The organism is Gilliamella bombicola, from assembly GCF_900094945.1.
GTDB classification, from domain to species: Bacteria; Pseudomonadota; Gammaproteobacteria; order Enterobacterales; family Orbaceae; genus Gilliamella; species Gilliamella bombicola.
Genome location: NZ_FMAQ01000004.1, coordinates 39,213 through 152,362, shown reverse-complemented (window position 1 = coordinate 152,362; position 113,150 = coordinate 39,213). Strand labels below are relative to the sequence as shown.

Genomic DNA, 113,150 nt, shown 5'->3' with positions numbered 1-113,150 from the left:
ATACATTTTTTGAAAGAAGGCCTTTTTTTAAAGGCTTATAACCAGTCATTTTATGTCATGAGTCAATTATTAGGATTTAACCTAAAGCCGATAATCAAGCATATTAAAAAACTTGACCAAATTGTTGTATGTGGTGGATTTCCGGCTAATGTTATTAATAAACGTTTCCCTAACGCAGTGCCAACTATTCACGGCTACGAGTTATTAGATGATTACGATTTAAGTGGTTACCAAGCTTGGTACCAACAGCAGTGTCAGTTATACCAAAAAAGAAAAAACCAAGAAAAACAACCACTGCAAACCGCTAACAATCCTAGCTCACCCCCTTTATCGCAGTCTTTAATTCAAACACAATCATCGATTTTAACTGACTCAGAGCCAATAGCAGACACAGCACTCAGCAACATAAACAAACCGTTAACATTACAACATTTACTATTTTTATCGTCATGGCAACCTAATAAATATCCCCCCATGATTGATAGTGCGTTTATTCAAGAGTTAAAAAACTACTTCAGTCAATAACAGAGCACACTGTGCCCGATGGGGCTATTGCTTAGGTTTTAGTGTTTAAATCGGGTGATAGAAAAAGGGCTACAAATAAGGTCAGCACCTTTCACGGGAAAAGTCAGGAAAAGTTACAAACGGCTTTTTACGTTATTTAAGGGCGAATGCGGCAACGCAGTAAGCTGGTAGTATTAAGATTAAGGTGCAAAAACGAGCAACATGAACAACTACGCTGATGCGGGCTTCGTCAACAACAACTACTGGACGAGTGACGCAACAGGTAGCAATGGCTTCAATGTCAACTCGAACAACGGCAATGTCAACAGCAACAGTGCCAGCAACGGCCGCTATGGCCTTTGTGCCGAGGCCTTATTACAGTGTGCTCTGCTATGGGTGAGTTTGAATAAATTGATGTAAAAATTGTTTTTTTACATGCACCGCCGTATAAGCACAATTACTTGGCACAAAGTAGTGATTGAGCGTATAGAAATGGTGCTCAATTATTAGTTTACGCAGTCGGTAGTGGTTGGCATGTTTCATTAAACCTAAATAACTATTGATGACCGCTTCCATTTTTTTGAGTAGCGGGTAATCAATTGTTAAAGGTTGCTCGATAATGGATTGCCAATAGGCGTTATTAGGAATAAAACTAAATTGTTTGTTGCTTGTGAGTAACTGATTAAAGAAGCGCAAATAATTGTTGAGTTTTTTAATGTTGCGACTGCGTAAATGTAAGTAGTGAGGGTATACCTTATAACCTAAATAATCAGCACCTTGCCGACATAGCTGTAAGTGTTGTTTTTTAGGATGAAGTTGTAATTTTAACTGTGTGGTAAGAAATTGGTTAATTTGTTGTTTCCATGCTAATAATTGTTTAGCCGAATTGCCGAGTATAAAAAGGTCATCCATATAACGCACATAACCTTTTATTTTTAATTGATGTTTTATAAAGTGGTCAAGCGGATTTAAATATAAATTAGCAAAAAGTTGGCTGCTTGCTGAACCAATCGGAATCCCTGTATCTGGAGGAGACGATGCTAACCGTTTATGTTTGGGGATGGTTGCTAATAATGCTCTGCTACCGCTAACAATATAAGCGGATTGCGCTACATTTTGTAGTAATATTTTACTTGATACATAGGCAATTAATGATTGGTTGTGGGGTGCATGTTTTTTTAATAAGGTTAACCAGTTGTTGAGTAATGTCGGGCGATGAATTGAGTTGAAATAATTTTGAATATCGAGGTGTAAATAGTAATTATTATTGGGTCTACGCATTAATTGTTGTACTCGCTTTACGGCATATAAAGTACCTTTACCAATGCGATTAGAGTAAGAGTCTTCAATAAAGTGAGGACTAATAATTGGCTCAGCTTGGTTTACTAACCAACATTGCAATAATCTGTCACGATAAGCAGGTGCATAGATTTCGCGTAGCTTTGGGTCGCAAACGGCAAAACGTGTATAGGTGCTTGGTTGGTACTTTTGTTTCAGTACATCACTTGCTAACTCGTTACAGAGTTCAGCAATGTTCAACAGTGATAACGATTTTTGTAAACTTTGTGCGGTTTGTGTGGCTGCATTTAATAATTGTTTTGTGAGGTTATTATGCATAATCAATTGCCTAATCCTGTTAAACCAACTTTTGTTCAACCTAAAATATTTAATGATTTGGTGACATTATATCAATGTTATTGGCAAACACATTGTCACTTACCTAAATCATTTAAATTTACCACAGGCGAAGCGATTTTAACCGAACTTACAGGGGCAATTCGTTTTGCGGTATTGTCTAATATCGTCGACCGAGATAACACCCAAGAATGCCAATCAGCCGTCAAACAGTTACAACTTATTCGTGCTTCGTTAGATGTGATTAAAGGGTTGTTGTGTGTGGGTTGGAAAATGAAAATGATATCACACGGCGCTTTTGCTTTATTCAACCAATCCATCGACAACATCCAAAAACAGGCTACGGGTTGGCAGCATTGGTTTATGGCGCAGGTGCATGATGAGGATTTGAATTAAAATAGCTAGATACCTGAACTTACATTGAAGGGTAAGAATTAGAATGTTTGAGCTTAAAGTATACTTGTGTTTGTACCCTTGATTAATTCGTTTAATTTTAACTAGTTTTATAACATTTTTAGCTTTAGATGTTCAGCTAAAATTCTTTATTCGAAGTTAATTTGTCCATATTAATGTGATTATACAAGTTCCATAAAAGTAAGATGTAGATCACATTTTTCGTATTACAACTTGAAAAAAATATAAGTTATATATACCATCAACTCAATTAAGGCATGTTACTGATTTAATTCAGGCAGGACCAGAACAAAAACTTATTTCGATAAGTAGATTTTTGTTTTGGTCCTTTTTTTTTTGGTCTTTTAAAAGTGAGTGTATATATGGATTATCAACATTTAGGTAAACAAATTTTAGAGTTAGTTGGGGGAAAAGATAATGTTAATTCCTTGACTCATTGCGCGACTCGCTTGCGATTTGATCTATTTGATAAAAGCATCGTTGATAGTGATGCAATTACTAAATTAACTGGTGTTATTAGTGTTGTTGATAGTGGTGGTCAGTTCCAAGTTGTGATTGGTAATGAGGTACAACAAGTGTATCAAGCCATTAGTCAGCATTTATCTAATAAAGATCGTGGTACTTTGAAAGCAAAGAAAAAAGAGGGGATATTTTCATATATTATCAGCATCATTTCTACTTCATTTACACCAGTAATCCCGGCTTTAACTGGTGCAGGGATGATTAAAGCATTATTGGCTATTTGTAAGTTAATGGGTGTATTATCCCCAGATAGTCATACCTATTATTTGTTAGATATGTTGGCTGATGCGGCATTTTTCTTTATGCCTATTTTATTAGCTTATGGCGCTGCAAGTAAATTTGCATGTAATCCTATTTTAGCTATGACTATTGCTGGGGCACTATTACACCCAAACCTAGGAAAGCTAATGGCATTAAGCCAAGACGTTACTTTTATTGGGATCCCTGTTAAATTGGCAGATTATGCTGGTTCAGTATTACCGATCATTATTACTGTATGGGCGATGTCTTACATTGAGAAATTTGCCGAGAAATTTACTCCATCGATGGTAAAATTTTTTATCAAACCGATGCTTATTTTATTGATAGCTGGACCATTGGCATTAGTGGTTATCGGGCCATTTGGTATCTTACTAAATGATTTAGTTGCGCAAGGTGCAGGTTATATTAATCGTAAAGCTAGCTGGTTAATTCCGATGTTAATGGGCGGATTACAACCATTTTTAATTATCACAGGTACAGCGTGGGCAATGACACCAATTGCAACTGGACAGTTAAATCGTAATGGTTCTGAAATGATTAATGGCCCTGGTATGTTAGCATCTAATATAGCTCAAGGTGCGGCTACATTGTGTGTAGCAATCAAAACCAAAAATAAAAATTTAAAACAGCTTGGGTATTCTTCTGGTTTTACAGCATTACTTGGTATTACCGAACCGTCATTGTACGGAGTAACGTTAAAGCTAAAACGACCATTAATTGCTTCAATGATTGGTGGTGGTGTTGCAGGAATTTATGCCGGCATGTCAGGATTGTTACGTTATGCTTTTGTATCACCTGGATTGGCTGGTTTACCTGCATTTATTGGTGATAACCCGATGAATATTGTCCATGCTTTAGTGACTTGTTTTATTGCGTTGGTGGTAACATTTATATTGACATGGTTTATGGGATTTGATGATCCTCTTGATGAGAATGATTCTGCAACTACTATTGATGCGGGGGAAAATTTACCATCCTCTAATAGTCCTGTTGCTCTTGATTTTAGCGGTGTTACCTTAAGTAGTCCTTTAACTGGAAAAGTGATTCCATTATCAGAAGTAAAAGACGATGTTTTTTCACAGAATTTGATTGGCGATGGTATTGCCATTGAACCTAGTCAAGGTAAAGTTGTTGCACCAATTAGCGGTGAAGTTATAAGTTTGCTTGAATCAAAACATGCCATCGGTATAAAAAGCGATCAAGGTATTGAAATTTTGATCCATGTAGGGCTGGATACCGTTAAATTGGGTGGTCAATTTTTTACTAATAAAGTGGTACAAGGTCAGAGGATTAATGTAGGTGATGAGTTAATTGAATTTGATCTAGAAGCTATTGATAAAGCAGGTTATATGTCTACTACACCAGTAATTATCCTACATTCTGATAGTTATATTGTCGAAAATCTTAAAAAAACGATGGTAACAATAGGTGAAGATCTGTTGATAGTGAAAAAGTCAAACCAAGGGAATAATCATGATTTATAAAACTTTAAAACCGTTTCCGAAAGGTTTTTTATGGGGTGGTTCAACGTCTGCTTATCAGTTCGAAGGAGCATGGGATGAAGATGGCAAATCGCCATCAATTGTTGATATGTATTGTCATCCTCAAGACGTATCGGACTTTAAGGTCGCAAGTGATCATTATCATCATTATAAAGAAGATGTACGACTTTTTGCTGAGCTAGGCTTAAAGGCCTATCGTTTTTCGATTGCTTGGACACGTATTATTCCTGACGGCGTTGGTGAAGTTAATCCTGAAGGGTTAGCTTTTTATCATAATCTTATTGATGAACTTAATCGTTATGGTATTGAGCCTATAGTAACTCTATATCATTTTGACTTACCATATAAATTGGAGAAACAAGGTGGATGGAGTGAACGCTCAACCATTGATGCTTTTGTGCGATATGCTGAGGTTTTGTTCCAAAATTTTGGTGAGAAAGTTAACTATTGGTTAACGATCAATGAACAAAATACCATGATCCTTCATCCAGGAGCAATTGGTGTTCCAGAAAATGGCAAATTACCAAGTAAGAAGACTCTCTATCAACAGAGCCACCATATGTTTATTGCTCAAGCTAGGGCTATGCAGTTATGCCATCATCTTTGCCCAAATGCGAAAATTGGGCCAGCATTAAATATTACCTCAATGTATGCAGAAACTTGCCGACCTGAAGATGCAATTGCTGCTCATAATTGGGAAACCATCCGTTGTTGGAGCTTTCTCGATATTGCTGTTTTAGGTCGCTATAATGCTTTATTTTTAAGTTATTTAAATGATAGAGGGATCTGTCCAACCATTTTGGATGAGGATCTGGTTGTATTAAAAAATGCACAGCCTGATTTTATTGCTATAAATTATTATTCAACTGCGACGATTGCAGCTAGTAAAGGGAATGCTACCGATATATCTGCAAGAGCAGGAGATCAGCAAATTATGCTTGGTGAACAGGGAGTGTATCGAGCAGCGGATAATCCTTTTGTTGATAAAACTGCTTATGGGTGGGTAATTGATCCTATCGGTCTACGTTTAACTTTAAGGAAAGTTTATGAGCGCTATAATTTACCAATTTTAATTACCGAAAATGGTATTGGCGCCCCAGATCAACTTAATGCAGATAATACCGTTAACGATGATTATCGTATTGATTTCATTAGTAAACACGTTACTCAGATGCAATTAGCTATTACTGATGGAGTTGAACTAATCGGTTATTGCCCATGGTCAGTGATCGATGTGGTCAGTACTCACCAAGGTTATGGTAAGCGTTATGGATTTATTTATGTTAATCGTGGTGAATTTGATTTAAAAGATCTGAAACGTATCAAGAAAAAAAGTTATTACTGGTATCAACAATTAATTAATGCTAACGGTCAGTTAGATAAATTGATGTAATGCTTATGATCACATTTAGAGTGGATAAAATTTTAAATAATAGCCTCGTATTATCGAAAAATAGCGATAATAATGAAGTGATCTTGATGGGAAAGGGGATCGGATTTAATGCTAAGGTAGGAGATGATATCTCCTCTGATCTGATCGAAAAATGTTTTGTTTTGCAACAAATAACAGGAATTCAAGGTTATCTTAAATTAATTGAGTCACTGCCTGATGATTACATCGAGTTAACGAGATCTTTGTTAGACTACGCAAGTAAAACATTAAACACAAACTTTAGAGAAACGCTCTTTTTTACCTTGTTGGATCATCTTAGTTACGCTATTGAACGGTATTATTCAGGCGTGATTATTCAAAATCGGTTACTACATGAAGTAAAAAGTTTTTATCCAAATGAGTTTAAAGTTGCAGAGTATGGAATAACCTATATCAATGAGCAGCTTAATATCGCTTTACCAGAGGAGGAAGCGGGAAATATAGCTTTTCATTTAGTTAATGGGCAATCACATCAACAAACTATGCAAAATACTCTATTATCCGTTAAAATCTTGAAAGATATTTTCAATATTATTCAATTTAATTTTGCAATTGAAATAAACAAGCAGTCATTAAACTATTCACGTTTTTTAACTCATATGCAGTTTTTTATTCAGCGTATTTTTGAACAACAACAGCTACATTCTGATAATGATTTTATTTTTCGACAAGTAATTGAGCAATATCCAGATGAGTTTAAATGTGCTCATGCTATCAAAAAATATTTAATTAATCAGCTTAATATCACAATATCGAATGAAGAAATTCTTTATTTGATATTGCATATTATTCGTATTGTGCACTAAATACAATCAAGTCAAATTAACTTATCTTAAGTATAATCACATAATTCAAAATAGCGAAAATCTCTCGGCTTTATTGCTATTTATATTCGCTAATAGTGTAATTATGATCTTGACGCTTTAATGCCATATTAATTAAATCAATATAGTAGTTAAGCCGTTTATTTTCTATTGATAAACTAAATGCTCCCAAATAAAAACCTAATATAAGAGAAAATAGCGCCCATGATAAGAAATCCCCAAAACTATAATTTTGACCAAATATTTTTGAAAAAATAGTTAAAAGATCTAATGTTTTTTTATCATAAGAATAGAAAAAACCAAATAAAAATATAATAGTAACATTTTGTCCAACACAAAGACTATTTTTCGATTTATTGCTATTGATTTTTAGCTGAATATGATCTTTTGAATCTTCTAAAGTTTTTTTATCATAATTACTGAGTGTTTTTATTATTTCATCATTTTTTTTTACAGTTTTTATAAGCTGATTTTGAGACTCTTTTGTGAAGTTCTTAAGATGAAGTATTGCTGGAATTATTTGAAACAGCATTCCAAAAATTAAGCTGAATAGTGGAATAATCTCTAAATATAATACAAATAATTTCAGCTCTTCTAAAGGATAGATAAATTTGTAGAATAACGCTAATATAAATATAAATGCATATAGCCCTAAACCTATTCTTATTAAAATATCTGAATATTTTTCTAGTTGACTTTTTAAGGCAATACTATTTTTGCTTTTCTTATGTAAATCACATGTACCTAAATAGTTAAGTAGTTCGCTTATTTTTTCCATTTTATTTCCTTTTAATAATTATTTTTATCAAAGTAATAAAGTAAAATATGGTATGTATTATATCTCTTGGTTAGAATGTTGCTGTTAGATGAAACTATCCCAAGCCAACTCCAACTCGTTCCCCAAATAATTGTCCTTGAAACGCGTTAAAAATGTATCGGGATATTTCCATTATTATAGAAAATAGGCGCTTATTTCTGTCTAAGAATGCTTATTTACCGTATTTTAGCAACCTTATTCAGTTGCAACGGTAAAACGTTGCTTAATATGCTTAGCTTTTTCTGCCTCATCAATCATGGCAATGGCATAATCAGCATAACTGATTTGGCTTTTTCCTTTGCTGTTAAATAACACCTCTTCACCGCCCAAGATATAATGTCCTGTTCTTTCACCATCAGCGTTAAACTCAATGGCTGGGCTTAAATACGTCCATTGCACATCATCGCACGTTCTAAGCGCATCAAGTGCTTTGGCCATATTGGTGGCTAATGGTTTAAATGCATCAGGAAAATCAGGTGCATCAACCAAACGCAGTGAATGCTGTGGATTAACATATAAACTGCCTGCACCACCCACCACTAATAGGCGATTTGTTTTACCGCTTAATATATCCGTTAAATGCTTTAAACTGGTTTGATGCAATGGCAGTGATTCCAGTGCCCAAGTACCAAATGCATCAATAATCACATCAAAGGGTTTTAAATCAGTATAGGTTAATTCGAATAGATCTTTAATCATCACGGTTGCTTTGGGATCGAGCTGTTGACTTGCTTTACGCACTATTGCGGTAACATCATGCCCGCGTGAAATCGCCTCTTTTACTAAAAGTTGCCCTGTTTTACCACTCGCACCAATGACTGCAATTTTCATACTTTGCTCCTTTCAAGCGTTTAATGATTAACATGATATAAGAATGGTTTTAGATTAGTCTTTAACGTTTCTACTGTAAAGTAGGTACTAAATAGTGCTATAGTAGCTTTTTTGAAACCATTATTGGATTTTAAGCATTAATGATTAAATTAAATAATGATTTGCCTATTTGCCCCGTTGAAATAACATTAATGTTAATGGGTGATAAGTGGAAAGTCTTAATTGTGAGAGACCTGCTTACGGGAACCAAACGCTTTGGTGAACTAAAAAAATCGCTGACTGGCATATCACAAAAAGTCTTAACTCAGCACCTGCGAGCTATGGAAAAAAATGGGTTATTAACCCGCAAAGTGTATGCCGAGGTTCCACCAAGAGTTGAATATACATTAACCGAGGTTGGACAAAGTCTAAAACAGGTGCATGATGCCATGTTAGAGTGGGGAAAGGCTTACAAATTAAAAGCGGATGAGTCACCTTTTCCTCATCCGTCAATCAATCATAATTAACTATCAAATTCTTCGCAGCCAAAATAAAACTCATCTGAGTTGGCATTTTTGTCACGACCGATAAGAATGATACTAGGAATCAATATTACTGTTTAAATTATTTACTATTGTTATGAAAAATGGCTGAAAACAGCTTTATAACCATATAACGATAATCAGCAAATAATTATCAATATCCTATTTTTGGTTAACAATAAATTAGTTTAAAATATACATAAAAATAAATAACATGATTAGAAAGGAAAGCAATTGGACGGAATAAAAACATATTGGTTTTTAGGTGCAAAATTTAAAGGTAGTAAAGACCAAACAGAGCATTTTATTAGTTCAGGTATCTGGCAAAATGGTTATGATAATAAACTTTTGGATGTCGTAAAATCTATTTCTGTTGGCGATAAAGTTGCCATCAAATCAACCTATAATCAGAAAAATAATTTACCCTTTGATAATAAAGGTCTACCTGTTTCGGTAATGGATATAAAGGCTATTGGCACCGTAACTAAAAATTATGGTGATGGAAAATTGTTAGAAGTCGATTGGCAACAAACTAATTTGAATAAGAAATGGTACTTTTATACCAATATAGCTGCTATCTGGAGTGTTAAAGATGATTTTTGGCTATCAAAACAATTAATTAATTTTGCATTTTATGATCAGCCACAAGATATTGATGCCTTTCGCAATGCTCCATATTGGAAATCTCGTTATGGGGATAATAATTTAAGTAACAATAGTAGTACTAATGCCAACGAGATTAACGAACCGATTAATGATTCTTGGCTAGATATTGTATTAAAACGCATTAAACAATTATGTTATCAGAAAAATAGTAATATATTTACTCGGTCAGAATTTCTTGAGCATTATAAAGAGAATCTTCAACTATTATTTCCTAACAATAATACTATTGAATCAACTATTGATAATAGATTTCAAGAGTTAAGAAATAATAATATTTTATTATTTTTGGGTGGTGGAAAATATAAATTACTGGATATTGACACCCTAAATGAAGAAGAAAATTATGATAACCAAGATATGACTGAACCCGTAATCATAAAACAATCTTATACCCAAGATGACCTAATCAATGAAGGTTGTTTTATTGATAAACAACAGTTGCAAGCCATATTAAAGAGCTTAAGGTTGAAAAAAAATATTATTTTACAAGGTCCGCCAGGGACAGGTAAAACTTGGTTAGCTAAACGTTTAGCTAATATTATTGTTGGTTATAAAGATTCAAAAAATATCAAAGCCATTCAGTTTCATCCTAATATGTCTTACGAAGATTTTATCCGTGGCTATCGGCCAAGCAGTGATGGTAAATTAGCGCTGATTGATGGACCTTTTTTAGAGATAATTAATCAAGCACGGAATGATGCTCAATCACATTATGTAATTGTGATTGAAGAAATTAATCGTGGCAATCCAGCACAAATTTTTGGTGAAATGTTAACGCTACTTGAAGCTGATAAACGAAATCCAAATGAAGCCTTAGAATTAACATACCAACATCAAAATGAAAAAGGCGTATTTATTCCTGATAATCTTTATGTTATCGGTACTATGAATATTGCTGATCGTTCGTTAGCGATGCTCGATTTTGCTTTACGTCGTCGGTTTGCCTTTTATCATTTAAGTCCTCATTTTGGCGAAAATTGGCTCAACTATATGCAAGAAAAAAACGACTTTTCACCGCAACAATTACAAGATATAAAGCACCGTATAGAGGCATTAAATCAATATATCATTAATGATAGTACACTCGGCAAGGCATTTACCATTGGGCATAGCTATTTTACTTGTCTTAACCAAGAAATGGCTGCGCAAGATTGGTTTGAGCATATTGTTCGTTCAGAAATCGAGCCTCTATTAGAAGAGTATTGGTTTGGCGAGCCTGAAAAATTGAGTAATGCGATGAATATATTATTAGATGATGCACAATAATGACCACGATAAATTATCATCCGCTATTAACCAATACTACCGTTGCCAAAATACCAATTAGAAACATATGGCTACTTTTGCTCTATGCTTCTGATTATTATAAAACTGTAGGGCAAAAACAGAGAATAGAACTAGAAAATAACCCTGAGGAATTAATAACGCTCGCTGCCAAACTATATTGTCAGGCAGCAAATAAATGGTTAATACATCACCTTGCTGCAGATTATCAGCTCACAACAAAAGCACTTAATCGTGTCAGAGGAAAAATAGATATTTTAACTACTCAGCGTAATCAATTATTGGCAAAGGGTAAAATTCAATGTCGATATGATGATTTAACGATTGATACCCCTAAAAATCGCTATATTCATGCTGCGGCTCATCTATTAGTAAAACAATTGAAAGATGCGAGCTTAATTGAACAATGTAGAAAAATCATTCATCAATTTACTGCGTTGAAAATTGGTCAAACAACACATTATTGCTATGAAAAGGAGCGTTTTAACCATGCAAATCTTAAAGATAATACTTTAATTTCATTAGCAAAACTGATTTTTAGTTTGTCAATGCCCACTCAATTTCAAGGATTACATACTATTGAACAACTAAAAAAAACCGATCATTGGTTACGAGAGTTATTTGAAAAGGCAATAGTTGGCTTTTACCGTGTAAATTTAGATCCTGAGCAATGGACTATTTATGCGGGTAAAAAATTAAATTGGCAATATAGCAATGCGACCGATAATATCACCGCCTATTTACCCACCATGAAAACCGATTTAATCCTTGAAAATCGCAGTCATACACAACGTTTAATCATTGATACTAAATGTACCTCAATTTTAAAAAAATCACGGTTTAGACTTAACTCGTTTAGTAGTCATCACCTTTATCAATTGTATGCTTATTTAAGAAGTCAGGAAAAAAATAGCGATCCTTTATCCTTTTGCGCCTCTGGCATGTTGCTATACCCGACTGTCGGTGCGGCGGTTAATGAAAATATGACTATTCAAGGACATAAATTATCATTTTGTACTATTGATTTAACGCAAGATAATAACGCTATTAAAAACAGTTTATTGGCGTTAATAAATAGTTTTGACTCGTGCTAATTCAAATTTCATCATTTTCTACCTGATTTTAATGCTAACTACTGTTTAGTGTTTAGCAAAAAACAATTTACCAAACCAACATAAACAATCTGAAATCGCTATTTTTTCTAAAATAGCTTAGTATGATTTTATTGATTTTTGTTGGCTAATTTATGATGAGCAGATCTTCAAATCACTTAACTATTAAAGATATTGCCAAGCTTTGTGGGGTGAGTAAATCGACAGTTTCACGGGTGATTAATCATGATACGATGGTAAAAGCAAGTACCCGTGCCAATGTAATGGCAATTATTGAACAGTATCAATTTACCCCGTCGAAATCGGCTAGAGCCATGCGCGGCTATGGGAATAAAGTCATTGGTATTATTGTTACTCGGCTTGATTCCCTGTCTGAAAACCAAGCGGTGCAAAGCATGTTGCTTATTATCATTAACATAAATCATTGAGTATGATAATTCACGATCAAAACGGTAAAGAATTCTGCTTTGTTTTTACAAATCATATCTAACATTTCCGCAATAATTATGCATAAAATCGCAAATAAGTCTTGTTTTGATTTACATGGGGTTAATATAACTTGCTGTATTTCCATTGCTATGATTTAAATTTCTAAATTAAAACAAGGCATTGATAGTTTACAATAAAGTATCGGTTGTATATAATGTCGCACTCTTTTCTAAAGAGAAAAGTTGTAGGAAAACAGTAAAGTAGAGGTTAAGTACGTTAAAATCCAATATTTTTTTCATGTGTATTAACTGTTACAGCAATCATTGAAAATTAAATTGTTATGTAGTTATTTTTTTACGTTATCTGTTTAATAATCAATAAGTTTTTAATTATTATAAATATTATGTTTATTTGAATTATCTTTTATTATTTAAAGTAAGGAGTTTTTATGGAAACCAATTCTGATTTTGTAGGAAGTAACCGTTCGGTTGTTGTAACTCTTTTATTGTGGTTTTTTTTCGGTACATTTGGTATTTATAGAATGTATTTAGGTAAAGTTGGTACAGGTATTTTAATGCTTATATTAACACTATTAGCGTTTTTGACTTTTGTTTTTTTTATCGGTATTTTTATATTTTTAGGGCTTTTCATCTGGTGGATAATTGATTTAGTTAGAATACTAAAATCACCTAAAATGGCTAATATGCCTTAATTTTGAAGTTTTAAGGACGATATAATTACTAAAACGACAAGACTAAAAGATTATTTTATTATTATCTTTAATAGTAAGCAAATTGAAGTAGTTATAGCAATTATTGAGAGAAGAGTTCCTTTTAAAGAAGTAAACCTAATTGAATTATAGCTCTTTTCTTAAAAGTTGAAATTTTAATTTAATTGAAATTTCAACTTTTACCTGTAACTATCCCCTAAAATAGTACAGCAAAAAAGTAGAAAATTCCCTATGATAAAAGTAAAAGAAGATTGAAACATGAAAAAGATGACAAAGCACCAAATCGTATCGATATTAAAAGAAGCAGAAGCAGGCATTCCTGTTAAAGAGCTTTGCCGTAAATAGGGTATTTACACTTGTTGTTTGAATTCGATGCTAAATTTTCTGGCTATTATATTTTTCTCCTATGATTTGTATTTATATCATAGAGGTAACTTCTATCCACTTTTTTGGCAAGGATCACTTATGTGATGGAGCAAATATCTTCAATAGTGTATTGATAGTTAGATAAAAATATGAGTCATCTTGCAATCCTTTTGCAGAAATATATGCACCTTGCACAGTAGATATTATAAGTGTTACTGCTTCTAATGGCGCAAGAATATTAGAAATACTACCCTCAGCAATTCCAAGCTTTATAAGACTTTCTAACGTTTGTTTTATAGACTCAAATCCACGAGTAACTTCTACTGCTAACTCTTGGTTTTTCATAATAGATCTATCTCGAGCCAGTTGACCAACCAAGCATCCTCTATCTATATTACGAGCTTTTAATAGGAAATCTGAAAGTTTATTATATGCATTTTTATCTGCATTTAGCACTGAAGCATTGTAACTTATTAGTTGCTCTACATTATATTTTATTGCATGTAGGGACAAATCCTCTTTACCATTAAAATAATGGTAAAGACTACCTTGTCCGACTTCAGCGCGAGTCAAAATGTCATTTGGGCTAGTGCTAGATAGACCTTTTTCTAATATTAGATCAGCCATAGCTTTGATTAGCTTTTCTTTGGAACTTGGTTTGCTATTCATTTTCACCATAAAACACCATACCACCAGTCGATGTTATGCTTATATTTAATTATTTAATCTGTAAAATAGTATCTACTAAACGGTTTGAAAATCCCCATTCATTGTCATACCAACTAACAACTTTGAGTAATTTACTATCGATAACCTTAGTGAGTTTAGCGTCGAAAATAGAGGAAGCTGGATTTTTAATAACATCAGATGAAACAATCTCATCTTCTGTATAAACGAGAATTCCATCTATTTTTTTTGAGTTAACTACTTTTTTAATAGTATCATTTACTAATTGCGCTGTCACTTCTTTCTCTAGATTTAGAGTAAGATCTATCATTGATCCTGTAATTACCGGAACCCGTACTGAACTACCATCTAATTTTCCATTTAACTCAGGGATTACAATGCCAATTGAATGCGCTGCACCTGTTGATGTAGGAACAATATTTTGAGCTGCACTACGTGCTCGCCTCATATCACGGTGTGGAGCATCCTGAAGATGTTGATCCTGTGTATAAGCATGAATAGTTGTCATAAAACCCGATTTAATACCGAAGTTATCATGTAGTACTTTAACTAAAGGAGCTAAACAGTTTGTTGTACATGAAGCATTTGAAATAATGTGATGTTCATCTTTGTTATACATGTGGTTATTAACCCCTTGTACAATGGTCAAATCAACATTTGATGCAGGCGCAGAGATAAGAACTTTTTTAGCCCCAGCTTTGATATGAGCTTGCGCTTTTTTTCCATCATTAAATACACCTGTTGATTCTAGTACAATATCGATTTTGTGTTTAGCCCATGGGAGATTTTCAGGATTACGCTCTTGATATACAACAATCTCTTGACCATCAATTACCAAGCAACCTTTTTTCACTTTGACACTTTTGGTAAAACGTCCAAAAGCCGTATCATATTTTAAAAGATGAGCCAGTTGTTCAATCGAACCTAAATCATTGATCGCAACAATTTTGATATTATGCGAACTCTCATGCAACGCACGCATAAAACTACGCCCAATACGACCAAAACCATTAATAGCTACATTAGTCATCATTACCTCCAGTAATGTTTATATTATCATCATCCATACCAATTGGTATGGTTAAAAAACAATACACTACACGCTTTAAAAAAACAACAACTAATTAATCTATTTTTTATTAACACTTAAGTTGATTTTATTTGTATACAAATATTCACTTGCATGATTTAATACATACTAGTTTGTATTAAATTGAGAGAAAAAAAAGAGCAAAATGAAAAAAATATTCATACTGGATACAACGTTAAGAGATGGGGAACAGGCCCCACAAAATGCGATGAATCCAAAACAGAAACTTAAAATAGCTTTGATCAGGATCAGAGCATGAATCATGGGCATCAGATATTGGTTGTATAGGCTTGATTGTTTGGCTAGAGCCCGTAAAACAAATTAGTTGAACGATATATTTAGGATGTATACACCTTAAATATAGCCATCTAATTTTAAATACAATTTACTATATTTAGTTGAGGAAAAAATGAATAAAAAAAACAATTATCGTTGGTTCGTGCTTGGCATTGGTGTGCTCGCACAAGCAACATTTGCAATGGGGTTTGCTGGTATTCCTATAACGGGAATTTTAATGCGAGATGCTTATCATTTTTCACTATATGAACTTGGTTTTGTTTTAGGTTCGATGGGATTGGGGGTTGCGGCTTCAGAGATAATTTGGGGGATCCTCACAGATAAGTTGGGCGACAAGATAGTGCTAACTCTAGGATTATGGTCCTCAGCAGTAGTGTTTGTTGTAATAGCTATATTGCTTACACCAGAGGCTTCGCTTGGTGGTGTTAAATCTTTACACTTGGCAATAGCTTTGGCAATAGCTGGAGCCCTTGGTGGTAGTATTAACTCATCATCAGGTAGAACAATAATGTCGTGGTTTGATGATAGTGAGCGTGGCTTTGCTATGAGTGTTCGCCAAACTGCAATTCCAGTTGGAGGCGCAATTGGTACAGGTTTGCTTCCTTCGCTAGCCTATACATATGGTTTTGAAGTAACTTTCATTGTGTTAGCCGCCACAGGTTTTATTGCCGGCCTTATTGTTGTTTTCTTTATCAACTCTAAACATACCGAATTAAAACATGCAGTTCAATCGGCTCTCGCAGTACCTTCGCCACTGAAAAGCTTTCAAGTATGGAGAATTGTTATATCTGCTGGTTTTCTAACTGTACCTCAAATGGCTGTACTTACATTTGGAGGAGTCTATATGCGAGATGTTCTCGATATAGATTTAGCATCGATTTCTATCATTCTCATTGTTGTTCAGCTAGGTGGCGGAATTCTCAGAATTTGGTCAGGTTACTATACGGACAGAAAAAAGAATCGTATTGCATTGTTAAAGTATTACGCCATCTGTGGTGGAATTGCTTCTTTGGTACTTTGTTTAATGGTTAATAACACATATATGGGTGTTGTATTTCTTATGCTAACTGGTTTGTTTGGGCACGCTTGGCATGGTATTTCTTATACCGAAGCTGCTGTGAAAGCAGGCGTTGAACGCGCAGGAACTGCATTAGGTATGGTTGGTACTACCGTATTTATCGCATCGTTTCTAACACCCATTCTAGTTGCCCGTATCGCACATGGTTACGGATGGGGAGCTGTGTGGGGAGCTGTAGCTATTCTAACATTTTCGGCTCTATTGTGTTTTATTTCATTCTCTAAAAAGAAAGAACCTTTAACGTCTATTGGTCAAGACAATGAATCCTAAAACAATTTTTCAGAAAATTTGGCAATCACATATTGTTGATTTCTTAGGAGCGAGCGAAGTCCTTATCTATATAGATTTGCATCTTCTTCATGAAATTAATACTCCACCTGCATTTGATGGATTAAAAGAAAAAGGTATAAAGGTTCTGTAAATACCCCAAACTTAGTACAAGATTCAAGTAGAAAATCATGCTGCTTGTTTTAGTGTTTTATACTCAATCGGTGTCATGTTATTTAATGCCTCATGTGGTCTTTCGGTATTATAAATCGTTAACCATTCTTCGGTTATTCTCCTTGCTTGTGCTAAGTTGTTAAAAAGATATAAATCGAGTACTTCAGTACGATAGGTACGATTAAATCGTTCAATAGTAACAGAATGATTTTGTTGTAGTTGCTGTGCCCACGTTTTACGTGCCTTTGTGGGCACTAAAGCTTTTTTATGATTTCTTCTTGAAGCTGGGATTTTAAGCTCAGTTCGGCAAACATCTGCTTAAGCTTGCGGTTTTCGGCCTCCAGCTCCTTTAAGCGTTTGATGTCCGAAGTTTCCATACCACCGTATTTATCTCGCCATTTATAGAAAGTTGAATTACCCATGCCATATTTACGACAGAGCTCCTTGACAGGAATACCCGCTTCAGCTTCTTTTAAAATAGATACAATCTGATGTTCAGTCATTTTTTTCATAATTAAATCCCCTTTACTTTTATCATAGAGAATTTTCTACTTTTTTGCTGTACTATTTTAGGGGATAGTTACAATTCGGTTGAATAAATAACTTTAAAACCTTTGAAAATATCTATATTTTTTCTATTAAATCAGCAAAGCTCTTTGATAGGCTATGATTCACTATAGCTTGGAATGCTATCTGTAATCGAATTATTAAAAATATTTTTCATTGGTAGATGGTTATGACACATATTTAACAAATAGGTGTTCGCTTGTGTCTTGATATTCATGTTGGTTATCGGAATAAATACATACAATGGTATAAGAATATTGTGCCGAGCTAAATTGGGATTTATCAGGGTAAATGCCTGCATAGAGCTAGCATGAAAAATCATCAATGCCGACAAATAAATATCTTCTAGCTTTTCAAATTACAGTAAACAACGCAAGTAATTTCTACAGCATAAATTAAATGCAAGCATTCTTCCATAATCATTGCAAACAAAGGCTTTAAAGCCATTTTATGGATACACGCCATTATCGAACCAAATGTATCCGGGTTTGTATCCTATTTTCCTCTTGATTTGGGGTAATTTCAGTTGAATTTGGTTGAGTAGTGAAACAAGGTGAAAGGTTTATTTGAAAAGGCTTTAGACATAAAAAAACCTGCTAGAAGCAGGTCTTAGAATTTGGTGATTGGTGCCCGGACGCGGAATCGAACCACGGACACGGGGATTTTCAATCCCCTGCTCTACCGACTGAGCTATCCGGGCAACAATGGATGCACATTAAACACGATTCGTGATTATCAGTCAATCCTTTTTGTAATATATTTTAAAAAAAATATATTGTTTGATTGAAAAATAGCTAATCACCTTCATATTAATAGTTAGTTTCTAATAATATGTCTTTATGCTCATAGGAATTGTTATATGCGATTTATTGGTTTTATTATTTTTTTTATTTACGTTTATTGTGAGGTTAGTTTTTTCATTGTAGTTGCAAATACAATTGGGGTTTTTCTTGCTTTAATTTGTATTATTGCAACGTCTATTCTTGGTTTTTCATTAGTCAAGACTCAAGGTTTGAAAAATCTTAGTATTATGCAGAAAAAAATAGCAAATAAACAAAGTCCTAAAGATGAAATCATTAGAAGTGTTGCCTTGCTTTTCGCTGGTTTTTTATTGTTTATTCCGGGGTTTTTGACCGATATTTTAGGAGCTGTTCTTTTAATACCTAACGTTCAAGAGCATATTGTGAAGTTTATTGTGCGAAAAATGCCGATTAAATCGAGATTTGTATCGTCACAAACACTTTACCAAAATAATGATATTATTGAGGGTGAGTTTAAATATAAGGATGATGAATAAATAGTCAATTAAAAAATTTTTTATTTTATCCTCTTGAAGAGTTTGAAATAATCCCCATGTAAAGTGAACAATATTATAAAATCGTAATTTTATGATTTATTTTTAATAATTATCTATTTGAAAATTAGTGCTAGGAGATAACTAATGAAAATTCGTCCATTGCATGATCGTGTGATCATTAAACGCAAAGAAGTAGAATCAAAATCAGCTGGTGGTATTGTGTTAACTGGTTCAGCAGCAGGTAAATCAACACGTGGTGAGGTTTTAGCTGTGGGTAATGGTCGCATTTTAGAAAATGGCCAAGTTCAGCCGTTAGATGTTAAAGTTGGCGATATCGTAATTTTTAATGAAGGGTATGGCGTTAAAACAGAAAAAATCGATAATGAAGAAGTGCTTATCTTATCAGAAAGCGATATTCTAGCCATTGTTCAAGCATAATTAGTAACTAGTTTAACTTATATACAGAATTTAGGAGAAAGACGAAAATGGCAGCTAAAGATGTAAAATTTGGTAATGACGCTCGCGTTAAAATGCTTAAAGGCGTTAATGTATTAGCTGATGCAGTTAAAGTAACTTTAGGTCCAAAAGGACGTAATGTAGTATTAGATAAATCATTTGGTGCGCCAACTATTACTAAAGACGGTGTTTCTGTTGCGCGTGAAATCGAATTAGAAGATAAATTCGAAAATATGGGTGCACAAATGGTTAAAGAAGTTGCATCTAAAGCAAATGATGCAGCGGGTGACGGTACAACTACTGCGACTGTGCTTGCTCAAGCAATTGTTAACGAAGGTTTGAAAGCGGTTGCTGCTGGTATGAACCCAATGGATTTAAAACGTGGTATTGATAAAGCGGTTGTTGCTGCTGTTGAAGAGCTTAAAAAATTATCCTCTCCTTGTGCTGATTCTAAAGCGATTGCCCAAGTAGGTACTATTTCAGCTAACTCTGATGAAACTGTTGGTACTTTGATTGCTCAAGCAATGGAGAAAGTTGGTAAAGAAGGTGTTATCACTGTTGAAGATGGTACAGGTTTACAAGATGAGCTTGATGTTGTTGAAGGTATGCAGTTTGATCGAGGTTACTTATCTCCATATTTCATTAACAAACCAGAAACAGCAACAGTAGAATTAGACAATCCATATATTTTATTAGCCGATAAAAAAGTATCTAATATCCGCGAATTATTACCAGTGCTAGAAGCCGTTGCTAAAGCAGGTAAATCACTATTAATTATTGCTGAAGATGTTGAAGGTGAAGCACTTGCAACGTTAGTGGTTAACACTATGCGTGGTATTGTTAAAGTTGCTGCGGTGAAAGCGCCTGGTTTTGGTGATCGTCGTAAAGCAATGTTACAAGATATTGCAATTTTAACTGCTGGTACTGTTATTTCAGAAGAAATCGGTTTAGAACTTGAAAAAGCAACACTTGAAGATTTAGGTCAAGCAAAACGTGTTGTTATCAATAAAGACAATACTACAATTATTGATGGCGTTGGTGAAGAGTCTTTAATCTCTGCTCGTGTTGAACAAATCCGTAAACAAATCGAAGAATCAACTTCTGATTATGATAAAGAAAAACTTCAAGAACGCGTAGCCAAACTTGCTGGTGGTGTTGCTGTAATTAAAGTCGGTGCTGCAACTGAAGTTGAAATGAAAGAGAAAAAAGCACGCGTAGAAGATGCTTTACATGCAACTCGTGCTGCTGTTGAAGAAGGTGTGGTTGCTGGTGGTGGTGTTGCTTTGGTTCGTGCAGCATCAGCAATTTTAGACCTTAAAGGTGCTAACGAAGATCAAAACGTAGGTATTAAAGTTGCATTACGTGCAATGGAAGCACCATTACGTCAAATCGTAACTAACTGTGGTGAAGAAGCATCAGTTGTTGTTAACGCTGTTAAAGGCGGTAAAGGTAACTATGGTTATAATGCTGCTACAGAAGAATATGGCGATATGATTGCAATGGGTATTTTAGATCCGACTAAAGTTACTCGTAGTGCATTACAATATGCTGCATCAGTTGCAGGCCTTATGATTACAACTGAATGTATGGTAACTGATTTACCTAAAGATGATAAAGCTGATTTAGGTGCCGCTGGTGGTATGGGTGGCATGGGCGGTATGGGTGGAATGATGTAATTTCCGCGTCAGTACAACAGATACATTTCAATATAAACCACTCGGTTATGCGAGTGGTTTTTTTATAAATTCTTTTCTTTTCTAGCATTAATAACTGTTTTCACTTGTCAAAATAAAATGTTGAATAGATAATAACATCATGAAAAGATGAAACTTATCTTTTTAAGAATAAATTTGTATTTCACGATTTATCCTTTTTATTTGAAATGGGATTTAAAGTCGATAAATAATCAGTAAATATAGAAACAAATAATATAATAAGGAAAGAAATAATGAGTGTATCTTCAAGAAAAAAAGTGGCCACCACTGAACAGAGTGATTATTCGGTTAGACAGCGACAAAAAGCAGCTAAAGTAGAAAATCCGCTTGATAAAATTAAAGAAAATACTTTTTTTAAAGTTATTTTTTCAGATAGTCTTTCTCTTGAACAAAAAGTAGAAGAAGTCACTCACATTTTAGAATTTACTGATAATAAAGAGGCTGATCGAGCCAAAATTCAAGAATTTGATACATTTAAAGAATATTTGCAATCTATTTCAGAAGAGATGTCTAAGCAGCGTATCGAGATGACCGATACCGAAGTATTTGCTGAGTTACAAAGAGTTTATGCGGATTTTAATAATGATCTTAATGACTTTATTGAAAAAATAAAACCCCTTACCGAGCTTACTGATGCACTGTATAACTTACGCCAAAATGGTGAAACTCGGAATGCTTTAGCTCAAATCAAAGCCGATCAAGAGTGGGATGAAGAAAAAGCTGCGCAAAAAACCAATGTGCAAGGCGAAATTACAAATATAGAAAAACAAATATCAGGACTACAAAAAGAAATAGTTTTATTGCAGCAAGATAAAACATTCTTTGGTTTTGGGAAAATTAAGGCTTTATCAAAAGAAAAAATTGATCTTAATGAAGAAAAAATCACTCAGTTAAGAGAACAAATCCAAAATAAGAATAAAGTGTTAAATGATATCCAAACAGAAATTACACAACGCCATGAGCAACGTACGGAATCACTGGATATTGAAAAATTAAAAGAGTTGCTGAATTTAACTTCAGAACAGCATACATTGCGCCAAGCAGATATGGTTGAATCAGCGTTAAAATTTGTTAATCAAGGCAAAGAACGTTTTGGTGCAATTCGTAATCATCTGGAAAAAATGGTTAAACAAATTGAAGGGCTTAGTGACAATAATGGCAATATGATACAAATTTATGCCATTATGAACGAAGCCACTAAAAAAGTTGAAAAAGTACATAGGGAACGTAGACAAGAGCTTGAAAATAAAGATGTTGGTGATAATCTGTTAGAGTCAATGAAGCTTGATGAGGCTAGACGCAATTTAGATGAACATATTGACACAGTGTCAACTGCCACGGTTGATACCATGCAGACCTATGGCGAATTAACAACAGAAGCCATCAAAATTCGCAATATGCAAGCAGCAACGAAAAAACAAGTTGAAAGTGCAAGAGCAATGCATTCACGAGGTATTGCATCGGTGGCCTCACAACTTAGTGTTGTGGTAACTGCCGTTAACTCAGCAGCGATTAATGAGGCACAATCAATGGCAGGTAATACTTTAGCCGAAATGACTCGAGTTACAAATGATATTGCAAAAAATGAAGCAATTCGAATTGCAACTGGGCGTGATGAAATTAATAACGATTTAGAAGCTATGTTACAAAACTTAGCAGAGTTTGGCGATACCCAAAAAGAAGCGACTGAAATCACTCGTTCAGCACTAGAAACAATGCGTGCGAATTTAGAAGAAATTGAAAAAATGTCTAAAGACGTTCAAAGTGATACGCGAGAGTTTATTGCGGTGACAGGCGATGTTTTATCAGAAAAATCTGAAACGAAAAAAGAAAGCACTAGTGGCACAACCTCACCTTTTAAACTGTAATAAAGGAACGCATAATGTTGTTAGTTAGAGGGCGTGAATATTTAGCGCAATATCCTAATTTTACCTTAGTAGGTAGGGAACATGATTTAGAACGAATATCGTCTATTCTAATTCGAAAATCATCAAATTCACTTTTATTAACAGGGCCAGCGGGGGTAGGTGTTTCAATGCTTACCCTTGGTTTACAGGCTATTAAAAATAGTCCAGATACACCATTTGATTTGATTGTAAAAAAATTATTTTGGTTGAATTGCGATGCGCTCTTTTCGAGCGGTGATAGTGCTAAGATTAATAATGAATTTCAAAGTATCTTAAAAAAGTTAATGCAAACGCCCGAATCTGTGTTAATTATTACCGATACAGCTAATTTTTTGGAGGGGGCACATAATACTGGTAATGCTCATTTTATTAATGCGTTAAATAACGCCGATAAATCAAATAATTTTCAAGTTATTTTGGAGGTACGAGACGATAAACTGAGTAGTGTATTAAAAGCTAGTACGAAAATGCCAGAACTTTACACGCTTTACGATGTTAAAGAGCCGGTTGGTGATGATTTGAAAAATATTGTTTCGGTGGTTGCCAAAGATCTTTCTGATCATCATAAAATTCAAATTAATGAAGGTGCTATTGATGAAGCGATACACTTAACTAGTAAATATCGCGATAGTTTAGGCTTAGGTGGAGCACAACCTCAAAGAGCGATTTCGTTACTTGATCGCGCACTGGCTAGTTACCGACAACTTACGCATAAACAGCATCCTAAAATTGTTGAATTAATGGATAAAATTGCAAAAAGTAACAATGAAACCGAACGGCAAGATTTGCAACAACAACTTGAACAATGGCAGAAAGATTGGCATGAATTGAAGTCAGAAATTAATAAAACTTATCAATATCAACGTGATGCTGAAACATTACGCTTTCAATTGCAAGATGAAATCACTCAGCTGCAAGAAGAAGAGGATAACAACAATAATTCACAGCCGACTACTGTAAAAACATTTGCTCAGTTTACGGCTGGCGGATTTGATTCTCCTTCAGTAGCTAAATTAAAAGAAAAGATTCGACAAATTGATGCAGAAATTGCACAAAATAACGAGCGACACAAAAAATTAGTCATGTTAGCTAATAAAGATTTGCGACTAGATCGCCAAGAAGTGATCACTGAATTTAGCAAAGTTTCAGGAATTCCGGCAAATAGATTGGATGAAAATGAAGTTGAAAACTTGATTAATTTAGAGACAAATTTATTATCTCGAATCTTTGGTCAAGATAGTATTGTCAAACACGTAGCCAATTCGGTAAAAGTTGCTAAAGTTGATGCGCTACACGAATCTGGTCCAGCAATGTCTTATCTATTTTTAGGTCCATCGGGCGTGGGTAAAACCGAAATGGCTAAAGCCTTAGCACAATACGTCTATGGTGACGAAAAATCGTTGGTTCGTTTTGATATGTCTGAATACATGGAAAAACATGCTGTCGCTAAATTGATTGGTGCACCACCAGGATATGAAGGATTTGAGGCTGGTGGAATTTTAACAAACTCAGTTAGAGCAAAACCCGTTGGAATCTATCTGTTTGATGAGATTGAAAAAGCACATCCTGATGTATTTAATATCTTTTTACAGATCTTATCGGATGGACGGTTAACAGATAATGTAGGTCGAACAGTCGACTTTTCTGATATTATGATTATTATGACCTCAAATATTGGACAACCTTACTATTTAGATCCGAACCTTTCTAATGAAGCTGCATGCGAATTAGCGACAAATGAACTTAATAATACTTATCGTTCTGAACTGCTTAATCGGTTTAATGGACGTGAAAATATTCTCCATTTTAAACGTCTTCCTATGGAGGTTATTGAGCAGATTATTCGACGCGAAATAGATAAGCTAAATCAAGCATATCAGCCTCGTGGTTTTACTGTAGAGATATCAGATTCTTGTATAAGTGCATTTTGTCATGATCATTACGATTTAATTCGTGGTGCTCGGGGATTGCCTGGTTATATTAAAACTAATATTAGGCCATTTATCGTAAATCATATTTTACAAAATCCTAATGATAAAGGTGTATTCCAAGCAGTTTATAATCAGCAGACTCGTAGTTTTGATATGACATTTTGTAAAATTTAAAAAAATGTAAAATAGAGATGTTTTCCACAAACTGTTATCAGCAAAGGTAACAGTTTTATTTTACATTACCATGGGCTTACTTTAAGGGCATATGATAACACTATAAGAATCCTCTTTAAAATAAGAAGTTCGGCAAGATAAAAACCAAAGAAGGACTAATTAGATAGATGTTGATAAAGTGTTATTGTTCCAATCATGATAAGCACTAGCCCTCCTAAGAATTCAGCTCGCTTACCAATTAAACATCCCATTTTATTGCCCAATAATAATCCGAAGGTGACCATTAAACAGGTTGCAATCCCAATCATTGTTGAAGCAAAACAGATATTGACACTAGCGAGTGCCAATCCAACACCAACAGCAAATGCATCTATGCTGGTTGATATAGCAGTAAAAACTAACATCAAAAAAGATTTTTTTGATGATGCAACTTCATTTTCTTGACAATTATCATCAGTCTGTTTGAAACTATTATAGATCATGTTAAGGCCTAAAAATAACATGACGCCAAAAACAACCCAATGATCCCATTGTTCGATATATTGCAGTGCAATATAACCAATTAACCAACCGAGTAAAGGTGTAATAGCCTCAACAACACCAAATAAAATACCGACTTTTAATGCGTCAATGAATGGTATTGATTTAAGGGAAATCCCTCGACAAATAGCGACTGCAAAGGCATCGGTTGACATTGCCAATGCTAATAACAAAATAGTCCAAAAGCTCATGACATATACTTTTACTAAAAATTATAGTGATGTTAACGGTTTAAATAATAATTGTTTGTGCCTTATTCTTTTGTTACTGAAAACAAATAATTTGCAATTTTAATATCCCCTTTTTTTTGATAAATTTCAGCTGCTTTTTTGACATTATCTCGTCTATTTCCGTCATACTGGAAAAGTTGTTTAAACATTAAATCAGCTGTTTTTTTATCATTATTTTGGATAGCACAATAGCCATATTGCTCATAAGCATCAGCTTTCCAACGATGGCGATCTAACTCAATACTTTGTTCAAACTGTGCTTTTGCTTCTTGATAACGATTCAGACCACATAAAAAAGAACCATAATGTACATGATATAATCCATTACCTGGCTGCATTAACGTAATACGTTTGTAAATCATTTCGGCTTCGTTATATTCACCCACATGTTGATCAAACATTGCCATCGCCAACATGACTTGAGGGTTGTCTGGTGAGTATTGCGCTGCTAATTTTAGATTATAATGTGCTGCTTTAATATTTTCTTCTGACTCATTTGCTTTAGCAAGATAACCCAGCCCAAGTCGCATTCTTGCTAAAGCTGCTTTTTCTGGGTCAAATTCATCGTTGCTTTTCATTTGACAACCAGACAGTATTATTATCAAAAAATAGCTAAATAACATTAACAATTTTTTCATCTATCTTTCCTTTCTGTATAAAGGTTTATTCTTATGCTATTTGCTGGACAATATTTTGTTTTTTATAAAGTGTTCTTTTAGTACGGTCAACCACTTCACCAGCTAACTGGCCGCATGCGGCATCAATATCATCACCACGTGTTTTACGGACAATGACAGTAAATCCATATCCCATTAATGTTTTCATAAAACGGTCAATACGAGTATTTGAGCAACGCGAATAAGGTGCACCAGGAAACGGATTCCAAGGAATCAAATTAATTTTACTTGGCACATTTTTTAAAAATGTAGCAAGTTCATGGGCATGTTCAACACTGTCGTTAATTTGATTAAGTAGCACATATTCAATTGTTACCTTGCCATGATTAGCATTTGAAGTAGAAAGATAACGCAAAATAGAATCACGTAACATTGCCATATTATATTTTTGATTTATTGGCATAATTTCACTTCTAATCTTATCATTTGGAGCATGAAGTGAAATGGCTAATGCAACATCAATCATACCGGCAAGCTTATCTAAGGCAGGAACCACGCCCGAAGTGGAGAGTGTTACCCTCCTTTTGGATAAACCATAGCCAAAATCATCTAACATAATTTCCATTGCGGGAGCGACATTAGATAAATTAAGTAGTGGTTCGCCCATTCCCATCATCACTACGTTGGTGATAGGTCTATCAGCTAATTTACCCGTTACCCCAATAGCATTTGATGCACGCCAAACTTGGCCAATAATTTCAGAAACAGTTAAATTACGATTAAATCCTTGTTGAGCAGTTGAACAAAATTTACACTCTAGGGCACAACCAACCTGAGAAGAAACACATAATGTAGCACGATCTCGTTCAGGTATATAAACAGACTCAATCAATTGGTTGTTACCCACATCAAGAGCCCATTTTATTGTACCGTCAGACGAACGTTGTTCTATGGCAATTTTCGGAGCTTTAATTTCAGCTAAAGTTTTTAATTGTTCCCGTAGTTTCTTATTGATATCGGTCATTTGATCGAAATCATCTATCCCAAAATGATAGATCCATTTCATCACCTGATCAGCTCTAAATGGTTTTTCGCCGAGTGAAATGAAGAATTCTCTTAATTGTTGGCGTGTGAAATTGAGTAAATTTATTTTTTCGTTACTTGGATTCATTGTAGTTAGATTCATTGCGTTTGGAGAGTCTGAACAACTTGCAGACATAGTGAATGTACATGGTGTTGACATAAGGCCTCGTTTTTACACATTATGGCTATTTCAATTTTTAGAAAAAAGATTATACTGTTTTTCACCTTATCTTGCTATTAAAGAATAGATGTAATATTTAAAATGAAAGGTAAATCAACAAAATTAAAAACCATTCTTTGTTTAATTCAATCATTAACGTTACTTTTATGTTCGACTGCTACTATGGCGCAAACAATATCATTAAATAAACTAACAGGACAATTTGATGAAAAAAAGGATAAGGATTTTATTACATTAGACTCAACTGAGTTGCCTGTTAATAAAAAAGGAATGTATCTACAAAAAGAAGCAGCAGAGCAGCTAGTAAAAGCGTTTAAAGACTTTAAAAAAGAGTATCCAAATATCCCTTTTATTGTGGTAAGTGCAACACGTAACTACACTTACCAAAGTGGAATTTGGCAACGGAAATGGGATGCGTTGTCTGCTAAATTTAATGATCCTCAAAAAATTGCGGAAGAAATTTTAAAATATTCATCAATGCCAGGCACTTCCCGTCATCACTGGGGAACGGATGTCGATATTACTAGTGTTTCTTCGGAATATTTTAGAAATGACCCAAAAGGTATTATTCTTTATAAATGGCTTCAAGCAAATCTACCCAAATATGGATTTTGCCAAGCATTTAATAACGGAAGAAGCGGCGGATATCAACTTGAAGAATGGCACTGGTCATACCAGCCTATTTCTAGCCAATATATTGCACAATATAAAGCTATATTAGAGCGTGATCCAGATGCAATCATGAGGATCTTAAACTTCACTGGTCATGATAAAATTAAACTAGAAAGCCTTGTTAAAGAGTATGTATTGACCGTTAATGCTGACTGTTATTAACAGTTAGTGTTAAAGATTTCTCCAATAAGGCAGGCAAATTGTTACAATAAGTCCACCTCCATCTCGATTTGTTGCTTGGATAGTACCGTTATGCATAATGACGGTTTTTCTGGCTATTGCTAACCCTAAACCATAGCCTTTACCTAATTGAGGTGACTGAATTCGGACAAACGGTTCAAAAATACTGGATAATTTATTTGCTTCAACACCAGGTCCACGATCTTTAACTTCAATTTGTAAATACTTGCCTGTTTCTTTTAAAGAAACTTCTACCGCTTGTCCTGATTTTGAAAAGCGGATTGCATTTCGTATAATATTTTCAACTGCGCGGCGTATCTGTTCTGAATTGCCTTTAACAATTGAATGAGTAATTGATGATGAAGTGAAATGTACATCAATTAATTGGTGATTAGCCTCGTAGTTAGCATCATTGATAACGACACTTATTAAGGCTTTTAAATCAAAATATTCATCAGTACGATTATTCATTTCAGCACGAGAATAATTTAGAATCTCACCAATTAACTGATCTAATCGTTGTGATTCTAATTCTATTCTAGCCAAAGCTGTATCAATATTCTGCTTATTTTGTTGAGCAAGCCCAATTGCTAACTGTAAACGGGCAAGTGGTGTTCTGAGTTCATGAGAAACATCATGAAGGAGCGATTGACGGTCAGAGATCAAGATATTAAGTTGTTCAACCATCATATCAAAATCTTTACCTAGCTCACTTAACTCATCGCGACGGGGTTTTAATTTATTGAATAATCTAACTGAAAGATCGCCTTGAGATACTCTGAAAAAACCTTGTCTTAATAGCCTCATTGGCCTGGTTAAATTCCACGCCAAAAAAAGGCTAAAAACAAGCCCAACACATATCCCCATTAACACAATTGGCATTGGCATATTAAACAACGCTTTTTTGTTATGGTCATCTTTATCCTCTTTAAATGAAATAGAATAAAGTGTGCCGTCTGGTGCTACGGCCATGCGTTGATAGGCATAGGTTGGTGTTTCTAATTCATCGGTTAAAATATTGACTTGCTCATTAATAGGGGAAACTAATTTTATTGACAATAAACTTCTTTCTTGTTCAGGTAAATGTGCTATAAAATTAAGCGTCTCATCTTCACCTGCTACATGTAATAACTGAGCAATCATATCGACTTTTGTCGGCATATGATTGAGGAATCTTTGCGTTTTATTTTCTACATAAATTGAAAACGCAATCCAAGTTAATTGGAAGGTAAGGTAAAAGATGACCCCAAATATAATGAGTATTTTCCAAAATAATCGATGATTCATTTCAAGCCTATTGGATCATTAACGAATACGGTAACCGACAGCCCTAATCGTTTCAATTGTTACATCATTTTGTGCAACTTGATGTAATTTTTGGCGAATGTTACTGATATGTACATCTACACTACGATCGTAAAGTTCTCGTGCTCGTCCAAGACCAATTTCGGATAATTCTTCTTTTGTTACTACACGTTCGTTATGTTTTACCAATAGAACTAACAAATTAAACTCAGTGGATGTTAAGTCAATAACTTGTCCATTCCAAGTACATAATCGCTGTGGTAGATCTAGCGTCAAACCGTTAAAATGGTATTTTTTATCATCAACCATTTCAACTGAACGTTCGTCAAATCGTCGTAAAACAGCACGTAATCTTGCCAATAGTTCACGCGGATAACATGGCTTAGGGATATAATCATCAGCGCCTAATTCTAATCCCAAGACGCGATCAATATTATCGCCTTTGGCTGTTAGCATGATAACAGGCATATTACATTGTTGACGGATACTTTTTAATACATCAATACCATTAATATCTGGTAGCATCACATCTAAGATTGCTGCACGATATTTACCCGATAATGCTTCATCGATTCCATTTTTACCCAAATAAACGCTTTTGATATTAAAGCCTTCATTAGTCAAATATTCACTAAGCATCTGTGATAATTCAATATCATCATCAATTAATAAAATATTTATCATATATCGCCATTATTATCTAATTTTAGGTAGTTACATTATTGCAATAATAAAAAAAAAGTCAGGTAGTTTTACTAAAATATTACATATTTTAAGCTATTCCTGATTATTTAATTTACTATCAAATTACGTAAAAAAGTTCATATTAACTATACATTTCAGTATAAATTTTAAACTAAAAATAACATATAAGTGAAATTGAATGATTATTAGGAGATCATATCATTCAATTCTTAACTAAGTTATACAAAATAACATTCGTAATAACATATGTAATATTTTATCAACGAATATTATTTTATAAATATAATATGGAGATAAAAAGTGAAACAACAAGTATTATGAAACTAATATTTATGAATATCCAATCATGTTAGAATCATTTAAGGTTATCAAATTTTATACTTCTAACGCTTTTTATATAATCAATTGATGTGTTTTTTAAAAATTATACTGGACAATATTATTTTTTATGCGTAATATTTCGTCCTGCTTCTATGGTGGCTATAGCTCAGTTGGTAGAGCCCTGGATTGTGATTCCAGTTGTCGTGGGTTCGAATCCCATTAGCCACCCCATTTAATAGAGCTCCACATCTAACGGCGAGTAGCGCAGCTTGGTAGCGCAACTGGTTTGGGACCAGTGGGTCGGAGGTTCGAATCCTCTCTCGCCGACCAAGTTTAAATTAAAAGCCTATTTATTTTAGTAGGGTTTTATTGTCTTCAAACTGATCCATTTATTACTGATATTCTAACAAATAATTCAAAAGATTGTTTATTTTCTTCCCTTATAAATTCCATCTCAAGTTACTATGTATTTCTACCATTTTTTATTTGATTTTGTGTATTGATACTGAAAATTGTGATCAAGACAACAATATTGGCACTAAAAATTAGTAACATGTATTTTTTTATTTCTTTTTTACAGATTGTTGTGTAGATTTAAATACACATTTTGGATAAATGAACCCAAAAAATGGGGAAGTGCCTTTGGAATATCGTGATGTTGCTTCTAAAACTTATGTTGAAGAACAAATTAAAGCAAATCCGTCTGTTATTAAGAAAATACCAACAGAAAGAGGGCTTGCTGAACACTTTAATGTTAGTCGAACAACAGTAAAAAAAGCATTACATTGCTTAATGCTAGAAGGCTATTTATTCGATAATGGGAAAAATTTAGAATGCAGTAAAGCTTTTGAAATTAATATGTTAAAAATGTCTTCATTAAGTGAAGAAGTTAAACAAGCTGATAATGCTCAAATCAAAATAAAAGTCATTTCTAATAAAATCATTACAATGCCCGCTGAACTAAGAATATTTTTTGGTTCAAATGAACACTTAACTAGAATTATAAGACAGCGTGTATTAGGTGAAGTTCCACTATCATATGAAATTACCTACTTATCATCCCAAAAGTTCAAAAAACTAGATCAAATGGATTTGAATAATGTTTCTCTTTATCAGTTTTTGAAAGATCGCTATCACCTTGTTCCAAGCCATGGGCGTGAAGAGATTACTTATGAAGTAGTAACCAAAGATAAAGCAACGTATTTACAATTGATTGAAGGCACACCGATTTATAAGGTGTCAAGTTACAGTTTTGATATTAATTTTCAGCCTTTTGAACATACCGTTCAATATTTAGTAGGAAATCAATTTAGATATCATTTGTCTGCTAAAAATATTTTCGATTACGGGAAAAAATATAAATGAGTTTATTTGTAAAAATAGCAGCTCATTTAATGGAGCAAATTAAAGCAGGACAATATGGTGTAGGTTCAGAATTACCCCCAGAAGGGAAATTACAAAAAGATTATGATGTAAGTAGAACAACTATTCGGAAAGCAATTGATATATTAGTTGATAAAAATTTAGTTGTTAGGAAAAAAGGTGTTGGTTTATTCGTTGCACCAACTCTTTCCACTCAAACGATTCTAAAAATGACAGGCATTATTAAACCTCATATTTATGGAAATCATAAGAAAGTTATTAAAGAATCTTACCTAAGGCAAGCAGGAAACTATTATAGTCAATTATTAAAAATAAAGCCTACTGAACTCATGTATTACATTAGCTTTTTAGAGGTCTCTGAAAAAAATGTAGTGAAAGAAATTTTTTTATTGCCTCTTAGCTATTTCCCAGACTTTCAAGTTTCCATAATAAAAGTTTTATCACCGCTCGAAATTACTAATTCAGGAAAGAAAAAAGTAGATAAATTAGAACAAGATTTGCAGTTAACTGCAGCCAATGCTGAATTAGCCAAACAGTTACAGTGCAAAATAAATGATCCATTATTTAAAATTTCTAACCATTATTTTGATATTAATAGCGAACCGATTGCCATTGAATATAAGTTTGCTTGCAATACTAAATATGTGGTCGATTTCACCTAGGAGGTACACCAATGATTAAATTATTACGTGTTGATCATCGCTTATTGCATGGTCAGGTTGTTGTTTCATGGTTCAAAAATGTTGGAGCAAATACTATTTTAGTTGCTAATGATATTGTTGCAAGTGATGAATTACGTAAGTCTGCTATTCGTTTAGCTAAGCCTGAAGATGCGAAATTAGTGATGAAATCAATAGATGACAGCATTGACGCTATTAATTCAGGTATAACCGACAAATATCAAATGCTAATTGTTGTTGAATCTGTTGCTGATGCTGAAAAACTAATACGAAACACTCAAGATAAAATAGTAAGCCTCAATTTAGGTGGAACTAAACCTCGAGAAGGAACCAAAAATTATTCTAAAACGATTAATCTAACCGATCTAGAAGCAGATTTATTGACAGGATTACAACAAGATGGAGTTGATGTCTACATTCAACAAGTTCCAAATGAATTAAAGCAAAAATTTGAAAAATAGTTTAGAGGGTACATAAAATGAGTATCGAATTAACAGCCATTTTTTTAGCTTTGATTGCGATGTTAGCAAACGGTGAATATTTTTTAGGTTCATCAATGTTATCAAGACCATTAGTGACTTGTACCTTAGCTGGTTTAGTCATGGGCGACATCACACAAGGCATTATTATTGGGGCAACATTAGAATTAGCTTTTGTTGGATCGTTTTCTATTGGGGCATCTATTCCCCCTGAAATTATCTCAGGGAGTATTTTAGGTACCGCCTTTGCAATAGGTGCAGGTAAAAGTACGGAAATAGCTTTAACGCTAGGTATTCCGATTGCTTCATTTGTTTTATTAGTTAAAAACTTATGCTTTCTTTTTATCCTTCCTTATTTTGTTCATAAAGCCGATCAATACGCATGTGAAGGTAATGGTAAAGGTATGGATCGAATGAATCTATTAGGTGGATTCTTTTCTGTTAATCTTCCAATTGGTTTAGTTGTAGGATTATCTTATTTATTTGGCAGTTCTGCTATCAATGACTTATTAGAAATGATTCCTAAATTTATTATAGATGGTTTAGGTATAGCAACTGGCTTATTACCTGCGTTTGGTTTTGCTATGTTAATGAAAATAATGATAAAAAAAACCAATGTAACATTCTTTGTTCTTGGTTTTGCTTTGGCTGTTTATATGAAAGTGCCTGTTACTGGAGTAGCCATCTTCGGTGCGTGTATTGCTCTAATTTTGACAGGTTATTCCGCATTTAATGGAAAAAAAGATGTAATAGAGGATGGCAATCAAAGGTTAAATAATAATACTGGCGACACTTTAGGTATACAGGAGATCAATTATGAAAATGAAGAATTCTAAATTAATAACCAATAAAGAATTAACAAGGACGTTCTGGCGATCTTTTACTGCTGAGTGGTCATGGAATTATGAACGACAAATGAACTTAGGTTATTCCTATGCTATGCGTCCTGCTTTAGATAAAATTTACAGCAATAACAAAGAAGAATTAACTGATGCTTATCAACGGCATTTAGAATTCTACAATATTACACCATGGTTAATCACTTTTCCTTTAGGAATTTCTATTGCTATGGAAGAACAAAATGCGACAGATAGTAATTTTGATAAAAGCTCTGTTAATGATGTCAAAATAGCGTTAATGGGACCATTAAGTGGTTTAGGTGATTCATTTTTCTGGGGAACACTTCGTGTTATAGCGACTGGGATAGGTACTTCTTTAGCACTTGAAGGTAATATTTTAGGTCCTCTTTTATTTTTATTAATTTTTAATATTCCCGCAATGTTAGTACGTTATTTTGGTTTACTAATAGGATATAACATTGGGGCATCGTTTATTGAAAAAGTTCAAAAGACTGGACTAATGGATAAATTATCCTATGGCGCATCAGTTTTGGGACTTTGTGTGGTTGGGGCTATGGTTGCCACCATGGTGACATTAAATATGCCATTAAAATTAGGTTCGGGCACGGACGCTTCATCTTTACAAGATATTTTTGATGGTGTTATGCCACAAATTTTACCTTTACTTTTTACACTATTTATCTTTGTGTTAGTCAAAAAAGGGATTAAAGCCCACTGGATTCTCTTATTAATTGCTGCTATTGGTATTTTTGGTGCTTGGACTGGATTATTAGGCTAGTAAGGAGAAAAAATGAAAAGTATCGCAGATTATGTCGCATTAGAACCTGAATATTATCAAAATATTTTAAATAACCATCAAACATTATTTGGCAATACCATTGATTTAAGTAAAGTCAAACAACTTAACGCAATTGTTATCTTTGCAACAGGTTCGAGTGCTAATGCCGCTTATGGTGCAAGACCTTTAATGAGTAAATTATTAAAAGTACCCGTCTATATTGAAGATCCATCAATGGCAGCCAATTACTTACACTATGATGATCTTAATACCTTGTATCTTGCTATTTCACAAGGGGGAGAAAGCTACTCAACTATTCACTTGGTTGAACAATTTGTTCATAATAATCAAACTATTTACACACTTACCAGTAATTCACAAAGCCCATTATATCAGGTAAGCAGCCATGTGTTATCTATGGGAATTCCTGTTGAAGAAATGCCTTATGTAAGTGCTGGTTATAGTGTAACGATTCTTGATTTAATATTAATCACGTTAACTATTGGTCAAAAAATAGGGGAAATAAATCAAGATCAATTTGAATTGTATTTTAATCAGATACAAAAAATTACTCAGACACTACCACAAATCATTAAACAATCACAGGCTTGGGTAAATCAAAATCAAGATCTTTTTTATCATTCTAAAAGAGTGATTTTGATTGGTTATGGTGCAACTTATGGTGTAGCCAGAGAAGGGGAGACCAAATTCACAGAAACAGTAAGAAATACTGCTTTTGGTAAAGAACTAGAAGAGTATATGCACGGTCCATACTTAGGTCTACATACGGATGATTGTATTATTTTTATCGAACCTCATGGGCGACTAACACAACGAGCGGAATCTTTAAAAGAATTTTTAAAGCAATATGTTCCCAATATTTCAACCATTTATGCAAACACTACCAGTTGCTTCAACGCGAGGGATTTATGCCTAAATATTAAATGTGATGAATTGTTAACTTCATTATTTATGACAATACCTATTCACTTATTAAGTTATCAAGTATCACAATTAAAAGGACACAATCTGGAAAAATCAACATACCCAGAATTTGACCAAATAACTAAATCTAAAATTAAGAGGATTATAAAATGAGAAAATTTGATGAACAAAAAGAATTAGACAGCATGAATGGCGCATTAGCTTTACGTCCAAAAATCAATCAATTTATCGATCAAATCCACAAGCGTGGTTATAGCAATGTTTGTTGGTTGGGTATCGGTGGTACTTATGCATCTTCAATGCAAGCAGTTGTACATATGAAAGAAAAATCAGCTATTGAAACTTTTGTTCAACATGCAGCTGAATACTTAGTAACAGGTAATAAGAGAATTACTAAAGATACATTGATTATTATTTCATCTGTTACGGGCTCAACCCAAGAGGTAGTTCAAGCTATCGATAAGATTCAAAAAGAAGTTGGCGCGACAGTTTTAGCTTTTTTGGATAAAGCTGATTCCCCATTAGGTAAAATGGCTGATCATGTTATCTCCTACCCAATGAATGAGCAATTAAAATTCTTTATGACTGCTGATCGTTTAATGTTTTTAGCTGATGAGTTTTCTGATTATGATGAATTTTATCAACAAATGGATCAACATTTTGCAAAAAATATCGTCGCTGTAGCCAAAAAAGCTGATAAATTTGGACAAGAAGTTGCTGAAAAACATCATAATGATGCGATGCATTATTTTGTAGGAGCAGGAAATCAATGGGGGGCAACTTATTCACATGCAATGTGTTATTGGGAAGAACAACATTGGTTACGCTCAAAATCCATTGAATCAGCCGAATTTTTCCATGGTACTTTAGAAGTTATCGATCGTGATACCGCAGTTACTGTTTATGTTGGTGAAGATACTCAGCGCCCATTAAGTGAAAGGGTTGCAAGGTTTTTACCTCAAATTTGTGGGAATTACACCATTATTGATACTAAAGACTACGAATTGCCAGGTATATCAGAAAAATATCGCGGCAATCTTTCTCCATTTGTTTTTCGAGCTATTAATAATCGTATTGATGCATATGTTGAGCATTTAAATCGTCATCCAATGACAATTCGTCGTTATTATCGTTGCTTGGATTATTAAGGAGTGCAATATCAATGATTGCAGTATTAGTAAGTACTCATGGATCTACAGCTAATGGCATGATTGAAACAGTTGAAATGATTTGTGGTAAACAAGCTCAATGTGAGGCAGTGCCTTTTCTAATGGGGCAATCTTTAGATGATTTTCAACAGCAGATTGAGCAGAAGTTAGAAAAGTTAACCCGTGAAAGCTCTGATGTTTTATGTTTTGTTGATTTAAAAGGAGGGACACCGTTTAATACGTTGGTTAATTTGGTTTCTAAATATCCTCGATTAGAAGTCATAGCGGGTGTTAATATTCCAATGTTATTGACAACTTTTACATTAAGAACTGATGACGGAAATAAATTGAATGATTTGCTATCAGAAGTAATTGATGTATCGGTAAAAAGTATTGAACGATATAACATTGTTTCAATAATGGATAATAAAAGCCAGGATGAGGATTTCTGATCTCATCCTATATTTTGTGTATTTTCTATTTACAGGTGACAGTTAATTCTGTCACCAAATTCTATAATATGCCCTATAAATAATTTAACTATTAATAATGTTTACATCTTTGTCATATATCCATATGCGCTAAGTTAACAGTCATTTGAATTTTATGATTAAGTTATTTATTTGAGTTCTTTTCAAGTTTTTTTAGTCTTTTTCTTTCTTGTTTCTTTATTGCTCTTCTGTATTTTTTATTATGTTCTTTATTATTTAATCGTTTTATATTTTGTTCATCTTCACAATTATACATTTGATAATTTTAATAATCATAGAAAATAATACTGACAAAACCTAAACCCAATAATAGAACGAGTGAAAATCCCGGGAGCTCATCTAATGTTTCTTTAAAAAAGGAAGTACTATTTTGTATGATAAATAAAAGGGAATAAAGCATCCGGCAAAACATATAAAATAGACAACTTTTTTACTCTGTTTGTGCCAACACAACGAAGAAGTATTCTAACTAAGAAAAGTGTTAGAGACATATAAGCCGTTATAAATAAGTCGGCTAATAACCTGATCATTGGAAAAAATAAAATTATTCAGAAAAAGTATTTGGTACAAATGCTGATTTGTTTTTTTGTTTGTTATTGTCGTTGTTTTGTCTTTCAATATATAACACCACGTTATTATTTATTCTTATGTAAAAATAATTCTTATCTTACTTGTTTTATGATGATATTTTGTTTTAATAGATAAAATATCTATCAATATAACATCTACTTTTGGAAATAAAATATGAAAAATGTTGGTTTTGTCGGTTGGCGTGGAATGGTAGGTTCTGTTCTTATGCAACGTATGGTTGAAGAACACGATTTTGATTATATCAATCCAGTTTTCTTTTCTACTTCTCAAGCAGGTCAAGCTGCTCCTACTTTTGGCGGTAAAACAGGCACATTACAAAGTGCAGATAATATTGATGCATTAAAAGCGTTAGATATTATTGTTACTTGTCAAGGTGGTGATTATACCTCCGAGATTTATGCAAAATTACGCGCAACGGGCTGGCAAGGTTATTGGATTGATGCAGCATCAACATTACGTATGGCTGATGATGCAATTATCGTGCTCGATCCAGTGAACAAAGCTAACATTGATGCTGCTTTAGATAAAGGTATTAAAACCTTTGTTGGTGGTAATTGTACTGTGAGCTTAATGTTAATGTCTCTCGGTGGTTTATTTGCCGAAAATCTTGTTGATTGGGTTTCGGTTTCAACTTATCAAGCTGCTTCAGGTGGTGGTGCGCGCCATATGCGTGAACTGCTTACTCAAATGGGCATGCTAAATGCTGAGGTTGCCAAAGAGTTACAAAATCCGCATTCTTCCATTTTAGATATTGAGAGAAAAGTGACCCAAAAAATGCGTGATGGCAGCTTGCCTACTGATAACTTCGGTGTGCCATTAGCCGGTAGTTTAATTCCTTGGATCGATAAGGCGCTTGATAATGGTCAAAGCAAAGAGGAATGGAAAGGACAAGCTGAAACCAATAAAATCTTAGGTACCAGTCAAATTATTCCAGTTGATGGACTTTGTATTCGTATCGGGGCACTACGTTGTCATAGCCAAGCTTTTACCATTAAATTGAAAAAAGATATCAGTATCCCTGAAATTGAAAAACTGCTTGCCGCTCATAATGATTGGGTAAAAGTCGTACCTAATGATCGTCAATTATCCATGAAGGAATTAACGCCAGCAGCTGTTACTGGTACGTTAACGACACCGGTTGGGCGTTTACGAAAATTGAATATGGGTAAAGATTATCTTTCTGCTTTTACAGTGGGTGACCAATTGTTATGGGGGGCGGCTGAACCATTACGAAGAATGTTACGCATTTTAGCCTAAATTTAGAAATAAAATCACAAAGCCCGATTGATTGGTCGGGCTTTATTTTTTATCACAATAGATTACTGTTGTATATCGTCTAACAATGTCATTAATAATGATCCATTAAATAAAGCTTGCTGCACTAGTGCAAATGCCCCAATTGCCGATCTATCGTTAAGTGATGAACAAGTAATGGTCAGATTTTTTCGTAAACCTTCTAAGCTTTGAGCATTTAATGCACTATTGACTGCGTTTAATAGTATTTCTGGTGACTTAGTGATTTCACCTGCTAATACGATTCGTTGTGGATTGAAGATGTTAACCATAATTGCAACTGCCCTGCCAAGGTTTTCACCTGCATCTTTGACTAGTTTTATCGCTAGCTCATCTCCTTGATTAGCATATTGACAGATATGGTTAATATCACAGTGATCTGTTGTTAATTTTGATCTATAGCCTTGCTCAATCATCTGTTTCGCCCGGTTTTCAATGGCTTTATTGACTACGCGGTTTTCTAAACAACCAAAGTTACCGCAATGGCAGCGTTCACCTAATGCGTCGACTTGAATATGTCCAACTTCGCAAGCACTCTGATTATGATTTGTTAGCAGTTGCTGGTTAACGATAACTCCAGAGCCTACACCACGGTGTACACGGATTAAAATGGAATCATCAACATTTTGTGTCGAACCAAAATAATTTTCAGCTAACGCTAAGCTTTGAATATCATTCCCGACAAAAATAGATACATTAAATTGCTCTTGCAGTACTTCAGCTAAAGCCCACTCTTTCACTTGAATATGTGGTGTATAGCGGACAATGCCATTGACCGAATCAATTAAGCCCGGAAGTACAATAGATATTGCGATTAACTGTTTTATTTTTTTGCTATTTTCCTGAATGAATTCTTTAGTTAATGTGATTAAGTGTGTTTGTACTTGCTGTTCGGTAAAATGAGTAAGAGAATATCTTTTGGATATTAGGCAATTAGCCCCTAAGTCAAAAAGCTCAATGGTGATATGAGAACGGCTTAATTGTATAGCAATGGCTTGGTAGTGTCCGAATTTAGCTTCAATTGAAACCGCAGGTCGGCCTCCCGTTGACTGTTGGGCATCGACTTCCTTAATTAATTTTTTTTTAAGAAGTTGGCGGGTTATTTTGGTAATACTTGCAGGTGCTAATTGACTAATTTCGGCCAATTGAATACGAGAAACCGGAGCTTGCTGAACAATCAAACGATAAATCATTGCATAATTTAGCTGTTTGATTAATTCAGCGTTACCAACTAAGTTCAGATAATTAAATGTCATATATTACTCAATATTTTTCATTAATTATCTGACATTCTAGCGATTCATTTCTCCATTAACAACCGTTTTCACTACCGTAAAGTCACGATTAAAGATAACAAGGTTTGCAATTTTATCTTCACTAATACTACCAAGATGTTTATCTACACCAATTGCTTTGGCAGGGTAAAGTGTCGCCATTCTTAACGCTTCATCTAACGCAATGCCTACATATTCCACAGCATTTTTTACTGCATCAATCATGGTTAATGCTGAACCACCAAGAGTGCCGTTTTCGTCCACACAGCGACCATTTTTATAATAAATGGTTTTACCTGCAAATATGCCAGATTCTAAATTAGAGCCAGCAAGTAGCATTGCATCGGTAATTAAGATTAAATGATCTTGTTTAATTTTGTGACTATTGCGAATATTTGCCCAACTGACATGTTGACCATCAGCAATAATGCCAACATACACTTCAGGTTCATCATAAATTGCACCAACTACACCCGGTTCTCGTCCAGAAATATAAGGCATGGCATTAAATAGGTGAGTTCCTAAACGAATACCATCGTTAAATCCACGACGACAATCATCATAATGACCATTGGAATGCCCAACAGAAACATGAATACCTGCGTTAACCAGTTGCTTGATAAAATGACTTTCAACTTTTTCTGGTGCTAAGGTAATAATTTTAATGACATCAGCATTTTCACATAGAAAATCAATCATTTTTTGCGAAGGTTGACGAATAATATTTTCGTCATGAATGCCTTTCTTTTCTGGACTAATATAAGGACCTTCAAGATGCAAACCAAGCGCTTGATTGGCATGCGTAGTTAAATATTCACGCATCACTTTAACCGCCTTTATCATAAATTCATCAGTTGATGTAATTAAAGTCGGTAAATAACTCGTACATCCATAAGTTAGATTTGTTGCTTGCATTGCTTCTAATGTCTCAATGCTTAGTGCATCAAGTGTTTCATTAAATTGCACCCCACCACAGCCATTGACTTGAATATCAATAAAACCAGGTGCAACTATTGCACCTTGTAAATTTTCAATTTTAATATCCACAGGTAACTCGTCTTGTTTGCAGATCTGTGCAATTTTATCTCCGTTGATAATAACGGCGTGATTTTCAAGAATTTCATAACCTGTATAAATACGACAATTTGTTAATGCGTACATTGATTTGTCCTTTATAAAACGGTTACTTTAAGATTATCAGCTTCCATTTGTTTAAAATATTTTAGTGTTTTCACTTTAAGATCATCAGTACTTGGTTCATCACAGACAATAATTGATGCTGGATGCATTTGTAGTGCGGTCACTGTCCAAAGATGATTAACACTACCTTCAACACCGGCTTGTAACGCTAAACTTTTGTTATGGCCACAAACTAACAAAATGACTTCCTGAGCATCCATTAAAGTGGCAACACCAATAGTTAGCGCATGTTTTGGTACTTGATTAACATCATTATCAAAAAAGCGAGAATTGGCAATGCGTGTATCTTCAGTTAATGTTTTGATACGAGTACGAGAGCAAAGTGAAGATCCTGGTTCATTAAATGCGATATGTCCATCTTGACCAACACCACCTACAAAAATATTGATTTTACCATAAGCTTTGATCTTTGCTTCATATTGACGACATTCTTCATCAATATCTGGCGCATTACCATTTAATATATGGATGTTGTTTTTATCAATATCAATATGGTTAAAGAAATTTTCGTACATAAATGTGTGATAGCTTTGAGGGTGATCTTCAGGGAGTCCTACATATTCATCCATATTAAAAGTCACTACATGTTTAAAGCTAACATGACCTGCTTTATACTGCTTAATCAGTTGTTGATACATAACTAACGGTGAGCTTCCTGTTGGTAAGCCCAGTAAAAATGGACGGCCAGCGGTTGGTTTGAATTGGTTAATCTTATTAACAATACGTTGTGCTACCCAGGCGCCGACTTCTTGTGCATTTTCTAAAGGAATAAGTCTCATGTAATAACACCTCTTCTGATATAATTAAAATGGTTTCTTTTTTTTTAAAGTAAAATATGTTGGCTTTATTTTACTATATTAAAGGAATTAATCCAAAAAAATAGTGATAAAAGTCACAAAAAATAAACAATTAATTTGCTAAGTAAAATAATATGATATGAAATATGAATAAAGTGATTACTGATACCTAAAAGTGTTTTTTATACTTTATAGGTATAGTTCAATAATATATGAGGTTAACTTATGGGAATTTTAGCTTATTTACAACGTATCGGGCGCTCACTGATGGTACCTGTAGCGGTATTACCAGCTGCTGCAATACTACTTGGGATTGGTCAGTGGGTTAGCCATATAGAGTGGGTTAGTCATGTAAACTTGTTTGGACTGATGGAATGGGATGCTAGTATTGTTGCTAAATTTTTAGTGACATCTGGGAGTGCTATTCTAAGTAATATGCCAATACTTTTTGCTATTGGTGTGGCTTATGGTATGTCTAAAGATAAGGATGGAGCTGCCGCGCTTTCTGGTTTAGTGGGTTTTTTAATTATCACTACCTTATTATCACCGGAATCTATTGCGTTTTTTCATGGAATAGATATAAAAGCAGTTAAAGATTGGCAAAAACTAGTACCACCAGCATTTAATAGTATCAACAATCAATTTATTGGCATTTTAGTTGGGATTATTTCAGCAGAGTTATACAATCGATTTAGTTCCATCGAGTTGCATAAGGCATTAGCTTTTTTCAGCGGTAAGCGCTTTGTTCCTATTATTGTCTCAGTTGTGATGTTACTTGTGTCTGTACTCTTCTATTTTATTTGGCCTGTTGTTTATAGCGGATTAGAATATTTTGGTCAACTGATTCAAGGATTAGGCTCTGCTGGCGCAGGTATTTATGGATTCTTCAATCGTTTACTTATTCCGGTCGGTTTACATCATGCTTTAAACTCAGTATTCTGGTTTGACGTGGCTGGTATCAATGATATTCCTTATTTCTTAGGCGGACAAAGCTCTATTGATGCAGGTAAAGCGGTTGTAGGTATTACTGGTCGTTACCAAGCTGGATTCTTCCCTGTTATGATGTTTGGCCTGCCTGGTGCAGCATTAGCCATGTACCATACAGCTAAAAAAGGCAATAAAGAGAAAACCGCATCAATTATGTTTGCGGCCTCTATTGCTGCATTTTTTACTGGTATTACTGAGCCATTAGAATTTGCCTTTATGTTTGTTGCACCAGTGCTTTATTTTATCCATGCGGTTTTAACAGGTATCTCATTGTTTATTGCTGCGACTATGCAATGGATATGTGGATTTGGTTTTAGCGCTGGCCTGATAGATATGTTGCTTCAGTCAGGAAATCCACTAGCAGTACATTGGTCTATGCTAATTCTTCAAGGCTTAGTGTTCTTTGTGGTCTACTATATGGTATTCCGTTTTGTTATTATTAAATTTAATCTTAAAACACCTGGTCGTGAAGATGAAGATACTACACTTTCATCAACTGAAAAAACTCCGAAAAAACAAGAAATTGGTGATACATCTAAACTGGCTGAACAATATTTAGCAGTTGTAGGTGGTAAAGAGAATCTAATCAATATTGATTCTTGTATTACACGCTTACGTTTAGGTGTAAATGATTCAGAGTTGGTCGATGAACAAACAGCTAAAGCATTAGGTGCGATGGCAGTCATTAAATTAGGTAAAACAGGTGTGCAAATTATTGTTGGTACTCAGGCCGAAAAAATTGCCGATCAAATGAAGAAATTAGTCTAGTTTAATAAGATAAAAGCTAAATTAAATGAACTATAATCCACTCTATATTAAGCATAATAAAAATAGGGTGGATTATTTATTTGCTTTTACCTTACGGAAACTACATTAGTCTATCATATCAATGTTGAATGCATCTTTTATGAAAAATTGGTTATTTTGTTAAAAATAATAAGATAAAAAAATAAATAAAATCAATATGTTTTCTGAATGTTTTTTGTTTAGATATCAAGCCTGTTATTGTGGTGTGAGATTTTGTATTTCAATATAAAACTAAAATCGTAATATTACATCTTGAATGGTTAATAATTGATTTAATAACTGATTATTAATGAGTTTACTAGGGATATTACGAGGTAGCTGCATTAGATTTCTTGATTTAAGTGAAGATTCACATACATACACATTATCAATATCATAAAGCTCAAGCATATTGAAAGTTGCAATATAATCACGCATTAAAATTTCATCTGGCTGCTGATTAGGTAACAAATGAAATACGCCATCATCGACAAAAAAAACAGAAATTTGGTTAAAAGTTGAGGTAGCCAATGCGATATCTAGTGCTTCTCGACCTTTGGCATTTCCGTGAGGTGGCGAGCTAATAATTATTGCTAATTTTTTCATTTCCCCCCCTAACATTAAAACTGAATAGTACGATCTGTTGTTGAAATTGATTCACTCAATTCACCAAGACCAGTTAATTCAAAACGATCAGCCAGATTGTTTTTAATAATACCTCGTCGCTGTGCTGCTGCAACACAAATCGTTAACGCAAAAGAGTGCTTTTTAGATAATTCTTGCCATGCAGAAACTAAGTTAAATTCATCATTAGCGGGGTCGGTATAGCTGTTACCATTATAAACACCATCGGCATAAAAAAAGATATTTTTAATAGTATGAGGAGTATTAGATAGTAAAACTTGTGCAAATTGATATGCACAATAAGCAGATTGGGTCCCATAAACAGGACCCATAACAATAAGTGTATAGCTTAATGAATCAAACAAGTGAGTCTGTTGATTATTATTCAGCTTGCTCTGACTCTGGCTCTGATGTTGGTTCTTCAGCTGGTTCTTTATTTGTATCATTTTTATTATCAATACCAAGTAATTCAACTTCAAATACTAATGTTGATGCAGGTTGGATTCCTGCTTTACCTTCTTGACCAGGAATGTTTTGATCACCATAAGCTAGATCTGGTGGTACAACAAGTTTAATTTTACCACCAACACCAATTAGTTGGATGCCTTCAATCCAACCTTTTATCACACCATTAAGAGGAAATTTAGCAGGCTCACTACGATCATAAGAACTGTCAAATTTACGTCCATCAGTTAAAGTACCTTTATAATGAACGATAACGGTATCATCGGCAGTCGGATGATGGTCTGAGCCATTTTCCAAAATTTGATAAAGCAATCCAGATTTAGTTTTTTTAACACCATCTTGTTTAGCAAATTCTTCACGGAATTTGTCACCGGCAGCTGTATTTTCGGTTTTTTGTTTTTCAAAACGCGCTTGGCTTTCTTCTTGAATTCGTTTACCAAATGCCTCTAAGATAGTTTTAACTTCATCTTTACTTAGTTGTGATGCACCACTGAATGTTTCATTAAAACCACCGATTAAATATTCTTGATCTGGTTTAATTTCATTTTGTTCTAAATTTGTTTTCATGTATGTTGCAAATGATGAACCTAATGCATATGCCTCTTTCTGTGCATCTGTTGAAATTGTTATTTTATCTGTTTTTTTATCACAGCCAGCTAATGCTAATACAATTGCGCTACTCACTAAGGTCATTTTAATCAATGATTTCATTCTACTTCTCCAAGTTAGAAATTCTTTTAGATTGTTAATTCGACTATTATATATTATTTAACAAAAGATAACATAGTGTTTACCAATCATTTATTTAATAATTTATATTACTGTGCCGATAATAAAATAGGATAAGTAATATTTTGTACTTTAAATCATCCTTGAGTGAAAGAGGCTTCATCAGTTATAATGTATAAAATTTATAGCAAATAATGTATAAGGATAGCTATTTTGACTACCGAACTTAATGCCCTTGATATTGAAGAAATTATCAGTTTATTACCCCATCGTTATCCATTTTTGATGGTTGATCGCGTACTTAGTTATGAAAAAGGTAAAACATTAAAAGCGATAAAAAATGTTACTGTAAATGAACCATTCTTTCAGGGACACTTCCCTAATAAACCGATTTTCCCAGGTGTATTAATTTTAGAAGCTATGGCACAAGCTACAGGAATTTTGGCATTTAAAAGCATTGAAGAGTTATCTCCAGGGCAACTTTATTACTTCGCTTCAATTGACAAAGCACGTTTTAAACGTCCTGTTGTACCGGGTGATCAACTTGTGTTGGATGTTGAATATATTAAAGAGCGTCGTGGCATTGCGTTATTCCATGGTGTTGCAACCGTTGATGGCAAGTTAGTTTGCGAAGCTGAAATGATGTGTGCTCGTAAATAACATTTGGTATTTTACATATTCCAAATTGTTTTAAGGAAATACTATGGCAACAGAAATACACCCAAGTTCAGTCATTGAAAAAGGTGCTAAAATCGGCGATAACGTCAAAATTGGTCCTTTTTGTTTTATTGGTGCAAATGTTGAAATTGGTGACGGAACATTTTTAAAATCACACGTTGTCGTCAATGGCCACACTAAAATTGGTAAAGATAATCAAATTTATCAATTTGTCTCAATTGGTGAAGTAAACCAAGATTTAAAATATCGTGGAGAGCCAACGCGTACCGAAATCGGCGATCGCAATATGATTCGCGAAAGCGTTACTATTCACCGTGGTACAGTTCAAGGTGGCGAGTTAACTCGTGTTGGTAGTGATAATTTATTGATGATTAATGCCCACGTTGCGCACGATTGTTATATTGGTAATCACTGTATTTTAGCAAATAATGCCACCTTAGGTGGACATGTTCAATTAGACGATTATGTCATTGTTGGTGGCATGACAGCTGTTCATCAATTTTGTGTGATTGGATCGCATGTTATGATCGGCGGTTGTTCTGGCGTTGCGCAAGACGTTCCTCCTTATGTTATTGCCCAAGGTAATCATGCAACTCCTCATGGCGTAAATTATGAAGGCTTAAAGCGCAGAGGTTTTAGCAAAGATGCCTTACAGGCGATTCGCAATAGCTACAAGGTCCTTTATCGAAATGGCTTAACGTTGGATGAAGCTAAATCTGAAATTGCAACCATTGCCGAACAATATCCTGAAGCCCAACTCTTTGTTGACTTTTTTGCACGTTCAACGCGTGGCATTATCCGTTAATGACCAATAAACCATTAACCATTGCCTTAGTCGCGGGAGAAACTTCTGGCGATATTCTTGGCTCGGGATTGATTCGTGCGCTAAAAAATCATCATCCCAACATTGAATTTGTTGGTATAGCAGGTCCTAAAATGCAAGCTGAAGGTTGTAAGGCTTGGTATGAAATGGATGAATTATCGGTTATGGGCATTGTTGAAGTATTGGGGCGATTACGTCGTATTTTATCTATTCGCCGAGATATCAATAAACGTCTTATTGAACTTAACCCCGATATATTTATTGGTATTGACGCACCTGATTTCAATCTTTCCCTAGAAGGTAAATTAAAACAAGCCGGTATTAAAACGATCCATTACGTTAGCCCCTCCGTTTGGGCTTGGAAGCAAAAACGAGTTTTCAAAATTAAACGTAATACCAATCTTATTTTAGCTTTTTTACCGTTTGAAAAAACTTTTTATGATAAATTTGATGTACCTTGCCGCTTTATTGGTCATAAGATGGCTGATGATATTCCACTTAATCCAGATAAAATAGCTATTCGTCAACAATTAGATGTGCCACTCAATTGCCGTTGTTTAGCTTTATTGCCCGGTAGTCGCCATGCAGAAGTGACATTATTATCGACTCCTTTTTTAGAAGCTGCGCAATTATTACGCCAACGTTATCCTGACATACATATTGTTGTACCATTAGTGAATGAAAAAAGACGAAAAGAGTTTGAACAGATTAAAGCCGAAGTTGCACCAAAACTAGACATACAATTATTAGATGGCCATGCCCGTGAAGCAATGATTGCTAGCGATGCGGCAATTTTAGCCTCTGGTACTGTGGCACTAGAATGTATGTTAGCCAAATGTCCTATGATTGTTGGTTATAAAATGAAACCTTTCACATTTTGGCTCGCTAAAAAATTAATTAAAACTCCTTATGTCTCTTTACCTAACATTTTAGCTGGTAAAGCCTTGGTTCCAGAGTTATTACAGCAAGATTGCACACCTGAAAATATCGCCAATCATATTATTCCCTTATTAGAGGATGATAATTCTGAGCTAAAACAGACATTTTTATCTTTGCATAAACAAATCCGTTGTAATGCCGATGAACAAGCGGCTAAAGCAGTACTCGATGTATTAGAGGATGTACATTGTTGTTAGACTTTACTTATCCAGATATAACACTTATTGCAGGCGTCGATGAAGTAGGACGTGGTCCACTGTGTGGTGATGTGGTGACTGCTGCGGTTATTTTAGATCCTAACAAGCCAATTAAAGGCTTAACTGACTCTAAAAAACTGACCGAAAAAAAGCGAGAACAGCTGTTTGATATAATCAAACAAGATGCTTTAGCGTGGAATATTGCCCGCGCTTCAGTGGATGAAATAGATAAATTAAACATATTACATGCCACTATGCTAGCAATGCAGCGTGCTGTATCTGGATTAACTATTAAACCTAATTTTGTATTAGTCGATGGTAATCGTTGCCCTGATTTTGGTATTCAAACTCAAGCGGTCATTAAAGGCGATTTATTGGTGGCAGAGATTAGCGCTGCTTCAATTTTGGCTAAAGTTACACGTGATCGTGAGATGGTTGAGCTTGATAAGTTGTATCCACAATATGGCCTTGCTAAGCATAAAGGTTATCCAACTAAAGCACATTTAGCGGCAATAAAAGAACATGGTATTAATCATTTATATCGTAAAAGTTTTGCACCAGTTAAGAGTTTAGCATTATTTTAATTCACCATTGTTTGTCAACCGTTATCAGCAAGGAGGAATTAAAAATAGAAACTGGTGAAATAACCGTTTCTTGATAAGGAATTTTGTTTCCATAACGTTCTTTTAGTTTTTGCTTCACGGCAGGTGATGAAGATTAAAATCTTTGATAGTTTGTAATTGACCAATTTTCAATTTAAGTGCTTTATCATAAATTTTCCAGATTAACTCAGAACAATAGATATAATTATTGTCCCAACCAAACCAGATATCATAAGGTTTGCCATTTTTAATGAAAATAATTCCCATATGACTGTATGGAGAGTTTGTAGCTTGTTCAACTGCCAAGCTTTTTCTTGATTGTGAGGATTGAAAAATAATATCACTATCTTGAGGTTTATAACTAGCAATACTAATAAAGCTAACTAAAGACAGCATAAACAATATAATAAAACGCATTAATACCTTTGCCTGTAAATAATGCTATAAATTATAAAATAAAATAGCTACTTATAAAATAGTATTTTGTAAGTAGCTATCTAAATGGGAAACTAGTCTTGGTGAGTAAAGATAGAAGCAAATTTATTTTTATACATCTCTTTACTAGCTTTAACAAATCGAATTGTTTTGAAAATACCTAATAAGCTTGCTTGATGCATACGATACAATAGGCGATGAATAGTTAAAGCAAAAAATCCTTTAACATTCATTTCTCGTTTTCCTGCAATTTTAACCACACCTTGTGCTGTATCATGCAGGGAAATAATCGTTCCATTATCGGTATAATTAAACGATTTCATTGATTTATTATTTAACATGTTAACAATGTTTTCATAACAGATTTTTGCCATCTGATGTGCAGCTTGTGCTGTAGCGGGAGCGGCTCGTCCGCTGTCTTGCATCGCGTAAGCACAATCACCAATAACAAAAATATTATCATCGCGTGTTGTTTGTAGTGTTGGTTTAACAACAAGTTGATTAGAACGACTTGATTCTAAACCAGCAATATCTTTTAGATAGTCAGGTGCTTTTACGCCCGCAGTCCAGATCATAATATCAGCGTTGATGGTATCGCCTTCTTTTGGATAAAAACCATCACTTTCCGCTTTAGTTATCATGGTTTTGGTTAACACATGAATGCCACGTTTTTGTAATGTTTCGGTAATACCTAATGCTGTTTTTTCAGGTAATGCAGGTAAAATACGATCAGTTGCTTCAATAACTGATACATCTAGCAAATCTGAACACATTTTATTGCGTCCACAAGCACCAAATGTTTCAACCATATGGGGTAATTCTGAGGCCAATTCAACACCTGTCGCACCGCCGCCAACAATAGCTATACGAATTTTATCTTCAGTTGTTGATTCATGTTCATCAATAATCGAACAAAAACTAGAGAATTTTGCAATGAGTGTTTCACGTAAACGAATAGCGGCATTTTGATCATCTAAAAAGATACAATGTTCTTTAACACCAGGCGTACCAAAATCGTTTGAAGTACTGCCTATTGCCATAACTAAAATATCATATGGAATAGAAACAGACTCGTGATTTAAGTTTTCAATAATAACTTGCTTTTCTTCACGATTAAGATTAGTAAAAGTACCTTGATTAAATTGGAAATTGTGTTGTTGCCCTTGTTTTGCATAGTCAATTCTATCAGCTTGTTCGTTCAAAATACCAGTGGCAACTTCATGTAATAAAGGTTTCCATAGGTGATAACTATTTTTATCAATCAGTGTAATTTCAGCTTGGTTTCCTTTTCCTAGTTTATCGCCAAGGTCTGTAGCTAGTTCTAAACCCCCAGCTCCACCACCAATAATTATTATTTTTTTCATAAATTTCAAACCTTATCGTAATCAACTAAAAATATCATACTAAATAAGTAGGTTTTTATCTATTTCTTTTAACGAATATCATTTATAAACAAAACCTATTAAATTGATGTTTTGTTATTATTAAAATTTATTTAAAACTCAAATGGAGTATAGTCGTATTTATTATTGATCGTGTTGATATATTCTTTTTTTTAATAAAAATTTTTCTTTATTCATTAAAATAAAGCACTTTTCGTATAATTTGTAATACAGTAATCGTTACAATTTATAAATGTGAGATCTATAATGCATACCATCATCCTAATTGTTTAGGCCATATCTAATCATTATCACTCCATGCAAAGTTTATGAATAAAAAAATTTTTATTATTATTGTGTTAATTGTTATTTTAATTTCAATGACAATTCTAATTCGATCACATAATAGCCAACTTATATTACAAGGTGAGGTTGATGCACCTAATGTTAGTATTTCGTCAAAAGCGAAAGGGCGTGTGCAGGTAATACACGTCAATCGAGGTGATGATGTAAAACCAAGCGATATATTGATAACGCTTGATAGTCCAGAGTTATTAGCACAAGTCAAAGCGGCACAAGCGGCTTGCGACCAAGCACGAGCTCAAGTTGCACTTTCTGAACATGGAACACGTGAAGAAAGCATTCGCTACTATGAAGCGTTACTTCAACAAGCTAAAGTTGCTTATGATAATGCATCCAAAGAATATGATCGTAACAAAGCTATTTCGGCCAAAGGTTATGTTTCTCAATCGATCTTAGATAATGCATTAAAAACGCGTGATGCAGCCTTTCAACAAGTTCAGTCAGCACAGGCTAATTTAGATCAAGCCAAAAATGGTGATCGTATTGAACAACGAGAAATTTATGATGCTAAATTAAAAGAGGCAGAAGAGCAACTTAAACAATTACAAATTCAATACGATGATTTACAAGTAAAGGCCCCCGTTGAAGGTGAGGTTGGTTCAATACCAGCCGAAGTTGGCGAGTTATTTAATGCCAATAGTCCATTATTGACTGTAATTCAACTACCAAAAGCGTACTTTATATTTAATCTTCGTGAAAATATTATGCCTAATATTCATAAAGGCGAACATGTTAAGCTTGAAGTCCCTGCTCTTGGTAATAAAGAAATTGAAGCTGAAGTTCGTTATATCGCACCTATGGGTGATTATGCAACAAAACGTGCAACACGAGCTACCGGTGATTTTGACTTAAAAACCTTTGAAGTTAGACTTTATCCAACAACTCCTATTGCTGGTTTACGTGCAGGTATGAGCACACTATGGAAATTAGACAACTAATTTGGGATTTTTGGTACCGCTTCAAAGAAGCGTTTAATGCTGAAATACCTGTGATATTTAAGCGTTTTACTTTCCATTGGTTAATGTGGATTTTACCGCTAATTATTTTTATATTAATCAGTAGTATCTTTTATCGTGGTGTACTTTTTGATCTCCCTGTTGGCTATATCGATAATGATAAAAGTGTTTTATCGCGTGAAATTGTGCGCGATCTTAATGCTGGAGCACATGCCAATCTGGTTAATTATGATAGCCAGCTTTCTGAGGCTGAACGTGATTTGCAAAAAGCAAAAATTTATGCCATTTTTTATATTCCACCGAATTTTGAAGCAGATGTATTAGCCGGTCGCCAGCCAACACCAATGCTATATTATAACGCGTTATATTATAGTGCTGGGTTATATTCTATTATGGATTATTCTGGCCTAATTGCGGCATTAAATACCCAATACCGTAGCACCATGGCAACTAGTATTGGGATACCGGTACCTAAACTGGCAAAAGTAAACTTCAATTATGATGGGTTATTTAATGCCAGTGGTAACTCAATGTACTTTCAGCAATTCTCAGCTGTCGTTCATCTACTACAGCTGTTTGTTGTCACAACAACGATTCATTTATTAGCACAATTACCAAAGCGAACTCGCCCTAATTATCCTTTTGTTTTAGGAAAATTAGCACCTTACACAATTTGGTTTACCATGTTGCTTATTTTTGAAATTGCGATGCTTGTTCTGTTTTCTCATGCTCGTGTATCAGGTTCGCCTTTTGCCATGGTAACGGTGGTATTTTTCTATGTGATTGCCGCTCAAAGTATTGGTATTTTGCTATACACCTTTACTAAAACCCCTATTGATGCTTATACTTATATAGGTATTTTAGTTGGACTTGCGTTAACTTATTCCGGTGTTGTTGTACCCGAATTATCTATGCCTTGGATCGCAAGGTTTATTTCATCACTAGAACCATTAACTTATGCTCTCAATAAGCTGTTTGATCTATTTTTACGTCACTCTAGTTATCTTTCAGTATTAAAAACCTGTGGTATTTTAATGGTCTACCCAATAATTATTACTGTGTTAGTGAGAAAACGTCTAGTAAGACGACTACATTCACAGTAAGAGGAAACACCAAGATGCTTAAAATATTTTGGTCTTCATTTATAAAAATATTTTTGCTTTTATTAGTTAGACCAATGTGGTTGTTGCTACTATTGTCTGTTTCATTGATGAGCTTAGTTTATAGTAATGGTACTATTACCAGTTTGCCGGTTGCGATAGTCGATCAAGATCATACTCCAACCAGCCGAAGTTTAATTCGTTCTTTAAATACTAGTTCAAAAATAGAGACCATTATATATGAGAGTTCTTTGCAAGCTTATGATGATATTAATAATCACCGACTCTTTGCGGTATTTACGATTCCAAGAGATTTTGAAAAACGGCTGTTAAATGGTGAAGAAGTGACAATACCAGCATATGGCGATGCTTCAAGTCGTTTAGCCAATGGTTTAATACAAGTCGATATAAAAGGGATCTATCAACAGATATTAACTCAATATAATACTCGAATAATGCGTAATAGTGGGTTTTCAGATAAACAGATCAATATTATTTTATCGCCAATAAATGGTCAAACAGAACCACTTTATAATCCTGGTGTCAGTTTTGCCGCTATTACCTTTCCGGGTTTATTAGTAATGTTATTGCAACATTCATTTTTAATTGCCTCAACACGTACTAATATTACATTAAACTCGTTACCACAAGGTAAACCACCAAAAATTGTCATATTGGGTAGCTTGTGTGGTCTTATACCGGTATGGTTATTTTTATCCATTGTACTATTTGGTTTGTGGCCTTGGGTACTTGGTTATCGACAGCTTGCAAATATACCTGAAATTCTAATTATGACACTCCCATTGTTACTTGGTGTTTTAGGGTTAAGTAAATTACTGACAGAATGTTTACGTAAAACTGAAATGATTTATCTAACACTTGCATTTTTGACAACACCAGTGTTTTATCTATCGGGCACAATTTGGCCACTTGATGCTATGCCTCTTTGGGTACAAATTGTTTCCAAAATGTTGCCATCAACTTGGGCAACCAATATGATTGCAGGCGTAAACCAAATGGGATTAGGTTTAATAGATAATTTATTTAATGTTTTTATGATTTTATTGTTGGGGATCATATATGGTTCACTTGGCTTCTTTATTGCAGCATTGCGAGAAGGTCGAGTAAGACGATTCTTAAAGGGTTATCAAAGTAACATAATAAGTAAAACATAATTAACGGTTAAAATGCAAAGATAATATAGTGGCTTATTTATACCAACATTATCGCTATTTATTAAACATATTGATGTGATTTCACAATTTAATAAACATAAATATGAGATACCTTTGTTATTACAGATGCTCAAACTTGCTTTATTGACTAATTTACTTTATTGTTTGGGTATTATTTTGAGCTAGCTCACGTTTATTTAAATTTAATATCGTTTTACTTAATGTTAGCGTTATACTAAATTTAATTAAAAATGACAGCAAAAGGAGAGTAGGTGATGGAGTTTGATACTTCAATTCTTTGCGATTATTACCCTGAAGATATTAATGTCGTTGAACCGATATTTAGTAATTTTGGTGGTGTGACATCATTTTCAGGTCAAGCAGTAACGGTTAAATGTTTTGAAGATAACGGATTACTATACGAAATTTTACAATCAGATGGTTCAGGTAAAATTTTGGTAATTGATGGTGGTGGTTCTGTTCGCCGTGCATTAATTGATGCTGAACTGATTGATATCGCTATTCAAAATCAATGGGCAGGCATTATTGTTTATGGCGCGGTTCGCCAAGTTGATTATTTGGCAGAAGCTGACATTGGTATTCAAGCACTTGCAGCCATTCCTGTTGGAGCCGAAGATCAAGGGGTTGGTGAAATTGATATTCGTGTAAACTTTGGTGGAGTGACCTTCTTTTCTGGTGATTTTATCTATGCTGACAACACGGGTATTATCTTATCTGAAATTGCACTTGAAATTGAAGATAAATAAAAATAGCCATACCGCCGATGGGTATCGGCGGATTTTATTCATAACTAAATGCTTTTCTAAAATTTTTTAATAAAATAATTCTATTTTTAAAAAGTCCTATTACGAATATAACCACCAGTCACTGTTTTAATTAATCCTTTTAATTCCATATCTAATAATTTGGTCGTGACTTCTGAAATCGACATATTAATTTGCCGGGCAATTATATCAACCGGAATAGGTTGATGATGAATCACAGCAAAAATTTCAGGATACAAAATAGAATTATTTTGTTCTTTTTTAAACTGATTATGCGAGTTATTGGCTACTGATAAATAACTACAATAATGCTCTAAAATATCAGCTGGTTTAGAAACTAAATAGGCACCTTGTTTAATTAGATAGTGTGTTCCACTACAGTTTTCATTATTAATATCACCGGGTAAGGCGAACACATCGCGATTTTGCTCAAGTGCATAGCGCGCAGTAATTAACGAGCCGCTTTTTTCTGAAGCTTCAACCACAAAGGTACCTAAACTTAATCCACTAATAATTCGATTTCGACGAGGGAAATAGACTGATCTAGCCTTTTCAAATGGCAAAAATTCGGACACAATTGCACCATTTTGCGCCAAAATATCATTTGCTAAGTTTAAATTTGATCTTGGTGCAATCTTTGCTAAACCACTACCTAACACCGCAATTGTATGGCCAGACACCTCAAGTGCACCACGATGACAAATTGCATCTAACCCCAGTGCCAAGCCACTGGTTATGGTTAAACCATTAATAGCCAATTCACCTGCGAAATATCGCCCCCATTGAGCCCCATATTCACTAAATTCACGGCTTCCAACCATAGCTAATTGAGGAGAATGTAATAACTGTCGATTACCTAAAACAAACAGTAACAAAGGCGGGGAGCAAATTTGTTTGAGTAATAATGGATAATCACTATCACAATAGGTAATAAGGTATTTTTGTGGGCCGGGTGAATCTAACCATTCAAGTATTGGTTCAAGATGAAGATATGAAGTTTCATAAAAACGTGCTAATTGAACATCTAATAAACCTAGCTTATCTAACAAAAAAGGCACATTTTGTATGTTATCAGGTAAATCATTTGCAACAAGTTGTCCAATTCTTTTAAAAATAGCTTGTTTGCCATGTCCAAGCATTGAAATTCGCAATAAGAACTCATATTTACTCATCATAACTTTTTTGTACTCATGTTAAATAATTTAACTATCTTGAATTGATAAGATAAATACTAGCAATAGCCAACAAAGACTATTCATCAGTATGATAAATGTTTACAATGTGGAAAAGTTTGAATAAACCTAAAATTTGAGGAGTAGATCGAATAATTTATGGCTATTTTACCGGTATTACGTTTTCCTGATGAGCGACTTCGCAAAGTTGCTAAGCCTGTTACCCAGTTCACACCAGAGTTACAAACGATCATTGATAATATGATTGAAACTATGTACGCCGAAAACGGAATCGGCCTTGCGTCAACTCAAGTGGATGTGCATGAGCAAATTATTGTGATTGATGTATCAGAAGATAAAAGTCAAGTTTATGTGATTATCAATCCAGAAGTTATTAGCCAAGAAGGTGAGACCGGTATAGAAGAAGGTTGCCTATCAGTACCTGATTGTCGCGGGTTTGTACCAAGGGCTGAAAAAATCAAAATTAAAGCACTTGATCGTAATGGTAATCCTTATGAAATTGACGCCGATGAACTACTTGCTATCTGTATTCAACACGAAATGGATCACTTAAAAGGTAAACTATTTGTTGATTATCTTTCACCATTAAAACGTCAACGAATCGAGCAAAAAATGAAAAAAATTACTCGTGAAGAGCAACGGAATAAATAAAATTAACCGCCAAAGCGATGGCGGTTAACCCTTTTGAACTAAACTATTTAGCAACAATGACCATCGCAGGACGAATTAAACGACCATTTAAGGTATAACCTTTTTGAATCGTATTAACGATTTGACCTGATTGATGTTCTGGTGATTCAACCATGCTAATTGCTTGGTGCACATCAGGATTTAATTGTGAATCTTCGGTATCAATCACTTCAATACCAAATTTTTTGACCGTATCTAAGAATGATTTTAATGTCAATTCTAACCCTTCCACAGTGGCCTTATGTTCTGGATTAGCTTTGTCTGTTGATTCTAAAGCGCGTTCTAGATTATCAATAACTGGTAATAATTCATTAGAGAATTTTTCCAATGCGAATTTACGTGCTTTATCAACATCTTGCTCAACACGTTTACGAACATTATCAATTTCAGCTCGAGCACGAATCATCGCTTCACTTTCATTTTTTTTAGCTAATTGCAACGCTTGTTCAAGTTCTGCAATGCGTGCATCTTTTGCACTTAATTGCTCTTCAAGATTTGGCTGTGACGCTGCTTGTTGTTCGATTGTTTCTTCTGCTGGTGTGTCAATGCTAGTTTCATTTTCTGACGTATTTTTATCTTGTTCTGTCATAAGGTACTCCAAATAATGTAGTCGAAAACTTAGTGAATAACGGTTATTATGGGGACAATTTTTATGATTACAAGCTTATTGGCACATTGATATGTAATTTTTTGACCTGTGACAAAAAAATACAGATTTTTTTATGTAACAAATTACAAGGATATTTTATGCGAACACCGTTTAAATGCATTGGTCTAATTGGACTTCCGCGTAAGTTAGAAGCAATTGAAACTCATCAAGTGCTTTATGATTGGCTTGTTAAACTTGGCATTCGTGTGTTAGTTGAAGAGCGCTTGGCGGACCATATTCAATTTCCCGTTAGCCATTATGCTTCTTTAGAAACAATTGGCCAGCAAGCTGACTTAGCCATTGTTGTGGGAGGGGATGGTAATATGTTACGTTCTGCGCGTTACTTATCACCATATAAAATTAAAGTGATCGGGGTCAATCGTGGCAATTTAGGTTTTTTAACCGACATATCACACGAACAAGTGATTGAACAATTAAGCCCAGTGATTGCCGGCGAATATGACAATGATCCTCGCTTTTTACTAGAAGTTTCTATTTATGATGAAGGCAATTTAATTAATTCAAGTTTTGCTGTGAACGAAATTGTTGTGACCCCCAATACGGTTGCCCATATGATTGACTACGATGTTTACATTAATGAACGCAATGCGTTTTCACAGCGAGCTGATGGATTGATTATTGCAACACCGACAGGCTCTACTGCTTATTCACTATCAGCGGGTGGACCTATTTTAGCGCCTCATTTAGACGCATTAATTATTACGCCAATGTTTCCGCATTCGTTAGCAGTTAGGCCATTAGTTATTAAGGGAGATAATCCTATTCATCTTAAATTTCCAACGACTGCGCTTGATATAAATATTGCCTGTGATAGCCAAATTATTTTACCGGTCAAACCAACACAGGATGTAATTATTCGTCGTTCATCGTATGAATTTAATTTGATTCATACCAAAGATTATGATTACTTTAATAATCTTTCAACTAAATTAGGTTGGTCACAAAAGATGTTTTAGTCTAATTTTGTCAAAAACTTTCAGGAAAACATTTGTTTTAGTATAAAATTTCATCTTAAATAATCAATGTCATGGCATAAACGGTGAATGATGAAAAGATAGCAGCAAGCACATCATCTACCATAATGCCAAATCCACCCGGTACACGTTTATCAAACCAGCGAATTGGCCAAGGTTTTGCCATGTCAAACACTCTAAATGCCACAAAAGCTATGGCAACCCACATAACTGAAAGTTGCGGAATAAAAAATAAGGTGATCCACATGCCGACAAATTCATCCCAAACGATATGCCCTGAATCGTGAGTATGTGTATCATCCGAGGTTTTTTGACAAATAAAACAACCAAAAATAAAAGTCACTAAAATAAATATCCAGTATAAAGCTGGCTGTAATCCATAAAACAAAAGCCATAACGGGATTGCCATTAATGAACCCATGGTACCTGGCATAATCGGTGACATGCCACTACCCAATCCTACTGCTAAGAAATGAATGGGATTGGTCAGTTTTAGGTATTTTTTAAAATCTTTATTTCGCTCTTGTTTGGTCATGATTCAATATTCTTGTTAGATAAAATTATGCCGACATTAAGTCGGCAAAAAGAAAGGCGCTTATTTTAACAAAACACCTTTGTATTGATTGTGATAATATTATTCGTCTTTGGTTAATGTTGCAACCATTACCGCTTTAATGGTATGTAGCCTGTTTTCCGCCTCGTCAAATACAATACTATGCTCAGATTCAAATACGTCATTAGTTACTTCAAGCCCATTGATTAAACCATATTGTGCTGCCATCTGTTTGCCCACTGTCGTATTGGTATCATGAAAAGCTGGCAAGCAGTGCATGAATTTGACATTGGGATTATTGGTAAGTTTGATTACATTTTCATTTACTTGATAAGGCGTTAATAATTTAACTCGTTCATCCCAGACTTCTTTTGGCTCCCCCATTGAGACCCATACATCAGTGTATAAAAAATCAACATCTTTAACGCCCAAAGTAACATCTTCAGTTAAGATAATTTTGGCACCGGTTGTTTTGGCAATATCTTGGCATTTTTGCACAAGTTCGGCTTCCGGCTGACAAGCTTTTGGGGCCACTAATCGAATTTCCATCCCCATTAACGCAGCACCTTCCATTAATGAATTTCCCATATTATTCCGAGCATCGCCTAAATAGGCAAATTTAATACTGCTTAATGGGCGATCTCCTATATGCTCTTTCATTGTCATAAAATCAGCTAATATTTGGGTTGGATGTGCTTCGGTCGTCAGACCATTCCAAACTGGCACCCCTGCATATTTTGCTAACATTTCAACAATTTGTTGACCATAACCACGATACTCAATTCCGTCATACATTCGACCCAGTACGCGCGCGGTATCTGCAATTGACTCTTTATGCCCAATTTGACTACCACTTGGTCCTAAATAAGTGACATTAGCACCTTGATCAAATGCACCAACCTCGAAAGCACAACGAGTACGGGTAGAGTCTTTCTCAAAAATTAATGCAATATTTTTACCTATCAAATGTTGTTGTTCTTGCCCTTGTTGTTTGGCTTGTTTTAATTCAATAGCAAGATTAATTAATTGATTGATTTCACTAGGGCTAAAGTCGAGTAATCGTAAAAAATGGCGCTGATAAAAACCGTACATAATATTGCTCCTAATAACCGTAATTATTCAAATAATTCTATTTGAATAATTATGCAAATTCAAGTTAAACATTATAATAATCCCAATATTTTATCTTTATATTGAGAAGTGTCTCAAAAATTAGACTTATTTATTAAGATAATTTTTATAATATTGCTTCTTTTGTACAAAAAAGTGTAATAAAATGGTCAATTATTGTATCTTTATAGATAAGTGAATTTGAATTTATATTCAAAAATATCGATAAATTATTCAAAAGGTCTTTTTAATCATGCAAACTTATGCCCTGCTTATGTTACAAGATGGTTCGCAATTTATCGGAAAATCCATTGGTGCTGATGGTCAAACTGTTGGAGAAGTGGTTTTTAATACCTCAATGACCGGCTATCAAGAAATTCTTACCGATCCCTCTTACTGTGAACAATTGGTTACATTGACCTATCCTCATATTGGTAATGTAGGGACAAATGATGATGATGCCGAATCCGGTCAAGTTTATGCAAAAGGGCTGGTTATTCGTGATTTGCCATTATTAGCTAGCAACTACAGAAGCGAACTCGATCTTTCCAGCTATTTAAAAAAGCATAATGTTATTGCCATTGCTGATATTGATACACGGCGCTTAACGCGTATTTTGCGTGAAAAAGGGGCACAGCATGGTGTTATCATAACGGCAACGGATAAAAAGACCTTACTTGAAAAAGCCGAAATAGCCAAACAGCAGGCGATAAATTTTAAAGGATTAAGTGGGCTTGATTTAGCTAAAGAAGTGACGTGTTCAACAAGTTATATTTGGACTGAAGGAATATTATGGACAGGGCTACAACAGCAGACTAATCCAATACCAGATACCCAATTACCATACCATGTTGTTGCCTATGACTTTGGCGTAAAACGCAATATTTTGCGTATGTTAGTTGAGCGTGGTTGTAAATTAACAGTCGTACCAGCTAAAACAACAGCCAAAGAAGTCCTTGCATTAAAGCCCGACGGAATATTTTTATCTAATGGTCCAGGTGATCCCGCCCCTTGCAGTTATGCAATTGAGGCTATTAAGCAGTTTTTAAACACTGATATTCCTATCTTTGGCATCTGCTTAGGCCATCAACTTTTAGCGCTGGCATGTGGTGCCAAAACGATCAAAATGAAGTTTGGTCACCATGGCGGAAATCACCCTGTGAAAGATCTGGAAAATAATCAGGTGATGATTACCGCACAAAACCATGGTTTTGCAGTAGATGAAGCAAGTTTACCCGATCATTTACGCGCGACGCATAAATCACTGTTCGATGGTTCACTGCAAGGTATTCATCACAACCAAAAACCAGCTTTTAGCTTCCAAGGTCACCCAGAAGCCAGTCCCGGGCCGCATGATGCCGCACCTCTTTTTGATCACTTTATTGAGTTAATTAAAATTTATAAGCAGGAGCAATAATTATGGCTAAGCGAACAGATATCAAAAGTATATTAATTATTGGCGCAGGCCCAATTGTTATTGGTCAAGCATGTGAATTTGATTATTCGGGTGCACAAGCATGTAAGGCGCTACGTGAAGAAGGCTATCGCGTTATTTTAGTTAACTCCAATCCTGCTACTATCATGACGGATCCTGAAATGGCCGATGCAACTTATATCGAGCCAATTCATTGGACATCCGTTCGCAAGATTATTGAACAAGAAAGACCCGATGCTATTTTACCTACTATGGGCGGGCAAACAGCGCTAAATTGTGCATTAGAGCTCGAAAAGCAAGGCGTATTAAAAGAGTTTAATGTCGAAATGATTGGCGCAACAGCCGATGCTATAGATAAAGCCGAAGATCGCAAACGTTTTGATGAGGCTATGAAAAAAATTGGTCTTGATACAGCAAGATCAGGCATTGCTCATTCGCTTAAAGAAGCGTATGCCGTTCTTGAGCAGGTTGGTTTTCCTTGTATTATTCGCCCGTCTTTTACCATGGGGGGAACAGGGGGTGGAATTGCGTATAACACAGAAGAATTTGAAGAAATCTGTACCCGTGGGCTCGATCTTTCACCGACTAATGAACTGCTCATTGATGAGTCATTAATAGGTTGGAAAGAGTACGAAATGGAAGTGGTGCGAGACAAAAATGACAATTGCATTATTGTTTGCTCAATTGAAAACTTCGATCCAATGGGGATTCATACCGGTGATTCAATTACCGTTGCGCCAGCACAAACATTGACAGATAAAGAGTATCAAATCATGCGTAATGCATCAATTGCCGTACTGCGTGAAATTGGCGTTGAAACCGGTGGCTCCAATGTACAATTCTCGGTCGATCCTAAAACAGGGCGATTAATTGTTATTGAAATGAATCCGCGAGTATCACGTTCATCAGCGTTAGCTTCTAAAGCTACCGGTTTTCCAATTGCTAAAATTGCAGCTAAGTTGGCAGTTGGTTACACTCTTGATGAATTATCTAATGATATTACTGGCGGTAAAACCCCCGCCTCATTTGAACCGTCGATTGATTATGTGGTCACTAAAATCCCACGCTTTAATTTTGAAAAATTTGCGGGCTGTAACGATCGTTTAACCACGCAAATGAAATCGGTTGGTGAAGTCATGGCTATTGGGCGTACTTTCCAAGAATCATTACAAAAAGCATTGCGAGGGCTTGAAGTTGGCGCTTCAGGTTTTGATCCTAAAATTGATGATTATACCGATGAAAAAAATATCACCAAAATTCGTTATGAACTCCAAGAAGCGGGTGCCGATCGTATTTGGTATATTGCCGATGCCTTTAGGGCTGGATTGAGTTTAGATGAGATTTTTACATTAACCAATATAGATCGTTGGTTTTTAGTGCAAATTGAAGAGCTGGTTAATTTTGAAAACAAGCTAAAAGAGCAGTCACTTGCACAACTCGATCCAGAAACATTATGGCAATTAAAACGTAAAGGTTTTTCAGATTTACGCATTGCCAAACTACTTAATACCACCGAGCAATCGGTTCGCGATTTACGTTATCAATATCATATTCATCCTGTTTATAAACGGGTAGATACCTGTGCGGCCGAATTTGCAACGGATACTGCTTACCTTTATTCAACCTATGAGCAAGAGTGTGAAGCCAATCCTCAATTTAACCGTAAAAAAATTATGATCCTAGGTGGTGGTCCTAATCGAATTGGTCAAGGTATCGAGTTTGATTATTGCTGTGTGCATGCGGCATTAGCTCTGCGTGAGGATGGTTATGAAACCATTATGGTTAACTGTAACCCAGAAACTGTGTCAACCGATTATGATACTTCTGATCGCCTCTATTTTGAGCCAGTCACGCTTGAAGATGTGCTTGAGATTGCGCATGTTGAAAAGCCAAATGGTGTTATTGTGCAATATGGTGGACAAACACCGCTAAAACTCGCCCGTGCACTTGAAGCAGCTGGGCTACCAATTATTGGTACCTCACCTGACGCTATCGATAAAGCCGAAGATCGCAAACGCTTTCAAGAAGTCGTCGATAAACTGAAATTAAAACAACCTGTCAACGCAACAGTGACTGATATTAATGAGGCAGTCATCAAAGCAGAAAAAATAGGTTATCCATTAGTGGTTAGACCTTCTTATGTATTAGGGGGTCGCGCAATGGAAATTGTTTATAATGAACAAGATTTACGTCGTTATTTTAAAACAGCCGTAAGCGAATCAAATAATGCGCCTGTTTTACTCGATCACTTTTTAGATGATGCCATTGAAGTTGATATTGATGTGATTGCTGATGGCGAACAAATTGTGATTGGTGGCATTATGGAACATATTGAACAAGCAGGCATTCACTCTGGTGATTCCGCTTGCTCACTGCCAACTCACACCTTAAGTGCAGATATTTTAGATAAACTACGCCAGCAGGCCAAACAATTGGCACTTGAACTTAATGTAAAAGGCTTAATGAATGGACAATTTGCCATCAAAGATAACCAAATTTATCTGATTGAAATTAATCCTCGTGCAGCACGTACCGTACCGTTTGTCTCAAAAGCAACAGGTTTACCACTGGCTAAAATTGCCGCTCGCGTCATGACAGGGCAATCACTTGCCAAGCAAAATGTGACTAAAGAGGTGATCCCTCCTTATTATTCAGTAAAAGAAGTAGTATTGCCATTTAATAAATTTAGTGGAGTTGATCCAATCTTAGGTCCAGAAATGCGCTCAACGGGGGAAGTGATGGGAATCGGTAAAACCTTTGCTGAAGCCTTTGCTAAAGCGCAACTTGGTAGCCTATCGAATATGAAAAAATCAGGAAAAGCATTATTATCGGTTCGTGATCAGGATAAAACAAGGCTGTTAGAAGTTGCTAAACGATTAATTGCGCATGGATTTAGTATTGACGCAACTATCGGCACGGCAAAAGTGTTACAACAAGCAGATCTACCATGCCAAATTGTAAAAAAAGAAAACGAAGGCCGACCAAATATTCATGACTATATAAAAAATGGCGAATACAGCTATATTCTTAATACCACCTCTGGACGAGCAGCTATTGAAGCCTCAAAAGTATTGCGTCGAAGTGCCATTCAATATAAGGTACATTACGATACCACCATGAATGCTGCCTATGCCACAACTGCGGCACTTAATTACGATCCGGCACAAACTGTAACGCCATTACAGCAACTTTATTGCTAATCACAAAGATAAAGACGAGCATCGCTCGTCTTTAAAAATTCCCGCCATAATCTAATACCTTTGCAATCACTCAATTGCTCGTAATAGACAATAAAATGCTCGTTTTTAATATAAAATAATGTTAATTTGTTTGTTATATTTCAATTAATTTAATCAGTTATCATCATGGATATGATTCATGCTTCTGATCTAAAAACGATCATGCATTCCAAGCGAGCCAATATTTATTATTTAGAGCATTGTCGTGTTTTGGTTAATGGTGGACGAGTTGAGTATGTGACTGAGCAAGGTCAGCAGTCGTTATATTGGAATATCCCAATAGCAAATACCACCTGTATTTTATTAGGTACGGGAACATCATTGACGCAAGCGGCAGTGCGAGAGCTTTCACGAGCAGGTGTTATGATTGGCTTTTGTGGTGGAGGTGGAACGCCTCTATTTTCATCAACCGAATCTGAATTTGCCTGTCAGTTTTTTTCACCACAAAGTGAATATCGTCCGACAGAATACCTACAAAGTTGGTGTCAATTTTGGTTTGATGACAAACGTCGATTACAAGCAGCTAAATTATTACAACAAACACGGCTTAATATTATTAGTGAATGTTGGCCGCAATTTGATTGGGATGTTGATACAACGCAGTTAGCGCATATTCTTACTGATGCAACACAACAATTTACCGATGTTGATAAAAGCCAAGCACTTTTAGCTGCAGAAGGGCGAATTAGCAAACGTCTTTATGGCATGGCAAATCAATTAACCTTACAAGATGACAAATTTAAACGAGAACAAGGCACACGAGGCAAAAGTCATGATCCCGCTAATCAATTTTTAGATCATGGTAACTATTTAGCCTATGGCCTTGGCGCAACGGCTTGTTGGGTATTAGGTTTACCACATGGGCTGGCTATTTTACACGGAAAAACTCGGCGTGGTGGCTTAGTTTTTGATGCGGCAGATATTATTAAAGATGGCATTGTGTTACCTCAAGCCTTTTTATCAGCCAAACAAGGCGACAGTGAAAAAGAATTTCGTATGGCATGTATTGCGCAATTTGCCCAATTAGGTGCACTTGATAGGATTATTGATACTTTAAAACAGATAGCAGATCAAATATGAATATTTTACTTGTTAGTCAATGCAAAAAGAATGCATTAACCGAAACGCGTCGCATAATTGATCAGTTCGCTGAGCGCTGCGGTGAACGAACATGGCAAAGCCCAATGACCGAAGCTGGGCTACAAACGCTTTATAAATTATTACGCAAAACCGCACGCAAAAATACTGCTGTTGCATGTTATTGGACACATGGTAAAAATTTAACTGATCTTTTGTGGATTGTGGGTGATCGCAGTCAGTTTAATCAAGAAGGACGAGTCCCAACTAATCGTACTAAACGTAATATTTTGCGCAGTGACAGCGAAAATTGTTGGCAATATGCAACCGCTATTCAATTGATCACAACTATGGCAGCCCTACTTCATGATTTAGGCAAAGCAACGGTTGGTTTTCAATCTAAATTACGAGCAGAAACGGCTGTGGCTGCTGATCCTTACCGACATGAATGGATTTCGTTGCAATTATTTTTATTAATGATTCAAGACTGCACCACCAACGAAGCCTTATTTAATCGATTAGCGCATTTTACTCAATATCAACAACAACATCCTAATTGGTACAAGCAGCTTACCAAAGTTGAAAAAAATGATCTTACGCAGTTACCATTATTGGCACAATGGATTGCGTGGCTCATTGTGTCGCATCATAGAATGCCGTTTTTACCAGATTCATTAACGGGGGATATTAAAAATTTACAGAAAATAGATTTTGATATATCTGGTTTAACTATCCGAAGTTTTTATAAAACATTTAAGGCAATTGATAAATGGGTTAAAAATAGTCATAGTCAACACACTTCACCCAACGATTTTTGGCAGCTTAAAAGTGATATTACCTTAAGTCAGCCTTGGCTGAAAAAACTAAGTCGCTATGCAGCCAAAGCCTTAAATCATGTGCCTTTAATGCAATTGTCTAATATTGACGCGTTTTTATTGCATATTTCACGTTTAAGCTTAATGGTGGCTGATCATAACTACTCAAGTTTATCTTTATCAAATGACGAGGCAAAAAAAAATAGGGCAATACTGATTGCCAACACAAATTACCAAAAAGAAGCCAAACAGTGTTTGGATGATCATTTGGTCGGTGTTGCTAATTTTTCAGCCCGTTTTGCTCGTTTATTACCTAAAATAACCACGGAATTACCCGCAATCAATCAACATAAACCTTTTACCAAACGAACAACTATAAAACGATTCCAATGGCAAAATCATGCTTTTGATTTAGCAAAAAGTTATCAACAACAATCTGAGGAATGTGGCTTTTTTGGTGTTAACATGGCATCGACTGGCTGTGGTAAAACCTTAGCCAATGGGCGGATTATGTATGCGCTTTCAAATCCAAAACGGGGCGTTCGTTTTACCATTGCATTGGGATTACGTGTTTTAACGTTGCAAACAGGTAAAGCATTAAGAGAAAGATTACACTTAAGTGATGAACATCTGGCGATTTTAGTGGGTGGGCGAGCCACAAAAACCTTGTTTGAACTGAGTAATGAAGACATTGAACAAAACGATTCTCAAAAAAAATCAGAAAACCAAGGTAGTGAATCTATCGAATCGTTACTTGATGAATATATTGATGTAGCAGAAAGTGGTATTGCTGATTGTGAATTAGGTACTATTATCGAAGATAGTAAAGCACGGCAATTACTTTATGCGCCTATTGTGACATGCACAATTGACCATATTATTCAAGCTAGCGAATGTAGCCGAGGCGGTAAATATATTGCACCAACGTTAAGATTGTTAACCTCAGATCTGATTTTAGATGAACCCGATGATTTTGATCAACACGACTTGCCAGCGCTAGCGCGTTTAGTGCATTTAGCCGGATTGTTTGGGAGCAAAGTACTACTGTCATCGGCGACTTTAACACCAGATTTAATTGCCGGATTATTTGACGCTTACCAAGCCGGGCGAAAAATTTGGAATCAAAATAAACAATATGCCGATAATACTATTGTATGTGGCTGGTTTGATGAATATCAACAGTCGATATCACAAATTGCTGATACTAAAACGTTTAGCGAGCACCATCAACAATTTGTAGCAACACGCATTCATCAATTAGCACAAAGTGCAATCCGTCGCCAAGGGCATATTTTAGATCTATTAAATTACCAAGAAAATAAAACAGAGAATCAAAAATTCAATTATGCTGTACTGGCTAAACAACTATTAGATCAAGCTTATCAATTTCACCAAGATCATCATCAAATAGATAAAAAATCACAAAAAAAAGTTAGTATTGGTTTAATGCGTTTTGCCCATATAGAAGATGTTATTTCACTTACACAACAAATTTATGAACAAAAGAAGTTACCTAATGATACCGCTTTTCATATCGTGGTCTATCATGCTCGGCAACTGCTGTTATTGCGTAGCCAATTAGAAGAAAAACTCGATAGAATTTTAAATCGCAGTGATGAACAAGCACTATTTAGCCAACCCGAAATTTTCCAGGCTATAAAAAGTAGCAAGAAAGAAAATCATATCTTTATTGTGATAGGCACGCCAGTCACCGAAGTCGGGCGCGATCATGATTATGATTGGGCGATTGTAGAACCCTCATCCATGCGATCTATTATTCAGTTAGTTGGACGGGTATGGCGTCACCGGCCACAAAAAATTGCACAAAAAGCTAATGTAGCCATATTAGGATCGAATTTAAAAGCAATTGAATCTAATTATCGAACAGATCAAGCCTGTTTTACTAAACCAGGTTTTGAAGAAAAGCCATTATTCTTGCTGAAAACCCATAAAACAAATGAACTAATTCCTGAGCATCAGTTAGTAAATGTTGATGCGGTTCCACGTATTCATTCTTGCCCTGAAGATGGACTAACGCTAGCTGAATTAGAACATAAAGTCATGGCAGATCTGTTTGCAATTAATGCCCGTAAAAGTAATTATGTGACTAGCTATTGGCAACAAGGCTTAGCTCATCACCATTGCGTGCATTTACAGGCAATTTCACCATTTAGAGGGAATGATAAGACACAAGATGAATATATTTGCCAACTTGACGATGATGGAAATCACCAATTTAGCTATGCAGATATTGCATGGCAAACGCCAGATGACTGCTGTAAAGATACACAAAATAGTATAATTGAATATAAAGACTGGTCATTTGCTAATCCTAACATCCAACCTTGGCTAATTAATAGTGTCGAGCAAGCCATAGCAAAAATAGCCGAATATTTTCCAAATAAAACGCCATATCGATTAGCGAATGAATTTTGTAGCGTAAGCTTATATCGCAATTGCAGTTGGTATTTTCATCCTTATTTAGGATTTTATAAAAAGAAAGGATAAAAGAATCTTGTTTTTATACTGAAACATATAGTTACCTGAAACTTTTTGACAAAATATCGTCAGGTGAATAATGGTTGCTAGTAAAAGTGAGGTAATTCTTTTATACTTGATGACACTGCTGTATAAGCAGTTTAGAAAACATTACGATTGAGTGTAATCGTTATAATTATTTCACCGCCGAATAGGCGGTTTCATTTTCAATATTCCCACATTACGATTAATATTTGACATTTTCTTTTTTTGTATTTATATTAATCAAAGTTGTTTGTTTTTTTATGTTAAAAATGAAAATAAAACAGCTTATTAAAAGATAAAACCCCAGATGTTCCCCCATCTAGGGTTTAAAATTTCATCAACAACGCTAATTGGAGAAAAAATTTGTGTTCAAGAATAAAAGGTTAACAATCGAATGTCAATTTTCAATAAAAAATATTTGGTCAATTAAATTAAAATTATTTAATATCAATATATCATCAGCTAACGATGCGCTCAAACAAAGTAGTAAAGTTAAATATTATTTGATTCGAGATATAATGAAAATTCTAAATATTTCGACGACTAAAGAAGTCAAATATCTAATTAAGAATTTAGAACTAGAACAATCTAAGTATCGCTCTTTAAATTCTCATAAAAAATGGGTTTATAACAACAACGCATTAAATATATTGAAGTTATATTTAAAATATAAAGCAGCATAGTATTAAATTAAGAGGCTTATATATGATGATATAAGCCTTTTTTATTTTAAATTTGCAAAAATATAAGGAGGGCCAATGAATAATATTTCTTGGCAAGATATAAGAAAAATAATTGTAGATTTTCTGCAACAGCGACTTGCCAATAATAGTAGCTATAAAAGCGAAACCGCTAAGCTAGAAAAAGCAAAAGAGCTAGGAGATCAGGTTGCAGTGAATGAAGCTCAGCAAAAGTTAGCTGAACTCGCTAAACGGTTTGATTTTGAAACGTGGATGGAAGATGCTGCCACCAGAAGGATCTCATGGATATCAATGGGTACTAATAATAGCAAAAGCATACATTCTTCAAGTCTTGGCGATAATATCAATTATTCAACACAATCCCAACCGATTGAGCAGCTATATGTTTCTTCAGCTACACCTACAACCCTTCCGCTTGATTGTTCAGGCAATGCTGCCGCTCTTGATGTTTTTTCTTTATTAAATCAATTTGTTATAGAAGATGTGACATTTTTGCAATTGATTGTAAATGATCACCCTGCTGTTTTAGCTGCGCTTTCTGACGATAAAGAAAAAGCATTGCTTTATTTAACTAATTTTAAAAAAGCAATCTTTAATGATTTCGATAACCCTAAAGCCTCGGAGCTTAATAAGCAATTATATTGGCCCAATAGTGAAGAAACTTATTTATCACAGCAAGACAATAATTATCGATTGTTAATTCCGTTACATCCTAGTTCATTGTGTCATTTGGTTTATCAAAAAGTACAATCACGATTTTCAGATGAAAATAAAAAAGCACGTGAACAACGACGAATTAAAGATATTAAACATCAGTCTTATTTTTCATTTCATCATTTAGCGGTAGTTAAATTGGGCGGTAGCAATCCACAGGGAGTAAGTCAATTAACCAGTAATCAGGGAGGACGCAATTTTTTATTACCCTCTATGCCTCCTATATTTGAAAAATCTCAATTCCCATCCATTTCTAAACAACAAGAAACAATTTTCAATAATGCACTGCAATATTTTTGTCGATTTGGTTTTAGGTTATTGTTTGATATGGTTGAAGCACCAAAAAATATTGTAGAAGAAAGAGATGATCGTAAAGATGCGTTTGCGGTGATTTTATCATTACTACTTAAGTTTGCTCGCCATATTCAAACTACTCAACCAGCCGGTTGGAGCCGTGATTATTCTCTCGATTTTCATGAAAAACTTTGGCTTGATCCACAGCGAGCCCAATTAGAGAATGAAGAGGATTTTAAAAAGCAGTATGAACAAGGTGATTGGCAACAAAGTCTAGAAAAGAGTTTTGCAAATTGGGTTCAAAATGCTTTAAAAGAAAAATTTAAAAATATTAAACAGCAATTTGCCGATCCTGAATTTAGCGAATGGCGCCGCGAATTTAGTGCTGCGGTGAAAGCAAGTCAACGAAAAAGGGAGGGGATCTTTTAATGGCATCATTACGTTATTATTTATTATTTGATCATGTCAAAATTCATAATGCTAATGCAATTTCTAGCCCATTAACGTATGGCTTTCCTGCTATTTCGGGGTTTTTAGGCGCTATTCATGCTTTAAGTCGTAAAATTGAATCAGAAAATCCTATTTACTTAGATGGTGTGTTAATTGCATGTCATGAATGTGATGTACAAATTTATCGGCCAAACAACTATGCGGATTATACTTTTCGATTAACACGCAATCCACTAGCTAAAAATGGTAGTACTCGTTCAATTATTGAAGAAGGGCGAGTTCATCTAGATGTTTCATTACTTGTTGAGGTAAAAATTGAAGATCGTGAAACATTAGATGATGCAGATGAGCAGCAAGCATTCATCCAACAGATGAAACAAAAACTTTACCAGCAACGTGTTGCTGGTGGGCACGTTGTCGATATTGAATCAGTCGCGCTATATTCTGCATCAGAATCAAATAAACACTTAATCAATGCACTATTACCCGCATTTGTTTTAGTTGAAGCACCACAAGATTTACAAGATATCACTGCGGAATTACAGCAACAAGATCCTAATGCTACAGCGCTTGATGCCTTGATTGAAACCGCAATGTTACATCATCATCCTCAAGAAAAAGATCATTGGCAAACTACATCAGTTAAACAAGGGCGCGGTTGGCTTGTGCCTTTACATTTAGGCTATCAAGCTATTTCGCCACTATTTTCAGCCGGTAAGGTTGAACATGCGCGCAGTAATGAGCATGCCACGCAATTTGTGGAGTGTATTTATGGGCTTGGTAAATGGGTCTTTCCTTTACGCTTGAAAGAGAATTTATCACAGGCTTTTTGGCGTTATAAATGCAGTGAGTTGCAATCTAATGATGCAGAAATTTATGTTATTAATCAAGAAACCAATTAAGTAAATTTAGAAAATTATAGAATAAGGAATACATTATGAGTAAAGATAAAATCACCACCGCCAGCGTACTTGCTTTTGAACGTAGTTTTGATATTTCTGATGCGATTTTTGCACAGCAAGATAATGCAGATGCCACTAAATTATCTCCTGTTACAGTCACTGAAAAATCAGTGCGAGGCACTATTTCAAATCGTCTTAAAAATGCAGTTGCAAACGATCCAACCAAATTAGATGCTGAAATACAAAAGCCAAATTTACAAACAGTTGATGTTGCTGCGTTAGATGCCGATAAAGATACTTTGATCGTGACATGGAGCTGTAAAGTGTTGCCATTTTTAGGTAAACCTTCCGTGTGTAATGATATCGAATATCAAAAAGAACTAGAAAAAACAACGCAGGATTATATTCAAACGCAAGGAATGACAGCGCTAGCTAAGCGTTATGCCATTAATATCTTAAATGGTCGTTGGTTATGGCGTAATCGTATGACCGCGGAGCAAATTAGCCTTTCAGTTACTCGAAAAAATGATAAAAAACCATTCATTGAAGTCAGTGATGTTAAACAATATCAGCTTAATGCATTTGATTATGATGATAAATCGGTAAATGATCTTGCTAAACTGATTGAAGCAGGATTATCCGGTAAAGAGTTTGTGATTTTTAACGTTGAAGCCAAACTGAAAATGGGCTTAGGTCAAGAAGTTTACCCGTCACAAGAATTAATTCTAGATACTGGCAAAACTAAAAGTAAAGTATTGTATGAGAAGAACAAACAAGCTGCTATGCATTCACAAAAAGTCAGTAATGCAATTCGAACTATCGATACTTGGTATGAAGATAATGCACAATTTCCAATAGCGATAGAACCGTATGGCTCGGTTACTTCAATGGGGCATGCTTTCCGCCAACCAAAACAGAAATTAGATTTTTATACCTTATTTGATAATTGGGTTTTAAAAGGTGAAAAACCATCGCTTGATCAGCAACATTATGTAATTGCGGTATTAATTCGTGGTGGTGTCTTTGGTGCCAGCGGTAAGGAGTAAATAAGATGCACTCACATTATTTAGAGTTGCGAGCCATTTCGCAAATTGAGATAACCGAATTGGATGTGATGAATCAAGTGATGCAATCATTACATCAAATTTTGGTCAATCACCAAGGCAATATCGCAATTAGCTTTCCTTGTTACAGAGTGCACCGAACATTAGGTGGAGTGATTCGCCTATTGGGCACTGAGAAGGAGTTGCAAAACCTCAAAGCAGATATACAGCAAAAATCGACAATTAGTGATTATGCTTTATTGATGCCTATCACTATAGTACCAACGACGATAAAAGGCTATTTACGTTTTAGCCGTGTTAATCCGAAAGGTCAGAGTGCATTAAGGCGTGCCGAACAACGATTAACAGCACAAGGAAAATGGACGCCTGAAGTAAAAAATAAAATGATTGAAAAGTGGGGAAGCGTTCATTTGCAATATCCACACTTTCATTTGCATAGTAAAAGTACAGGGCAAAAATTTATTTTGTGGATAAAGCAAGAAAAATGCCTAGAGCCAGTACAAGGCAACTTTAATAGCTATGGACTAAGCCAAACCGCAACGGTGCCTGATTTTTAAATTTCAAACCCTTTTTTTGATGATGATTTTAACATATTGATTATTATTGATATTAAAATAAAAACAAAAAAAGGGTAAAAATTGGGTAAAGTGCAATAGGCTCTTTTCCAATAAGGGACTATTGGGCACCAATTTGCGTGCTCACTTTTATCTCTCGATTATCGGTAATTTCTAAATTCGATAGCACCACTAATTGAGGAAAGCTCGGTCTTAAAAATTGCGATAACATCGGTCTTAATGCATGATTCACTAATAATACTGGTGGAGCGCCGATGGCATCTTGTTGATTAATGGCTTGTCTAATTTGTTCAATAATGTGTTCGGCAAGTCCCGGTTCAAAATTACTGGTATTTTGCAGCGCTTGTAATAACAAACGTTCTAAATTGATATTTAACCCTATGACATTAATTGGAGCATAGCCCGGGAACCATTGCTGTGTAATCACTCTGCCTAATGCTATTCTAACTATACTTAGTAATTGATAAGCGTCATTTTGGGTTGGTGCATGCTCGCAGATTGTTTCAATGATGGTTCGCATATCTCGAATTGATACTTTTTCGGCGATCAGGTTTTGTAAAATTTTATGAAAAGTAGTTAATGTTACAACACCAGGAATAAAGTCTTCCACTAATTTAGGGATATCTTGTTTTATTCTGTCGAGAAGTTCTTGGGTTTCTAAGCGCCCTAACAAATCGCCAGCAAATTGTTGTAGTAAATGATTAAAATGAGTAGCGATCATAGTACTTGTGTCTACAACGGTATATCCCAATATTTGTGCATTTTCTTTATCGTTTTCATCTATCCAAATTGCAGGCAATCCAAAAGCGGGTTCAGTCGTTGCAATACCCTCAATGGTTTCTGTTACATTACCCGGATTAATGGCTAACCATTTGTTATTAACAATTTCCCCATTGCCTATTTCGCCACCTTTGATAAATATTTTATATTGATAAGGTGCTAACGAAAGATTGTCTCTTATATGCACCTGTGGGGGTAAAAAACCCAGTGTTTGAGCAAATTTTTTACGTAAACTACGAATTCGCCCTAACAACTCACCGTTTTGAGTTTGATCGACCATTGGAATTAATCCATAACCAACTTCCATTGCTAATGTATCTTCAATATTAACATCAGACCATGTCGCTTCTATATTGGTCGGCGTGGTTGCTTGCACATTAGCTTGTTTGGGCGTGGCTGTCTGTTCTGTTTTTTTCTGTTTAGTTAGCCACCAAGCAATAATAGATAAAAAAGCTGTGAACAGTAAAAATACTAAATTTGGCATGCCCGGAATGAGTCCAAGTAAACCAATTACGACAGCGGTTAAAATCAAAACTTGTGGATTATTAAATAGCTGCTTGAGCATCTGCTCACTGACATTGTCTTGTGATGTGACTCGAGTCACAATAACCCCTGCTGCCGTTGAAATAATCAGTGATGGTATTTGTGCAACCAATCCATCGCCAATAGTCAGCAACACATAGGTTTTACTCGCATCAGAAAGAGCCATATCATGTTGCATAACTCCTACCAATAAACCGCCAATAATGGTAATTGCCATGATAAGTAATCCGGCAATTGCATCTCCACGCACAAATTTACTGGCACCATCCATTGAACCATAAAAGTCAGCTTCTTGAGTGACTTCTGTACGACGAGCTTTGGCCTCATCTTCACCAATTAAACCTGCATTAAGATCGGCATCGATTGCCATTTGTTTACCTGGCATGCCATCTAATGCAAAGCGTGCTCCTACTTCGGCTATCCTGCCTGCACCTTTGGTGATAACCATAAAGTTAATAATGACCAAAATAATAAATACAACAATACCAATAGCAAAATTACCGCCAACTAAAAAGTGCCCAAAAGCTTCAATCACCCGTCCAGCAGCAGCGCTACCTGTGTGCCCTTTTAATAAAACAACTCGTGTAGAGGCAACGTTTAATGATAACCTTAATAAAGTTGCAAATAATAAAACGGTTGGAAATGCCGCAAAATCAAGCACTCGTTTAGTAAATAATGCCACAATTAATATAATAATTGATAAAGCAATATTAAATGTAAAAAACAGATCCAAAATAAATGCTGGCAAAGGTAATACCATCATTGAAAGAATCAATAAAATGAGCATTGGTCCAGCTAATATCTGATAGTGGCCATTTTTTAATGTATTAATTGATAATAAATTAAGTAGTTTAGATTTAATCATAAGATTAGTTATTACCTTTATTTATTTACGGATAGTGACTCTGGTACGGGTAAATTATTAGGTTTTACTGGTTTATTCCCACCATATTTATGCCAATGTTTTAATTGATATACCCAAGCTAAGATTTGAGCAACAGCGGCATATAGTTCGGTTGGAATTGTTTCACCTATTTCGCCGTGTCGATATAAAGCTCGTGCAAGCGGAGGTGCTTCTAATTGGGGAATGTCATGTTCACTAGCTATTTCTTTAATGCGCAGTGCAAGTTTGTCAGTACCTTTTGCCAATAACTTTGGTGCCATCATTGTTTTTTCATCATATTGCAAAGCAACGGCATAATGAGTTGGATTAGTAACAATAACATTGGCTTTAGTAACATCTTTCATCATTCTTCGTCTAGCGATCGCTTGTTGCATTTGGCGAATTCGCCCTTTAATTTGCGGGTTTCCCTCTTGCTCTTTAAACTCATCTTTGATCTCTTGTTTTGACATTTTTAATTTTTTTAAATTACTCCAAATTTGATAAAAAATATCAAATCCCACCATGGGTATTAACGATATAACGCTTAGCATTCCACAAAGAATGACTAACTGTATTGCTTTAGCTAAAGCATTATTAAAATACATATGTGGTAACGAAAGCATATTAGGGAAATGGTGCATTAAAAACCATGTTGAAGTCATAGCAATTAACATCACTTTAAGTATACTTTTTAACAATTCAGAAAAAACTTTAGTACTAAATATTCTGCCAAATCCAGATATTGGATTTAGTTTTTTAAAATTTGGCTTAATTGATTGAAAGCTAAATAGTAAACCACCTACACAAAGTGGCGCGAATATAGCAACAATAACCAAACCCAAAAAAATTGGGACTATTGACCAAAAACCCTTGGTTAACAAGTCAACTAAATTAAAGACGAGTAATTTATCATCACTTGTTTTATACGAAACTGTTATTGCTGTTCTTATGACTGCGATTAACTGGTTAACTAAGTGTGAGCCCAAAAACTCAAATAACGTGATACCTATTAACAAGATTAACAACGAAGTTAATTCGCGAGATCGAGGGATCTGCCCCTTTTCTTTAGCCTTTTTTATTTTGCTATCGGTGGGATGTTCGCTTTTATCTAGATCATTATCGTCAGCCATGATGAAATTAAATAAAACTGCATAGTTTGATTAATATTTACAATGCTAACAGTATGAACTAATTACTAACGAGTTATTGGCTTAATAAGAGGGCATTTTTGGGGTATTTATCCGCTTTACAGTCAACAAATATCAATTCTCTTTAAACTTTAGCTCGTTTTGACGAGATAACATCGGTTTGTTGATAGCCATTATTGGTATAAACAGTAGGGTTATTTATACCTTTAAGGTAATTGATCGATTGCTGGGTTATATTCATACGATTTTGAATAATTAATCCGTTATCACGATTTATTTTTGATAATAGTTTTGTTGTATCAGTGATTGATAGCCAATGTGCCGCAATTGTTGGATTCTCTTTATAAGGTGGTTGAACATTAAATTTTTTACTTAACTTTATGCGGTTGTCATCCAGTAACTTTAATTGAATTAATAACTGACTTTTTTTATTAATAATTTCACTTAACTGACTTGTTAGACTATTTTCAATTAATATTTTTTGCTCTGTTTGCAGAATTTCTGACAGTGTTTGTAACATTTCTGTTATTTTGTTTAGGATGTTATTGAGTTCTAACATTTTTGTATTCCTGTAATTCTGACTTATCTTCAAATATGTTGTAGCAATTGCTTAATTAATTTATCTGCAATTTTATTGGTATCAATAGCCAATGTACCGTTGGTAATGGCTTGTTTTATTTTTTCAATTTTTTCCACATCAATATCTTTGTCAGTTGAATGTAAAAGATCCGTTGAATTTTGAGTTATACTCACGTTAGTACTGATATTGGCACTGTTTTGGGGGGGTACAGATGCGGTCGGATTTTTTTGTTGTTCATTGACTACATCACAGTTAAGTAGTCTTGATATGGTTCTAACGGATTTTGTTGCATCTATACTCATAAAATACCTTTAATCAAATTTACGATTTAAGTGTTTTGCTTAGTCTTATTATCGGCAATAATAAAAAAATCATTAATATTATTTATTGAAAATTATGACTCCTTGGTGAGTCAACGTACCTTCAACAATTTTGTTAGAATTTAGTTTAACTCTAATCTTCTCGTTTAATGCGGCATTGCCAAGTGTTTTTCCACTAGTCGCTACCTCATAACCCCCACCACGAATTATTACTTTAATTATTTGTCCTGCTTTAACCAGCCAATTGTTTTGAAGCATTGTTGTTTTTATTGGCTCATCCTGATTGATATTTCGTAAAGCAATATGATTAAGAGCATCGACTTCATTGACAATAACCGCAGAAGATATTTTATCTAGCCGACCAGATTGAATGCGTATGTTATCTTTGCTAATTATTGTTCCTGCATGTATTGTTTGCTTAGCTACAATATAGTTACCTATAACAGCAACATGAATTTGGATAAATTTTTTCTTATTATCACATTGAGCACTAATCGTCATGTTGCCCCACTGCTTCTTTTTATTCAATAACGCAAGCACTGGTGTATCGCAATCTAATTTAGGTTTAGCGGTAGGATAAGTAATTACAATATTATCGACTTCATAGTTAAATTTTTGAGATATTAAATTATTTATCTGCTTATCAAGTGGATTAGCTAAACCTGTATTCCAGCTAAAAAGCATAAAAATGGCCAGTATTAATTTTACAGTTTTAATCATGTCTACTTATTTGGAATTATTCATAAACTGATTTTACTTTATGATTACATGAAATGAATCTTGAAATAAGGGCAATTTTTATCGTTATTTTCTCAATGACTTTTTTTTGATTCGCTTAAAATCCTAATTATCAAAAAAAAGTGAGACGATTTTATGTTTGATAAATTGGATACATGGGTTAATTTTCACCAGCAAGCATTAAATATACGTGAAATGAGACAAAATATATTAGCGGCAAATATTGCAAACAGCGATACGCCTAATTATCAGGCTCGAGATATTGATTTTAATGCAGAGTTAAGTAAAGCACTTAATAATCAGGCTACCATCAATCATGTTAGATTGAATACTACCTCCAATCGCCATATCCAGATGAAAGCACCAATCGCACCTAATCAAAATATACTTTATCGTATTCCTTATCAAGCATCGGCTGATGGTAATACAGTCGAAATGGATCAAGAACGTACCTCATTTATTGATAATAGTATTCATTACCAAAGCAATTTAACCTTTTTAGGTGAGCAATTTAAAAATGTAATATCGGTGTTACAGCAAGGATAATAATAATGAGTTTTTCTATTTTAGCCATTTCGGGGTCCGCGTTAATGGCGCAAACCCAACGCATGAATGTCAGTGCCAGTAATTTAGCCAATGCGGATAGTATCACAAGCACTTCAGGTGAGGCTTATCGTGCTAAGCAAGTGGTTTTTCAGGTTGATGATAATGGGTATTCAAATCAAGTGGCTGGCGTTAAAGTTTCGCAAGTGATTGAAGATCCCGCACCAATGAATTTAGTTTATGAACCTAATCATCCTTTGGCCGATGCAAAAGGCTATATTCAAAAGCCTAATGTCGATGTAGTTGCTGAAATGGTGAACACCATTTCAGCATCACGTAGTTATCAAGCAAATGTCGAAGTGATTAATACGGCAAAAAATTTAATGTTAAAAACTCTCACATTAGGGCAATAAAAAGGGATAACTTATGGGTATAGCTAATGTTGCTGTTTCACAATCATCTGGAGTAAAAAGTGGGCAAGCAATTCAAAAAAGCTCATCGGATGGCAATTCGAGCAAAGAGTTACAAGATAACTTCTTAACACTACTTATCGCCCAGATGAAAAATCAAGACCCGACTAACCCAATGGATAATAGCCAGTTAACATCACAACTAGCACAAATTAATACTTTAGCTGGTATAGAGCGGCTTAATACCACGTTAGGAATGGTTTCAGGACAGATCGATGACAGCTTATCGGTTAATGCCAGCAACATGATTGGTAAAGGGGTCATGGTACCAGGTAACAAAATTTTAGTGGCAACTACAGAGCACGATGGGGCAGATACTGAAAAAGAAACCATCACAACCCCATTTGGATTCGAATTAGTTCGTGATGCGGATTCAGTGATTATTACTATCCAAGACAAAAATGGCAATGTGGTCCGCGAAGTTGATTTAGGCGCGATCCCAGCAGGGGTAAGCTCTTTCACATGGGACGGCATGCTCACAGATGGCACACTCGCACCAGACGGTAGCTATACTTTTTCAGTTAATGCCAGTTACGACGGGCAAAAAGTATCATCAACATCATTAACTTATTCAGTGGTATATGGTGTTATCAATAGCAAAGTTAATAATAAAGTATTACTAGATTTAGGAATACTCGGTTCAATTAGTATTGACGAAGTGCGTCAAATTCTTTAGAGGAGATAAAGTTCACATGGGATTTTCTCAAGCAGTAAGTGGCATGAATGCGGCATCAAAACAATTAGATGTCATTGGTAATAATATCGCTAATTCCGCAACCGTAGGGTTTAAAAGCGCAAGTATCTCATTTGCCGATATGTATGCTGGTTCAAAAGTAGGAATGGGCGTAAAAGTCGCTAGCGTGATGCAAAATTTCAATGATGGCATAACCACAACAACTAACAACAGTTTAGATGTCGCAATTTCTGGTAATGGTTTTTTCCGTTTAGTAGATAGTAGTGGACAAATTTACTATACCCGTAATGGACAATTTCAATTAGATGCTGAACGAAATATTATTTCGGCAGATGGACTACAACTGACAGGATACCTTGCAACTGGAACTCCGCCCCAAGTACAACAAGGTGCAGCGCCGGGGCCACTAAAAATTTCACAAGAAATGTTGAATGCTTCAGCAACAACAAAAGCCACTTTGCAAACCAATTTAAATTCAAATAGCAAAGTACCAACAAAACAACCCGTCAATGCCCTTGATGCAGACACATTTAATTATTCTACAACGATTACAACTTATGACTCCTTAGGTAATCAACGTAATGTTCAGCTTTTTTATGTAAAAACGGCTGATAACCAATGGGATGTCCATTGTCTTGATAGTAGTGACCCTAATGGCAGTTTACAAACAATTGGCCTAATGGAGTTTGACGCATCAGGAAAATTAATTAGTGATCCTGAAATGACTATTAACATTAATGGATTAAATGGATCTGCAGATAACACCTTTACTTTATCCTTGGCGAACAGCTCACAACAAAATATGGGTAAAGAAATGGGCAGCATTAAAACACCAATAGTTGATGGCTATGCACCGGGTGATTTAATTGGTTATAGCATTAATAACGACGGCTCAATTTATGGTGTTTATTCAAATCAACAAACCATGTTATTAGGTCAAATTGCTATGGCGGATTTTGCCAATGTTAACGGATTAGAATCAGCAGGTAACAACAATTGGCGATCAACCATCAAATCGGGCGGTGAAGTCTTGGGGGTTGCGAATTCAGGTACATTTGGTTCATTAGCCAGTGGCGCGCTTGAATCGTCAAATGTTGATATGAGTCAAGAATTAGTAAATATGATTGTTGCTCAACGTAATTACCAATCTAATTCACAAACAATCAAAACACAGGATCAGATCCTAAATACGTTAGTTAATTTGCGTTAATTTAAGGGTTATTTATGGATAGGGTTATTTATACGGCTATGTCGGCTGCGAGGCAAACGCTCAATCAGCAATCGATAACAACACATAATTTAGCTAATGTATCGACTTCGGGATTTCGAGCACAGTTAACCGCAATGAAAGCGGTACCGATTGTTGGCAATGGTATGGCGACACGAACGATGGTTGCTGCAACCACTCCAACTTTTGATTCGACTATGGGGGCATTTAATTATACTGGACGGAATATGGATGTCGCTTTAGAAGAAGATCATTGGCTAGCGGTACAATTAGCCGACGGCAGTGAAGCTTATACTCGCAATGGTGCAATCCAGATTGATGCAAACGGTGGACTCAATGTTCAAGGCTATCCATTAATTGGTGACAATGGTGTTTTAACGGTTCCTCAACAATCTAAAGTGAGTATAAGTAGTGATGGAACTCTCTCAGCATTGGGAGCAGGTGATAAACCAACCACTATTGCCCAAGTAGGAAAAATCAAAAAAGTACATCTTGAGCGCCATGAAGTAATACGTGGGGACAACGGTTTTTTTCAATTAACTGAAGAAGCTCGTAATGCACGAGGTGCAACATTAGAAGATAACCCAAAAGCAAAACTCATGTCGGGCGTATTAGAGGGCAGTAATGTTAACCCTGTTACGGCGATGGTGGATTTAATTAGCCATTCTCGTCAATTTGAAATGCAGATGAAACAAATTATCACTGCTGACGAAAATGCACAAAAAGCGAATCAAATTTTATCACTTTCATAAAAAGGAATAACAATGATTAAATCATTATGGATTGCCAAAACGGGATTAACGGCACAACAAATGAATATGGATATCATCTCTAATAATTTAGCTAATGTCAGCACCAGCGGTTTTAAACGACAACGAGCAGTATTTGAAGACTTATTATATCAAACCATTCGCCAACCCGGTGCTCAGTCTTCAGAACAAACAACATTACCGTCTGGATTACAAATTGGTACTGGCGTGCGTCCTGTTGCAACAGAGCGGGTTCACAGCCAAGGGAATTTAGAATTAACCGATAACAGCAGTGATATAGCTATTAATGGACAAGGTTTTTTCCAAGTGCTACTACCCGATGGCACGCAAGCTTATACTCGTAGTGGTGCATTTCAGGTTAACCAAAATGGTCAACTTGTTACCGCATCTGGATATGAAATACAGCCAACAATCAATATTCCAGCCAATGCCATCAAAATGACCGTTGCCCGTGATGGTATCGTTAATGTAACCCTAGCCAACCAATCAGCTCAAGTACAAGTTGGTCAATTAACATTACATACTTTCATTAATGAAACAGGTCTTGAAAGCATGGGCGAAAATCTTTATTTAGAAACTGAAAGCTCAGGCTCACCAACCGAAAACACCCCAGGGTTAAATGGTGCAGGTTTGTTATATCAAGGTTATACCGAAACCTCTAACGTTAATGTTGCTGAAGAGTTGGTGAATATGATTCAAGTCCAACGTGCTTACGAAATTAACAGCAAAGCGATCTCAGCATCCGATCAAATGCTACAACGCTTAAATCAACTATAAAGTTAACAACATGATAAGCATATTGAAATATTTTTATATTCTCATTGCATTGTGCCTAATCGGTTGTGCTCAATTACCTAAAAAAGCATTGGTTGATGGGCAAACGAGTATTGTTCCGCAAATGCCTGAAATTGTGAACACCAGCGGATCAATTTATCAGGCTGCTCAGCCCACGAGTTTTGGCTATCAGCCTATGTTTGAAGATCGCCGTCCGCGTAATATTGGTGATGTATTAACTATCGTTTTACAAGAAAACGTCAGCGCAAGTAAAAGCTCATCGGTTAATGCAGGACGAAATGGTTCGGTGAATTTAGGTGTAAAAACAGTGCCTAAATTTTTAGATGGCTTAGTCGGAAGGGGCAAAGCCAATACCGAAATGTCTGGCGGCAATGACTTTAAAGGGGCTGGAGGCGCTAATGCAAAAAACACCTTTAATGGCACCATTACCGTCACCGTTCAAGATGTCATGATCAACGGCAATTTAAAGGTTATTGGTGAAAAGCAGATAGCAATTAATCAAGGCACCGAATTTATTCGCTTTTCTGGTATTGTTAATCCAAGAACCATTAACGGCAATAATACTGTTATCTCGACTCAAGTTGCTGATGCACGTATTGAATATGTTGGTAATGGGTATATCGATGAAGCACAAACGATGGGCTGGCTACAACGCCTATTTTTAAATCTGTCCCCTTTTTAATGAGTATCATTATGCTAAAAAAGTTGCGTATTTTTGTTTGTTTTATCTTTATGATGATATTAATCGTCCCAGCAAGCTATGCTGAACGCATTCGCGATTTAGTTACCATTCAAGGTGTAAGGGAAAACGCGCTAGTCGGTTACGGTATTGTTGTCGGGCTAGATGGTACTGGCGATCAAACATCACAGACCCCTTTTACTATTCAAAGTATCACTAACATGCTATCTCAATTAGGTATTACCGTACCATCGGGCAGCAATATGCAATTAAAAAATGTTGCAGCGGTCATGGTCACGGCAAAATTGCCGTCTTATTCACGAGTTGGACAACAAATTGATGTTGTAGTGTCTTCGCTCGGTAATGCCAAAAGTCTGCGTGGTGGCACATTAATCATGACACCACTAAAAGGCGCCGACAATCAAGTATACGCCATTGCCCAAGGCAACCTTTTTGTAGGGGGAATGGGGGCAAGTAGCAAAGGAAGCAGTGTCAGTGTTAACCAAACAGCAGGCGCAACTATACCTAATGGTGCAACGATTGAACGTGAATTAGCCACTCGTTTAGATGAGCAAGATACTATCCACCTGCATCTTAACCAATTCGACTTTACCCGAGCTCTCAAAATAACAGATGCAATTAACCGATTACAAAAAAATAGCGCAGTCGCCCTAGATGGCACCACAGTGTCTATAAAAATGCCCAAAGAAAGCCAAGCGCGCGTACAGTTTTTATCTAAAATACAAAATTTAGAAATAGGTAGCACACCTATTTCTGCCAAAGTAGTTATCAATACGCGAACAGGCGTTGTTGTCATGAATCAAAAAGTACAGCTTGATAACTGTTCGGTAGCCCATGGCAACTTATCTGTTGTAGTGAATAACAAACTCAACGTAAGCCAACCTAACACCCCACTTGCGGGTGGTGCAACTGTGGTAACACCTGAAACAGAAATCGGCATTGAGCAAAGTGGTGGTGCATTACACAATTTGGCGGAAGGAACAGACTTAAATCATGTCATTAATTCACTCAACTTATTAGGTGCAAACCCGACCGAATTAATGTCGATTCTTGAAGCACTGAAATCGGCAGGTTGTTTACACGCAACGCTTGAAACAATTTAAAGAATATGGCTTATGAATAATACAATTGGTCAATCAATTAACCGTTTTGCTTATGATTTATCTGGGCTAAACCAACTAAAACGCAGTGCAATAAATGGCTCATCAGAAAGTGTTAAACAAGTGGCTAAACAATTTGAATCACTGTTTATCAACATGATGATGCAATCTATGCGTAAAGCAGTGCCTGAAAGCGGCTTATTTAGCCAATCTGCCACACAGCTGTTTACTTCCATGTTTGATCAACAAATTGCCCAACAAGCTGCGGGAAAAGGATTTGGATTAGCCGACATTATTACCAAACAATTAACTCATAATACATCGCCATCGACAAAGGTGAATTTACAATCGAATGCAAGTAACACCCAGCAACATCTTCGTTTAGCGCAATCTTTATTTAGTGATAATGCATCGAACATCACCCCCCAAGCGTTGGGGCAAATGCTTTATCGTAGTCATAAAGAAACTCAAACTACCAAGCAAACTAGCTCTACGCATGAATTATCATTACAAACACCAATAAAAGGTGATAAGGAAGAACACATTGTTAAATTTGTAAAAGACTGGCTAGAGCCCGCCAAACAGGCGGCAAAAAATTCTGGCATTCCTTATGAAGTCATTATTGCACAAGCCGCATTAGAAACTGGCTGGGGGCAAAAACAGATCAAAACCGCAAATAACCAATCAAGCCATAACTATTTTGGTATCAAAGCAACCGCATCATGGAGTGGGGATTCTACACGGTTAATCACGCAAGAATTTTTGAATAATAAAATGATTAAAATCGAAGATGATTTTAGAGTCTATAATAGCAAACAACATGCACTGACTGACTATATCCATTTATTAACCCAAAGCCCTCGTTATCGTGCTGTCGTCAATGCGGCAGATGCCAGAACGGCAGCTAAAGCTCTACAAGCGGCACATTATGCCACTGATCCAAATTATGGCGACAAACTAATTCAAATCATCAGCCGCATTGAACAAATCGCCGAAACTAATCCGCCAACAAAGGTGATGGGCTTTAAGCAAATTGCGTTTAATTAACAGTAGTTTGCTAGGTTTAAAAATAACCAAATAAAAACTTGAATAAAATAAATGGTTTTTCTGACATTTTTTATTGAGGATTGAGTTTGGGGATAGTGGTTTTGGGCATTTTTGATTTAGCTATTCAAAATAGCTACAGCCAACCTATTCCATCCGCCAAAACAAAAAGGCATTATTTTTCATCAAAAATCGGTTAGAAAAGGTATTGATTTTATTAAAGTTTTTTATAAAAAACAAACATCCCCAAAATCCAAGATAACCCCACTCATCAAACCTTACAACAAAAAAGAGAAAAAAAGGAGGCATTACGCCTCCTTGAATGGAATGAATCGCTTTGACGATTTTGGGTAAAATCACATTACACAATCAAAATAACAACGCTTTATTTCATTTGAAACAGCGACATACTTTGCATTGTCATAAAGGTATATTGTGCCGCTTGTAAATTGGCTTGCAGTAACGCATATTCTGAAATAGCATCGTACCAATCGACATCTTCAAGCTGGCTTATTTGAGTTTGAAATTCAATATCTAGTGTTTCACCTAGTGCGGTTAACCGATCGATTTCGGCTAATACCGAACCGCCCTCAGCCCTTACGGTCGAGATATTGCTAAACGAATTATCGATGCCATTGCGAGCTTTTGATAATCCAGTTCTAAATTCTTCAACGCTTTTTTCATTATCATAATCTAAGTCTGTTTTTAACGCTTCAAGCGCATAATCAATGCTTGCAAAAATATTACTTTCTGCAGGTGAACCATCAGCATTTTTGACATTTGCCCCAGTCATAAAGACTTTTATACCAGTAAAGCTTGCTGCGACTTCTCTTGAGTCATCAATAAATACATTTACTGATGTTGTTCCGCCGATGTAATTCACTTCTCCAGATTCGCTTACCACAAAAGGTGGTGTGTCATTTTTTTGACCGGCAAAAATATAGTTGCCATTGGTATCTTTTGAGTTAGCTAATGCGAGCAGTTGATCTTTTAAGCCTTGTAATTTATTGGCAAGATCAAGTCTGTTTTCTTCATTTAACGTTTCATTGGCTGCATACACTAAAGTTTCTTGGATCGTTTGGATAACGGTATTCACTTCTGACAAGAGCGTATCTTGGCGACTTAGTGTCTTTTCGGTGCTTTCACGCGTAGCTTGATACTGTTGATTTTGTGCTTGGGCTTGTTTTAATATTAATGATTGTGATACGCCCATTGGATCATCAGAAGGCGTTAAAATCTTCTTGCCAGTGGCTAAATGTAAACCCGATTTTTGCCATTTGCTATTGGTGTTTAAAATACTTTGTAAATTTTTTTGATATAGCGAATTGGTGCTAAGGCGCATTTTTTATTCCTTTATCCTTTTATTATTTGGTTAAACCTAAAATGGTATCAAATAGTGTTGTGGCGGCATCAATCACTTTTGCATTGGCTTGGTAATACTGCATATAGACCTGCATTGAGATATATTCTTCTTCAATATTAACCCCAGATATTGATTGATTTTGTTCGTAAATTTGTTGGGTTATATTTTTTGTTGATTGTGCAGAAATTTTTGCTGTTTGGGTTTCACTGCCGATGTAACTAACTAACGTTGTGTAAGCACTTTTTAAGGTCGTTGTACCATTCACTAGTTTTTCATTTTGAATAGCTAATAATTTTGCTACATTACGGTTATCACCAGCACCGTTTTCATCATCATTAATACCTGTTGCCAGTTTATTCACATCTTTGACTAATAACTGTAATGATGAGGCAATATCAGCAACGGGTTTAATCATAAAAGAATCGCCTGCCATAGCATTACCATTTATCTCGATAGATAAGCCATCAAAAACCAATTTACCTTCTTCAATTTGAGGTGTGATTTGTTTGTGATCAGATAATCTTGTTACAACCCAATTGTTGCCATCGAATTCTATTTTATAATCCGAGGCTTTAACTTCGGTCACTGATGTAAACTCAATTTTAGCCGTGGCATTCCCTTGGTTTTTAGTGTTAGTTATACAACTTGGTTTGTTGTAATCAAATAGTTTTTCGCCCTGATTACCATGAATATCCACTCCTGACATATGCACTTCATTAAAACGTTCTGCTAAATTGAGAGCAATTAATCCCAGTTGATTACGTGATTCAGTTAGTGGGCCATCACGAAACGTTAATAGTCCATTTAATGAGCCTGATGTGATGTTCTGACTAGTCAGTTCTTGAGTAGCGCCAGAAGGGTGTGTATAAATAATGGTATTGAGTGCTGGATCATCTGCCGAAGGTTGTACGGTTAATACGTTAGCACATGAGCCTTGCACTAAATTTAAACCATTTTCTAACGACAAATTATATTGCCCATTTTGCTCTGTGACGGTAATACCAATGATCTCACTTAAGTCATTAACCAGTTGATCTCGTTGATCAAGTAATGCGTTGGGTTCATTGCCACCATCTACTGTCTGTAGTTTGGATATCTTTTGGTTGAGTTCGGCAATTTGCTGAATGTAAGCATTAACTTTGTCGACATTCGTGTTTAATTCGGTATTAATATTGGCGATTTGATTTTTTAAATTTGTTTCTGTTTTATTAAATTGACTTGTTAACGAGGTAAGATCACTAATCACCGTTTGCTTTGTTGAAGCATCGCCAGCATTTGAAGCTAACTTATTTAAGCTGGCAAAAAGGTTGTTAAGTTGTGATGAAACGCTGTTATCGTTTTCTGCCAGTAGGTTATCGACTTTTGATAATTCGTTATAATACGTTTTAATAGCGCCATTTTGCGATTGTGATTGACGCAGTTGCCCGACCACAAAATGGTTAAAGGCACGATTCACTGATGAGACAGTAACACCATTACCCACAAAACCAAAACTATGTTGAGTGCCATTGGCTTGGCTTAAAACTTGTTGCTGGCGATTGTAGCCTTTTGTATGAGCATTACTGATATTATTGCTAATTACATTAAGCATATTTTGTGCTGCATTCAATCCACTAATACCTGTATTCATTAATGAATTCGCCATAAAAATCCCCTCAATATCGTTTTAGTTAATAACATCAATTAAAAATAAGTTATTTTTTATATCGGCTTAAATTCTCAAAAATTTAATTATTTTTACGAGTATTTCGAAAAATTTTTAAATGATGCCATTTCTATTTTTAAAAATGGTCGTTATTCTGGTTTTAGCTGTTGTGATTGCCTTAAAAAATCGATACCAGTCATGTTATTTTCTTCTTCAATATACTGTTGTGCAGTTTTATTTAAAATTAAGATACTGATACGCCGGTTGGCATCTTTGCTGTAGTTAGGATTGTTTAAACTAACGGTATCGGCTAAGGCTATAATACGAATAATTTTGTTGGAATCTAACCCTCCGACAATGAGTTCCCTCCTTGAGGCGTTAGCTCTATCTGCCGATAATTCCCAGTTACTGTAGCCACGATCACCCGTTGTGTATTGGCGTTCATCGGTATGACCAGACAAAGTGATCTTATTAGGTAATGAATTTAAAATCGGCGCTAAAGCATGTAAAATTTCTTGCATATCGGGATCAATCGTTGTGCTGCCAACGTCAAACATAGGTTTATCGTCAGAGGCTAAAATTTGAATTCGTAATCCCATTTGAGTTAATTCAACAATCAAATTCGGTGCTAACTTTTTTAAACGAGGGTCGATTTCAAACATTTCAAAGATTTTTTTTGCTGTTTCGATTAGCTGTATTTTTTCAAGTTGTTGTTTTTCTAATTCATTGTGTAATGAGTTTGAAACACTGTTTTTTTCTTCACCTATTTGTTGGCTTACATCATCGCCACCACCGGGAATAGGACTTTCACTATCACTAATATTCTTGCCACCATTTTGACCAAGGATTAATGGTGTTCTAAAATATTCGGCAATACCTTTTAATTCTTGTGGTGTAGATGTCGAAATCAACCACATAACTAAAAATAAAGCCATCATCGCCGTCATAAAGTCGGCATAAGCAATTTTCCAAGAACCACCATGATGACCACCGCCATGCCCTGATTTTTTCTTAATAATTATTCTTACAGATTTATCTTTCATTACTGATTATTTTCATTTTTATTGAGATTTTTATCTTTAATTTCTTGGATATATTTTTCCAATTCAAAGAATGATGGTCTTTCATGAGAAAATAGTGTTTTTCGTCCAAATTCAATACAAATTTGCGGTGAATAATCATGCATACTGGCAATAAGTATCACTTTTGTACACTCTAGGATTTTGACCATATCAGCATTTCTTTGCTTTAATAAGGCGGCTAGTGGCGAAACAAATCCATAAGCAAGTAAGATCCCTAAAAAAGTTCCGACCATCGCATGGGCAATAAGCTCTCCAAGTTCACTTGCAGGCCTATCCGCTTGCGCAAGTGTATTTATAACGCCCATTACAGCTGCAACAATCCCAAACGCCGGTAAGCCATCACCAATTCCCGAAATAGCATCAACAGGCTTTTCAAGTTCATGGACGAATGTTTCAATTTCTTCACTCATTAGTGTTTCAATTTCAAATACATCCATATTGCCACTAATCATCAGTCGTAAGTAATCAGTAATAAAATCGCAGATTCTTGGATTAGCTAAAATTAATGGATACTGTTTAAACAATTCACTTTCCTGCGGATTATCAATATCTGCTTCAATAGATAACCCTCCACTTTGGCGGATCTTTGTCAAAATGCTATACATTAAATTGATCAGTGTTAGATACAGTTTTTTATTATATTTAGATGTTTTAAATAATTGCCCCAACGCTTTGAGTGTGGCTTTTATTGTTTTTTGTTCATTACTGACAATAAAAGCACCAATAGCAGCACCACCAATAATTAACAATTCAAGTGGTTGAAACAGCACGGCTAAATAACCGCCACTTAGTACATAACCCAGTAGTGCAGAGGCGATAACGACAATATACCCTATAATTATTAGCATTGACTTTCTTCTTTATCTATAAAATAACAGTTAAATTGATTTACTATTTTTAATATTTATTCAAGCAGTTATCTGGTGTGAAACTGATGAGTTTAAATGACTTTGTTTTGATAATACTTTCAGGCATTTTTCGTCATTTTCTTTTTTGGTTTTATTATTCTTATCTGCTCTTGACGGTGGTTGACATAAACTGCATGTAAACGTATTTTGTGGGTGATAAGCGTGCGTAATAAAAAGCCCACTACATACCGTACAACATGATTGTTGCATGATATTTTTTTCGACAAATTTAACTAAAATCCAAGCTCTGGTTAAGCCTAAAATAGGTTCATCTTTATGTGAAACTGGGCATTGTTCTAAATAAAGTTGATAGGCTTTTAAGATCGTTTGAATGCCTGACTTTAAACCATTTCTAACTAAAAAAGAGTAAGCATTATAGAAAATACTAGCATGAATATTCGGTTCCCATGTCATAAACCACGAGGTTGAAAAAGGTAATAAACCTTTAGGTGGTGGGCAACCTTGAATTTCTTTATAAAGTTTTATTAATTTATTTCGACTCAAATTAGTTTCACTTTCCAACATTTGGATTCTTCCACCAAGAGAAATTAATTTGATAGCAAGTTGGGTTTCTTGATATTTCTGAATAATACTTGTACCTGTCATGTTAGTTCCTTAGCTATTTATTGATTGAATCTAATAGCAAACTAGATAAAAGAATACCTGTATGCATCTGTTTTATATCTCTAACGCGGGATTCTTCTGTTAGTTTTTTCATCATTTCTGCATTTTCAAATCGTAGTTGAAAAATTAATTGATTTGTTTCTGATAAAACTAACATTTGAGAGGTACTTAAACCGCTAAGTATATCTGCCGTTTCTTCATCAATACCCAATCGATACATGGCCATAACTTTATCTTTTTCAATCATTTTCTGGCTCAACAGTAATGCTGACAGGTTTAAATGATGTATACACTTAAGAACATCGTCGTCTAATATATTGCCCAATTTAGTCACCAATTTATATTTGCTGGTTTTCGCATAAAAAAACGAAAAACAGGTAAAATTAAAAAAGAAATTATTTTTTTTCGCTTAAAATTACATTTTTAAATTGAAAAGGTCAATAAAAAAATCATTTCAATTTATTTTCGATTGATTACACTTTATTTAATTTCTTTTTTTATTGTTTCTAAAAAGTAACCTTACTTTGTATTCTTTTTATTGCTTGGCTATGCAATTGGCTCACTCTTGATTCGCTAATATTCATTACATTACCAATCTCTTTTAAATTTAGATCTTCTTGGTAATAAAGTGATAAAACAAGTTTTTCTTTTTCTGGTAAGTTTTCAATTTGGTGGATAACGGTATTACGAATTTCCTCATCTATTATGGTCAAAAAAGGATTATTATCTTCTTCATATTCAATAATGGAATCAATGTTATCACCCAATTTCTTATGAATTTCATCGTATGAACATATTTGGCTAGTATTTGAATCTAATAAAATTTTGTGGTATTCACTAATAGGCAATTGTAAATATTGGGCAATTTGCTCATCGTTAGGTGGTGTACCTAACTTTTGTTCTAATTCATTCATTGCAGTTGTGACATCTTTTATTTTTTTACGCGTTTGCCTTGGCAACCAATCACGGCTACGTAGTTCATCGAGCATGGCGCCTTTAATTCTTGGTACGGCAAAGGTGGAAAACGTATTACCTTGAGAGATGTCATAACGTTTTATTGAGTCTAATAAACCGATATAGCCAACTTGTAATAAATCATCAAGTTCAACCGTTGCAGGTAAACGAACCGCTAATTTTAATGCTTCATTGCGAACCAAATGAATATATTGTTTCCAATCGATTTGGTTTATTACACCCTGTGAGTTATACAAGCTATTATCCATTTTTTGAACCAATGCTATAAAAATGCTTCACAGTATTATGACGATAGTTGGTAAATTTAATGGGCAGAATAACGGGATAAAAAATAGTTAATTATCATTATTAGCCATAACGGCATTATAAAAATACCGTTATAGCTATATGACAAAGGTAGAATGATCAAAAATAGATAATCAGAATTATTGTAATAAAGAAAGTACTGATTGTGGTACTTGGTTAGCTTGTGCTAATACAGATGTACCTGCTTGTTGTAAAATTTGACCACGAGTCATGTTTGATACTTCTGTTGCATAATCCGCATCTTCAATACGGCTACGAGCAGAACTTAGGTTATTTACAGTATTGTTAATGTTGGTTACTGTTGATTCGAAACGGTTTTGCACCGCACCAAGTTGTCCTCGTAATGCATCAATTTTTGATAATGCAGCATCAATTGTTTTTAATGGATCTTCTGTTGGTGAACTTGATACATTAAATGCATTTAAACCAAGTTCAGTGCTATCAATTTTTTTCAAATTGATTTCAATGGTTTCGCCGTCGTTTGCGCCTACTTGAATTTTAAGGGTTTTGTCTTCAGATAATACTTTAGAACCATTGAAATCAGTTTGTTTAGAAACACGATCGATTTCATCTAAACGTTGATCGATTTCGTTTTGAATTGATACTAGATCGCTTTCAGAGTTAGTACCATTTGCTGCTTGAACGGTTAATTCACGAATACGTTGTACGTTGTTGTTGATTTCGTTTAATGCACCTTCTGTTGTTTGTGCAAGTGAAATACCATCATTTGCATTACGAGCAGCTTGCGTTAACCCTTTGATGTTTGATGAAAAACGGTTAGCGATTGCTTGACCTGCTGCATCGTCTTTTGCGCTGTTAATACGCATACCTGATGAAAGGCGCTCGATAGATGTGCTAAGAACGCTTTGAGAATTGTTAAGGTTGTTTTTTGCCATTAAAGACATTGTATTAGTATTAATTACTTGTGCCATTTTTATCTCCGATAATATAAACATTAAAATCAACTAGATATTGAAATTTGTTTCAACATTTTTGCTGATGAATAACTTATCGGTAGAAAAATTAGGAACTTTAATATTTTTAATGATTATCTTTTAAAAAATAAAGCCATTCAGTAAAAATAAAACAATTATATTCAAATAAATCATTTTATTATGAATTTTATTAATTAATTTTTTAATAATTGTTTTTGCGCAAAAAATAGTAACTTTATTGCTTATTAAATAAATATTGAAATGATAACTAAACTTTTAGCAAGGTTGGCCGATATACAAACTATTAAATAATTTGTTATAGGTAGACTAAATTATGGCAATGAGTGCATTAGGAATAGGTTCGGGAATCGATCTTGGTGAAATTTTAAAGCAATTAGAAGCGGCTGAAAAAACACGCTTAACACCAATTACCACACAACAAAAAGCGATTAATGCAAAAATTAGTGGTTTTGGTAAATTAAAAAGTGCATTGACAACATTTAATACAGCAACGGCAAAACTTCAAAAAAAAGAGTTATTTCAAAGTCGTATAGCGACAGGTAATAATGATTATTTTTCAGTAAAGACAAATAGCAAAGCGGTTTTAGGCGATTATGCTGTGACGGTTGATCAATTGGCGACATCGCATAGTGTTGCAACATCGGTAATCAACGACAAAAATGCGCTATTAGGTAATGATAATGAAACACGAACCATCACTATTGAACAGGCGAATGGTGACAAACTTAATGTAACGTTATCTAAAGATGAAACATCGTTAGAAGCAATAGCTAACGCCATAAATAATGCCGAAGTGATTAATGAGGATGGCAAAAAAATCCCTTCAACAATGAATGCTGCAGTTGTTCGTTCTGGATCAGATAATTACCAATTAGTGATTACCTCGAAAGAAACGGGTGAAAAGCAAACCATTACGTCAATTTCGTCAGACGATGATAAGTTAAATAATATCATTGGATTTGATATTAATCAGCCTAGTAGTGGTATGACCGAAGTTGCAAAAGCGCAAGATGCTAAATTGACGTTTAATGGTATTGCCATCACAAGTAGTTCTAATACCGTCAAAGAGGTTGTTGCCGGTGTTGATATAACATTAAAAGCAACCACAACAACTAGCCAAAACCTTACCATAAGTGCAGATAACGAAAAGGCAGAAGAGGCCATTAAAGAATGGGTTGAAGCCTTTAATCAACTGCAAACAACCATGTCAACGCTAACCAAATTCACCGCAGGAGAGACTAACTCTAACGAATTAAACAGTAGTAATGGCCCTTTGATTGGTGATTCAACGCTACGTAATATTGACCAGAGTATTCGTTCAATCTTTGCCAAAGGACAAGCGGGCGAGTTTTCAGTATTGTCGCAAATTGGTATTACCATGGATAAAAGTGGTCAGCTAACAGTCAAAGAAAATGAACTAAAAAAGGCACTTAATGAAAACAGTGACGCTGTTGCAACATTATTTATTGGTGATGGTAAAACGACGGGGATAGCTAATGAGGTTTTTACAAAAGTGAGTGGATTTATTGATAGCGATGGCATGATTGATTCGGCAACCAATGGCTTAAATTCTACGTTAAAGTCATTAGATAAACGTCATGAACAAGTAAGTAGCTCTATTGAGCAAACTGTTGAACGTTATCGAGTTCAATTTACTAAATTAGATATCTTAATTAACTCATTAGATAGTATGAGTAATTATTTAACAACACAATTTGACATGATGGCAAACTTAAAAAAATAGAGGGGAATAATGTATCAGTTAGGTTCTAAAGCCTATGAGCAAGTAAATTTAGAAACACGTGTTAGCCAAGCTTCGCCCCATCAATTGATTGTATTATTATTTGATGGTGCATTACAGGCAATTCGCTTAGCGAGCTTATATCTTCAAAAAGGTAATATTGCTGGTAAAGGAACAGCAATTTCTAAAGCAATTAACATTGTTGATAATGGTCTTAAAGGCTGTTTAGATTTAGAAAAAGGGGGGGAAATCGCAGAAAATTTAGATCGTCTGTATCACTATATTAGTCAACAGTTAGTTTTAGCCAATTTACATAACGATAAAGAAAAACTGCAATCTTGTTACGATTTGTTAAACAATATTGCCGAATCTTGGCGAGAAATTGCAAAATAAAAAAGGGTGATTATGAAAGGAAGTAAATTATTAGAACAATACGAACAATTTAATTATGTTGTTGAACAAATGTTGATAAATGCCCAGAATGAAAACTGGGATTTATTGTTGAGTTGGCAGGCGAAATACCTTCAATTATCGAAAGGTATTATGTTGGTTGATGATTTTTCGAAAATTGAAAACATGCCATTGCAACATCAAGACATTATTCGAATGTATATCAAAAATATACTTAGCTATCAGCAGCAATTAACTCAATTAATGATTACTCGTCATTCTCAGCTTAGAGAGTTGATTGGTAAGCATGCCGATTATCAAACTAAAATCGGTAGCTATCAAAAAATTGCCTGTTTAATGTAAGTTTGTGGATGCTTTGCTTGAATTTTATTCTTCGATAAAAATCAAGCAAGCACCTCATTAAACCGCCTTGACCAATATTTTGATTTAAAATAATTAATTCTTTGTTCTTTGCGTGTTTGTCTTATTCTTTTCGTAAAAAAAGGCAACAGTATAATTGGCAATCTTTGATTGTGATGATCTCACTAATTCTTTTGTGGATAAAAATGAGCAGCAATAACAATCCCTCCTTTTATAATAAATTACTTCTGTTATAGAAAATCGATTAAGTGATGTTAGAACAATGAATTGTCCTAATATTGGGGAATTGAGATGCTGTTCATTTAAGGAAGTATTGGCTTTTTTAGTATTACCATTTTTAAATTTTGGTTTATTTCCTTAGTGAATTTTATCCAATGTGGTACAGAAAAACAGTTATGACATACAATGTGCTTGTACTGGTGCTTCGTATCTTTCGCAATAAGCTGCTCCCTTGGCATAAAGAACAATGTAATGATTGGTTCCCGCATATTCGCAGACTAAATACGGCTTTATTTGTGGGGTAAGTTCCCATATTACTTTTTCTTTTTTAAATTCGGGTACTAAATCTACTTTATTACAGATTGGACCATCAAATAGTTTGGCATTATCAAGCTGGTAAACGTGGTGTCCATCAGAAAAAGTTGCAGGGCAACTCACAACAGGGGATTGAGCATGGCAATTGATTGATACTATGCTAAGTAATAGGCTAGTTAATAATATTGTTTTTTTGAATGTTATCACTTTGAATCCTTTATGTATTTCATTGATTGTTTTTTTATTAAATGATGGCATTATGTCGTTATTTTTTTAAATAGTATAGTAAAAATGGTAAAGTTTTTTGAGCCATCAGTTGATAACGAAAATAATATATTTAGCAGTACAACAAGCATCAACAATATGAGCGATGCTTATTTTAAAATTGAATGGTGTGGTGAGTTGATTATCGCATTTAGACTAAAATTAATGGTTATTTGTAAAAGTAAAATGCAAAATTTAGGATATGGCAATTATATTCGATATCATTAATTAGACATTCATATTCATAATTTCTTGATAAGCAGCAACCAGTTTATTGCGCACTTGAATACCAAACTGTAATGAAACCGATGATTTTTGCATATTAACCATAACCTCGTTCAATGAAATATTCGCCTCTCCCATTTCAAAAGCTTTGGCTTCATTATTTGCCTGTATTTGTAGTTGACTGATGTTATCTAAAGCGGTTTTTAATTCTGCAACAAAGTTTTTATCTGCAAAATGCGTTTTTGAAGATATTGACGTTGATTCATTTAAATTAGTGAATTCAATTGGATTGAATGTGTTGATTGTATTCATTTTGATAACTGCTTTTTAGCTCTTTTGTTACTGTATGGCTAAATTTAACATATAAATAAAAAACCAAAGGGTTTAAGTAAGGGAAAAACTGCACGCTTTTCTCGCCATTGAATTTTTCAAATACATGGATAATAACCACCGAGTTAATCTAAATAGTTTAGAATTAGGATGTCTATGACTAGTCAAACAGTCAATAACAAAGGTGAATCAATATTCAGTAAGTTACCCTTTGCAAATCAGTTAAAACAAAACACAAAAATGGCATTGTTAATTGCTGGTGTCATTATGATAGCGATGATTAGTTTTATCTATTTATGGGCTAAAGATGAATCATATAGTGTTTTATTCAGTAATTTAAGTGATAAAGATGGTGGCGAAATTATTAGTCAGCTTGATAAGATGAATATTCCTTATCAATTTTCTGCTTCTGGCTCAGCTATCTTAATTCCGCAAGACAAAGTTTACGACACACGTTTACGGATTGCACAACAGGGATTACCTAAAGGCGGATCAGTTGGTTTTGAATTACTCGATAAAGAAAGCTTTGGTATGAGCCAATTCAATGAACAAATCAATTATCAGCGAGCATTAGAAGGCGAATTATCCCGAACAATATCTATTATCAGTAGTATTGATGATGCGAGAGTGCACTTAGCAATGCCTAAACCGTCGTTATTTGTTCGCGAGCGAAAATTTCCCTCAGCTTCGGTCGCATTAACATTACTACCAGGACGAACTTTATCACAAGGCCAAATCGATGCCATTATTCACTTAATTTCAAGTAGTGTGCCAGAATTACAAGCAGATAAAGTAACCATTATTGATCAGCATGGTCATCTGTTAACAGGGGAAGGCTATCGTGATAGGAATACAAATGTCGCCCAACTTGAATTTAGTGAGCGGATTGAAAACAGTATTCGTCAGCGAGTAGAAAAAATTATCACACCTATTTTAGGTAAAAATAATGTTAAAGTGCAAGTCAATGCCGATGTGGACTTTAGCCGACAAGAATCGACATCAGAAACTTATGACCCTAATAGCGATATTGCGAATCAAACAATTCGCAGTAAGCAACAAATGGAAAACCATCAATCAACTAAAAGCTACGGTATTGGCGGAGTGCCTGGTGCACTATCTAATCAACCTGTACCAACATCTAGCGCACCGATTGATGAAAACGAAACAAAAACTGCATCGACTGAAAAGGCAGATAAACAACAGCCTTACAATTTACAATCAAATAATACTGTGAACTTTGAAGTAAATCGACAAGTTATACACAGTCAAATACCTGAAGGACGAATTAAACGCTTATCTGTCGCTGTTTTAGTGAATTATAAATTTGTCACAATCGAGCCAGATAATGCAGAAGCTGCATCTGACGATAGCCAACCACCAGCTAGTACTGAGCAGTGGGTAAAGCTAGATAATGATGAACTGAAAAATATTGAACTTTTAGCCCGCCAAGCGATGGGGTTTTCAGATTTACGCGGTGATTCACTCACTGTCGCTAACTTAAAATTCACCGATCAAGAATTGGACGAAAGCAACGGCTTAGCGTTTTGGAAAACTCATGAGTTTTATGAAGGAGTTAAAACTGCTGGTAAGTACTTGATTTACATTTTAGTTATCTGGTTCTTGTGGCGCAAAGTGTTCCATTCACTGTGGATAAAAGTACAACGGCAGTACCACATTTTTAGTGATAAAACCACTAATGCATCAACTAACGTTGAAGAAAAATTAGATTATAAAGCGCACAGCAAGCAGCAACAAAAAATATTTGAAGATAACATGCAGCAACAGCAATACATCCGCAAAATTGTCGAAAAAGATCCTCGTGTTATGGCATTGATAATTCGTGGTTGGATGAGTAAGGAGGACACAGAAAAATGAATTTAAGTGAATCTCAAAAAGCCGCCACAGTATTAATGGTATTAGGCGAAGAGCTTGCTGCAAAAGTGATGCAGTATTTAAGTTCGAAAGAAGTGCAACAAATCAGTAGTGCAATGATGTCGTTGCCCCAATTGTCTCAAGAACAGTTAAAAAATATACTTAATGAGTGCCAAGGCACGCTTGATGATTGTGCTGCCTTAAATACCGATACCGATGGATATTTACGTTCAATACTTGAAAAATCCATTGGTAGCGAAAAAACCGAACGCTTACTTGATGATCTATTAAATACTGATCGCGAAGAGGCAACCGATGGTCTTGAAATGCTAAACTTTGTTGATGCAGCACGAGCGGTTGATCTTGTTAAAAAAGAGCACCCACAAATTATTGCAACGATATTGGTGCATTTAAACCGTGATCTAGCGGCCGAAATTCTCAACCTATTTGATGATGAATTACGTAATGACGTTATGTTGCGGATTGCCACTTTTGGTGGTGTTGAACCATCGGCACTTAAAGTCTTGTCGGCGTCATTATCAACGTTATTACATGGTCAAAATATCAAATTGAATAATATGGGTGGAATCCGCACAGCGGCTGAAATTATTAACTTAATGAAATCGCAACAAGAAGAGTTGGTTATCAGTGCATTACGTGATTATGATGGCGAACTTGCACAGAAAATTATTGATGAAATGTTCTTGTTTGAAAATCTTGTTGAAGTTGATGATAGAAGTATCCAACGTCTACTTAAAGAAGTCGATAATGAAGTATTAATCATTGCATTAAAAGGCGCATCGACGGCCTTACGTGACAAACTATTAAGTAACATGTCCCAACGCGCCGCGTCGATTTTACGCGAAGATCTTGAAAACAGACCACCAGTACGCTTATCACAAGTTGAAACTGAGCAGAAGAAAATTTTGGTTATTGCGCGTCGATTAGCCGAAAGTGGCGAAATGATCTTAACTAGTGGTGATGATGAATACGTATAACCAACCTGACAGATTAAACTGGAAACCGCTAGACTTTCGTGACTTGGCTGCAAGTACGCTAGCAAACCAGAGCGAAAGTAACGAAATAGTACAGGCCGAGGTTAACGAATCACAGCCTGATCTTGAACCTGAGTTGGATTCACAACCAGAACTAAATACCGTAAGCTCAGAGCTTGCTCAAACTCAACAAACATTGGAACAACTAAAGCAAGAAGTTGAAGCACAAGCCTATCAGGAGGGGTTTAATTTAGGTCGTGAAGCAGGTTTTGAGGAAGGCAAACGAGCGGGCTATGAACAAGGGTATCTTCTTGGGCAACAAGAAGGGCGAAAGCAAATTGAACAACAACTTAATGATGAAAAATGCAAAACTGTTCATGCTATCACCAATTTAATCAGTAATTTTCAGCAATCAATTAACGATATTGATGAGTTAATCGTACCTAAATTATTTGATTTAGCGTTAATTGCTGCACAAAAAACAGTAGGCAGTATTGCTAAAGTAAAACAAAAACAGTTAATTCATACGATACAAACATTAGTTGAACAGTGTTCAATTTTGTCCGAACCTATGTCGTTACACCTTAACCCAACCGATTTACAATGGTTAGAACCCATGCTAAATGAAGAAAACCAACAATATCGCTGGCAACTTATTGCTGACCCCAATATTGAAATAGGGGGGTGCAAAATTTTGACTAATACCAATGAAATTGATGCTAGTGTCAATAACCATTGGCAAATTATGTCTGGCTGTTTACAAAGGGATAATCATTAACGTGAAATACTCCTCTTCGTGGTCGGATAAAATTAACCAAGCAACACAGAAGCTTGAGTCCTTATCTTTAATTCGCCAATATGGACGTTTAGTCAAAGCATCTGGATTAGTTCTTGAAGCGATAGGATTAAAATTACCATTAGGATCTAATTGCTTGGTAGAACGGCAAACAGAGGGGCGAATTGAACCGGTTGAATGTGAAGTAGTTGGTTTTAACGACCAAACGCTTTATTTAATGCCCTTTGAATCAACGGACGGCATTTTATTAGGTGCACGAGTTTACACCGAACAATATGATCTAACACACTTTAGCCATAAAGTATTGCCGGTAGGCATAGGGTTATTAGGGCGAGTGGTTGATGCCATGGGTAAACCGCTAGATGGCAAACCACTACCAGAACATATTGAACATGCAGGGTTAGCCAGCAAATCACTTAATCCATTGCAACGCACACCGATTCACCAAGTATTAGATGTTGGTGTAAGAGCGATAAATGCTTTGTTAACCATAGGGCAAGGGCAACGGATGGGGTTATTTGCCGGATCGGGCGTGGGTAAAAGTGTTTTACTTGGTATGATGGCGCGTTACACACAGGCAGACATTATCGTCGTTGGCTTGATTGGTGAACGGGGGCGAGAAGTGAAAGACTTTATCGAAAATATTTTAGGCGAAGAAGGCTTAGCCCGAGCTGTTGTTGTTGCTGCTCCTGCCGATGTATCTCCTTTATTGCGCTTACAAGGCGCAGCCTATGCTACTAGAATTGCCGAAAGCTTTCGTGATCAAGGTTTTAACGTTTTATTGATTATGGACTCATTAACACGTTATGCAATGGCACAGCGAGAAATCGCCTTAGCAATCGGCGAGCCTCCAGCAACTAAAGGTTATCCACCCTCAGTATTTGCAAAATTGCCTGCGCTCGTTGAAAGAGCCGGCAATGATGATAGCGGCAAAGGCGCTATTACTGCCTTTTACACTGTATTGACTGAAGGTGACGATCAACAAGATCCGATTGCCGATTCTGCTCGCGCCATTTTAGATGGGCATATTGTATTATCACGAGCGCTTGCTGAGTCAGGGCACTATCCTGCCATTGATATTGAAGCCTCAATTAGTCGAGTAATGACTGAACTTACTGCACCAGAAGACGAAAAAAAATCGCGATTATTTAAACAACTGTTTTCAAGCTTTCAACGAAACCGCGATTTAATCAATGTTGGTGCTTATGTAGCAGGTACTGATCCATTATTGGATAAAGCGATAACTCTATACCCCACTATGCAAAAATTTTTACAACAAGGTATTGACGAACACTGCAGTTACCAAGATGCCTATCAACAATTAGCGGCCATTGTTGAACCGCAATTAGCTCGTTAGGAACACTGCGTAATGAATAAAAATTCATCAAAAATTGCTTTTACCACATTAAAAAAACTGGCACAAAAGTCGGTCGACGATTACTTAATAAAGCTCAAAAAAGCGAATGAAAATCAGCAAAATGCACAATCACAACTTAATGTCTTAACTAATTATTATGCTGAATATCAACAAAAATTAAACTCAGCCTTATCTGAAGGTATAAAAGGCAGTGAGTTAAACAATTTTACATTGTTTATTGCTTCTATTGAGCAAGGCATTGAGCAACAAAAAAAGTTGTTGTTATCGTTAGATATCAAACAGAAGCAAATTATAAAAAATCTTAATCAATCACAAAAGAGCTTAAACACTTATAGCACTTTATTAAATAAACAGCATAACCAGTATTTACGTCAACAAAATCGTTTACAACAAAAACTGACAGATGAATTTGCGCAGCTACAATTAGCAAGGAGAATATTAAATGAATATTAATCTGATTAATGATTTGAACCTGACCTCTTCACGTCAGTCAGAACTTGTTGAAACAGATGTGATGGCTAACGACAATGATGGCTTTCAACAATTATTGCGACTCAATGAAAACAAAACAGAGCAAGGCAAACAAACTCTCAATACCAAACTAGATGGAACGGATAATGCGCACGAAGAAAATGGTAACGATGTCGATATAGTTATCACAGCTATTCACCCTTTTAATATAGCAACGCCAGAACAAACAAATTTAGCTTTGATTGGTAGTGCACAACATAGTGATACATCAATCGAACAAAACTCATTGTTAACGGCCAATTTACATAGCGATTTATTGGATAATTTATTAACAGAAAAACCAATCAATGAGCAGGCAACCCAGTTACTTTCTTCTATTTATGACAGCGAAAACTTAATTAATAACGTAACCTCGCAAAACGACGTTATATCATTAACAAATAAAAAAGAGGCAAAATCTGGACTTGCTCATCAACAAGTATCAACAATTGACGATGACATTAATTTTAATGCAAATCCAACAAGCCATAAGCAATATGCTAATAATATGATGCACAAAATGGCGACTTTTCAAAGTCAATTTATCACCACTAATCGTAATAAAGATGCCATCATGAACACAAATCAAGACTCATTTTTGACAAATAATACCAATAATGGGCAAAGCTTGTTATTATCGCCAACGCATGCGAGTACAACATTAGCTACAACGTCAATACACTTACCAACGCAAGTAAATATCACACAATGGCAAACATCATTAGCTGAACAAATTATTATGTTTAACCGCCAAAGTATTCAAACTGCCGAAATAAAATTACATCCACAAGAATTAGGTGCATTGCACATTAAACTTGAAATGAATGATGATAAAATGAACCTTCACATGATGGCAGCTCATCATGTTGTTAAAGGGATGTTAGAATCAGCATTACCTTTTTTAAAGGTATCATTAGAAGATCAAGGCATCACACTAGAACAAGCTAATATTGGTGATTTTTCAATGATGAACGATTCGCCGCAATCAGCCATGCATCAACAATCCCAAAATAACCAATCACAGAAGGTGATATCGCTTGATGCAACCGATGAGCATATGGAACCAATCTTATTAGAACATCGCTCACTTAGATCAGGGCTTAGTGTTCTTGCTTAACGATTAAAATCGTTATTTATTGGTCAATTTTTTAATCTAAATAAAGTAAAGCGCTTAAATAGGTGATGTTTTATTGCCTATTCTTCAAATCGATTTTAAAAATATGATTTATCATTCATGCCACTATAGCAACTAAATGGATTATAGATCCTTTAAAATATTATAGAGACAAGAATAAATATGCCAACAACAAAAAAAAAATCAAGTATTGTAAATTTAGTTCTTATTCTTATTACGCTATTGGCGATAGGTGCCGCAGCTTATTTATGGTTTCAAAATAGTTTACAAAACACAGTTAAAGAGCCTGAAGAGCCCGAAGTTACCTCCCCCGTATTTATAACATTAAAACCATTTACTATTTCATTACCCGCTTCGGAAGAAAATATAGACATCAACAAAACCCTTTATATTGGTGTCGTTTTGCGGGTAGCGAATGAAAATCAAAAAACAGTGCTATTAGATTATTTACCTGAAGTAAGAAATAACGTTCTGCTTGTAACTTCAAAACAGTACGTTAATACCCTGAAGCAAGAAGTAGGTAAAATTGATTTACAAGAACAGATAAAAAACACCTTATCGCGACAATATAATGCAAAGAATTTTGTAGAGATTGATGAAGTGTTATTTACTGATTTTATTATACGGTGATTAACATGTCTGATAAGCATGAATCAGTAGCAAGTGTTGATAAGCACGACAATAAGGAACAAATCTTAGATTATTCATCAACAACAAAAGAAAATTCTGAAAAGAATTCAAATTTTGATTCTTCATTTAATGTACCTACATTGGAAAAATCTCCCGATGTAAAACCTTATGATCTATCTGTCAAACATCGCTTTATCCCTGAGCGTTTAACCGCGTTAGAAATCATTAATGAACGTTTTGCTCGGCAATTTCGAATTGGTTTATTTAACCGATTACGCCGCAATACTGATGTAATTGCTTCACCCATTGAGCCGCTTACGTTTAAAGAGTTTTCAGAACTGTCATCGGCAACTCATTTAAATCTGGTGCACCTTAACCCATTAAGAGGCACAAGCTTGTTCTCATTTTCGCCAGAATTGGTTTTTATTATTGTGGATTCTTTATTTGGTGGTGACGGACATTCAACTCAAATCGAAACAGAAGGGCGTGAATTTACCCACACCGAGCAACAAATTATTAAAAAAGTTTTAGAATTAGCATTAGTCATTTACCAAAAATCATGGGTGGATGTCTACGCGATTGAAACCGAATATGTTCGATCTGAAATACAAAGTAAATTTACCAATATCACTAATTCACCTGATGATATTGTCTTAACAAGTAACTTTAAAGTCGAAGTCGGTAATAGCAAAGCAACCTTCTGTGTTTGCATTCCTTATTCTATGGTTGAACCCATCAAAGAGCTTCTTATCAAGCCGCCGATTGAGCAACAAACTTATCAAGATGATAAAGTTTGGATGAGCTCACTAACTAGCGGAATCAAGCAATCAGAGGTCGAATTAGTGGCTAATTTTGCCACTATTCACACAACTGTAGCTAAATTATTAGCCCTAAAAACCAATGATGTCTTAATGATCGAAAAACCCACAAATCTTGATGTTACTGTAGGTGGAGTGCCGATAGTAACAGGACATTATGGTAAAACGAACAAACAATATGCAATTCAAGTCGAACAGGTCATTAATCCTGTATTAGAGCAATTGAATGAAGGAGTTTTTAATGACTGATATCAAACAAAATAGTGACGACAAACAATCCACTAACCTAACTAGCGACGAGCTTATTGCCCAAGACGCTATTTTTGAAACGCTATCACCACAACAAATCGAAGATAAAAAAAACGATATCAACCTGATTCTTGATATCCCCGTAAATTTGAGCGTTGAACTAGGCCGAACAAAAATGGCCATTAAGGATTTATTAAATTTAACGCAAGGATCGGTTATTGCCTTAGATGGTCAGGTTGGCGAGCCATTAGATATATTAATTAATGGCTACTTAATTGCTCAGGGCGAAATTGTGGTTGTTGGTGATAATTATGGTGTACGCATTACCGACATTATTACTCCAGCAGAACGTGTAAGAAGATTGAGTCGCTAATGGCAATCGAACACCCCCATTTAGCTCAACCTGTGGTTGGTGCAACCAACACCAACACTTTATCGTCTCCTTCTTCTGAATTGAATATTTATACTGAAGTGGGAACATCCATGGGACTAATGCTCATTGTTGTCATCGGTTTTATATTATTGCTAGCTTGGTTAGCTAAACGAATGGGTTGGAAAAAAAAGACCCATCAATGGATCGATGTCAAAGCCACATACAACATTACGCCAAAAGAACGCATTATAGTGGTTCACGTTGATAATCAGCTATTAGTGGTTGGGGTGACGCCACAACAAATGACATTACTTCACACCATTGATGAACAGCGCACTCAAACGCTATTTTCGCAAAGTGAGGTAAGTAAAAAATTGCCGTCAAGTAACACATTTCAACAGATACTACAATCTGCGCTAAAAACCAAAAAGGAGTAACACCAAGTGCGGTCAAATTTAATGATTGTGCTAAGCTTATTGTTGTTTAGCTTACCAAGTTATGCTCAAACACCGATATTACCAGACATAGCACAACCGCTCAGTAGTGGACAAGCTTGGTCATTACCAGTTGAAACACTTGTCTTTTTAACCTTACTTACTTTTATCCCTGCTATATTACTCTTGATGACCAGCTTTACGCGCATCATTATAGTATTAGGACTGCTACGCAACGCGCTTGGCACACAATCGGCGCCGCCTAATCAAGTCATTTTAGGGATAGCGCTTTTTATGACCTTTTTTATTATGTCGCCCGTTATTGACAACATTTATCAAGATGCGTATATCCCCTATTCACAAAACCAAATCACCATGCAAGAAGGTTTAAGCAAAGCAAGCAAGCCATTACAACAATTTATGCTCACCCAAACGCGAGAAAACGACTTAGCACTATTTATTAACATGTCCCACACCAATGACATCCAAACGCGTGACGACATTCCCTTAAAAGTTCTTGTTCCGGCTTTTGTTGTCAGTGAATTAAAAACAGCATTTCAAATTGGCTTTACCATTTTTATTCCCTTTTTAGTGATCGACCTTGTGGTTGCCAGCACACTTATGGCATTAGGTATGATGATGGTACCACCAGCAACCGTATCTCTACCGTTTAAATTAATGCTATTTGTATTGGCCGATGGATGGCATCTATTGCTCGGATCGCTAGCGCAAAGCTTTTTTAGTTGAGTCATATCATGTCGCCAGAATACATAAGTACCTTAGCAATACAAGCCATAAAAGTTGCCGCTTCGCTAGCAGGGCCAATACTGCTAGCAGCGTTAGTTACTGGGCTCATTATTAGCTTATTACAAGCAGCAACACAAATAAACGAAATGACATTATCGTTTATACCCAAAATCATCGCAGTAATTGTCGTGTTAATCCTATGGGGGCCAACAATGCTATCGACCATGATTGACTATCTCCAAATTGTCATTACCGATATACCTAACTTAACGCGTTAAAGATAATGGATTTTGACATTAACGTTTTACTTAATATTGACTTCTTTTCTTTTATTCGGGATGGGTTTTTCCCCTTTGTTCGTATTTTAGCGCTCATCATGACCGCTCCCCTCTTGGGCGAAAAAGAAATCCCCAACCGTGTCAAAATTGGTCTAGCATTACTAATTACCATTTTATTGCCATCTTCCCCTCTTGATGACAACATCAAAATCTACTCCTTAATGGGAATTGTGATCATCGCTCAACAAATTATGATCGGCGCAGTGATTGGGTTTACCATGCAGTTGGCATTTATGGCGATGCGGTTTGCAGGTGAATTAATTGGAATGCAAATGGGGCTGGGGATGGCGACCTTTTTTGACCCCATCGGTGGGCCATCGACATCGGTATTATCGCGCCTAATAAACGTTATTGCATTATTGACGTTTTTGCATTTTGATGGCCATTTATGGTTGTTATATGGCATATCAAACAGCTTCGAAATTATTCCCATAGGGCTAATGTCATTACAGGCAAATGGCTATTTGGTAGTGCTTGAGGTTAGCAAACTACTATTTATCAATGGCATCATGCTAGCCTTGCCGTTAATGACCTTGTTGTTAATTGTCAATATATCACTAGGGCTACTTAACCGAATGACACCACAGCTATCAATATTTGTTGTCGGCTATCCAGCAACCTTATTATTAGGGTTGCTTATGCTTACTTACTTAATGACAACTCTACCGGCATTTGCCGAGTTTGTTTTTGAACAAATGTTTGAAAGGATTTCGAGCGTGCTGTGGTATTTGAAGGGATGATGTTGATAACGTATTGAATTAAAAGAAAAAGCTAAAAATAAAAACTTCAATAAAATCAATACCTTTCCTGACCGTTTTTTATTGGTAATAAATCATATTAAGTTGTTATGTCTAAAAATACTTATATCAATGCCGATAAATCCACATTGATACAGTATTTAGCTTGTTGTTTTTATTAAGCCTTTTTAACAAAGCAGGCTTTTAGCATAATTTTCATGCCGTCAACTTTACAATCGATTTCGTGATCGCCTTCGACTAAACGGATACCTTTAGCTTTGGCGCCTTTTTTTAGGACAGTTGATGAGCCTTTTAATTTAAGATCTTTGATCAAAATAATATCATCACCATCAGTCAGTAAATTACCGTTACTGTCTTTAACTTGCAATCCATCGTCAGAAGCCGCAACTTCGTTTGGATCCCACTCGTGTGCGCATTCAGGGCAAACATAAAAGGTGCCATCGTGATAAGTATGTTCTGATTGGCAAGCAGGGCAATTAGGTATAGATTCCATGGGTTATTATTCTTCCAAATTAAATAAAATGGCGCTTACTATAGCAAAAAATGCTATTAAGTCATAGCACTCACCGTTAAGTTTCCATTAAACGTTTTTATACACAACCTACACACTAGCATCAAACCCTAAATAAAACTACTCTAGCTTATTTTCAAACATTACATTTAATCAACAGAACTTATTTAATTACCACTATTTAAAGAGCCCAAAAATCGGTCAGGAAAGGTGTTTATTTTATTGAAGTTTTTGTTTATTGGTTTTTAGCCAAAAACCACCACCCAACCCCTCCCCCAAAGCACACACACATAAGCTGACTCATCCTTTAACAAAACTTTACAAATTTTTAACAAAAAAGGTAGCGCATTATTGCTCAAGCGGTTATAATTTAATCGCTTACAAAGCAAGGGAGTGCTCATTATTAGAGCAGTCAGTTATAAAAAATCGAAATAAAACAAAAATTTACTTGACAGGATGATCGAAATGCGTTACCATGTATGGCATCTGGCATCTGGCATCTGGCCTGCCAAACCTATGCCCAAAATCTTTTTCAATTTCACCGTAGTCTAAATCAGACACAGTTCTTATTTTCATCACCGAGGTCATTTCGCGTAGCGAAATCGGAGACGTTATCGGCAGGGTTATCTCCGAGGTCAAGGCGTTTACCTCTTCTATTTAAATTTTCAGGTTTACCAAGTTTACCAAGTTTACCAAGCTTATCAGGTTTACTCAGTTTACTTAGATTATTTAGATTCCTTAAATCGGCGTTGTTCTTCGTGTTGTTGTTGTTGTTGTTGTCGTATTCACAGAGTTCTGTGGCATTAACGGCTTATACATCAAAATATATCGTGGGTAGTGCGCCATATTTAACATTCGACAATGGTCGAACAAAAGCCACATCAACGGATAGTTTGTTGTCTATTCGGTTGCACAATGGTCGGGTTATCACGCCGTCTACTAATACATCAAGTGTATCAAATCCAATAAAATTGCCTTATTCAGGGAATACTTTGGATGATATAGATATGATAGTCCCGTCATCGGTTAGTTCAGTGAGTATAAGTGATTTAATCACTCGATATAATAATTGGCGTGATGATGATGGGGATGGACAGGGAGCTAATGGAGTAACGGCTACAGGGAATATATCAGTATCGTTTAGGGATAAGGATGGCAATACTGTTAATCGTAACGGTGCATTGGATATATGTAAGTCTCCTTATAGGGTAACTTTAAGTAGTACAGGGGGATATTTACAGACACAGTACGGAGTTCCTAATAGAACCAGTTTTAGTGGAGCTACGGTGGATTATTATATTAATCCGTATAACAGTGCTGCTCGTGTTTGTTACGCAAGGCCGAATGTTAATGGTAAGGGTTTTTCTGTTCAGTCTACAAGTCCATCCTCTTACGACCGAAATTTTCCTACAACTGGTGCTGATGGATTGTATTTTGATTTGGACATAAGTGGAATCGATGGAAGTCAGTTGAGTTGGACAGTTAATACAAGTGGTCGTCTAGGGGCAGAGGTGAGTTGGACAAGGCCGCGTTCTGGTTCATTCACAGACCTAAAAGGAAATACTGTCCAAGCCGATAGATGGATTCCTGATAAATTTAGTTATGTAACACGGGTAACGTTAAGCGGTCCTAGGGCTGATAGTGCTCAAATAAATTCAAATAATCCTAGTCCTCTAGATGTACCCTCTTTGCCACAGAGATTTGAGTTGGTCGGTAGGGATAGTCATGGTAATGAGGTTCGGTATGGGTTTGTGTTAAAGCAGTGGTTCGTCAATCGGGGTGGTAGAACTGTTTCTCAGTCTAATCAAATATCTTGGTGTAGTGGTTTGGGTTATTGTCTTGCTAGGGTAAGGGATTTAACTAACGCGAAGTGTGGTGTAAATAATAATTGGTTCCCATGTAAGAATGGCGTAGATGGCGCCATGCCTCATTCATCTGATAATTATAGGTCCCGTAGGATAGATGCTGGTTTTTTCACGGAGTGGGGCGTCATGAACGGCTACGCTGATGCGGGCTTCGTCTACGACCGCTACTGGACAAGCGACGTGGCAGGTAGCCGTGGGTTCTCTGTCGCCTCGTACAACGTCAACGGCGAAGTTGTCTACCGCAGTGCTTCCTTCATCAATGCTGCTGTTTGCACCGTACCTTAGTTTTTAGCGTTTAGTCCTTAATCCTTGGGCCGCGGGGGCGGTTATGATGCCTGAGAGGACAATCTAACAAAGAATAACGCCCCCGCGTAAGTTGGGGCATTTCCCTTAGGGTTGCGCTGTTGCGGCGAAGCCACAATCGCGCCGCCCC

109 protein-coding genes, 3 tRNA genes and 5 pseudogenes are annotated in these 113,150 nt (G+C 35.4%); 76 read left to right on the top strand and 41 right to left on the bottom strand.

Features of this window, described 5'->3' with window-relative positions:
- Positions 1-525, top strand: a 525-nt coding sequence (locus GA0061081_RS05940) for a hypothetical protein (RefSeq protein WP_209435373.1), incomplete at its 5' end; no start/stop codon positions are given.
- Between the two features lie 217 nt (positions 526-742).
- The gene (locus tag GA0061081_RS11085; protein ID WP_167349315.1) at positions 743-904 is read left to right on the top strand and encodes a hypothetical protein; all 162 of its coding nucleotides are present in this window, start codon (positions 743-745) and stop codon (positions 902-904) included.
- Here GA0061081_RS11085 and GA0061081_RS05935 read toward each other — a convergent pair.
- Complete coding sequence (locus tag GA0061081_RS05935) at positions 895-2,121, bottom strand: RNA-directed DNA polymerase (RefSeq protein WP_091348165.1); 1,227 nt, start codon at positions 2,119-2,121, stop codon at positions 895-897. The genes GA0061081_RS11085 and GA0061081_RS05935 overlap by 10 nt on opposite strands.
- Here GA0061081_RS05935 and GA0061081_RS05930 point away from each other — a divergent pair.
- The 4 genes from GA0061081_RS05930 (at position 2,116) to GA0061081_RS05915 (ending at position 7,076) form a co-directional block, all read left to right on the top strand.
- Complete coding sequence (locus GA0061081_RS05930) at positions 2,116-2,535, top strand: four helix bundle protein (protein WP_091348163.1); 420 nt, start codon at positions 2,116-2,118, stop codon at positions 2,533-2,535. The two genes, GA0061081_RS05935 and GA0061081_RS05930, sit on opposite strands and share 6 nt — an antisense overlap.
- A gap of 380 nt (positions 2,536-2,915) precedes the next feature.
- On the top strand, positions 2,916-4,820 hold the full coding sequence (locus GA0061081_RS05925) for a beta-glucoside-specific PTS transporter subunit IIABC (RefSeq protein ID WP_091348159.1): 1,905 nt from the start codon (positions 2,916-2,918) through the stop codon (positions 4,818-4,820).
- Positions 4,810-6,231, top strand: a complete 1,422-nt coding sequence (locus GA0061081_RS05920) for a glycoside hydrolase family 1 protein (RefSeq protein WP_091348156.1) — start codon at positions 4,810-4,812, stop codon at positions 6,229-6,231. Before GA0061081_RS05925 ends, GA0061081_RS05920 begins: the two co-directional genes overlap by 11 nt.
- 5 nt (positions 6,232-6,236) lie before the next feature.
- On the top strand, positions 6,237-7,076 hold the full coding sequence (locus GA0061081_RS05915) for a PRD domain-containing protein (protein WP_091348196.1): 840 nt from the start codon (positions 6,237-6,239) through the stop codon (positions 7,074-7,076).
- Positions 7,077-7,152: 76 nt separating this feature from the next.
- Here GA0061081_RS05915 and GA0061081_RS05910 read toward each other — a convergent pair whose 3' ends face one another.
- Positions 7,153-7,872, bottom strand: coding sequence for a hypothetical protein (locus tag GA0061081_RS05910; RefSeq protein ID WP_091348152.1), 720 nt, complete (start codon positions 7,870-7,872; stop codon positions 7,153-7,155).
- A 234-nt stretch (positions 7,873-8,106) separates the two neighbouring features.
- Positions 8,107-8,742: an NAD(P)-dependent oxidoreductase gene (locus tag GA0061081_RS05905; RefSeq protein ID WP_091348149.1), complete on the bottom strand. Its 636-nt coding sequence runs from the start codon at positions 8,740-8,742 to the stop codon at positions 8,107-8,109.
- A 140-nt stretch (positions 8,743-8,882) separates the two neighbouring features.
- Between GA0061081_RS05905 and GA0061081_RS05900 the strand changes: the two genes are divergently transcribed.
- From GA0061081_RS05900 to GA0061081_RS05880, 5 genes and pseudogenes are all read left to right on the top strand, one after another.
- Entirely contained in the window at positions 8,883-9,248 is a 366-nt protein-coding gene (locus GA0061081_RS05900) for a winged helix-turn-helix transcriptional regulator (protein WP_091348146.1), read from the top strand.
- A 249-nt stretch (positions 9,249-9,497) separates the two neighbouring features.
- Complete coding sequence (locus GA0061081_RS05895) at positions 9,498-11,195, top strand: AAA family ATPase (RefSeq protein ID WP_167349314.1); 1,698 nt, start codon at positions 9,498-9,500, stop codon at positions 11,193-11,195.
- Positions 11,195-12,307 (top strand): 5-methylcytosine restriction system specificity protein McrC, encoded by a 1,113-nt coding sequence (locus GA0061081_RS05890; RefSeq protein WP_091348143.1) that lies wholly within the window; start codon positions 11,195-11,197, stop codon positions 12,305-12,307. Before GA0061081_RS05895 ends, GA0061081_RS05890 begins: the two co-directional genes overlap by 1 nt.
- Positions 12,308-12,459: 152 nt before the next feature.
- A pseudogene (locus GA0061081_RS05885) lies at positions 12,460-12,726 on the top strand (LacI family DNA-binding transcriptional regulator); the annotation flags it as partial.
- A 476-nt stretch (positions 12,727-13,202) separates the two neighbouring features.
- A complete protein-coding gene (locus GA0061081_RS05880) occupies positions 13,203-13,466 on the top strand; it encodes a TM2 domain-containing protein (RefSeq protein ID WP_091348136.1) in 264 nt (87 codons plus the stop codon).
- Positions 13,467-13,943: 477 nt separating this feature from the next.
- On the opposite strand, the gene GA0061081_RS05875 is transcribed toward GA0061081_RS05880, so the two are convergent.
- Both GA0061081_RS05875 and gap read right to left on the bottom strand, forming a co-directional pair.
- Positions 13,944-14,519 (bottom strand): TetR/AcrR family transcriptional regulator, encoded by a 576-nt coding sequence (locus tag GA0061081_RS05875; protein WP_167349313.1) that lies wholly within the window; start codon positions 14,517-14,519, stop codon positions 13,944-13,946.
- Between the two features lie 49 nt (positions 14,520-14,568).
- Entirely contained in the window at positions 14,569-15,570 is a 1,002-nt protein-coding gene (gap, locus tag GA0061081_RS05870) for a type I glyceraldehyde-3-phosphate dehydrogenase (protein ID WP_091348129.1), read from the bottom strand.
- Between the two features lie 202 nt (positions 15,571-15,772).
- On the opposite strand from gap, the pseudogene GA0061081_RS11335 reads away from it, so the two are divergent.
- Positions 15,773-15,868, top strand: a pseudogene (locus GA0061081_RS11335) (hypothetical protein); the annotation flags it as partial.
- Between the two features lie 168 nt (positions 15,869-16,036).
- Positions 16,037-17,272: an MFS transporter gene (locus tag GA0061081_RS05865; protein WP_091348125.1), complete on the top strand. Its 1,236-nt coding sequence runs from the start codon at positions 16,037-16,039 to the stop codon at positions 17,270-17,272.
- 186 nt (positions 17,273-17,458) lie between these two features.
- Here the strand turns inward: GA0061081_RS05865 and GA0061081_RS11330 are convergent.
- The 3 genes and pseudogenes from GA0061081_RS11330 to GA0061081_RS05855 form a co-directional block, all read right to left on the bottom strand.
- A pseudogene (locus tag GA0061081_RS11330) lies at positions 17,459-17,638 on the bottom strand (integrase core domain-containing protein); the annotation flags it as partial.
- A gap of 65 nt (positions 17,639-17,703) precedes the next feature.
- A pseudogene (locus tag GA0061081_RS11325) lies at positions 17,704-17,955 on the bottom strand (transposase); the annotation flags it as partial.
- A 679-nt stretch (positions 17,956-18,634) separates the two neighbouring features.
- Positions 18,635-18,710 (bottom strand) — tRNA-Phe (locus GA0061081_RS05855).
- 159 nt (positions 18,711-18,869) lie between these two features.
- Between GA0061081_RS05855 and GA0061081_RS05850 the strand changes: the two genes are divergently transcribed.
- The 5 genes from GA0061081_RS05850 to GA0061081_RS05830 all read left to right on the top strand — a co-directional run bounded on the left by GA0061081_RS05850 (position 18,870) and on the right by GA0061081_RS05830 (position 25,490).
- Positions 18,870-19,307, top strand: a complete 438-nt coding sequence (locus GA0061081_RS05850; RefSeq protein ID WP_091348121.1) for an FxsA family protein — start codon at positions 18,870-18,872, stop codon at positions 19,305-19,307.
- A gap of 144 nt (positions 19,308-19,451) precedes the next feature.
- Complete coding sequence (locus tag GA0061081_RS05845; protein WP_034915350.1) at positions 19,452-19,745, top strand: co-chaperone GroES; 294 nt, start codon at positions 19,452-19,454, stop codon at positions 19,743-19,745.
- A gap of 47 nt (positions 19,746-19,792) precedes the next feature.
- Positions 19,793-21,439, top strand: coding sequence for a chaperonin GroEL (gene groL, locus GA0061081_RS05840; protein WP_091348116.1), 1,647 nt, complete (start codon positions 19,793-19,795; stop codon positions 21,437-21,439).
- 272 nt (positions 21,440-21,711) lie between these two features.
- Positions 21,712-23,346, top strand: a complete 1,635-nt coding sequence (locus tag GA0061081_RS05835; RefSeq protein WP_091348112.1) for a coiled-coil domain-containing protein — start codon at positions 21,712-21,714, stop codon at positions 23,344-23,346.
- Positions 23,347-23,360: 14 nt separating this feature from the next.
- Entirely contained in the window at positions 23,361-25,490 is a 2,130-nt protein-coding gene (locus GA0061081_RS05830; RefSeq protein WP_091348107.1) for an AAA family ATPase, read from the top strand.
- Between the two features lie 155 nt (positions 25,491-25,645).
- Here GA0061081_RS05830 and GA0061081_RS05825 read toward each other — a convergent pair whose 3' ends face one another.
- The 3 genes from GA0061081_RS05825 to rlmN form a co-directional block, all read right to left on the bottom strand.
- On the bottom strand, positions 25,646-26,221 hold the full coding sequence (locus GA0061081_RS05825; protein ID WP_091348101.1) for a manganese efflux pump MntP: 576 nt from the start codon (positions 26,219-26,221) through the stop codon (positions 25,646-25,648).
- A 62-nt stretch (positions 26,222-26,283) separates the two neighbouring features.
- Positions 26,284-26,898: a tetratricopeptide repeat protein gene (locus tag GA0061081_RS05820; RefSeq protein ID WP_091348097.1), complete on the bottom strand. Its 615-nt coding sequence runs from the start codon at positions 26,896-26,898 to the stop codon at positions 26,284-26,286.
- Between the two features lie 31 nt (positions 26,899-26,929).
- Positions 26,930-28,096, bottom strand: coding sequence for a dual-specificity RNA methyltransferase RlmN (gene rlmN, locus GA0061081_RS05815; protein WP_425337787.1), 1,167 nt, complete (start codon positions 28,094-28,096; stop codon positions 26,930-26,932).
- Between the two features lie 126 nt (positions 28,097-28,222).
- On the opposite strand from rlmN, the gene GA0061081_RS05810 reads away from it, so the two are divergent.
- Complete coding sequence (locus GA0061081_RS05810; protein WP_091348091.1) at positions 28,223-28,975, top strand: M15 family metallopeptidase; 753 nt, start codon at positions 28,223-28,225, stop codon at positions 28,973-28,975.
- A gap of 9 nt (positions 28,976-28,984) precedes the next feature.
- Here the strand turns inward: GA0061081_RS05810 and GA0061081_RS05805 are convergent, their stop codons facing one another.
- Entirely contained in the window at positions 28,985-30,154 is a 1,170-nt protein-coding gene (locus GA0061081_RS05805) for an ATP-binding protein (protein WP_202983845.1), read from the bottom strand.
- Positions 30,155-30,298: 144 nt separating this feature from the next.
- Positions 30,299-30,979: a response regulator transcription factor gene (locus GA0061081_RS05800; protein ID WP_091348191.1), complete on the bottom strand. Its 681-nt coding sequence runs from the start codon at positions 30,977-30,979 to the stop codon at positions 30,299-30,301.
- Positions 30,980-31,479: 500 nt separating this feature from the next.
- Here GA0061081_RS05800 and GA0061081_RS05795 point away from each other — a divergent pair.
- The 11 genes from GA0061081_RS05795 (at position 31,480) to asd (ending at position 39,936) form a co-directional block, all read left to right on the top strand.
- Positions 31,480-31,555, top strand: a tRNA-His gene (locus GA0061081_RS05795).
- 22 nt (positions 31,556-31,577) lie between these two features.
- Positions 31,578-31,654, top strand: a tRNA-Pro gene (locus GA0061081_RS05790).
- A gap of 312 nt (positions 31,655-31,966) precedes the next feature.
- A complete protein-coding gene (locus GA0061081_RS05785) occupies positions 31,967-32,689 on the top strand; it encodes a GntR family transcriptional regulator (RefSeq protein ID WP_167349312.1) in 723 nt (240 codons plus the stop codon).
- Positions 32,686-33,369, top strand: a complete 684-nt coding sequence (locus GA0061081_RS05780) for a GntR family transcriptional regulator (RefSeq protein ID WP_091348083.1) — start codon at positions 32,686-32,688, stop codon at positions 33,367-33,369. The genes GA0061081_RS05785 and GA0061081_RS05780 overlap by 4 nt, the downstream gene beginning before the upstream one ends.
- An 11-nt stretch (positions 33,370-33,380) precedes the next feature.
- Complete coding sequence (locus GA0061081_RS05775) at positions 33,381-33,848, top strand: PTS sugar transporter subunit IIB (protein WP_091348080.1); 468 nt, start codon at positions 33,381-33,383, stop codon at positions 33,846-33,848.
- Between the two features lie 17 nt (positions 33,849-33,865).
- Positions 33,866-34,702: a PTS mannose/fructose/sorbose/N-acetylgalactosamine transporter subunit IIC gene (locus GA0061081_RS05770; RefSeq protein ID WP_091348078.1), complete on the top strand. Its 837-nt coding sequence runs from the start codon at positions 33,866-33,868 to the stop codon at positions 34,700-34,702.
- A complete protein-coding gene (locus GA0061081_RS05765; RefSeq protein WP_091348075.1) occupies positions 34,683-35,504 on the top strand; it encodes a PTS system mannose/fructose/sorbose family transporter subunit IID in 822 nt (273 codons plus the stop codon). The genes GA0061081_RS05770 and GA0061081_RS05765 overlap by 20 nt, the downstream gene beginning before the upstream one ends.
- Positions 35,505-35,516: 12 nt before the next feature.
- A complete protein-coding gene (locus GA0061081_RS05760) occupies positions 35,517-36,602 on the top strand; it encodes an SIS domain-containing protein (RefSeq protein ID WP_091348073.1) in 1,086 nt (361 codons plus the stop codon).
- The gene (locus tag GA0061081_RS05755) at positions 36,599-37,597 is read left to right on the top strand and encodes an SIS domain-containing protein (protein ID WP_091348070.1); all 999 of its coding nucleotides are present in this window, start codon (positions 36,599-36,601) and stop codon (positions 37,595-37,597) included. Before GA0061081_RS05760 ends, GA0061081_RS05755 begins: the two co-directional genes overlap by 4 nt.
- A 14-nt stretch (positions 37,598-37,611) precedes the next feature.
- The gene (locus tag GA0061081_RS05750) at positions 37,612-38,049 is read left to right on the top strand and encodes a PTS sugar transporter subunit IIA (protein ID WP_091348068.1); all 438 of its coding nucleotides are present in this window, start codon (positions 37,612-37,614) and stop codon (positions 38,047-38,049) included.
- 783 nt (positions 38,050-38,832) lie between these two features.
- A complete protein-coding gene (gene asd / locus GA0061081_RS05745; protein ID WP_091348065.1) occupies positions 38,833-39,936 on the top strand; it encodes an aspartate-semialdehyde dehydrogenase in 1,104 nt (367 codons plus the stop codon).
- Between the two features lie 62 nt (positions 39,937-39,998).
- Here asd and GA0061081_RS05740 read toward each other — a convergent pair whose 3' ends face one another.
- From GA0061081_RS05740 to nagB, 3 genes are read right to left on the bottom strand one after another with little or no spacing between them, the layout of a single operon-like run.
- Positions 39,999-41,228, bottom strand: coding sequence for an ROK family protein (locus tag GA0061081_RS05740; protein ID WP_091348062.1), 1,230 nt, complete (start codon positions 41,226-41,228; stop codon positions 39,999-40,001).
- A gap of 36 nt (positions 41,229-41,264) precedes the next feature.
- A complete protein-coding gene (nagA, locus tag GA0061081_RS05735) occupies positions 41,265-42,407 on the bottom strand; it encodes an N-acetylglucosamine-6-phosphate deacetylase (RefSeq protein ID WP_091348059.1) in 1,143 nt (380 codons plus the stop codon).
- 11 nt (positions 42,408-42,418) lie between these two features.
- The gene (nagB, locus tag GA0061081_RS05730; protein ID WP_091348055.1) at positions 42,419-43,225 is read right to left on the bottom strand and encodes a glucosamine-6-phosphate deaminase; all 807 of its coding nucleotides are present in this window, start codon (positions 43,223-43,225) and stop codon (positions 42,419-42,421) included.
- 243 nt (positions 43,226-43,468) lie between these two features.
- On the opposite strand from nagB, the gene nagE reads away from it, so the two are divergent.
- Positions 43,469-44,998, top strand: coding sequence for an N-acetylglucosamine-specific PTS transporter subunit IIBC (gene nagE, locus GA0061081_RS05725; protein WP_091348052.1), 1,530 nt, complete (start codon positions 43,469-43,471; stop codon positions 44,996-44,998).
- Between the two features lie 270 nt (positions 44,999-45,268).
- Here the strand turns inward: nagE and tusC are convergent, their stop codons facing one another.
- From tusC to fkpA, 3 genes are read right to left on the bottom strand one after another with little or no spacing between them, the layout of a single operon-like run.
- Positions 45,269-45,622, bottom strand: a complete 354-nt coding sequence (gene tusC / locus GA0061081_RS05720; RefSeq protein WP_091348049.1) for a sulfurtransferase complex subunit TusC — start codon at positions 45,620-45,622, stop codon at positions 45,269-45,271.
- A gap of 14 nt (positions 45,623-45,636) precedes the next feature.
- A complete protein-coding gene (tusD, locus tag GA0061081_RS05715; RefSeq protein ID WP_202983844.1) occupies positions 45,637-46,005 on the bottom strand; it encodes a sulfurtransferase complex subunit TusD in 369 nt (122 codons plus the stop codon).
- A gap of 16 nt (positions 46,006-46,021) precedes the next feature.
- Positions 46,022-46,816, bottom strand: coding sequence for an FKBP-type peptidyl-prolyl cis-trans isomerase (gene fkpA / locus GA0061081_RS05710; RefSeq protein ID WP_091348043.1), 795 nt, complete (start codon positions 46,814-46,816; stop codon positions 46,022-46,024).
- A gap of 231 nt (positions 46,817-47,047) precedes the next feature.
- Here fkpA and fabZ point away from each other — a divergent pair, with 231 nt between their 5' ends.
- Genes fabZ through rnhB form a run of 4 tightly spaced genes read left to right on the top strand, consistent with a single transcriptional unit; the run spans position 47,048 to position 50,055 of the window.
- Positions 47,048-47,494 (top strand): 3-hydroxyacyl-ACP dehydratase FabZ, encoded by a 447-nt coding sequence (gene fabZ, locus GA0061081_RS05705; protein ID WP_091348040.1) that lies wholly within the window; start codon positions 47,048-47,050, stop codon positions 47,492-47,494.
- 43 nt (positions 47,495-47,537) lie between these two features.
- Entirely contained in the window at positions 47,538-48,317 is a 780-nt protein-coding gene (lpxA, locus tag GA0061081_RS05700; RefSeq protein ID WP_091348037.1) for an acyl-ACP--UDP-N-acetylglucosamine O-acyltransferase, read from the top strand.
- Entirely contained in the window at positions 48,317-49,471 is a 1,155-nt protein-coding gene (lpxB, locus tag GA0061081_RS05695) for a lipid-A-disaccharide synthase (RefSeq protein ID WP_091348034.1), read from the top strand. The genes lpxA and lpxB overlap by 1 nt, the downstream gene beginning before the upstream one ends.
- A complete protein-coding gene (gene rnhB / locus GA0061081_RS05690) occupies positions 49,465-50,055 on the top strand; it encodes a ribonuclease HII (RefSeq protein ID WP_091348031.1) in 591 nt (196 codons plus the stop codon). Before lpxB ends, rnhB begins: the two co-directional genes overlap by 7 nt.
- 1 nt (position 50,056) lies before the next feature.
- On the opposite strand, the pseudogene GA0061081_RS05685 reads toward rnhB, so the two are convergent.
- Positions 50,057-50,490, bottom strand: a pseudogene (locus tag GA0061081_RS05685) (YiiX/YebB-like N1pC/P60 family cysteine hydrolase).
- A 92-nt stretch (positions 50,491-50,582) separates the two neighbouring features.
- Complete coding sequence (locus GA0061081_RS05680) at positions 50,583-51,872, bottom strand: NAD(P)/FAD-dependent oxidoreductase (protein ID WP_091348028.1); 1,290 nt, start codon at positions 51,870-51,872, stop codon at positions 50,583-50,585.
- Positions 51,873-52,219: 347 nt separating this feature from the next.
- Between GA0061081_RS05680 and GA0061081_RS05675 the strand changes: the two genes are divergently transcribed.
- The 4 genes from GA0061081_RS05675 to rraA all read left to right on the top strand — a co-directional run bounded on the left by GA0061081_RS05675 (position 52,220) and on the right by rraA (position 56,251).
- Positions 52,220-53,191 carry an HlyD family secretion protein gene (locus tag GA0061081_RS05675; RefSeq protein WP_091348024.1) on the top strand — a complete coding sequence of 324 codons (972 nt, stop codon included), beginning with the start codon at positions 52,220-52,222 and terminating at the stop codon, positions 53,189-53,191.
- Positions 53,173-54,312 carry an ABC transporter permease gene (locus GA0061081_RS05670; RefSeq protein WP_091348020.1) on the top strand — a complete coding sequence of 380 codons (1,140 nt, stop codon included), beginning with the start codon at positions 53,173-53,175 and terminating at the stop codon, positions 54,310-54,312. The genes GA0061081_RS05675 and GA0061081_RS05670 overlap by 19 nt, the downstream gene beginning before the upstream one ends.
- A gap of 14 nt (positions 54,313-54,326) precedes the next feature.
- Positions 54,327-55,484, top strand: a complete 1,158-nt coding sequence (locus GA0061081_RS05665; protein ID WP_091348016.1) for an ABC transporter permease — start codon at positions 54,327-54,329, stop codon at positions 55,482-55,484.
- A 275-nt stretch (positions 55,485-55,759) separates the two neighbouring features.
- A complete protein-coding gene (gene rraA, locus GA0061081_RS05660) occupies positions 55,760-56,251 on the top strand; it encodes a ribonuclease E activity regulator RraA (RefSeq protein ID WP_091348011.1) in 492 nt (163 codons plus the stop codon).
- Positions 56,252-56,337: 86 nt separating this feature from the next.
- Here the strand turns inward: rraA and dprA are convergent, their stop codons facing one another.
- Positions 56,338-57,441, bottom strand: a complete 1,104-nt coding sequence (gene dprA / locus GA0061081_RS05655; RefSeq protein ID WP_167349311.1) for a DNA-processing protein DprA — start codon at positions 57,439-57,441, stop codon at positions 56,338-56,340.
- 159 nt (positions 57,442-57,600) lie between these two features.
- Between dprA and def the strand changes: the two genes are divergently transcribed.
- Positions 57,601-58,113 carry a peptide deformylase gene (gene def, locus GA0061081_RS05650; protein WP_091348004.1) on the top strand — a complete coding sequence of 171 codons (513 nt, stop codon included), beginning with the start codon at positions 57,601-57,603 and terminating at the stop codon, positions 58,111-58,113.
- A gap of 43 nt (positions 58,114-58,156) precedes the next feature.
- Here def and grpE read toward each other — a convergent pair whose 3' ends face one another.
- Complete coding sequence (gene grpE / locus GA0061081_RS05645; RefSeq protein ID WP_091347998.1) at positions 58,157-58,741, bottom strand: nucleotide exchange factor GrpE; 585 nt, start codon at positions 58,739-58,741, stop codon at positions 58,157-58,159.
- Positions 58,742-58,899: 158 nt separating this feature from the next.
- Between grpE and nadK the strand changes: the two genes are divergently transcribed.
- The gene (gene nadK, locus GA0061081_RS05640) at positions 58,900-59,778 is read left to right on the top strand and encodes an NAD(+) kinase (RefSeq protein WP_091347994.1); all 879 of its coding nucleotides are present in this window, start codon (positions 58,900-58,902) and stop codon (positions 59,776-59,778) included.
- Between the two features lie 55 nt (positions 59,779-59,833).
- On the opposite strand, the gene GA0061081_RS05635 is transcribed toward nadK, so the two are convergent.
- Positions 59,834-60,331 carry a phosphatidylglycerophosphatase A family protein gene (locus GA0061081_RS05635; protein WP_085247584.1) on the bottom strand — a complete coding sequence of 166 codons (498 nt, stop codon included), beginning with the start codon at positions 60,329-60,331 and terminating at the stop codon, positions 59,834-59,836.
- Positions 60,332-60,430: 99 nt separating this feature from the next.
- Positions 60,431-61,441, bottom strand: a complete 1,011-nt coding sequence (gene argF / locus GA0061081_RS05630) for an ornithine carbamoyltransferase (RefSeq protein ID WP_091347990.1) — start codon at positions 61,439-61,441, stop codon at positions 60,431-60,433.
- 271 nt (positions 61,442-61,712) lie between these two features.
- Between argF and carA the strand changes: the two genes are divergently transcribed.
- The 8 genes from carA (at position 61,713) to cas6f (ending at position 75,230) form a co-directional block, all read left to right on the top strand.
- Positions 61,713-62,876: a glutamine-hydrolyzing carbamoyl-phosphate synthase small subunit gene (carA, locus tag GA0061081_RS05625; protein WP_091347988.1), complete on the top strand. Its 1,164-nt coding sequence runs from the start codon at positions 61,713-61,715 to the stop codon at positions 62,874-62,876.
- A 2-nt stretch (positions 62,877-62,878) separates the two neighbouring features.
- Positions 62,879-66,094: a carbamoyl-phosphate synthase large subunit gene (gene carB, locus GA0061081_RS05620; protein ID WP_091347985.1), complete on the top strand. Its 3,216-nt coding sequence runs from the start codon at positions 62,879-62,881 to the stop codon at positions 66,092-66,094.
- Between the two features lie 165 nt (positions 66,095-66,259).
- Entirely contained in the window at positions 66,260-67,213 is a 954-nt protein-coding gene (gene cas1f / locus GA0061081_RS05615; protein ID WP_091347983.1) for a type I-F CRISPR-associated endonuclease Cas1f, read from the top strand.
- Positions 67,210-70,533 (top strand): type I-F CRISPR-associated helicase Cas3f, encoded by a 3,324-nt coding sequence (gene cas3f / locus GA0061081_RS05610; RefSeq protein ID WP_091347980.1) that lies wholly within the window; start codon positions 67,210-67,212, stop codon positions 70,531-70,533. The genes cas1f and cas3f overlap by 4 nt, the downstream gene beginning before the upstream one ends.
- A 773-nt stretch (positions 70,534-71,306) precedes the next feature.
- Entirely contained in the window at positions 71,307-72,686 is a 1,380-nt protein-coding gene (csy1, locus tag GA0061081_RS05600; protein ID WP_091347974.1) for a type I-F CRISPR-associated protein Csy1, read from the top strand.
- Positions 72,686-73,609: a type I-F CRISPR-associated protein Csy2 gene (gene csy2 / locus GA0061081_RS05595; RefSeq protein ID WP_091347971.1), complete on the top strand. Its 924-nt coding sequence runs from the start codon at positions 72,686-72,688 to the stop codon at positions 73,607-73,609. Before csy1 ends, csy2 begins: the two co-directional genes overlap by 1 nt.
- A 35-nt stretch (positions 73,610-73,644) precedes the next feature.
- Positions 73,645-74,655, top strand: coding sequence for a type I-F CRISPR-associated protein Csy3 (gene csy3, locus GA0061081_RS05590; protein ID WP_091347969.1), 1,011 nt, complete (start codon positions 73,645-73,647; stop codon positions 74,653-74,655).
- 5 nt (positions 74,656-74,660) lie between these two features.
- Positions 74,661-75,230, top strand: coding sequence for a type I-F CRISPR-associated endoribonuclease Cas6/Csy4 (gene cas6f / locus GA0061081_RS05585; protein WP_091347964.1), 570 nt, complete (start codon positions 74,661-74,663; stop codon positions 75,228-75,230).
- A 118-nt stretch (positions 75,231-75,348) separates the two neighbouring features.
- Here cas6f and flhA read toward each other — a convergent pair whose 3' ends face one another.
- From flhA to flgA, 5 genes are all read right to left on the bottom strand, one after another.
- On the bottom strand, positions 75,349-77,436 hold the full coding sequence (gene flhA, locus GA0061081_RS05580; RefSeq protein ID WP_091347961.1) for a flagellar biosynthesis protein FlhA: 2,088 nt from the start codon (positions 77,434-77,436) through the stop codon (positions 75,349-75,351).
- Positions 77,437-77,453: 17 nt separating this feature from the next.
- Positions 77,454-78,584, bottom strand: a complete 1,131-nt coding sequence (gene flhB / locus GA0061081_RS05575) for a flagellar biosynthesis protein FlhB (RefSeq protein ID WP_091347957.1) — start codon at positions 78,582-78,584, stop codon at positions 77,454-77,456.
- 142 nt (positions 78,585-78,726) lie between these two features.
- Positions 78,727-79,161 (bottom strand): flagella synthesis protein FlgN, encoded by a 435-nt coding sequence (locus GA0061081_RS05570; protein ID WP_091347955.1) that lies wholly within the window; start codon positions 79,159-79,161, stop codon positions 78,727-78,729.
- Positions 79,162-79,190: 29 nt separating this feature from the next.
- The gene (gene flgM, locus GA0061081_RS05565; RefSeq protein WP_091347952.1) at positions 79,191-79,484 is read right to left on the bottom strand and encodes a flagellar biosynthesis anti-sigma factor FlgM; all 294 of its coding nucleotides are present in this window, start codon (positions 79,482-79,484) and stop codon (positions 79,191-79,193) included.
- A 78-nt stretch (positions 79,485-79,562) separates the two neighbouring features.
- Positions 79,563-80,222 (bottom strand): flagellar basal body P-ring formation chaperone FlgA, encoded by a 660-nt coding sequence (flgA, locus tag GA0061081_RS05560; RefSeq protein WP_091347949.1) that lies wholly within the window; start codon positions 80,220-80,222, stop codon positions 79,563-79,565.
- 153 nt (positions 80,223-80,375) lie between these two features.
- On the opposite strand from flgA, the gene flgB reads away from it, so the two are divergent.
- From flgB to flgJ, 9 genes are read left to right on the top strand one after another with little or no spacing between them, the layout of a single operon-like run.
- Complete coding sequence (gene flgB / locus GA0061081_RS05555; protein ID WP_091347945.1) at positions 80,376-80,786, top strand: flagellar basal body rod protein FlgB; 411 nt, start codon at positions 80,376-80,378, stop codon at positions 80,784-80,786.
- 2 nt (positions 80,787-80,788) lie between these two features.
- Positions 80,789-81,196: a flagellar basal body rod protein FlgC gene (flgC, locus tag GA0061081_RS05550; protein WP_091347942.1), complete on the top strand. Its 408-nt coding sequence runs from the start codon at positions 80,789-80,791 to the stop codon at positions 81,194-81,196.
- 13 nt (positions 81,197-81,209) lie between these two features.
- Complete coding sequence (gene flgD / locus GA0061081_RS05545) at positions 81,210-81,929, top strand: flagellar hook assembly protein FlgD (RefSeq protein ID WP_091347938.1); 720 nt, start codon at positions 81,210-81,212, stop codon at positions 81,927-81,929.
- Between the two features lie 16 nt (positions 81,930-81,945).
- Positions 81,946-83,157, top strand: coding sequence for a flagellar hook protein FlgE (flgE, locus tag GA0061081_RS05540; RefSeq protein WP_091347936.1), 1,212 nt, complete (start codon positions 81,946-81,948; stop codon positions 83,155-83,157).
- A 14-nt stretch (positions 83,158-83,171) separates the two neighbouring features.
- Positions 83,172-83,927 (top strand): flagellar basal body rod protein FlgF, encoded by a 756-nt coding sequence (locus GA0061081_RS05535; RefSeq protein ID WP_091347933.1) that lies wholly within the window; start codon positions 83,172-83,174, stop codon positions 83,925-83,927.
- Positions 83,928-83,939: 12 nt separating this feature from the next.
- Complete coding sequence (gene flgG, locus GA0061081_RS05530; RefSeq protein ID WP_091347929.1) at positions 83,940-84,722, top strand: flagellar basal-body rod protein FlgG; 783 nt, start codon at positions 83,940-83,942, stop codon at positions 84,720-84,722.
- 10 nt (positions 84,723-84,732) lie between these two features.
- Positions 84,733-85,422: a flagellar basal body L-ring protein FlgH gene (locus GA0061081_RS05525; protein ID WP_091347926.1), complete on the top strand. Its 690-nt coding sequence runs from the start codon at positions 84,733-84,735 to the stop codon at positions 85,420-85,422.
- A gap of 50 nt (positions 85,423-85,472) precedes the next feature.
- Entirely contained in the window at positions 85,473-86,543 is a 1,071-nt protein-coding gene (locus GA0061081_RS05520) for a flagellar basal body P-ring protein FlgI (RefSeq protein WP_425337786.1), read from the top strand.
- A 12-nt stretch (positions 86,544-86,555) separates the two neighbouring features.
- The gene (gene flgJ, locus GA0061081_RS05515; protein ID WP_091347920.1) at positions 86,556-87,587 is read left to right on the top strand and encodes a flagellar assembly peptidoglycan hydrolase FlgJ; all 1,032 of its coding nucleotides are present in this window, start codon (positions 86,556-86,558) and stop codon (positions 87,585-87,587) included.
- A gap of 382 nt (positions 87,588-87,969) precedes the next feature.
- Here the strand turns inward: flgJ and flgL are convergent, their stop codons facing one another.
- From flgL to GA0061081_RS05475, 8 genes are all read right to left on the bottom strand, one after another.
- Positions 87,970-88,926: a flagellar hook-associated protein FlgL gene (gene flgL / locus GA0061081_RS05510; RefSeq protein WP_091347916.1), complete on the bottom strand. Its 957-nt coding sequence runs from the start codon at positions 88,924-88,926 to the stop codon at positions 87,970-87,972.
- Positions 88,927-88,948: 22 nt separating this feature from the next.
- Entirely contained in the window at positions 88,949-90,592 is a 1,644-nt protein-coding gene (flgK, locus tag GA0061081_RS05505) for a flagellar hook-associated protein FlgK (protein ID WP_091347914.1), read from the bottom strand.
- Between the two features lie 149 nt (positions 90,593-90,741).
- Positions 90,742-91,635 carry a flagellar motor protein MotB gene (gene motB / locus GA0061081_RS05500; RefSeq protein WP_091347911.1) on the bottom strand — a complete coding sequence of 298 codons (894 nt, stop codon included), beginning with the start codon at positions 91,633-91,635 and terminating at the stop codon, positions 90,742-90,744.
- Positions 91,635-92,522: a flagellar motor stator protein MotA gene (motA, locus tag GA0061081_RS05495; RefSeq protein ID WP_091347907.1), complete on the bottom strand. Its 888-nt coding sequence runs from the start codon at positions 92,520-92,522 to the stop codon at positions 91,635-91,637. Before motA ends, motB begins: the two co-directional genes overlap by 1 nt.
- Before the next feature lie 60 nt (positions 92,523-92,582).
- Positions 92,583-93,188: a flagellar transcriptional regulator FlhC gene (gene flhC, locus GA0061081_RS05490; RefSeq protein ID WP_091347904.1), complete on the bottom strand. Its 606-nt coding sequence runs from the start codon at positions 93,186-93,188 to the stop codon at positions 92,583-92,585.
- 13 nt (positions 93,189-93,201) lie between these two features.
- Positions 93,202-93,522 carry a flagellar transcriptional regulator FlhD gene (gene flhD / locus GA0061081_RS05485; protein ID WP_091348188.1) on the bottom strand — a complete coding sequence of 107 codons (321 nt, stop codon included), beginning with the start codon at positions 93,520-93,522 and terminating at the stop codon, positions 93,202-93,204.
- A gap of 190 nt (positions 93,523-93,712) precedes the next feature.
- The gene (locus tag GA0061081_RS05480; RefSeq protein WP_091347902.1) at positions 93,713-94,429 is read right to left on the bottom strand and encodes an RNA polymerase sigma factor FliA; all 717 of its coding nucleotides are present in this window, start codon (positions 94,427-94,429) and stop codon (positions 93,713-93,715) included.
- 177 nt (positions 94,430-94,606) lie between these two features.
- Entirely contained in the window at positions 94,607-95,419 is an 813-nt protein-coding gene (locus GA0061081_RS05475; protein ID WP_091347899.1) for a flagellin N-terminal helical domain-containing protein, read from the bottom strand.
- 337 nt (positions 95,420-95,756) lie between these two features.
- Here GA0061081_RS05475 and fliD point away from each other — a divergent pair, with 337 nt between their 5' ends.
- From fliD to fliT, 3 genes are read left to right on the top strand one after another with little or no spacing between them, the layout of a single operon-like run.
- Positions 95,757-97,187 (top strand): flagellar filament capping protein FliD, encoded by a 1,431-nt coding sequence (gene fliD, locus GA0061081_RS05470; RefSeq protein WP_091347895.1) that lies wholly within the window; start codon positions 95,757-95,759, stop codon positions 97,185-97,187.
- A 9-nt stretch (positions 97,188-97,196) separates the two neighbouring features.
- Positions 97,197-97,577 carry a flagellar export chaperone FliS gene (gene fliS, locus GA0061081_RS05465; RefSeq protein ID WP_091347892.1) on the top strand — a complete coding sequence of 127 codons (381 nt, stop codon included), beginning with the start codon at positions 97,197-97,199 and terminating at the stop codon, positions 97,575-97,577.
- Between the two features lie 12 nt (positions 97,578-97,589).
- Positions 97,590-97,937, top strand: a complete 348-nt coding sequence (fliT, locus tag GA0061081_RS05460; protein ID WP_091347889.1) for a flagellar protein FliT — start codon at positions 97,590-97,592, stop codon at positions 97,935-97,937.
- A 411-nt stretch (positions 97,938-98,348) separates the two neighbouring features.
- Here fliT and GA0061081_RS05455 read toward each other — a convergent pair whose 3' ends face one another.
- Positions 98,349-98,696, bottom strand: coding sequence for an STY0301 family protein (locus GA0061081_RS05455; protein WP_141683343.1), 348 nt, complete (start codon positions 98,694-98,696; stop codon positions 98,349-98,351).
- Between the two features lie 84 nt (positions 98,697-98,780).
- On the opposite strand from GA0061081_RS05455, the gene GA0061081_RS05450 reads away from it, so the two are divergent.
- On the top strand, positions 98,781-98,981 hold the full coding sequence (locus tag GA0061081_RS05450) for a hypothetical protein (RefSeq protein ID WP_091347879.1): 201 nt from the start codon (positions 98,781-98,783) through the stop codon (positions 98,979-98,981).
- Here the strand turns inward: GA0061081_RS05450 and fliE are convergent, their stop codons facing one another.
- Complete coding sequence (fliE, locus tag GA0061081_RS05445; RefSeq protein ID WP_091347876.1) at positions 98,982-99,290, bottom strand: flagellar hook-basal body complex protein FliE; 309 nt, start codon at positions 99,288-99,290, stop codon at positions 98,982-98,984.
- 174 nt (positions 99,291-99,464) lie between these two features.
- Between fliE and fliF the strand changes: the two genes are divergently transcribed.
- The 13 genes from fliF to fliR all read left to right on the top strand — a co-directional run bounded on the left by fliF (position 99,465) and on the right by fliR (position 110,323).
- Entirely contained in the window at positions 99,465-101,183 is a 1,719-nt protein-coding gene (gene fliF / locus GA0061081_RS05440; RefSeq protein ID WP_091347872.1) for a flagellar basal-body MS-ring/collar protein FliF, read from the top strand.
- Complete coding sequence (fliG, locus tag GA0061081_RS05435; protein ID WP_091347869.1) at positions 101,180-102,178, top strand: flagellar motor switch protein FliG; 999 nt, start codon at positions 101,180-101,182, stop codon at positions 102,176-102,178. Before fliF ends, fliG begins: the two co-directional genes overlap by 4 nt.
- Positions 102,165-102,953 carry a flagellar assembly protein FliH gene (locus GA0061081_RS05430; RefSeq protein WP_167349309.1) on the top strand — a complete coding sequence of 263 codons (789 nt, stop codon included), beginning with the start codon at positions 102,165-102,167 and terminating at the stop codon, positions 102,951-102,953. Before fliG ends, GA0061081_RS05430 begins: the two co-directional genes overlap by 14 nt.
- Before the next feature lie 31 nt (positions 102,954-102,984).
- The gene (gene fliI, locus GA0061081_RS05425) at positions 102,985-104,328 is read left to right on the top strand and encodes a flagellar protein export ATPase FliI (protein ID WP_425337785.1); all 1,344 of its coding nucleotides are present in this window, start codon (positions 102,985-102,987) and stop codon (positions 104,326-104,328) included.
- Positions 104,329-104,340: 12 nt separating this feature from the next.
- Positions 104,341-104,802 (top strand): flagellar export protein FliJ, encoded by a 462-nt coding sequence (fliJ, locus tag GA0061081_RS05420; RefSeq protein WP_091347862.1) that lies wholly within the window; start codon positions 104,341-104,343, stop codon positions 104,800-104,802.
- Positions 104,792-105,976 (top strand): flagellar hook-length control protein FliK, encoded by a 1,185-nt coding sequence (locus GA0061081_RS05415; RefSeq protein WP_091347860.1) that lies wholly within the window; start codon positions 104,792-104,794, stop codon positions 105,974-105,976. The genes fliJ and GA0061081_RS05415 overlap by 11 nt, the downstream gene beginning before the upstream one ends.
- 180 nt (positions 105,977-106,156) lie before the next feature.
- Positions 106,157-106,624 carry a flagellar basal body-associated FliL family protein gene (locus GA0061081_RS05410; protein WP_091347857.1) on the top strand — a complete coding sequence of 156 codons (468 nt, stop codon included), beginning with the start codon at positions 106,157-106,159 and terminating at the stop codon, positions 106,622-106,624.
- A gap of 5 nt (positions 106,625-106,629) precedes the next feature.
- Positions 106,630-107,691 (top strand): flagellar motor switch protein FliM, encoded by a 1,062-nt coding sequence (fliM, locus tag GA0061081_RS05405; protein WP_091347854.1) that lies wholly within the window; start codon positions 106,630-106,632, stop codon positions 107,689-107,691.
- Entirely contained in the window at positions 107,684-108,064 is a 381-nt protein-coding gene (gene fliN / locus GA0061081_RS05400; protein ID WP_091347852.1) for a flagellar motor switch protein FliN, read from the top strand. The genes fliM and fliN overlap by 8 nt, the downstream gene beginning before the upstream one ends.
- Positions 108,064-108,501, top strand: a complete 438-nt coding sequence (fliO, locus tag GA0061081_RS05395; RefSeq protein WP_091347850.1) for a flagellar biosynthetic protein FliO — start codon at positions 108,064-108,066, stop codon at positions 108,499-108,501. The genes fliN and fliO overlap by 1 nt, the downstream gene beginning before the upstream one ends.
- A gap of 21 nt (positions 108,502-108,522) precedes the next feature.
- Positions 108,523-109,245, top strand: a complete 723-nt coding sequence (gene fliP, locus GA0061081_RS05390; RefSeq protein WP_091347848.1) for a flagellar type III secretion system pore protein FliP — start codon at positions 108,523-108,525, stop codon at positions 109,243-109,245.
- Positions 109,246-109,253: 8 nt separating this feature from the next.
- The gene (fliQ, locus tag GA0061081_RS05385) at positions 109,254-109,523 is read left to right on the top strand and encodes a flagellar biosynthesis protein FliQ (RefSeq protein WP_091347846.1); all 270 of its coding nucleotides are present in this window, start codon (positions 109,254-109,256) and stop codon (positions 109,521-109,523) included.
- A 5-nt stretch (positions 109,524-109,528) separates the two neighbouring features.
- Positions 109,529-110,323 carry a flagellar biosynthetic protein FliR gene (gene fliR / locus GA0061081_RS05380; RefSeq protein ID WP_091347843.1) on the top strand — a complete coding sequence of 265 codons (795 nt, stop codon included), beginning with the start codon at positions 109,529-109,531 and terminating at the stop codon, positions 110,321-110,323.
- 175 nt (positions 110,324-110,498) lie between these two features.
- Here the strand turns inward: fliR and GA0061081_RS05375 are convergent, their stop codons facing one another.
- Positions 110,499-110,834 (bottom strand): zinc ribbon domain-containing protein YjdM, encoded by a 336-nt coding sequence (locus tag GA0061081_RS05375; RefSeq protein WP_091347840.1) that lies wholly within the window; start codon positions 110,832-110,834, stop codon positions 110,499-110,501.
- Between the two features lie 497 nt (positions 110,835-111,331).
- Between GA0061081_RS05375 and GA0061081_RS05370 the strand changes: the two genes are divergently transcribed.
- The gene (locus tag GA0061081_RS05370) at positions 111,332-113,002 is read left to right on the top strand and encodes a hypothetical protein (RefSeq protein WP_141683342.1); all 1,671 of its coding nucleotides are present in this window, start codon (positions 111,332-111,334) and stop codon (positions 113,000-113,002) included.
- Positions 113,003-113,150: the final 148 nt, after the last annotated feature.

What these genes read in the sequence shown, in the direction of transcription:
- GA0061081_RS11085 (WP_167349315.1), top strand. Translation starts at nt 743, where the DNA reads ATGCGGGCTTCGTCAACAACAACTACTGGACGAGTGACGCAACAGGTA.
- GA0061081_RS05930 (WP_091348163.1), top strand. Translation starts at nt 2,116, where the DNA reads ATGCATAATCAATTGCCTAATCCTGTTAAACCAACTTTTGTTCAACCT.
- GA0061081_RS05935 (WP_091348165.1), bottom strand. Translation starts at nt 2,121, where the DNA reads ATGCATAATAACCTCACAAAACAATTATTAAATGCAGCCACACAAACC.
- GA0061081_RS05925 (WP_091348159.1), top strand. Translation starts at nt 2,916, where the DNA reads ATGGATTATCAACATTTAGGTAAACAAATTTTAGAGTTAGTTGGGGGA.
- GA0061081_RS05920 (WP_091348156.1), top strand. Translation starts at nt 4,810, where the DNA reads ATGATTTATAAAACTTTAAAACCGTTTCCGAAAGGTTTTTTATGGGGT.
- GA0061081_RS05915 (WP_091348196.1), top strand. Translation starts at nt 6,237, where the DNA reads ATGATCACATTTAGAGTGGATAAAATTTTAAATAATAGCCTCGTATTA.
- GA0061081_RS05910 (WP_091348152.1), bottom strand. Translation starts at nt 7,872, where the DNA reads ATGGAAAAAATAAGCGAACTACTTAACTATTTAGGTACATGTGATTTA.
- GA0061081_RS05905 (WP_091348149.1), bottom strand. Translation starts at nt 8,742, where the DNA reads ATGAAAATTGCAGTCATTGGTGCGAGTGGTAAAACAGGGCAACTTTTA.
- GA0061081_RS05900 (WP_091348146.1), top strand. Translation starts at nt 8,883, where the DNA reads ATGATTAAATTAAATAATGATTTGCCTATTTGCCCCGTTGAAATAACA.
- GA0061081_RS05890 (WP_091348143.1), top strand. Translation starts at nt 11,195, where the DNA reads ATGACCACGATAAATTATCATCCGCTATTAACCAATACTACCGTTGCC.
- GA0061081_RS05880 (WP_091348136.1), top strand. Translation starts at nt 13,203, where the DNA reads ATGGAAACCAATTCTGATTTTGTAGGAAGTAACCGTTCGGTTGTTGTA.
- GA0061081_RS05875 (WP_167349313.1), bottom strand. Translation starts at nt 14,519, where the DNA reads ATGAATAGCAAACCAAGTTCCAAAGAAAAGCTAATCAAAGCTATGGCT.
- gap (WP_091348129.1), bottom strand. Translation starts at nt 15,570, where the DNA reads ATGATGACTAATGTAGCTATTAATGGTTTTGGTCGTATTGGGCGTAGT.
- GA0061081_RS05865 (WP_091348125.1), top strand. Translation starts at nt 16,037, where the DNA reads ATGAATAAAAAAAACAATTATCGTTGGTTCGTGCTTGGCATTGGTGTG.
- GA0061081_RS05850 (WP_091348121.1), top strand. Translation starts at nt 18,870, where the DNA reads ATGCGATTTATTGGTTTTATTATTTTTTTTATTTACGTTTATTGTGAG.
- GA0061081_RS05845 (WP_034915350.1), top strand. Translation starts at nt 19,452, where the DNA reads ATGAAAATTCGTCCATTGCATGATCGTGTGATCATTAAACGCAAAGAA.
- groL (WP_091348116.1), top strand. Translation starts at nt 19,793, where the DNA reads ATGGCAGCTAAAGATGTAAAATTTGGTAATGACGCTCGCGTTAAAATG.
- GA0061081_RS05835 (WP_091348112.1), top strand. Translation starts at nt 21,712, where the DNA reads ATGAGTGTATCTTCAAGAAAAAAAGTGGCCACCACTGAACAGAGTGAT.
- GA0061081_RS05830 (WP_091348107.1), top strand. Translation starts at nt 23,361, where the DNA reads ATGTTGTTAGTTAGAGGGCGTGAATATTTAGCGCAATATCCTAATTTT.
- GA0061081_RS05825 (WP_091348101.1), bottom strand. Translation starts at nt 26,221, where the DNA reads ATGAGCTTTTGGACTATTTTGTTATTAGCATTGGCAATGTCAACCGAT.
- GA0061081_RS05820 (WP_091348097.1), bottom strand. Translation starts at nt 26,898, where the DNA reads ATGAAAAAATTGTTAATGTTATTTAGCTATTTTTTGATAATAATACTG.
- rlmN (WP_425337787.1), bottom strand. Translation starts at nt 28,096, where the DNA reads ATGTCTGCAAGTTGTTCAGACTCTCCAAACGCAATGAATCTAACTACA.
- GA0061081_RS05810 (WP_091348091.1), top strand. Translation starts at nt 28,223, where the DNA reads ATGAAAGGTAAATCAACAAAATTAAAAACCATTCTTTGTTTAATTCAA.
- GA0061081_RS05805 (WP_202983845.1), bottom strand. Translation starts at nt 30,154, where the DNA reads ATGCCGACAAAAGTCGATATGATTGCTCAGTTATTACATGTAGCAGGT.
- GA0061081_RS05780 (WP_091348083.1), top strand. Translation starts at nt 32,686, where the DNA reads ATGAGTTTATTTGTAAAAATAGCAGCTCATTTAATGGAGCAAATTAAA.
- GA0061081_RS05775 (WP_091348080.1), top strand. Translation starts at nt 33,381, where the DNA reads ATGATTAAATTATTACGTGTTGATCATCGCTTATTGCATGGTCAGGTT.
- GA0061081_RS05770 (WP_091348078.1), top strand. Translation starts at nt 33,866, where the DNA reads ATGAGTATCGAATTAACAGCCATTTTTTTAGCTTTGATTGCGATGTTA.
- GA0061081_RS05765 (WP_091348075.1), top strand. Translation starts at nt 34,683, where the DNA reads ATGAAAATGAAGAATTCTAAATTAATAACCAATAAAGAATTAACAAGG.
- GA0061081_RS05760 (WP_091348073.1), top strand. Translation starts at nt 35,517, where the DNA reads ATGAAAAGTATCGCAGATTATGTCGCATTAGAACCTGAATATTATCAA.
- GA0061081_RS05755 (WP_091348070.1), top strand. Translation starts at nt 36,599, where the DNA reads ATGAGAAAATTTGATGAACAAAAAGAATTAGACAGCATGAATGGCGCA.
- GA0061081_RS05750 (WP_091348068.1), top strand. Translation starts at nt 37,612, where the DNA reads ATGATTGCAGTATTAGTAAGTACTCATGGATCTACAGCTAATGGCATG.
- asd (WP_091348065.1), top strand. Translation starts at nt 38,833, where the DNA reads ATGAAAAATGTTGGTTTTGTCGGTTGGCGTGGAATGGTAGGTTCTGTT.
- GA0061081_RS05740 (WP_091348062.1), bottom strand. Translation starts at nt 41,228, where the DNA reads ATGACATTTAATTATCTGAACTTAGTTGGTAACGCTGAATTAATCAAA.
- nagA (WP_091348059.1), bottom strand. Translation starts at nt 42,407, where the DNA reads ATGTACGCATTAACAAATTGTCGTATTTATACAGGTTATGAAATTCTT.
- nagB (WP_091348055.1), bottom strand. Translation starts at nt 43,225, where the DNA reads ATGAGACTTATTCCTTTAGAAAATGCACAAGAAGTCGGCGCCTGGGTA.
- nagE (WP_091348052.1), top strand. Translation starts at nt 43,469, where the DNA reads ATGGGAATTTTAGCTTATTTACAACGTATCGGGCGCTCACTGATGGTA.
- tusC (WP_091348049.1), bottom strand. Translation starts at nt 45,622, where the DNA reads ATGAAAAAATTAGCAATAATTATTAGCTCGCCACCTCACGGAAATGCC.
- fkpA (WP_091348043.1), bottom strand. Translation starts at nt 46,816, where the DNA reads ATGAAATCATTGATTAAAATGACCTTAGTGAGTAGCGCAATTGTATTA.
- lpxA (WP_091348037.1), top strand. Translation starts at nt 47,538, where the DNA reads ATGGCAACAGAAATACACCCAAGTTCAGTCATTGAAAAAGGTGCTAAA.
- lpxB (WP_091348034.1), top strand. Translation starts at nt 48,317, where the DNA reads ATGACCAATAAACCATTAACCATTGCCTTAGTCGCGGGAGAAACTTCT.
- GA0061081_RS05680 (WP_091348028.1), bottom strand. Translation starts at nt 51,872, where the DNA reads ATGAAAAAAATAATAATTATTGGTGGTGGAGCTGGGGGTTTAGAACTA.
- GA0061081_RS05675 (WP_091348024.1), top strand. Translation starts at nt 52,220, where the DNA reads ATGAATAAAAAAATTTTTATTATTATTGTGTTAATTGTTATTTTAATT.
- GA0061081_RS05670 (WP_091348020.1), top strand. Translation starts at nt 53,173, where the DNA reads ATGGAAATTAGACAACTAATTTGGGATTTTTGGTACCGCTTCAAAGAA.
- GA0061081_RS05665 (WP_091348016.1), top strand. Translation starts at nt 54,327, where the DNA reads ATGCTTAAAATATTTTGGTCTTCATTTATAAAAATATTTTTGCTTTTA.
- rraA (WP_091348011.1), top strand. Translation starts at nt 55,760, where the DNA reads ATGGAGTTTGATACTTCAATTCTTTGCGATTATTACCCTGAAGATATT.
- dprA (WP_167349311.1), bottom strand. Translation starts at nt 57,441, where the DNA reads ATGAGTAAATATGAGTTCTTATTGCGAATTTCAATGCTTGGACATGGC.
- def (WP_091348004.1), top strand. Translation starts at nt 57,601, where the DNA reads ATGGCTATTTTACCGGTATTACGTTTTCCTGATGAGCGACTTCGCAAA.
- grpE (WP_091347998.1), bottom strand. Translation starts at nt 58,741, where the DNA reads ATGACAGAACAAGATAAAAATACGTCAGAAAATGAAACTAGCATTGAC.
- nadK (WP_091347994.1), top strand. Translation starts at nt 58,900, where the DNA reads ATGCGAACACCGTTTAAATGCATTGGTCTAATTGGACTTCCGCGTAAG.
- GA0061081_RS05635 (WP_085247584.1), bottom strand. Translation starts at nt 60,331, where the DNA reads ATGACCAAACAAGAGCGAAATAAAGATTTTAAAAAATACCTAAAACTG.
- argF (WP_091347990.1), bottom strand. Translation starts at nt 61,441, where the DNA reads ATGTACGGTTTTTATCAGCGCCATTTTTTACGATTACTCGACTTTAGC.
- carA (WP_091347988.1), top strand. Translation starts at nt 61,713, where the DNA reads ATGCAAACTTATGCCCTGCTTATGTTACAAGATGGTTCGCAATTTATC.
- carB (WP_091347985.1), top strand. Translation starts at nt 62,879, where the DNA reads ATGGCTAAGCGAACAGATATCAAAAGTATATTAATTATTGGCGCAGGC.
- cas1f (WP_091347983.1), top strand. Translation starts at nt 66,260, where the DNA reads ATGGATATGATTCATGCTTCTGATCTAAAAACGATCATGCATTCCAAG.
- cas3f (WP_091347980.1), top strand. Translation starts at nt 67,210, where the DNA reads ATGAATATTTTACTTGTTAGTCAATGCAAAAAGAATGCATTAACCGAA.
- csy1 (WP_091347974.1), top strand. Translation starts at nt 71,307, where the DNA reads ATGAATAATATTTCTTGGCAAGATATAAGAAAAATAATTGTAGATTTT.
- csy2 (WP_091347971.1), top strand. Translation starts at nt 72,686, where the DNA reads ATGGCATCATTACGTTATTATTTATTATTTGATCATGTCAAAATTCAT.
- csy3 (WP_091347969.1), top strand. Translation starts at nt 73,645, where the DNA reads ATGAGTAAAGATAAAATCACCACCGCCAGCGTACTTGCTTTTGAACGT.
- cas6f (WP_091347964.1), top strand. Translation starts at nt 74,661, where the DNA reads ATGCACTCACATTATTTAGAGTTGCGAGCCATTTCGCAAATTGAGATA.
- flhA (WP_091347961.1), bottom strand. Translation starts at nt 77,436, where the DNA reads ATGATTAAATCTAAACTACTTAATTTATTATCAATTAATACATTAAAA.
- flhB (WP_091347957.1), bottom strand. Translation starts at nt 78,584, where the DNA reads ATGGCTGACGATAATGATCTAGATAAAAGCGAACATCCCACCGATAGC.
- GA0061081_RS05570 (WP_091347955.1), bottom strand. Translation starts at nt 79,161, where the DNA reads ATGTTAGAACTCAATAACATCCTAAACAAAATAACAGAAATGTTACAA.
- flgM (WP_091347952.1), bottom strand. Translation starts at nt 79,484, where the DNA reads ATGAGTATAGATGCAACAAAATCCGTTAGAACCATATCAAGACTACTT.
- flgA (WP_091347949.1), bottom strand. Translation starts at nt 80,222, where the DNA reads ATGATTAAAACTGTAAAATTAATACTGGCCATTTTTATGCTTTTTAGC.
- flgB (WP_091347945.1), top strand. Translation starts at nt 80,376, where the DNA reads ATGTTTGATAAATTGGATACATGGGTTAATTTTCACCAGCAAGCATTA.
- flgD (WP_091347938.1), top strand. Translation starts at nt 81,210, where the DNA reads ATGGGTATAGCTAATGTTGCTGTTTCACAATCATCTGGAGTAAAAAGT.
- flgE (WP_091347936.1), top strand. Translation starts at nt 81,946, where the DNA reads ATGGGATTTTCTCAAGCAGTAAGTGGCATGAATGCGGCATCAAAACAA.
- GA0061081_RS05535 (WP_091347933.1), top strand. Translation starts at nt 83,172, where the DNA reads ATGGATAGGGTTATTTATACGGCTATGTCGGCTGCGAGGCAAACGCTC.
- flgG (WP_091347929.1), top strand. Translation starts at nt 83,940, where the DNA reads ATGATTAAATCATTATGGATTGCCAAAACGGGATTAACGGCACAACAA.
- GA0061081_RS05525 (WP_091347926.1), top strand. Translation starts at nt 84,733, where the DNA reads ATGATAAGCATATTGAAATATTTTTATATTCTCATTGCATTGTGCCTA.
- GA0061081_RS05520 (WP_425337786.1), top strand. Translation starts at nt 85,473, where the DNA reads ATGATGATATTAATCGTCCCAGCAAGCTATGCTGAACGCATTCGCGAT.
- flgJ (WP_091347920.1), top strand. Translation starts at nt 86,556, where the DNA reads ATGAATAATACAATTGGTCAATCAATTAACCGTTTTGCTTATGATTTA.
- flgL (WP_091347916.1), bottom strand. Translation starts at nt 88,926, where the DNA reads ATGCGCCTTAGCACCAATTCGCTATATCAAAAAAATTTACAAAGTATT.
- flgK (WP_091347914.1), bottom strand. Translation starts at nt 90,592, where the DNA reads ATGGCGAATTCATTAATGAATACAGGTATTAGTGGATTGAATGCAGCA.
- motB (WP_091347911.1), bottom strand. Translation starts at nt 91,635, where the DNA reads ATGAAAGATAAATCTGTAAGAATAATTATTAAGAAAAAATCAGGGCAT.
- motA (WP_091347907.1), bottom strand. Translation starts at nt 92,522, where the DNA reads ATGCTAATAATTATAGGGTATATTGTCGTTATCGCCTCTGCACTACTG.
- flhC (WP_091347904.1), bottom strand. Translation starts at nt 93,188, where the DNA reads ATGACAGGTACAAGTATTATTCAGAAATATCAAGAAACCCAACTTGCT.
- GA0061081_RS05480 (WP_091347902.1), bottom strand. Translation starts at nt 94,429, where the DNA reads ATGGATAATAGCTTGTATAACTCACAGGGTGTAATAAACCAAATCGAT.
- GA0061081_RS05475 (WP_091347899.1), bottom strand. Translation starts at nt 95,419, where the DNA reads ATGGCACAAGTAATTAATACTAATACAATGTCTTTAATGGCAAAAAAC.
- fliD (WP_091347895.1), top strand. Translation starts at nt 95,757, where the DNA reads ATGGCAATGAGTGCATTAGGAATAGGTTCGGGAATCGATCTTGGTGAA.
- fliS (WP_091347892.1), top strand. Translation starts at nt 97,197, where the DNA reads ATGTATCAGTTAGGTTCTAAAGCCTATGAGCAAGTAAATTTAGAAACA.
- fliT (WP_091347889.1), top strand. Translation starts at nt 97,590, where the DNA reads ATGAAAGGAAGTAAATTATTAGAACAATACGAACAATTTAATTATGTT.
- GA0061081_RS05450 (WP_091347879.1), top strand. Translation starts at nt 98,781, where the DNA reads ATGGTAAAGTTTTTTGAGCCATCAGTTGATAACGAAAATAATATATTT.
- fliE (WP_091347876.1), bottom strand. Translation starts at nt 99,290, where the DNA reads ATGAATACAATCAACACATTCAATCCAATTGAATTCACTAATTTAAAT.
- fliF (WP_091347872.1), top strand. Translation starts at nt 99,465, where the DNA reads ATGACTAGTCAAACAGTCAATAACAAAGGTGAATCAATATTCAGTAAG.
- fliG (WP_091347869.1), top strand. Translation starts at nt 101,180, where the DNA reads ATGAATTTAAGTGAATCTCAAAAAGCCGCCACAGTATTAATGGTATTA.
- GA0061081_RS05430 (WP_167349309.1), top strand. Translation starts at nt 102,165, where the DNA reads ATGAATACGTATAACCAACCTGACAGATTAAACTGGAAACCGCTAGAC.
- fliJ (WP_091347862.1), top strand. Translation starts at nt 104,341, where the DNA reads ATGAATAAAAATTCATCAAAAATTGCTTTTACCACATTAAAAAAACTG.
- GA0061081_RS05415 (WP_091347860.1), top strand. Translation starts at nt 104,792, where the DNA reads ATGAATATTAATCTGATTAATGATTTGAACCTGACCTCTTCACGTCAG.
- GA0061081_RS05410 (WP_091347857.1), top strand. Translation starts at nt 106,157, where the DNA reads ATGCCAACAACAAAAAAAAAATCAAGTATTGTAAATTTAGTTCTTATT.
- fliM (WP_091347854.1), top strand. Translation starts at nt 106,630, where the DNA reads ATGTCTGATAAGCATGAATCAGTAGCAAGTGTTGATAAGCACGACAAT.
- fliN (WP_091347852.1), top strand. Translation starts at nt 107,684, where the DNA reads ATGACTGATATCAAACAAAATAGTGACGACAAACAATCCACTAACCTA.
- fliO (WP_091347850.1), top strand. Translation starts at nt 108,064, where the DNA reads ATGGCAATCGAACACCCCCATTTAGCTCAACCTGTGGTTGGTGCAACC.
- fliP (WP_091347848.1), top strand. Translation starts at nt 108,523, where the DNA reads ATGATTGTGCTAAGCTTATTGTTGTTTAGCTTACCAAGTTATGCTCAA.
- fliQ (WP_091347846.1), top strand. Translation starts at nt 109,254, where the DNA reads ATGTCGCCAGAATACATAAGTACCTTAGCAATACAAGCCATAAAAGTT.
- fliR (WP_091347843.1), top strand. Translation starts at nt 109,529, where the DNA reads ATGGATTTTGACATTAACGTTTTACTTAATATTGACTTCTTTTCTTTT.
- GA0061081_RS05375 (WP_091347840.1), bottom strand. Translation starts at nt 110,834, where the DNA reads ATGGAATCTATACCTAATTGCCCTGCTTGCCAATCAGAACATACTTAT.
- GA0061081_RS05370 (WP_141683342.1), top strand. Translation starts at nt 111,332, where the DNA reads ATGGCATCTGGCATCTGGCATCTGGCCTGCCAAACCTATGCCCAAAAT.